The sequence below is a fragment of the Azospirillum mesophilum genome (assembly GCF_053470405.2).
The window spans coordinates 56990-166851 of sequence record NZ_JBPXMQ020000013.1; the positions used below are offsets into that span (position 1 = coordinate 56990).

General features: G+C 67.3%; 109 protein-coding genes, 4 tRNA genes, 1 pseudogene and 1 riboswitch (2 of these 115 running past the window's edge). Of the genes and pseudogenes, 53 read left to right on the plus strand and 61 right to left on the minus strand.

The window, feature by feature from the left end; translation table 11 throughout:
• Positions 1-1171 carry the 3' portion of a lysozyme inhibitor LprI family protein gene (locus ACSVC7_RS14385; protein ID WP_448205023.1) on the plus strand. 5 nt of this gene lie to the left of the window's left edge, so the window shows 1171 of its 1176 coding nt (coding positions 6-1176); its start codon lies beyond the left edge, outside the window; the stop codon is at positions 1169-1171.
• A gap of 9 nt (positions 1172-1180) precedes the next feature.
• Here ACSVC7_RS14385 and ACSVC7_RS14390 read toward each other — a convergent pair whose 3' ends face one another.
• From ACSVC7_RS14390 to ACSVC7_RS14430, 9 genes are all read right to left on the minus strand, one after another.
• Positions 1181-1960: an MBL fold metallo-hydrolase gene (locus tag ACSVC7_RS14390; RefSeq protein ID WP_448205128.1), complete on the minus strand. Its 780-nt coding sequence runs from the start codon at positions 1958-1960 to the stop codon at positions 1181-1183.
• Between the two features lie 5 nt (positions 1961-1965).
• Positions 1966-2763: a TatD family hydrolase gene (locus ACSVC7_RS14395; RefSeq protein WP_448205024.1), complete on the minus strand. Its 798-nt coding sequence runs from the start codon at positions 2761-2763 to the stop codon at positions 1966-1968.
• A 6-nt stretch (positions 2764-2769) separates the two neighbouring features.
• Positions 2770-4320 (minus strand): methionine--tRNA ligase, encoded by a 1551-nt coding sequence (gene metG, locus ACSVC7_RS14400; protein WP_448205025.1) that lies wholly within the window; start codon positions 4318-4320, stop codon positions 2770-2772.
• A 69-nt stretch (positions 4321-4389) separates the two neighbouring features.
• Positions 4390-5508 (minus strand): DNA polymerase III subunit delta', encoded by a 1119-nt coding sequence (locus ACSVC7_RS14405; protein ID WP_448205026.1) that lies wholly within the window; start codon positions 5506-5508, stop codon positions 4390-4392.
• 84 nt (positions 5509-5592) lie between these two features.
• Positions 5593-6048, minus strand: a complete 456-nt coding sequence (locus ACSVC7_RS14410; protein ID WP_448205027.1) for a DUF2147 domain-containing protein — start codon at positions 6046-6048, stop codon at positions 5593-5595.
• 27 nt (positions 6049-6075) lie between these two features.
• Positions 6076-6714, minus strand: a complete 639-nt coding sequence (gene tmk, locus ACSVC7_RS14415; protein ID WP_448205028.1) for a dTMP kinase — start codon at positions 6712-6714, stop codon at positions 6076-6078.
• Between the two features lie 14 nt (positions 6715-6728).
• Entirely contained in the window at positions 6729-7856 is a 1128-nt protein-coding gene (locus ACSVC7_RS14420) for a D-alanyl-D-alanine carboxypeptidase family protein (protein ID WP_448205129.1), read from the minus strand.
• Positions 7857-7922: 66 nt separating this feature from the next.
• On the minus strand, positions 7923-8879 hold the full coding sequence (locus tag ACSVC7_RS14425) for a septal ring lytic transglycosylase RlpA family protein (RefSeq protein WP_448205029.1): 957 nt from the start codon (positions 8877-8879) through the stop codon (positions 7923-7925).
• A gap of 114 nt (positions 8880-8993) precedes the next feature.
• Positions 8994-9728 (minus strand): YdcF family protein, encoded by a 735-nt coding sequence (locus tag ACSVC7_RS14430; RefSeq protein ID WP_448205030.1) that lies wholly within the window; start codon positions 9726-9728, stop codon positions 8994-8996.
• Between the two features lie 1131 nt (positions 9729-10859).
• Between ACSVC7_RS14430 and ACSVC7_RS14435 the strand changes: the two are divergent.
• Positions 10860-11909: pseudogene (locus ACSVC7_RS14435) on the plus strand (methyl-accepting chemotaxis protein); the annotation flags it as partial.
• 50 nt (positions 11910-11959) lie between these two features.
• Here ACSVC7_RS14435 and ACSVC7_RS14440 read toward each other — a convergent pair.
• The 5 genes from ACSVC7_RS14440 to ACSVC7_RS14460 form a co-directional block, all read right to left on the minus strand.
• Positions 11960-14608 carry a valine--tRNA ligase gene (locus ACSVC7_RS14440; protein ID WP_448205031.1) on the minus strand — a complete coding sequence of 883 codons (2649 nt, stop codon included), beginning with the start codon at positions 14606-14608 and terminating at the stop codon, positions 11960-11962.
• A gap of 103 nt (positions 14609-14711) precedes the next feature.
• Complete coding sequence (locus tag ACSVC7_RS14445) at positions 14712-15413, minus strand: DUF2497 domain-containing protein (RefSeq protein WP_448205032.1); 702 nt, start codon at positions 15411-15413, stop codon at positions 14712-14714.
• A 97-nt stretch (positions 15414-15510) separates the two neighbouring features.
• Complete coding sequence (locus ACSVC7_RS14450) at positions 15511-16920, minus strand: TolC family outer membrane protein (protein WP_448205033.1); 1410 nt, start codon at positions 16918-16920, stop codon at positions 15511-15513.
• Between the two features lie 2 nt (positions 16921-16922).
• Positions 16923-17249, minus strand: a complete 327-nt coding sequence (locus tag ACSVC7_RS14455; RefSeq protein ID WP_448205034.1) for a rhodanese-like domain-containing protein — start codon at positions 17247-17249, stop codon at positions 16923-16925.
• Positions 17250-17309: 60 nt separating this feature from the next.
• Positions 17310-17966 carry a protein-L-isoaspartate O-methyltransferase family protein gene (locus ACSVC7_RS14460; RefSeq protein ID WP_448205035.1) on the minus strand — a complete coding sequence of 219 codons (657 nt, stop codon included), beginning with the start codon at positions 17964-17966 and terminating at the stop codon, positions 17310-17312.
• Positions 17967-18183: 217 nt separating this feature from the next.
• Here ACSVC7_RS14460 and ACSVC7_RS14465 point away from each other — a divergent pair.
• Together ACSVC7_RS14465 and ACSVC7_RS14470 are read left to right on the plus strand one after the other, a co-directional pair.
• Positions 18184-18257: transfer RNA gene (locus ACSVC7_RS14465), tRNA-Cys, on the plus strand.
• 197 nt (positions 18258-18454) lie between these two features.
• A tRNA-Asn gene (locus ACSVC7_RS14470) sits at positions 18455-18530 on the plus strand.
• 444 nt (positions 18531-18974) lie between these two features.
• On the opposite strand, the gene ACSVC7_RS14475 is transcribed toward ACSVC7_RS14470, so the two are convergent.
• Complete coding sequence (locus ACSVC7_RS14475; RefSeq protein WP_448205036.1) at positions 18975-19208, minus strand: hypothetical protein; 234 nt, start codon at positions 19206-19208, stop codon at positions 18975-18977.
• 123 nt (positions 19209-19331) lie between these two features.
• The gene (locus ACSVC7_RS14480; RefSeq protein ID WP_448205037.1) at positions 19332-19517 is read right to left on the minus strand and encodes a hypothetical protein; all 186 of its coding nucleotides are present in this window, start codon (positions 19515-19517) and stop codon (positions 19332-19334) included.
• Between the two features lie 156 nt (positions 19518-19673).
• Between ACSVC7_RS14480 and ACSVC7_RS14485 the strand changes: the two genes are divergently transcribed.
• From ACSVC7_RS14485 to ACSVC7_RS14515, 7 genes are all read left to right on the plus strand, one after another.
• The gene (locus ACSVC7_RS14485; protein WP_448205038.1) at positions 19674-20684 is read left to right on the plus strand and encodes a S1C family serine protease; all 1011 of its coding nucleotides are present in this window, start codon (positions 19674-19676) and stop codon (positions 20682-20684) included.
• Positions 20685-20777: 93 nt separating this feature from the next.
• Positions 20778-21377 carry an NUDIX domain-containing protein gene (locus ACSVC7_RS14490; protein WP_448205039.1) on the plus strand — a complete coding sequence of 200 codons (600 nt, stop codon included), beginning with the start codon at positions 20778-20780 and terminating at the stop codon, positions 21375-21377.
• A gap of 110 nt (positions 21378-21487) precedes the next feature.
• The gene (locus ACSVC7_RS14495) at positions 21488-22492 is read left to right on the plus strand and encodes a cysteine synthase A (protein ID WP_448205040.1); all 1005 of its coding nucleotides are present in this window, start codon (positions 21488-21490) and stop codon (positions 22490-22492) included.
• A gap of 15 nt (positions 22493-22507) precedes the next feature.
• Positions 22508-23215, plus strand: a complete 708-nt coding sequence (locus ACSVC7_RS14500; RefSeq protein ID WP_448205041.1) for an alanyl-tRNA editing protein — start codon at positions 22508-22510, stop codon at positions 23213-23215.
• 16 nt (positions 23216-23231) lie between these two features.
• The gene (sseA, locus tag ACSVC7_RS14505; RefSeq protein WP_448205042.1) at positions 23232-24104 is read left to right on the plus strand and encodes a 3-mercaptopyruvate sulfurtransferase; all 873 of its coding nucleotides are present in this window, start codon (positions 23232-23234) and stop codon (positions 24102-24104) included.
• On the plus strand, positions 24101-24541 hold the full coding sequence (locus ACSVC7_RS14510; RefSeq protein ID WP_448205043.1) for a GNAT family acetyltransferase: 441 nt from the start codon (positions 24101-24103) through the stop codon (positions 24539-24541). The genes sseA and ACSVC7_RS14510 overlap by 4 nt, the downstream gene beginning before the upstream one ends.
• Positions 24517-25146, plus strand: coding sequence for a GNAT family N-acetyltransferase (locus ACSVC7_RS14515; protein WP_448205044.1), 630 nt, complete (start codon positions 24517-24519; stop codon positions 25144-25146). Before ACSVC7_RS14510 ends, ACSVC7_RS14515 begins: the two co-directional genes overlap by 25 nt.
• 38 nt (positions 25147-25184) lie before the next feature.
• Here ACSVC7_RS14515 and ACSVC7_RS14520 read toward each other — a convergent pair whose 3' ends face one another.
• From ACSVC7_RS14520 to ACSVC7_RS14540, 5 genes are all read right to left on the minus strand, one after another.
• Positions 25185-26270 (minus strand): pyridoxal phosphate-dependent aminotransferase, encoded by a 1086-nt coding sequence (locus ACSVC7_RS14520; RefSeq protein ID WP_448205045.1) that lies wholly within the window; start codon positions 26268-26270, stop codon positions 25185-25187.
• Positions 26271-26386: 116 nt separating this feature from the next.
• Positions 26387-27169: an amino acid ABC transporter ATP-binding protein gene (locus tag ACSVC7_RS14525; protein ID WP_448205046.1), complete on the minus strand. Its 783-nt coding sequence runs from the start codon at positions 27167-27169 to the stop codon at positions 26387-26389.
• Positions 27170-27184: 15 nt separating this feature from the next.
• Positions 27185-28288 (minus strand): amino acid ABC transporter permease, encoded by a 1104-nt coding sequence (locus ACSVC7_RS14530; RefSeq protein WP_448205047.1) that lies wholly within the window; start codon positions 28286-28288, stop codon positions 27185-27187.
• Positions 28289-28293: 5 nt separating this feature from the next.
• The gene (locus tag ACSVC7_RS14535) at positions 28294-29493 is read right to left on the minus strand and encodes an amino acid ABC transporter permease (RefSeq protein WP_448205048.1); all 1200 of its coding nucleotides are present in this window, start codon (positions 29491-29493) and stop codon (positions 28294-28296) included.
• A 198-nt stretch (positions 29494-29691) separates the two neighbouring features.
• Positions 29692-30714 (minus strand): amino acid ABC transporter substrate-binding protein, encoded by a 1023-nt coding sequence (locus tag ACSVC7_RS14540; RefSeq protein WP_448205049.1) that lies wholly within the window; start codon positions 30712-30714, stop codon positions 29692-29694.
• A 240-nt stretch (positions 30715-30954) separates the two neighbouring features.
• Between ACSVC7_RS14540 and metC the strand changes: the two genes are divergently transcribed.
• On the plus strand, positions 30955-32133 hold the full coding sequence (gene metC, locus ACSVC7_RS14545) for a cystathionine beta-lyase (protein WP_483508379.1): 1179 nt from the start codon (positions 30955-30957) through the stop codon (positions 32131-32133).
• Between the two features lie 24 nt (positions 32134-32157).
• A complete protein-coding gene (gene hisI / locus ACSVC7_RS14550; RefSeq protein ID WP_448205051.1) occupies positions 32158-32577 on the plus strand; it encodes a phosphoribosyl-AMP cyclohydrolase in 420 nt (139 codons plus the stop codon).
• Positions 32578-33048: 471 nt separating this feature from the next.
• On the opposite strand, the gene ACSVC7_RS14555 is transcribed toward hisI, so the two are convergent.
• The 4 genes from ACSVC7_RS14555 to ACSVC7_RS14570 all read right to left on the minus strand — a co-directional run bounded on the left by ACSVC7_RS14555 (position 33049) and on the right by ACSVC7_RS14570 (position 34281).
• A complete protein-coding gene (locus ACSVC7_RS14555; RefSeq protein WP_448205130.1) occupies positions 33049-33291 on the minus strand; it encodes a DUF6460 domain-containing protein in 243 nt (80 codons plus the stop codon).
• Between the two features lie 464 nt (positions 33292-33755).
• Positions 33756-33832 (minus strand) — tRNA-Arg (locus tag ACSVC7_RS14560).
• 24 nt (positions 33833-33856) lie between these two features.
• Positions 33857-34153 carry an ETC complex I subunit gene (locus ACSVC7_RS14565; RefSeq protein WP_448205052.1) on the minus strand — a complete coding sequence of 99 codons (297 nt, stop codon included), beginning with the start codon at positions 34151-34153 and terminating at the stop codon, positions 33857-33859.
• A 51-nt stretch (positions 34154-34204) separates the two neighbouring features.
• Positions 34205-34281 (minus strand) — tRNA-Pro (locus ACSVC7_RS14570).
• A gap of 143 nt (positions 34282-34424) precedes the next feature.
• On the opposite strand from ACSVC7_RS14570, the gene ACSVC7_RS14575 reads away from it, so the two are divergent.
• Entirely contained in the window at positions 34425-34889 is a 465-nt protein-coding gene (locus ACSVC7_RS14575) for a hypothetical protein (protein ID WP_448205053.1), read from the plus strand.
• 3 nt (positions 34890-34892) lie between these two features.
• On the opposite strand, the gene ACSVC7_RS14580 is transcribed toward ACSVC7_RS14575, so the two are convergent.
• The 7 genes from ACSVC7_RS14580 to ACSVC7_RS14610 form a co-directional block, all read right to left on the minus strand.
• Positions 34893-36125, minus strand: a complete 1233-nt coding sequence (locus ACSVC7_RS14580; protein ID WP_448205054.1) for an ABC transporter permease — start codon at positions 36123-36125, stop codon at positions 34893-34895.
• Positions 36122-36880 carry an ABC transporter ATP-binding protein gene (locus tag ACSVC7_RS14585; RefSeq protein WP_448205055.1) on the minus strand — a complete coding sequence of 253 codons (759 nt, stop codon included), beginning with the start codon at positions 36878-36880 and terminating at the stop codon, positions 36122-36124. The genes ACSVC7_RS14580 and ACSVC7_RS14585 overlap by 4 nt, the downstream gene beginning before the upstream one ends.
• Entirely contained in the window at positions 36870-38510 is a 1641-nt protein-coding gene (locus ACSVC7_RS14590; RefSeq protein WP_483508380.1) for an HlyD family secretion protein, read from the minus strand. Before ACSVC7_RS14590 ends, ACSVC7_RS14585 begins: the two co-directional genes overlap by 11 nt.
• Before the next feature lie 136 nt (positions 38511-38646).
• Entirely contained in the window at positions 38647-39081 is a 435-nt protein-coding gene (locus ACSVC7_RS14595) for a DUF192 domain-containing protein (RefSeq protein ID WP_448205057.1), read from the minus strand.
• 119 nt (positions 39082-39200) lie between these two features.
• Positions 39201-39755 carry a hypothetical protein gene (locus ACSVC7_RS14600; protein ID WP_448205058.1) on the minus strand — a complete coding sequence of 185 codons (555 nt, stop codon included), beginning with the start codon at positions 39753-39755 and terminating at the stop codon, positions 39201-39203.
• A complete protein-coding gene (locus ACSVC7_RS14605; protein ID WP_448205059.1) occupies positions 39752-40321 on the minus strand; it encodes a hypothetical protein in 570 nt (189 codons plus the stop codon). The genes ACSVC7_RS14600 and ACSVC7_RS14605 overlap by 4 nt, the downstream gene beginning before the upstream one ends.
• Positions 40322-40433: 112 nt before the next feature.
• Positions 40434-41573 (minus strand): acetoin utilization protein AcuC, encoded by a 1140-nt coding sequence (locus ACSVC7_RS14610; RefSeq protein WP_448205060.1) that lies wholly within the window; start codon positions 41571-41573, stop codon positions 40434-40436.
• Between the two features lie 212 nt (positions 41574-41785).
• Between ACSVC7_RS14610 and ACSVC7_RS14615 the strand changes: the two genes are divergently transcribed.
• The 5 genes from ACSVC7_RS14615 to ACSVC7_RS14635 all read left to right on the plus strand — a co-directional run bounded on the left by ACSVC7_RS14615 (position 41786) and on the right by ACSVC7_RS14635 (position 46026).
• Positions 41786-42514 carry a DUF1194 domain-containing protein gene (locus ACSVC7_RS14615; RefSeq protein WP_448205061.1) on the plus strand — a complete coding sequence of 243 codons (729 nt, stop codon included), beginning with the start codon at positions 41786-41788 and terminating at the stop codon, positions 42512-42514.
• Between the two features lie 37 nt (positions 42515-42551).
• Positions 42552-42659: riboswitch (TPP riboswitch) on the plus strand.
• Positions 42653-43414 (plus strand): ABC transporter ATP-binding protein, encoded by a 762-nt coding sequence (locus ACSVC7_RS14620; protein WP_448205062.1) that lies wholly within the window; start codon positions 42653-42655, stop codon positions 43412-43414. It overlaps the preceding riboswitch by 7 nt.
• Positions 43411-44166, plus strand: coding sequence for an ABC transporter permease (locus tag ACSVC7_RS14625; RefSeq protein ID WP_448205063.1), 756 nt, complete (start codon positions 43411-43413; stop codon positions 44164-44166). Before ACSVC7_RS14620 ends, ACSVC7_RS14625 begins: the two co-directional genes overlap by 4 nt.
• 10 nt (positions 44167-44176) lie before the next feature.
• Entirely contained in the window at positions 44177-45121 is a 945-nt protein-coding gene (locus ACSVC7_RS14630) for an ABC transporter substrate-binding protein (RefSeq protein WP_448205064.1), read from the plus strand.
• An 80-nt stretch (positions 45122-45201) separates the two neighbouring features.
• Positions 45202-46026, plus strand: coding sequence for a universal stress protein (locus ACSVC7_RS14635; protein WP_448205065.1), 825 nt, complete (start codon positions 45202-45204; stop codon positions 46024-46026).
• 128 nt (positions 46027-46154) lie between these two features.
• Here the strand turns inward: ACSVC7_RS14635 and ACSVC7_RS14640 are convergent, their stop codons facing one another.
• The 4 genes from ACSVC7_RS14640 to ACSVC7_RS14655 all read right to left on the minus strand — a co-directional run bounded on the left by ACSVC7_RS14640 (position 46155) and on the right by ACSVC7_RS14655 (position 51138).
• Positions 46155-47615, minus strand: a complete 1461-nt coding sequence (locus ACSVC7_RS14640) for a sodium:proton antiporter (protein WP_448205066.1) — start codon at positions 47613-47615, stop codon at positions 46155-46157.
• Between the two features lie 71 nt (positions 47616-47686).
• A complete protein-coding gene (locus ACSVC7_RS14645) occupies positions 47687-48067 on the minus strand; it encodes a DUF1850 domain-containing protein (RefSeq protein ID WP_448205067.1) in 381 nt (126 codons plus the stop codon).
• A complete protein-coding gene (locus ACSVC7_RS14650; RefSeq protein ID WP_448205068.1) occupies positions 48064-50175 on the minus strand; it encodes a TRAP transporter permease in 2112 nt (703 codons plus the stop codon). Before ACSVC7_RS14650 ends, ACSVC7_RS14645 begins: the two co-directional genes overlap by 4 nt.
• A 24-nt stretch (positions 50176-50199) precedes the next feature.
• The gene (locus ACSVC7_RS14655) at positions 50200-51138 is read right to left on the minus strand and encodes a TAXI family TRAP transporter solute-binding subunit (protein ID WP_448205069.1); all 939 of its coding nucleotides are present in this window, start codon (positions 51136-51138) and stop codon (positions 50200-50202) included.
• A gap of 267 nt (positions 51139-51405) precedes the next feature.
• Here ACSVC7_RS14655 and ACSVC7_RS14660 point away from each other — a divergent pair, with 267 nt between their 5' ends.
• The 8 genes from ACSVC7_RS14660 (at position 51406) to ACSVC7_RS14695 (ending at position 60339) form a co-directional block, all read left to right on the plus strand.
• Positions 51406-51903, plus strand: coding sequence for a (2Fe-2S)-binding protein (locus tag ACSVC7_RS14660; RefSeq protein WP_448205070.1), 498 nt, complete (start codon positions 51406-51408; stop codon positions 51901-51903).
• Between the two features lie 51 nt (positions 51904-51954).
• On the plus strand, positions 51955-54345 hold the full coding sequence (locus ACSVC7_RS14665) for a xanthine dehydrogenase family protein molybdopterin-binding subunit (RefSeq protein ID WP_448205071.1): 2391 nt from the start codon (positions 51955-51957) through the stop codon (positions 54343-54345).
• 27 nt (positions 54346-54372) lie between these two features.
• On the plus strand, positions 54373-55167 hold the full coding sequence (locus ACSVC7_RS14670; protein WP_448205072.1) for an FAD binding domain-containing protein: 795 nt from the start codon (positions 54373-54375) through the stop codon (positions 55165-55167).
• 257 nt (positions 55168-55424) lie between these two features.
• Entirely contained in the window at positions 55425-56348 is a 924-nt protein-coding gene (locus tag ACSVC7_RS14675; RefSeq protein WP_448205131.1) for an AAA family ATPase, read from the plus strand.
• Positions 56349-56350: 2 nt separating this feature from the next.
• Positions 56351-57550 (plus strand): vWA domain-containing protein, encoded by a 1200-nt coding sequence (locus ACSVC7_RS14680; RefSeq protein WP_448205073.1) that lies wholly within the window; start codon positions 56351-56353, stop codon positions 57548-57550.
• On the plus strand, positions 57547-57861 hold the full coding sequence (locus ACSVC7_RS14685) for an XdhC family protein (protein ID WP_448205074.1): 315 nt from the start codon (positions 57547-57549) through the stop codon (positions 57859-57861). Before ACSVC7_RS14680 ends, ACSVC7_RS14685 begins: the two co-directional genes overlap by 4 nt.
• On the plus strand, positions 57858-58571 hold the full coding sequence (locus ACSVC7_RS14690) for an XdhC family protein (RefSeq protein ID WP_448205075.1): 714 nt from the start codon (positions 57858-57860) through the stop codon (positions 58569-58571). Before ACSVC7_RS14685 ends, ACSVC7_RS14690 begins: the two co-directional genes overlap by 4 nt.
• Before the next feature lie 157 nt (positions 58572-58728).
• The gene (locus ACSVC7_RS14695; RefSeq protein ID WP_448205076.1) at positions 58729-60339 is read left to right on the plus strand and encodes an NTP transferase domain-containing protein; all 1611 of its coding nucleotides are present in this window, start codon (positions 58729-58731) and stop codon (positions 60337-60339) included.
• Between the two features lie 15 nt (positions 60340-60354).
• Here the strand turns inward: ACSVC7_RS14695 and ACSVC7_RS14700 are convergent, their stop codons facing one another.
• Positions 60355-61068: a type 1 glutamine amidotransferase gene (locus tag ACSVC7_RS14700; RefSeq protein ID WP_448205077.1), complete on the minus strand. Its 714-nt coding sequence runs from the start codon at positions 61066-61068 to the stop codon at positions 60355-60357.
• A 162-nt stretch (positions 61069-61230) separates the two neighbouring features.
• Here ACSVC7_RS14700 and ACSVC7_RS14705 point away from each other — a divergent pair, with 162 nt between their 5' ends.
• Positions 61231-62748: a bifunctional metallophosphatase/5'-nucleotidase gene (locus ACSVC7_RS14705; RefSeq protein WP_448205078.1), complete on the plus strand. Its 1518-nt coding sequence runs from the start codon at positions 61231-61233 to the stop codon at positions 62746-62748.
• A gap of 79 nt (positions 62749-62827) precedes the next feature.
• Here ACSVC7_RS14705 and ACSVC7_RS14710 read toward each other — a convergent pair whose 3' ends face one another.
• Positions 62828-63457: a phasin family protein gene (locus ACSVC7_RS14710; RefSeq protein ID WP_448205079.1), complete on the minus strand. Its 630-nt coding sequence runs from the start codon at positions 63455-63457 to the stop codon at positions 62828-62830.
• A gap of 363 nt (positions 63458-63820) precedes the next feature.
• Between ACSVC7_RS14710 and ald the strand changes: the two genes are divergently transcribed.
• Positions 63821-64939, plus strand: coding sequence for an alanine dehydrogenase (ald, locus tag ACSVC7_RS14715; RefSeq protein ID WP_448205080.1), 1119 nt, complete (start codon positions 63821-63823; stop codon positions 64937-64939).
• Positions 64940-65008: 69 nt separating this feature from the next.
• Here ald and ACSVC7_RS14720 read toward each other — a convergent pair whose 3' ends face one another.
• The 4 genes from ACSVC7_RS14720 to ACSVC7_RS14735 all read right to left on the minus strand — a co-directional run bounded on the left by ACSVC7_RS14720 (position 65009) and on the right by ACSVC7_RS14735 (position 69926).
• A complete protein-coding gene (locus ACSVC7_RS14720) occupies positions 65009-66226 on the minus strand; it encodes an ABC transporter substrate-binding protein (RefSeq protein ID WP_448205081.1) in 1218 nt (405 codons plus the stop codon).
• Between the two features lie 181 nt (positions 66227-66407).
• Positions 66408-67685 (minus strand): cation:proton antiporter, encoded by a 1278-nt coding sequence (locus ACSVC7_RS14725; protein ID WP_448205082.1) that lies wholly within the window; start codon positions 67683-67685, stop codon positions 66408-66410.
• A gap of 255 nt (positions 67686-67940) precedes the next feature.
• Complete coding sequence (locus ACSVC7_RS14730) at positions 67941-68414, minus strand: MarR family winged helix-turn-helix transcriptional regulator (protein ID WP_014240398.1); 474 nt, start codon at positions 68412-68414, stop codon at positions 67941-67943.
• 450 nt (positions 68415-68864) lie between these two features.
• A complete protein-coding gene (locus ACSVC7_RS14735; protein ID WP_448205083.1) occupies positions 68865-69926 on the minus strand; it encodes an enoyl-CoA hydratase/isomerase family protein in 1062 nt (353 codons plus the stop codon).
• 235 nt (positions 69927-70161) lie between these two features.
• Here ACSVC7_RS14735 and ACSVC7_RS14740 point away from each other — a divergent pair, with 235 nt between their 5' ends.
• The 5 genes from ACSVC7_RS14740 (at position 70162) to ACSVC7_RS14760 (ending at position 74585) form a co-directional block, all read left to right on the plus strand.
• On the plus strand, positions 70162-71067 hold the full coding sequence (locus ACSVC7_RS14740; protein WP_448205084.1) for a diacylglycerol/lipid kinase family protein: 906 nt from the start codon (positions 70162-70164) through the stop codon (positions 71065-71067).
• A gap of 27 nt (positions 71068-71094) precedes the next feature.
• Positions 71095-71943: a metallophosphoesterase family protein gene (locus ACSVC7_RS14745; RefSeq protein ID WP_448205085.1), complete on the plus strand. Its 849-nt coding sequence runs from the start codon at positions 71095-71097 to the stop codon at positions 71941-71943.
• A gap of 59 nt (positions 71944-72002) precedes the next feature.
• Entirely contained in the window at positions 72003-73016 is a 1014-nt protein-coding gene (gene hemB, locus ACSVC7_RS14750) for a porphobilinogen synthase (protein ID WP_448205086.1), read from the plus strand.
• A gap of 90 nt (positions 73017-73106) precedes the next feature.
• Positions 73107-73655, plus strand: a complete 549-nt coding sequence (locus ACSVC7_RS14755) for a YbhB/YbcL family Raf kinase inhibitor-like protein (protein ID WP_448205087.1) — start codon at positions 73107-73109, stop codon at positions 73653-73655.
• 66 nt (positions 73656-73721) lie between these two features.
• Positions 73722-74585, plus strand: coding sequence for a helix-turn-helix transcriptional regulator (locus tag ACSVC7_RS14760; RefSeq protein WP_448205088.1), 864 nt, complete (start codon positions 73722-73724; stop codon positions 74583-74585).
• Positions 74586-74603: 18 nt separating this feature from the next.
• Here ACSVC7_RS14760 and ACSVC7_RS14765 read toward each other — a convergent pair whose 3' ends face one another.
• From ACSVC7_RS14765 to dapA, 3 genes are all read right to left on the minus strand, one after another.
• Positions 74604-75632 (minus strand): class I SAM-dependent methyltransferase, encoded by a 1029-nt coding sequence (locus ACSVC7_RS14765; RefSeq protein WP_448205089.1) that lies wholly within the window; start codon positions 75630-75632, stop codon positions 74604-74606.
• A gap of 158 nt (positions 75633-75790) precedes the next feature.
• Positions 75791-76267: an SsrA-binding protein SmpB gene (smpB, locus tag ACSVC7_RS14770; RefSeq protein ID WP_448205090.1), complete on the minus strand. Its 477-nt coding sequence runs from the start codon at positions 76265-76267 to the stop codon at positions 75791-75793.
• A gap of 33 nt (positions 76268-76300) precedes the next feature.
• Positions 76301-77176, minus strand: coding sequence for a 4-hydroxy-tetrahydrodipicolinate synthase (dapA, locus tag ACSVC7_RS14775; protein ID WP_448205091.1), 876 nt, complete (start codon positions 77174-77176; stop codon positions 76301-76303).
• A 78-nt stretch (positions 77177-77254) separates the two neighbouring features.
• Here dapA and ACSVC7_RS14780 point away from each other — a divergent pair, with 78 nt between their 5' ends.
• The 3 genes from ACSVC7_RS14780 (at position 77255) to ACSVC7_RS14790 (ending at position 80353) form a co-directional block, all read left to right on the plus strand.
• The gene (locus ACSVC7_RS14780) at positions 77255-79210 is read left to right on the plus strand and encodes a lytic transglycosylase domain-containing protein (RefSeq protein ID WP_448205092.1); all 1956 of its coding nucleotides are present in this window, start codon (positions 77255-77257) and stop codon (positions 79208-79210) included.
• Positions 79207-79890, plus strand: coding sequence for a haloacid dehalogenase type II (locus ACSVC7_RS14785; RefSeq protein WP_448205093.1), 684 nt, complete (start codon positions 79207-79209; stop codon positions 79888-79890). The genes ACSVC7_RS14780 and ACSVC7_RS14785 overlap by 4 nt, the downstream gene beginning before the upstream one ends.
• A gap of 235 nt (positions 79891-80125) precedes the next feature.
• Positions 80126-80353: a hypothetical protein gene (locus ACSVC7_RS14790; protein ID WP_448205094.1), complete on the plus strand. Its 228-nt coding sequence runs from the start codon at positions 80126-80128 to the stop codon at positions 80351-80353.
• An 8-nt stretch (positions 80354-80361) separates the two neighbouring features.
• Here the strand turns inward: ACSVC7_RS14790 and mltG are convergent, their stop codons facing one another.
• From mltG to fabD, 5 genes are all read right to left on the minus strand, one after another.
• On the minus strand, positions 80362-81366 hold the full coding sequence (mltG, locus tag ACSVC7_RS14795) for an endolytic transglycosylase MltG (RefSeq protein ID WP_448205095.1): 1005 nt from the start codon (positions 81364-81366) through the stop codon (positions 80362-80364).
• Positions 81367-81392: 26 nt separating this feature from the next.
• Positions 81393-82655, minus strand: coding sequence for a beta-ketoacyl-ACP synthase II (fabF, locus tag ACSVC7_RS14800; protein ID WP_448205096.1), 1263 nt, complete (start codon positions 82653-82655; stop codon positions 81393-81395).
• Between the two features lie 89 nt (positions 82656-82744).
• Entirely contained in the window at positions 82745-82984 is a 240-nt protein-coding gene (locus ACSVC7_RS14805; RefSeq protein WP_014240383.1) for an acyl carrier protein, read from the minus strand.
• Positions 82985-83151: 167 nt separating this feature from the next.
• A complete protein-coding gene (gene fabG, locus ACSVC7_RS14810; protein ID WP_448205097.1) occupies positions 83152-83889 on the minus strand; it encodes a 3-oxoacyl-[acyl-carrier-protein] reductase in 738 nt (245 codons plus the stop codon).
• A gap of 8 nt (positions 83890-83897) precedes the next feature.
• Positions 83898-84839: an ACP S-malonyltransferase gene (gene fabD, locus ACSVC7_RS14815; RefSeq protein WP_448205098.1), complete on the minus strand. Its 942-nt coding sequence runs from the start codon at positions 84837-84839 to the stop codon at positions 83898-83900.
• Between the two features lie 380 nt (positions 84840-85219).
• Here fabD and rpsF point away from each other — a divergent pair, with 380 nt between their 5' ends.
• From rpsF to ACSVC7_RS14865, 10 genes are all read left to right on the plus strand, one after another.
• Positions 85220-85657, plus strand: a complete 438-nt coding sequence (rpsF, locus tag ACSVC7_RS14820; RefSeq protein ID WP_448205099.1) for a 30S ribosomal protein S6 — start codon at positions 85220-85222, stop codon at positions 85655-85657.
• Positions 85658-85930: a 30S ribosomal protein S18 gene (rpsR, locus tag ACSVC7_RS14825; RefSeq protein WP_448205100.1), complete on the plus strand. Its 273-nt coding sequence runs from the start codon at positions 85658-85660 to the stop codon at positions 85928-85930.
• A gap of 36 nt (positions 85931-85966) precedes the next feature.
• The gene (locus tag ACSVC7_RS14830) at positions 85967-86923 is read left to right on the plus strand and encodes a DUF2232 domain-containing protein (RefSeq protein ID WP_448205101.1); all 957 of its coding nucleotides are present in this window, start codon (positions 85967-85969) and stop codon (positions 86921-86923) included.
• Positions 86923-87489: a 50S ribosomal protein L9 gene (gene rplI / locus ACSVC7_RS14835; RefSeq protein ID WP_448205102.1), complete on the plus strand. Its 567-nt coding sequence runs from the start codon at positions 86923-86925 to the stop codon at positions 87487-87489. Before ACSVC7_RS14830 ends, rplI begins: the two co-directional genes overlap by 1 nt.
• 221 nt (positions 87490-87710) lie before the next feature.
• Entirely contained in the window at positions 87711-88943 is a 1233-nt protein-coding gene (locus ACSVC7_RS14840; protein WP_448205103.1) for a cyclopropane fatty acid synthase, read from the plus strand.
• A 162-nt stretch (positions 88944-89105) separates the two neighbouring features.
• Complete coding sequence (locus tag ACSVC7_RS14845) at positions 89106-90638, plus strand: replicative DNA helicase (protein ID WP_448205104.1); 1533 nt, start codon at positions 89106-89108, stop codon at positions 90636-90638.
• A complete protein-coding gene (gene alr, locus ACSVC7_RS14850) occupies positions 90616-91740 on the plus strand; it encodes an alanine racemase (protein ID WP_448205105.1) in 1125 nt (374 codons plus the stop codon). Before ACSVC7_RS14845 ends, alr begins: the two co-directional genes overlap by 23 nt.
• A 9-nt stretch (positions 91741-91749) precedes the next feature.
• Positions 91750-92526, plus strand: coding sequence for an MlaE family ABC transporter permease (locus ACSVC7_RS14855; RefSeq protein WP_448205106.1), 777 nt, complete (start codon positions 91750-91752; stop codon positions 92524-92526).
• An 8-nt stretch (positions 92527-92534) separates the two neighbouring features.
• On the plus strand, positions 92535-93326 hold the full coding sequence (locus ACSVC7_RS14860; RefSeq protein WP_448205107.1) for an ABC transporter ATP-binding protein: 792 nt from the start codon (positions 92535-92537) through the stop codon (positions 93324-93326).
• Positions 93327-93445: 119 nt separating this feature from the next.
• Positions 93446-93661 (plus strand): hypothetical protein, encoded by a 216-nt coding sequence (locus ACSVC7_RS14865; RefSeq protein ID WP_448205108.1) that lies wholly within the window; start codon positions 93446-93448, stop codon positions 93659-93661.
• 50 nt (positions 93662-93711) lie between these two features.
• On the opposite strand, the gene ACSVC7_RS14870 is transcribed toward ACSVC7_RS14865, so the two are convergent.
• Both ACSVC7_RS14870 and map read right to left on the minus strand, forming a co-directional pair.
• A complete protein-coding gene (locus ACSVC7_RS14870) occupies positions 93712-94296 on the minus strand; it encodes an NUDIX hydrolase (protein WP_448205109.1) in 585 nt (194 codons plus the stop codon).
• Entirely contained in the window at positions 94293-95129 is an 837-nt protein-coding gene (gene map, locus ACSVC7_RS14875) for a type I methionyl aminopeptidase (protein ID WP_448205110.1), read from the minus strand. Before map ends, ACSVC7_RS14870 begins: the two co-directional genes overlap by 4 nt.
• 157 nt (positions 95130-95286) lie before the next feature.
• On the opposite strand from map, the gene radA reads away from it, so the two are divergent.
• From radA to ACSVC7_RS14895, 4 genes are all read left to right on the plus strand, one after another.
• On the plus strand, positions 95287-96687 hold the full coding sequence (gene radA / locus ACSVC7_RS14880) for a DNA repair protein RadA (RefSeq protein ID WP_448205111.1): 1401 nt from the start codon (positions 95287-95289) through the stop codon (positions 96685-96687).
• 17 nt (positions 96688-96704) lie between these two features.
• Positions 96705-97394 carry a CvpA family protein gene (locus ACSVC7_RS14885; RefSeq protein WP_448205112.1) on the plus strand — a complete coding sequence of 230 codons (690 nt, stop codon included), beginning with the start codon at positions 96705-96707 and terminating at the stop codon, positions 97392-97394.
• Between the two features lie 72 nt (positions 97395-97466).
• Entirely contained in the window at positions 97467-98915 is a 1449-nt protein-coding gene (gene purF, locus ACSVC7_RS14890) for an amidophosphoribosyltransferase (protein WP_448205113.1), read from the plus strand.
• Positions 98916-98999: 84 nt separating this feature from the next.
• On the plus strand, positions 99000-99707 hold the full coding sequence (locus tag ACSVC7_RS14895; protein WP_448205114.1) for an SDR family NAD(P)-dependent oxidoreductase: 708 nt from the start codon (positions 99000-99002) through the stop codon (positions 99705-99707).
• A 121-nt stretch (positions 99708-99828) separates the two neighbouring features.
• Here ACSVC7_RS14895 and ACSVC7_RS14900 read toward each other — a convergent pair whose 3' ends face one another.
• From ACSVC7_RS14900 to ACSVC7_RS14925, 6 genes are all read right to left on the minus strand, one after another.
• Positions 99829-100218, minus strand: coding sequence for a TadE/TadG family type IV pilus assembly protein (locus ACSVC7_RS14900; RefSeq protein ID WP_448205115.1), 390 nt, complete (start codon positions 100216-100218; stop codon positions 99829-99831).
• An 11-nt stretch (positions 100219-100229) separates the two neighbouring features.
• A complete protein-coding gene (locus ACSVC7_RS14905) occupies positions 100230-100676 on the minus strand; it encodes a TadE/TadG family type IV pilus assembly protein (protein WP_448205116.1) in 447 nt (148 codons plus the stop codon).
• Positions 100677-100683: 7 nt separating this feature from the next.
• The gene (locus tag ACSVC7_RS14910) at positions 100684-102012 is read right to left on the minus strand and encodes a pilus assembly protein TadG-related protein (RefSeq protein WP_448205117.1); all 1329 of its coding nucleotides are present in this window, start codon (positions 102010-102012) and stop codon (positions 100684-100686) included.
• 407 nt (positions 102013-102419) lie between these two features.
• Positions 102420-103829 carry a ribosome biogenesis GTPase Der gene (der, locus tag ACSVC7_RS14915; protein WP_448205118.1) on the minus strand — a complete coding sequence of 470 codons (1410 nt, stop codon included), beginning with the start codon at positions 103827-103829 and terminating at the stop codon, positions 102420-102422.
• Positions 103830-103865: 36 nt separating this feature from the next.
• Entirely contained in the window at positions 103866-105248 is a 1383-nt protein-coding gene (locus tag ACSVC7_RS14920) for an outer membrane protein assembly factor BamB family protein (RefSeq protein WP_448205119.1), read from the minus strand.
• Positions 105248-105892 (minus strand): tetratricopeptide repeat protein, encoded by a 645-nt coding sequence (locus ACSVC7_RS14925; protein ID WP_448205120.1) that lies wholly within the window; start codon positions 105890-105892, stop codon positions 105248-105250. Before ACSVC7_RS14925 ends, ACSVC7_RS14920 begins: the two co-directional genes overlap by 1 nt.
• 356 nt (positions 105893-106248) lie before the next feature.
• On the opposite strand from ACSVC7_RS14925, the gene ACSVC7_RS14930 reads away from it, so the two are divergent.
• Positions 106249-106608, plus strand: coding sequence for a hypothetical protein (locus tag ACSVC7_RS14930; RefSeq protein ID WP_448205121.1), 360 nt, complete (start codon positions 106249-106251; stop codon positions 106606-106608).
• 21 nt (positions 106609-106629) lie between these two features.
• Here ACSVC7_RS14930 and ACSVC7_RS14935 read toward each other — a convergent pair whose 3' ends face one another.
• Entirely contained in the window at positions 106630-107184 is a 555-nt protein-coding gene (locus tag ACSVC7_RS14935; protein ID WP_448205122.1) for a thioredoxin family protein, read from the minus strand.
• Positions 107185-107355: 171 nt separating this feature from the next.
• The gene (locus tag ACSVC7_RS14940; protein ID WP_448205123.1) at positions 107356-108000 is read right to left on the minus strand and encodes a response regulator transcription factor; all 645 of its coding nucleotides are present in this window, start codon (positions 107998-108000) and stop codon (positions 107356-107358) included.
• Between the two features lie 638 nt (positions 108001-108638).
• On the opposite strand from ACSVC7_RS14940, the gene ACSVC7_RS14945 reads away from it, so the two are divergent.
• On the plus strand, positions 108639-109379 hold the full coding sequence (locus ACSVC7_RS14945; RefSeq protein ID WP_448205124.1) for a response regulator transcription factor: 741 nt from the start codon (positions 108639-108641) through the stop codon (positions 109377-109379).
• A gap of 210 nt (positions 109380-109589) precedes the next feature.
• On the opposite strand, the gene ACSVC7_RS14950 is transcribed toward ACSVC7_RS14945, so the two are convergent.
• Positions 109590-109862 carry the 3' end of a LuxR C-terminal-related transcriptional regulator gene (locus ACSVC7_RS14950; protein ID WP_448205125.1) on the minus strand. The gene runs 423 nt beyond the window's last position, so 273 of the gene's 696 nt are visible here — the last part of the coding sequence; its start codon lies off the right edge, out of view — the gene reads right to left on this strand; its stop codon occupies positions 109590-109592.

Consider the following 109862-nt stretch of genomic DNA (forward strand, 5'->3'; position numbering starts at 1 on the left):
TCGTTCCTCGTGGTTTCTCGGCTCCGCGCTCGCGCTCTGCCTGCTGCCGATTTCTGCGGACGCCCAGACGCCTGACTGCGCCAAGGCCGCGACTCCGGCCGACCGAACCGTCTGTTCCAGCGCCGACCTGAAGGTCGTGGCCGAAGACGTGGCGACGGTGCTGCGCGAGGTTCTCGACAACACGCCCGTGTCGGAACGCGATGGCGTCCAGCGCACACAGCAGGCCTTCACAGCCGATCGCGAACGGACCTGCAGCGATAAGTCATCCATCGCCGCTTGCCAGAAGCTTTATGAAAAGCGCGCGGCCGAACTTGCTGATCAGAACACGGCGGCACAGAAGAAACTTTCGACCATCGTCGCCGGCGTTCCCAAGGATCCGAAGGCAGCCGCCGCCGCACTCCAACGCTACGACGGCGGCGTCGCCAAGGCCTGGCTTGTTTACCTGTACCACAGCGGCACCGTCCCGGTGGCCGACAAGGACGAAACCGTTCGCAAGCTCGTCGCGGCGGTCATCGAGCGCGGCTTGCCAAACGATCCCTATCTCCTTGAAGAAATGAAAAACCTGGGCGACGTCGCCAGCGCCCCCACGGGCGCGATGCTGCTGTTCCTCCGTCACGTCCTGTCCACGACGGAAATGGACGCGCCCTGCTTTCTGTTCACCAAGCATGGTCAGCCGGCGTTCGAGGCCTTTGGCGCCTTCTGGGGCAATTCCCGCGACGAGACGCCGGGACTGTGCGCGCCGCCATCTTCCGTCTACGATCTCCCGGAATGGAAAAAGGTCGCGGAACTTATGGATTCCGCCGTTGAACCGGCACTCGAAGAGCGCGGCAGCATCCGCGAGGGTTATGAGCGCCAGTTCGAAGTCGATGACCTCCAGGCCTCCATGGTGCCCAGCACGCTGCTCGAAGCGCCGCTGTCCAACGAGGCGAGGAAGATGGCCGAACAGCGCCAGCGTGCCGTCGCCGCCTTCCGCAACTGGAAGGACTTCGACGTGTGGCCGGAAGCCAAATACAAAGCAGCCGTGAATGCCCTGCCCTCCGCTATCGCGGCAACGGCAAAGCTCTACCGCGAAAAATTCGGGCTGCTGCCTCAGACTGCCGATCAGGCTGCCAAGGCCGCCGGGGACCGCTTCATCGCCGGCCGGCTGGGCCTTTTCATGCCCGATGATTGATCCGCCGGCTCAGAGGTCGATGACGAGCCCGTCATAGGCGGGCTCGACGCCCGGCGGCAGCAAGCGGCACACGGCGTCGTAGTCCATGGTCTGGTCCATGTGGGTCAGATAGGCCCGCTTGGGCTTGACCCGCGCGATCCATTCCAACGTCAGCGCCAGATGCGCATGGACCGGGTGCGGCGGTTCCACCCGACAGCAATCGACGATCCACACGTCGACACCTTCCAGCGCCGCGAAAGCAACTTCATCCAATCTGACAACATCGGTCGAATAGGCAAAGTTATCAAGCCGATAACCGACGGTCTTCGAGTAGCCGTGATCCTGTTCAAACGGGATGATGGGCAGCCCCCCCACCGCAAACGGTCCGTCGACGGCGTGCGCCTGCAGCACCGGGCGATAATAGGGGTCGCCAGGACGCAGGGGATCGAAGCAATAGGAAAACCGCGCCTGCAACTCCTCCAGATGCTCCGGAAAGCCGTAGGCGTCGATGGGCGCGTGCATCATGCGGCACAGCTCGCGCAGTTCGTCGATGCCGTGGCTGTGGTCCGCGTGCGAATGGGTCCACAAGACGGCGTCCAGCCGCCGTACATCGGCGTTCAGCAACTGCTGACGCAGATCGGGAGAAGTGTCGATCAGCACGCTGACAGCGCCCTGCCCTGCCTCCCGTTCGACCAGGACCGATGGCCGAAACCGTCGGTTCTTGGGGTTGGCCGGGTCGCACCGCCCCCAGTCACCGCCAATCACCGGCACTCCGCGTGAACCGCCGCAGCCGAGGACGGTGACCCGCATTCCGGTCATGCGGCGACCTGCTTGGCAGGGTCGGCACGTTCGAACAGGCGGAAAAAGTTCTCCGTCGTAAGCCGGGCCAGTTCAGCGGCATCCACGCCCTTCAGTTCCGCCACGCAGGCGGCGGTGTGGGCGACGTAGGCAGGCTCGTTGCGCTTGCCGCGGAACGGCACCGGCGCAAGGTACGGCGCATCGGTTTCGACCAGGATACGGTCGAGCGGCACGTCACGAACGATGGCCCGGAGGTCTTCCGACTTCTTGAATGTGACGATGCCCGAAAGCGACAGCGAAAACCCAAAATCAAGAGCGTCTTCCGCGAGTTGCCGGCCGGAGCTGAAGCAATGCAGCAAGCCTTTCACCGGCTGTCCGGCTGCCTCCTCACGGACAATCCGCATGGTGTCCTCGTCAGCGTCGCGCGTGTGGATGATCAGCGGAAGGCCCGTTTCGAGGCTCGCGCGGATGTGCCGCCGGAAGCACTCCTGCTGCACGTCGCGAGGGCTCTTGTCGTAGAAGTAGTCGAGCCCCGTCTCGCCCAGTCCGATGACCTTCGGGTGCTTCGACAGCTCGACAAGGCGCTCGACCGTGACGAGTTCGAACTCCTCGGCCGCTTGGTGCGGGTGAACGCCCAGCGAGCACAGCACGTCGTCGTACCGCTCCGCCACGGCGAGGATGCGGTCAAACCGGGACAGGTACGTGCAGATGGTGACCATCCGCCCTACCCCCGCCTGCCGGGCGCGGTCGACGACCGCGTCCAGCTCCTCGGCGAAGTCGGGAAAATCGAGATGGCAATGGCTATCGACCAGCATCGTTCTTCAGCTCTTGGCTTCTTCCACAAAGCGCGGGAACACACCCTGCGGCGCGGGCAGCGGCGTCCCAGCCACGAGCGCCCCGCCCGGCCCCAGACGGTCGAACCCGCGGGCGTCCGGACCCTGGGCCAGCTGATCCAGGATCTTCGCCGAGGCGTCCGGCATGATCGGCTGCGTCAGGATGGCGAGATGGCGGATCGTCTCCGCCAACACATACAGGACAGTGCCCATCCGCGCCGGATCGGTCTTCTTCAGCGCCCAGGGGGCCTGTTCGTCCACATAGCGGTTGCCGTCGCCAATCACCGCCCAGATCGCGTCCAGGGCCTTGTGGAAGGCCTGAACACCGATCTCCGCCCGGACGACGGGCAGCAGGTTGTGCGCGGCGCCCAGCAGCGCGTTGTCGGCCTCCGTGAAGGGGCCGGGCTGTGGCACGGCTGCCCCGCAGTTCTTGTTGATCATGGACAGCGAGCGCTGCACGAGGTTCCCGTAATCGTTGGCGAGGTTGCCGTTGATCCGTTGAACCATCTGCTTGTGCGAGAAATCGCCGTCATTACCGAACGGCACCTCGCGCAGGAGGAAATAGCGCGTCTGGTCGAGGCCGTAGGTGGTTACCAGCGTGTCGGGCGCAATCACGTTGCCCAGCGACTTGGACATTTTCTGTCCCTCGATGGTCCACCAGCCGTGCGCGAAGACGCGCTTGGGCGGGGCGAGGTTTGCCGCCATAAGGAAGGCTGGCCAATAGACGGCGTGGAAGCGCAGGATGTCCTTGCCGACCATGTGCAGGTTGGCCGGCCAGTACTTGGCGTACTCGCCGCCCTCGTCCGGGAAGCCGACGGCGGTGATGTAGTTGGCCAGCGCGTCCAGCCACACGTACATGATGTGGTCCGGGTTGCCGGGCACCGGGATGCCCCACTTGAAGGTCGTGCGGCTGACCGACAGATCCTTCAGCCCCGACTTCACGAAGGCGATCACCTCGTTGCGCTTGCCGGCCGGCGCAATGAAATCGGGGTTCTTCTCGTAGAACTCCAGCAGGCGGTCCTGCCAAGCGGACAGGCGGAAGAAGTAGGAGGGCTCCTCCACCCATTCGCACTCCGCACCGGTGGGGGCGATCTTCTTGCCGGCCGGCGAGGTGGTCAGCTCGTCCTCGCCGTAGAAGGCCTCGTCACGCACCGAATACCAGCCGGCGTAGGAGCCGAGGTAAATCTCCCCGGCCGCTTCCAGGCGGCGCCACAGCTCCTGCACGGATTTGATGTGCCGGGGCTCGGTCGTGCGGATGAAGTCGTCGTTGGAGAAGTTCATCAACGACACGAGGTCGCGGAAGTTCTTCGACACACGGTCGGTGAATTCCTGCGGCATAATGCCGGCGTTCTGGGCCGACTTCTCCACCTTCTGGCCGTGTTCGTCCGTGCCGGTCAGGAACTTCACATCATGGCCGTCCAGGCGCATGAAGCGGGCCAGCACGTCGCAGGCGAGCGTGGTGTACGCGTGCCCGATGTGCGGCACGTCGTTCACATAGTAGATCGGAGTCGTCAGGTAATAGGTCTTCGACCCGGCCATGTCAGGTGCTCTCCCGAGAGTTCGCCGGCCCGGCCAGCGGCCGGAACGGATAGGCGTGTTCGTTGTGGATTAACTAGCAGCCGCTTCGAGCGTCGCCAAGGCGTTCAGGACCACCTGTTTGCGATCGAGATTCGCGGATTCCGCACGAGCGAAGAGGCGTTGGACCTTTTCCCACACCTCCACCCAACGTTCAAGGCCGCGGGCGTTCGCCAGACGGGTCATCAGGGCAGCCTCGCCGGCCACCACCTCCGCCGGCCAGGCGCCGCGCGCCAGCGACCGGGCGAAACGGGCGAGCCACCAGACCAGCAAATCGGTCGCCGTCTCGTAGAGCCCTTCGTCCTGCTTGCGGGTCAACTTGTCGCCGAAGGCGTGGGCGGCGGCGATGTCCAGCCGCGGCAGCGTGCCCAGGAGCCCCACCAACTCGCGGTAAAGGTCCAGCCCGCCGGCGTCGGCGAGGTCGATGGCGCGACCGACGCTGCCTTCCGACAGGCGGGCGAGCGCGGCCCGATCCTCGGCACCAAGGTCGGGACGGTGCTGCACCAACAGGTTAAGGACTGTTTCCTCAGGTAACGGATGAAGGTTAAGCTTCCGACAGCGCGAGCGGATGGTCGGCAGCATGCCGCCAGGATTGTCGCTGACCAGCAACAGCAGCGCGCCGGGCGGCGGCTCCTCCAAAATCTTAAGAATGGCGTTTAAGCCACTGAGATTCATGCGATCGGCGCCGTCGATCACGGCGACGCGCCATCCGCCCTCGGCCGAGGTCTTGCGCAGGAAGGGGCCGATCTTGCGGACGTCGTCCACGGCGATGTCCCGCTTCAGCCGGTCGCGCTTCTCGTCGCGCTGCCGCTCCACCGTCAGCAGGTCGGCATGCCCGCCCGACGACACCCGCCGGAACACGGGATGATCGGGCGCGAGCGCGAGCGAGGCCGGAGGTTCCGGCGCGCCGAACAGGCTGGATTCCGACTGCGCCATTCCCTGCGCCAGCACGAAGCGCGCAAAACGGAACGCCAGCGTCGCCTTGCCGATGCCCGGCGGCCCGCCGATCAGCCAAGCGTGCGGGAGCCGGCCGGAGTTCCAGGCGTCCAGCAGCAGAAGCTCGGCCTCCTCGTGGCCGGTCAGGTCGGGGTTGCGGCGGGGGGCGAGGGCATCGTCCTCGACCATCGGTTCCGGTGCGCGGACGCGGCTCACCTCAGCGAACCTTTTCGAAGTGGATCATGAGGTCCGCACAGTGGCCTATCCGTGCGGCGCGGTCCAGCCCCGACGATGCGGCGCTCACTGGCATCGCGGCTGACTGGCCGGCGCGCGGGTCCAGTGTTCGGTGCGGCCGAACAGCGGTATGCCGATGTAGCCGCGCAGATCCAGGCGTTCGGAACCGTCCGGCGTGATCGCCCCGCTGTAGGTGTTCCCCGATTCCGGATCGTACACCCATCCGCCGGTCCACCCATCCCCCTTGCGCCGGAAGTTGGCGAGCATGATGAGGCCGCACAGGCGGCGATTCCGCTGCATCGAATCCGGATTGCGGCTGTCCAGTCCGGCGTCGGGACCGCTTCGCTTCTCCACGTACCAGATCAGCCGTCCGCACAGGTCCGGCCCGCAAGGGTAAAGCTCCACCACGGCCTGCTGGTCCGTCGTGCGCCAAACCCCAAAAGCGTCGTCCGGAGATGCCAAGGCCGTGGCGCACGGTAAGCAAAACAGCAGGGCAATGCCCGCGACGGCTTTGGAAACCATGGCCCCACCCGATCGCTTCAGCAGCGCTCAGGAGATGGTCACTCCAAGCCGCCGAGTCACCGTGTCGAGAATGGATGCCTGCACCACCTCGACCGGATGGGACGCGTCGATGACGGCGCAGCGGTCGGGTTCACGCCGGGCGATGTCGAGGAAGCCGTCGCGCAGACGCCGATGAAAATCGACGTCCATGCGCTCGTACCGGTCCTCGTCGCCGTGCCGGGCTTTGGCACGGGCCAGCCCGGCTTCGACCGGCAGGTCGAGGATCAAGGTCAGGTCGGGCCGGAAGTCGCCCAGCGCCGTCGTCTGCAGAGCCCCGATCAACTCGCGGCCGAGACCCAACCCATAGCCCTGATAGGCCATGGTGCTGTCGTAGAAGCGATCGCAGACTACCCAACGCCCCGCCTCCAGCGCCGGCCAGACGGTGCGCTCCAGATGGTCGCGCCGAGCGGCGGTGTGCAGCAGTGCTTCCGTCACCGGACCCCAGCGGCCGGTCTCGCCGGACACCAGCAGGGCGCGGATTTCCTCCGCACCCCTGGAACCGCCCGGCTCGCGGGTGACCACCACCTCCGTGCCGCAGGCGGACAGCGCGTCGGCGAGCAGGCGTATCTGGGTGGACTTCCCTGCCCCCTCGCCGCCTTCCAGCGTGATGAACCGCCCGCGGGTCATGCCCTGCCTCCCTTTCAGCTTGCGCCGAAGACCAGGAACTTCGCGGCGGCCAGAGCCCGGCCGACGAAGCCCAGCTTTTCCACGTTCTGGGCGGCGACGACCGGCACCTCCTTGCCCGGGAAGCCCGGGGCGGAGATCACGACCTTGCCGACCACGTCGCCCTTCTTGATCGGGGCGGCGACCGGCGCGGTGCTGACCAGCGACACCTTCATGCCGGCACGGTCGGCGCGCGCCATGGTGACCTTCATGTCCTCCGGCACGGTGACTGGAACAGTGTCCTGCGCGCCCAGCCACACGGGCACCTGCTCAACGGTCTCGCCGGCCTTGAACAGGGCGTAGGTGGCGAACTCGCGGAAGCCCCACTCGATCAGGCGGGCGGATTCGTCGGCACGCGCCTGCATGCTCGGCAGGCCGTTGACCACCAGAACGAGACGGCGCCCCTCGCGCTCGCCGGACGCCGTAAGGCCGTAGCCGCCCGCGTCGGTGTGGCCGGTCTTCATGCCGTCGACATTGATGCCGCGGTACAGCAGCGGATTGCGGTTGCCCTGCGTGATGCCGTGATACTTGAACTCCCGGATCGAGTAGTAGCGGTAGAATTCCGGGAAGTCCTTGATCAGGCGCTCGGCCATGATCGAGATGTCGCGCGCCGTCATGTAGTGGTTCGGGTCGGGCCAGCCGGTGGCGTTGGTCAGGTTGCTGTCCTTCAGCCCCAATTCCTTGGCGCGCTTGTTCATGCGCTCCGCAAAGGACGGCTCCGACCCGGCCAGACCTTCGGCGAGGACGATGCAGGCGTCATTGCCCGACTGCACGATCACGCCCTTGATCAGGTCGTCGACCTTGATGTTGTTGTGCAGCTCCACGAACATCTTGGAGCCCTGCATGCGCCAGGCGCGCTCCGACACGGGCAGCATGCTGTCCAGCGACAGGCGCCCGTCCTTGATGGCTTCGAAGACCATGTACATGGTCACGATCTTGCTCATCGAAGACGGCGGCATGCGCTGGTCGGCGTTCTTCTCGAACAGCACCGTGTTCGAGGTGACGTCCACCAGAATCGCCTGCTTGGCGATGGTTTCGATGCTGGCGGCCTGAGCCACCGGCCCCAGCCCCGCCGCGAACAGCGCGACCGCCAGACCCATGGCCATACGGGTGCGGACGACAGCGACCATGACAACTCCCTTCGGAACACGAAAACGCTCAAGCACGAGCGATCAATCAACCACGATTTTGGCTTCGGTAAGGCCGGCCTGGATCACCTGATTCAGGACGGCATCGGCGGTGTCGACGCTGTTCAGCGGCCCCACCCGCACGCGCTGGAGCCGCTGCCTGCCGGACACCGTCGGCATGACCTGCGCGGCCTGACCGATGGCGGACAGCTTGGCGCGTGCGCGGGCGACGTTGTCCGTGTTGGCGAAGGCTCCGACCTGCACATAGATCTGTTCGTGTGCCTTCACCGGCAACTGCGCCACGACCGGGGCCGGCACGAACCGGCCTTCCACCATGCTGCCTGGAACGGTGCTGGGCGGCGGAATCGGCGTGGCGGTGATCGCCGAAGAGGCCGACGCGCTCGACCGGGCGGGCGCGGAGTTCTCGGCGACCTCCACCCGGTTGCGCGGCGCCGCCTTGGGCGCGGGGCCGTCCGTTTCGGCGAGGATGGGGGCCGGCGTTCCCTGGCGCGCGGCGGCGGCGATGGCGCGGCTTTCCTCCGCCAGGATCTGGACACGGACCTTGGCCGTGCCGACTCCCTCGAAACCCAGCAATTGTGCGCCGCGCCGCGACATGTCGATGATTCGGTTGTTTGCGTAGGGGCCGCGGTCGTTGATGCGCACGACCACCGACCGTCCGTTGTCCAGGTTGGTGACCCGCACCAAACTCGGCATAGGCAGCGTTTTGTGGGCGGCGGTCAACTCGTTCTGATCGTAGGTCTCGCCATTGGCCGTGACCTTTTCGTGAAAGCCCGGCCCGTACCACGAGGCAATGCCCGTTTCGTTGTACGCGAAGTCCTCGGCCGGATAGTACCAGACGCCACCGACCTGATAGGGCTTGCCGACCTTGTAGACCCCGCTCTTCGGCAGGCCCGACGACGGGGACGGCTGCGACGCGCAGGCGGCGAGCGACAGTGCCCCCAAGAGCACCACCGTCCCTCTCAGCATCTGCGCGCGACGCATCCAACCACCCCGCAAGATTTAGTGGTCGCACTCTAACCGAGTTACTCCGTCGCGCCAATATCGCTGCGGCGCCGTCCCAACGAAGTCGCAATGGCGTAGGCTGCGCGAGGGTCTTCAGGGCGCGGGGAACAGCGAATCGGTACGCCCCATCAACCGGTAGGAAATAAGCCCGATCCACTCCCGAACAGCGGCGTGCAGGATGGAAAGGTTCTCGTCCAGGCTGAATTGCAGATACGGGCGCCCGCCCTTTCGCGTCCGGTAGTCGACGGGATAGGGAGTCACGTCCCAGCCCACGCGCCGAAAAATCCCGACCGACCGCGGCATGTGGAACGCGGTCGTCACGAGAAGCCACCGCTCCCCCGGCTTCGGCTGGACGAGCCGTTGGCTGTAGACGGCGTTTTCCCAGGTGTTCCGGGACTCATTCTCGAAGATCACGCCGTCGGGGTCGATGCCGGCCTGCACCAGCGCCCCACGGACGGGTCCGTCCTCCCGCAACTCGGTGTCGAGAAGAAGGCCGGACCCGCCGGTGAACACATGCTTGGCCTGTGGGTAGCGGCGAATCAGGTCCGCAAAGACGAAGATCCGCTCCGCCGCGCTGTTGAGCGAGGGCTCGCCGCGCTCATAGGACAGGCGCGGGTCGACGGCGCCGCCCAGCATGATGACGCCGTCCACACGGTCGGGAAGGTTCGGCCGCTCGAATCGTTCCTCCAGCGGCAAGGCCACGAGCGACGGGATCGGCGTCGCCGCGATGACCAGGAACCCGAATGTCGCCACGCCCACCAGCGCCCGACCCAAGGCGGCACGGCGGCGCGAGAAGGACAGAACCACCCCGACTGCGAGCAGGAGCACGAGGAAATTTCCCGGCGCGGCGACCGCCCACAGGACTTTCGACAACACGAACGACAACGCCGCCCCCTTCCCTGCCCAACCTCTATTCACTTGCCCCAGAATACGGAAGGAGGCGCCCCCTGCACAGGAGGCGTTCGCAGCGCAACAAAAGCGCCACACCACCGTAACAGTGGCGTCGTGAGGTGCCGCTAGTGTCCGCCGAGAAACGGAGGACTCCCGGCCATGCTGTCGAACATCTCCATCGGCACGCGCATCGCGGTTCTGGTTCTTGCATCGTTGGTGACGCTGGCTTTGCTCGGCGGAACCGCGACGGTCGGCGCCAAGCGCGTTTTCGAGGCAACTGCGGAACTGAACCAGTTCCGCGAGGCGTACGAGCACACCGCCACCGTCGAACGCCTGGCGAGCCGCCTGCGCCTCCAGGCGCTGCGATTTGTGGCAGACCGCGACGCGGCGGCGGCTGAGGCGTTCGGCAGAAGCGCGGTGGAAACCTCCCGGCTGCTGGGTGAACTCAAGGACCGTGCGGCCGGGCATATCCCGCTCGACGAGCTGGATCATCTCTCCGAAGGGCTTGGCGCCCTGACCGGCCGTTTTGCGGCCGTGGTCGCCAAGGCAAAGGAACTCGGCCTGACCGACGAAACCGGACTGCGCGGCGCCCTGCGAAGCTCCGCCAGGGCCATCGAGGACGAACTGAAGCAGTGGCCCAACGCCGACAAGCTGACCGGACGCATGGAGGCGATGCGCAAGATGGAAAAGGACTTCGTCATCTACAACGATGAGGCCCTGCTGTCCGGCCACCGGAAGGCCTTCAACGAATTCACCCTGTTCCTGGGCGACTCGGGGCTCGATCCCGCAACGCAGGACAAGATCGAAAAGCTGGCGCGCGGATATCGCGGCGACCTCGGCAAATTCGTGGACGGTACGAAGGCGTTCCGGGCGGAGGTGGCGACCTTCAACGAGGCGTTCCAAGCCCTCGTGCCGCGATTCGAAGCGCTGCTGGAGAGCGCCAACACCGGCATGAGCGCCGCGGTCGAAACCCAGAACCGCGTCCGCGACGAGGTGGTCGCCAACATGCTTCAGGTCGGGTCCATCCTGGTGGTGGGCTTCGTGCTCATCAGCCTGTTCGTCGCGCGCAGCATCACCCGCCCCCTGCGCCTGATCGAAGGTGTGATGGAGAAGCTTGCGGCCGGCGACCGCAAGGCCACCGTGCCGGGAACCGAGCGCCGGGACGAAATCGGCGCCATGGCCCGCGCCGTCGGCGTGTTCAAGGACAATCTGCAGCGCACCCACACCCTGGAAATCGAGGCGCGCGAAGCCGAGCGCCGCGCCGAAGAGGAACGCAAGGACGCGCTGCGCACCGTCGCGCATGACTTCGACAACGCCTTCGGCCGGGTGCTGCACACGGTCAGCGTGGCGGCCGACCAGATCCGCAGCGGCGCCCACATCCTCCGCGACACCGCTGAAAAGATGAAGGAGCAGGCGCTCGACACGTCCGAGAAGGCGGAGCGCACGTCGGAGGTGGTGGGCATCGTGAACACCGTCTCACGGACCCTGTCCGCCTCCATCGGCGAGATCGGCGGCCGTGTGACGACCACAGGCACCGCCGTCCATCGGGCGGTCGAACACGCTCGCCAAAGCGATGCCGCGGTCGAAGCGCTGGCCGACAGCTCCCAGCGCATTGGCGAGATTGTAAGCCTGATCAACGACATCGCGGCACAGACGAATTTGCTGGCGCTGAACGCCACCATCGAGGCGGCGCGCGCCGGCGACGCCGGCAAGGGCTTCGCGGTCGTCGCGTCGGAGGTGAAAATTCTCGCGGGCCAGACAGCGAAGGCGACCGAGGAAATCTCCTCACAAGTCGGCGCGATCCAGCAGGCCACGGGTTCAGTGGTGGAGGCAATTCGCGCGATCCGGACCACCGTGGAAGAGGTGGAGGCACTGTCGCAGGAAGTGTCCACGGCCGTCACGGAACAGCTGGAGCAGACGCAGAAAATCGTCGGTGCCGTGGACCGCGCCAACCACACGTCGGGCGAGGTGTCGGAAAGCGTCAGCACGATGGCCATCACCGCTGCCGAAACCGGCAAGTCGGCCATCGAAATGATCTATTCCGCCGGGCAATTGGCGGAGGAACTGCGCCAGCTGGAAGCCGACGCGGACCGGTTCGTGGCGTCGGTCCGGGTGTAGGGAGAACCCGGACGGGGCCACGCGGTCGCGATGCCCCGTCCGGCAGTACCTTACGCCAGCATCTCCAGCGCCTTTTGCAGCTTGTCGCGGGCCTGTTCGGCGGCCTCGCGGCGGTCGCGCTGTTCCTCGATCACCTCCTCGGGAGCCTTGGCGACGAACTGCTCGTTGGACAGCTTGGCGTTGATCTTCTTAACCTCGCCCGACAGCTTCTCGATTTCCTTGGTCAGGCGGGCGCGTTCCTTGTCCAGGTCCACGATGCCTTCCAGGGGCAGGATCAGAGACGCCTCGTCCAGAACGGCCTGGACCGCGCTCTTCGGCACCGGACCGGACAGCGGCTCGGCGCTGGCCAGCCGGCCCATGCGCAGGATCAGGTCGCGGTGCGTGTCGAGCCGCTTCAGGCTTTCAGGCCCGGCGTCCTTCAGCTTCAGCTCGATCTGCGCCGACGGCGGCACGTTCATTTCCGACCGCATGGAGCGGACCGAGGAGATCAGACGCACCACCCATTCCATTTCGTCGCGGGCGGCGGGATCGACCAGCTCGGCGCCATGGTTCGGCCATTCCGCCGAGATCAGGCGGTTGGCGCGGTCGGGCGACAGCTGCTCCCACAGCTCTTCCGTAATGTAGGGCATCAGCGGGTGGAGCATATGCAGGATTTCGTCCAGCACCCAGGCGGTGGTGGCGCGCGTCTCCGCGATGGCGGCCTCGTCCGAGCCGTTCAGGATCGGCTTGGTGAACTCCAGGTACCAGTCGCAGAAGGTGCCCCAGGTGAAGGCGTAGGCCGTGTTGGCCGCTTCGTTGAACTTATACGAGTCGATGGACTCGCCGACCTTCTTCGCGGCCTCGGCGAGCGCGCCGACGATCCAGCGATTCACCGTCTGCGTCAGACCGACCGGCTTGAAGCCCGGAACCGGGGCGACTCCGTTCATCTGGGTGTAGCGCGCGGCGTTCCACAGCTTCGTCGCGAAGTTGCGGTAGCCCTCGACGCGGCTGACCGCCAGCTTGATGTCGCGGCCCTGGGCGGCCATGGCCGTCAGCGTGAAGCGCAGCGCGTCGGTGCCGTACTGGTCGATCAGCTCCAGCGGATCGATGACGTTGCCCTTGGACTTCGACATCTTCTGGCCCTTCTCATCGCGGACCAGGGCGTGGATGTAGACCGTCTTGAAGGGCACGTCCTTCATGAAGTGCAGGCCCATCATCATCATCCGGGCGACCCAGAAGAAGATAATGTCGAAGCCGGTCACCAGCACGTCGGTCGGATAGTAGCGTGCCAGATCCGGCGTCTCGTCCGGCCAGCCCAGCGTGGAGAAAGGCCACAGCGCCGACGAGAACCAGGTGTCCAGCACATCGCTGTCGCGCGCCAGCTCCACGTCCTTGCCGTAGTGCGTCTTGGCGGTGGCAACGGCGGCCTCCTCCGTCTCCTCGACGAAGTAGTGGCCGTCCGGCCCGTACCACGCCGGGATCTGATGGCCCCACCAGATCTGGCGGCTGATGCACCAGGGCTGGATGTTGCGCATCCACTCGAAATAGGTGTTTTCCCACTGCTTGGGCACAAAGACGGTCTTGCCGGTCTCCACCGCCTCAATGGCCGGCTTGGCGAGCGTGGCGGCGTCCACGTACCACTGGTCGGTCAGCCAGGGCTCGATGGCGACGCCGGACCGGTCGCCGTGCGGGACCATGTGGGTGTGCGGCTCGATCTTCTCCAGAAGGCCGAGCGCCTCCAGTTCGGCCACGACCTTCTTGCGCGCCTCGTAGCGGTCGAGGCCGCGATAGGCCTCCGGAACGTCTTCGCCGGTGATGCGGGCGTCGCGGTCCATGATGTTGATGGCCGCGAGGCCGCAACGCTTCCCGACCTCGAAGTCGTTGAAGTCGTGCGCCGGCGTGATCTTTACCGCACCCGAGCCGGTCTCCGGATCGGCGTATTCGTCGCCGACGATGGGAATGCGGCGGCCGACCAGCGGCAGAACGACGTGCTTGCCGATCAGGTCCTTGTAGCGCTCATCCTCCGGATGCACGGCGACGCCGGTGTCGCCCAGCATCGTTTCCGGACGCGTGGTGGCGACGACGATGAAGCGGTCCGCTTCCCCTTCAATCGGATAGCGGAAGTGCCAGAGGTTGCCCTTGATCTCCTTCTGCTCGACCTCAAGGTCGGAGATGGCCGTGTGCAGCTTCGGGTCCCAATTGACCAGACGCTTGTCCTTGTAGATCAGGCCCTGCTTGAACAGCTCCACGAACACCTTGCGAACGGCGCGGCTCAGCCCCTCGTCCATGGTGAAGCGTTCCTTCGCCCAGTCCGGCGAGGCGCCGAGGCGGCGGAGCTGGCGGGTGATGGTGCCGCCCGATTCGGCCTTCCACTCCCACACCTTGTCGATGAACTTGTCGCGGCCGAAATCGTGGCGCGTCTTGCCTTCCTTGGCGAGGTTGCGTTCCACGACCATCTGCGTGGCGATGCCGGCGTGGTCGGTGCCCGGCTGCCACAGGGCGTCGCGCCCGCGCATCCGGTTGTAGCGGATCAGCACGTCCTGGAGCGTGAAGGTCAGCGCGTGGCCCATGTGCAGGCTGCCGGTGACGTTCGGCGGCGGCATCATGATGGTGTAAGGCTTGCCGTTCGATTCGGTGTTCGCCGCGAACGCGCCCGACTCTTCCCACAGACGGTAGTGCTTCTCTTCGACCTCGGCGGGCCGATACGTCTTTTCCAACATCACCAGGAACTTTCGCTTACGGTCTCAACCAGGATGCGTTTCGCCAGGACGCGCGGCGGCCGGGTGCGCGCCGCACGGAATGCACGTTGCGCGAGGGCGCCGTTTAGAATTTCTGCGACCGCCGGATCATCCGGTCGATCTCCTGCTGCACCAGTCGTTCGACGATGGTCGGCAGGTTTTCGTCGAGCCACTCCTTCAGCAGCGGCTTCAACAGCTCGCGCACGACTTCTTCCACCGTGCGGATGCCGACCGGCATGGGGCCGATGGACAGGTCGTCACCGAGCTGGCGCGCCAGATGAGTGAAGTGGTGCGACGATTCCTCCGCCACACGACGGGAAATCAGCCCGTCGTCCAGCTCCGGCCCCCGCATGCGCGGCCGCGGTGGCGGCGGCGGTTCATCGTCTTCGAAATCCTCGAAGCTCGGGATCGGCCGGCGCGGGGTCGGACGCAGCGGCGGGGGCGGCGGTTCGGGCTCCGGCTCGCGGAAATCGGGTTCCGGTTCGGCCAGCGGTTCCGGAAAGGCCGGTTCGTCCCGCCACGGATCCAGGTCGTGGTCCGGTTCGGGCTCATCCACGTCGACCACTGACCCGTCGTCCTGAACCATCTGGGTCAGTTCGAGCACGTCCTCCTCCTCATCCGCGGGCGGCGGCGGAGGCGGCGGAGGTGGGGGCGGAGGGGGTGGCGGCGGCGGAGGAGGCGGTGCGGCAGCCTCCGCCTTCGCGGGTTCGCCGTCCTCGGAGATGATGCGGCGGATGGAGGCGAGGATCTCCTCCATCGACGGTTCTTGCTGGCCTTTATCGCTCATCGTGGCAAACCCGGGACGTCATCCTGCCGCGACACTAGGGCAGGAATGGGTAAAAAGCCACAAGACAAAAACGGCCCGCCGAAGCGGGCCGCTTCGATCACTCCGGCACGCCCGTGCCGGTCCACTTGTTGCGCACCTGTTGGTAATGCGCTTCGGAATCATAATATTGCACGGGCAAGGCGAGTTGCCGCGCCGTCAACTGTCCGATGGCGCCCAAGACCGTGAAGGCCTGGACCATTTCGTTGCGCTGAGCCTGGACGAGGTTCACGCGGGCGTTCAGCAGTTCCTGCTCCTGGTTCAGAACGTCCAGCACGGTGCGCGAACCGACCTGCGCTTCCTGGCGGACGCCTTCCAGGGCGATCTCCGCCGCGCGGATCTGCGAGTTGTAGGATTCGATGCTGGCCCGCGCGGCCTGGAGGCCCTGCCACGCGCTGATCGCCGCCTCCACCGCCTGACGGCGCGAATCCTCGATCTGCAGGCGCGCCTGATTTGCGGTGTGCTTGGCCTCGCGGGTCAAGGCTTCGGGCAGGCCGGCCTGATACAGCGGGATCGTCACCTGGGCGGTGAACTGCGCGCTGTTCTGGCGGGTCACGTCGATGCCGCTCGACGTGGAAGGATCCCAGGACCGGGTGGCCTGGGCCGACAGGTTCGCCGAAGGCAGGAGACGGCCGAACTGCTGATCGACCGCTTCGCGCTGGGCTTGTTCGGTGTAGGTGGCGGACAGCACGGTCGGATTGTTGGCACGGGCCATCTCGACCACTTCGTCCAGCGTCGCCGGCAGCTTGAAGCGCGGCTTCGGGGCCTTCAGGTTGCCCGGCATCGTGCCCACGACGCGCTCGTAGGTCGCGCGCGACGCCTGCAGCGTACCCTCCGCCGAGATGCGGGAGGCGATGGAGGCCGCCAGGCGCGACTCGGACTGGCTGACGTCGGTGCGGGTGTATTCGCCGACGCGGAACCGGTCGCGGGCGGCGTCGAGCTGGCGGCGAAGCACCTGCTCGTTGTTGATCTGAAGCTCCAGCAGCGCCTGGTTCTGAACGACGTTCAGATAGGCGGTGGCGGCGTTCAGCAGGGTTTGCTGTTCCGTGGCGAGCACGGTGGCGCGCTGCGCCTCGACCGTGCGTTCGGCGCGGCGGACGGCAGGCCCTACGGTCGCGTCGTAGAGCGGCTGGGTCGCCGTGACGCCGACGTTTTTCGGCGTGACCGAGGTGCGGGTCGTCCCGGTCGCGCCGGTTTCCCTGTTCTTGAGGTCCGAGTTGGTTCCGGTGTGGCTCACGCCGGCGGTGATGCGCGCCGTCGGGCGATAACCGGCCAGAGCCTGAGGGACACCTTCGTCCACCGCACGCTGGCGCGCGCGCTGGGCGCCGAGCGCCGGGTTGTTCGCATAGGCCTGGGCGAGCGCGTCCTCCAGCGTCTGGGCGGACGCGGTGTCGATGGCACCCACGAAAGCCATGCCCAGGGTCAGGGCGGTTGCCAGCAGTTGGCGCGCGAAACGGCTTCGCACAGTCATGTTCAATAGACCTTCATGTTCGGGTCGATTCGGCGGGCCCAGGCGTCAACGCCACCATCGAGGTTCGTCGCGCGGTCGAAACCTTGGGAACGCAGCCACATGGTCACCTGCGCGCTGCGGCCTCCGTGGTGGCAGACGACCACGATGTCGCGGTCCTTCGGCAGTTCCCCCACGCGGCCGGGCAGAGTCCCCATCGGAATGTGCAGGCTGTCCGGGATGGCGCAGATCGCGACCTCGCCGGGTTCCCGCACGTCGAGCACGAGCGGATCTCCGCCTGACTTGCGGATCCGATCCAGGTCTTCAACGGCCATCTCGAACGGTGCCGGCATGCCTTGGTTCTCCACTGCCAGCCGCGGAGGCCGCGGCCGGCGGACAGTGAGGTGAACGGCTTAGAAGACGAACTTGGGCTTGGGCTCGAAGCCGGGAAGCGGGTGGGGCTGCGCTTCGAACAGCACGCGACCCGAAACGACGCCGGCGATGCGCTGGTAAAGCTTCACCTCGCCCACGCCGCGATCCCCCATGACCGCCGCGATCAGGCGCCCGCCTTCGGCAAGCTGGCCGAGGATCGCTTCCGGCAGTTCGGCCACCAGACCCTCGACGACGATAACGTCGTAAGGCCCCTGGGCCGCATGACCTTCCGTCAGCGGGGCGTTCACCACGGCAGCGTTGGCGACACCGGACTCGGCAAGCGCCGCGGTCGCGCGCTGGGCCAGCGACGCATCGGATTCGACACCCACGACCTTCGTCGCGAGCCGGGCCAGCACGGCGGTCGAGTAGCCGGTGCCGCAGCCGATGTCGAGCACCGTGTCAGTCTCGTCAACGCCCACTTCCTGCAGCATGCGGGCGAAGACCATCGGCTCCATGAGGTAGCGACCGCTCCCCACGGCGATGTCCTTGTCCACATAGGCGATTCCGCGCGCCGCCTGGGGCACGAACACTTCACGCGGGATGTCGAGCATGGCGTCGACCAAACGCTGGTCGGTAACCTTGTTGGGGCGGATCTGCCCTTCGACCATGTTGAGACGGGCGGCGGCGTATTCGGACATGGCGGTCGCTTATTGATTTGGTGGACGGGCGCGGCGCCAAGCCGGGTTGATACGGCTTCGCTGCCTTGTCGCGTATATATCTTCAAAGCGGCATGAACACAACGCCGCACGGGACACAGAAAGTTTTGCAGCAAGGCGCTTGACCGGTCCATCGAAGCGCAGTATACGTCCGCTCCCACGCTGCGGCGCTCCCGGTTGGGGGTGCCAAATCAAGGATGGCGCGGTGGCAGAGTGGTGATGCAGCGGACTGCAAATCCGTGTACGTGGGTTCGATTCCCGCCCGTGCCTCCATCCTTCAGCAGTGCTGAATATTGTCTTTCCGTGATAGTCGGCGAGCGCCGTCTGCAACCGGCAGCGGTGCTTTTGTGCGTTCAGGCCCTTTCACCTGCACGGACCGAGACAGCTCCTTGATTTTCGTCATCAAAAGGCTTGGCAAGCGCCGGTGGGTTCGCTATAACGCCGCCCACGCCGAACGACGGCGCGACTGATCCCGGTTAGCTCAGTCGGTAGAGCAGCGGACTGTTAATCCGCGTGTCGCTGGTTCGAGTCCAGCACCGGGAGCCAATACAAAAAGGCCAAGTTCTTCGTGAACTTGGCCTTTTTCTTTGCACCATATCACTTTTGGCTAAGGCCAAAAGATCAACGACCCCTCAGCCGGTCGCCCGATCCCTTCGGGCCGCGGACACCCCCACATCGCTTAAGAAGTGTGTTGAGGTGCATGAACCTCGGTACCTGGGTGTGTTTTGCGGTGGAGGGGATCCGTGACACTTCAGGACGAACCGTCCCGCGCCAAGGGACCGGTATGGCCGGATCAACGCGGCGCTGGCCAGGATCGAAGCTGGATCGGGGGCGCGGTGGTGGTCGCCGTCGCGGCCTTGGCCGCCATCGCTGTTCTGAGCGCGGACTGGCACCGCACGCGGACAACCAATGAATTTCTGCCCCCGGAAAGCCGGCGGCCCATGATGATGGCGCCGCTACCGCGTTAGCGGCGCCCCATCAGCGCGAGAATCAAGCGTCGGCGTCGTTGTAGATCAGGCGGTCGTCGGCATCGCCAATCGGTTCGCCGATGTCACGCTTCCATTCGCCGCACCAGTCGGTGGACAGTGTGATCGGGAACCGGCCTTCCGGGTCGCGCGGCGTCACCACCGGCGGGAAACGGCGGCACATGCCCTTCGGTCCCCGCTGGCGGATGCCCTGCCCTTCCCAGAACAGGCAAGTGTAGCAACTGTCGACTCGCTTCATCGTGAGGACGCCCTCCTTCATGGATCGTCGCCGGCCGGCGCCGGCGGACGGCGGCGCCAGTGTCCGTCAGGCGATGCCTCCGCGTCGATCAAGAAATGCGTGATGGTCCTGCCTTCATGGCCCTCACGCGTCGGGCTCGTGGCGCGGCTTGCCGACGCGCAGATCGTCGGTGTGCTGGACGTAGAAAGCCTTGATCTCCGCGTCCAATTCACGCCGACGCCGCTCGTCCGGCGATCCGGCCGGCGCGTCGGACAAGCGCTGGAACTCGGCAACGGCGCGTTCCAGGTCCCGTTCGGTTTCGATGGCCATGGCGGCCCCCTCCACAGTGTCGTTCCGCCGGGTAACAACAGAGGAACGCGATCGGTTTCCGCCGCCCCTTGATGGCGGCGCTCCCGCTCTCAATTTGACTGGTAAGGATTGCGCGGCGGCCGATGGCCCGACTCGGATCCGGCGAGGGAGGGAAGCATGACGGGTCGCTGGCGCCGCATTCCCTGGAGGACGGCCATTCTCGTCGGCTTCCTAGTCCTCACGAGCAGCATTCCTTCCGGCCGTGCCGACGAGATGGACGCCGAGGCCCTGGCGCGCGCCGTCGTCCGAATCAACAGCACGGTCCTTCCCGACGCGCAAAGCGCCCGCTCGCTCGGCACCGAACGGGAGGGCACGGGCGTGGTCATCGACGGGTCGGGCCTGGTCCTCACCATCGGCTATACGGTCCTGGAAGCGTCGCAGATCCAGGTGACCACCGGCGACGGGCACGGCTACCCGGCCGAGCTTGTGGCCTACGACCAGGCAACCGGCTTCGGGCTCGTCCGTGCGGGGCTGGGGTTCGAGGGGACGCCGATGCGACTCGGCGACTCCGACGCGCTGAAGGAGGGCGATGCGGCCCTGGTGCTGACGCGCCATGGCATGCCACCCGTCCAGCCGGTGATGGTCGCCGGCAAGCGGGAGTTCGCCGGCTACTGGGAATATCTGCTGGACGAAGCGATTTTCACCATCCCACCGGTTGGCGCCTTCAACGGGGCGGCCCTGATCGACAGGAAAGGCCAGCTCGTTGGCATCGGGTCGCTGATCGTGCGCGACGCGGTGCCCGCACACAGCGGCGTTCCCGGCAACATGTTCGTGCCCATCGCCGCCCTGAAGCCGATCCTCGCCGACCTGCTGGCCTACGGCCGACGCCAGGAGCCGCCGCGTCCGTGGCTCGGCGTCACTCTGCGCGAGGAACAGGGCCGCCTGCTGGTCGAGCGCGTCACCCCGCAGAGCCCCGCCGACTCGGCGGGCATGCGGCCGGGCGACCAGATCGTCGGTGTGGGAGGGCAGCGCTTCAAAGGGCTTGCCGATTTCTACCGCAAGCTCTGGAGCCTCGGCCCGGCCGGAGTCGCGGTCCCGCTGGAGGTCATGCGCGGGCCGAAGCTGGAGCCGGTCACGGTGCCGTCGATCGACCGGTACCGCACATTGAAATTGAACCAAACCTTCTGATGTGACGTTCCGCACCTCGTCCGCGGGCTGGGGATGCGCTAGATCCCTGGCAAACACCGCCGTTGCCACCGCCGCTGCCGAGGAGCCGAGTGCATGGACCATCCGGACATTGAGGTCGTCGAGAAAAAGACCGCCTACGACGGCTATCTGAAGGTCGACGTCTACCGCCTGCGCCACAAGAAGTTCGACGGCTCCTGGACCGGCGTGCTGCCTCCGCGGGAGGTCTGCGTGCGCGGCAAGGCCGTCGGCGTGCTGCTCTATGATCCGAAGAAGGACAGCGTCGTTCTGATCGAACAGTTCCGCGTCGGGTCCGCGTCCGTCGGCGGAAAGGCTTGGCTGACGGAAATCGTCGCCGGACTGGTGGATGGGGACGAAACCCCGGAAGATGTCGCCCGCCGCGAAGCGCAGGAGGAAGCGGGCTGCACCGTGCAGTCGCTGGAAAAGATTTGCGACTATTACCCGAGTCCGGGCGCTTACGACGAGCATGTCACTGTCTTCTGCGGGCTGGTGGACAGTTCCGGTCTGGCCGACACCGGTGGGCTGGAGGAAGAGCACGAAGACATCCGCGTGACCGTCGTCCCGGCGGACGAGGCGATCCGGCTGCTGGATGAGAATCAGCTGAACAACTCCATTGCCATCATCGCGCTTGGCTGGCTTGCCCGAAACCGGGAGCGGCTGCGCGACAGGGGGTAATTTCCCACCAAAAATCCGTTCAATGCTGCATTTCACAACGTCGCCTTGAATTCTCCCAACGGGGTGCCGATAGTGGTGTCGGTGATTTCATTCGATTCGGGAGAGACTCCGTGGACATCCGCAACGGCTTTATCGGCTCCGTCGGCAACACGCCGCTGATCCGGCTGGAAGGGCCATCCAAGGCCACGGGTTGCGAGATCCTCGGCAAGGCGGAGTTTATGAACCCCGGTGGCTCGGTGAAGGACCGCGCCGCGCTGGCCATCGTTCGCGACGCGGAACGCCGGGGCCTGCTGCGCCCCGGCGGCACCATCGTGGAAGGCACGGCTGGCAACACCGGCATCGGTCTGGCGCTGGTCGGCAACGCGCTCGGCTACCGCACGGTGATCGTGATGCCGGAGACGCAGAGCCAGGAGAAGAAGGACATGCTGCGCCTGATCGGCGCCGACCTTCGGCTCGTCCCGGCGGTTCCCTACTCCAACCCCGACAACTACGTGCGCTACTCCGGCCGGCTTGCCGAGGAACTGGCGAAGACGGAGCCGAACGGCGCCATCTGGGCCAACCAGTTCGACAATGTCGCGAATCGCGAAGGCCACCGCCTGACCACAGGGCCGGAGATCTGGTTCCAGACGGAAGGCCGCGTGGACGCCTTCACCTGCGCCGTCGGCAGCGGCGGCACGCTGGCCGGCGTCGGCTTGGCGCTGAAAGAGCGCAATCCCGGCGTCCGGATCGTGCTGGCCGACCCGATGGGCGCCGCCCTGTACAATCACTATACCCACGGCGAACTGAAGGCCGAGGGAAGCTCGATCACCGAAGGCATCGGCCAGGGGCGCATCACCGCCAACCTGGAAGGCGCGCCGGTCGATCAGGCGCTTCAAATTCCGGACGAAGAGGCGCTGCCGATCATCTTCGACCTCATCAAGACCCAGGGTCTGGTGCTCGGCGGGTCGTCGGGAATCAACGTCGCGGCGGCCATCCGCATCGCCCGTGAGATGGGGCCCGGCCACACCATCGTGACGATTCTCTGCGATGGCGGGCAGCGGTATCAATCGAAGCTCTTCAATCCGGCCTTCCTGCGTGAGAAAAATCTGCCCGTGCCCGACTGGCTGGAATCGTAACGCAACAGAGGCCCCATGGAGCTGATCTTCCGCGAGGACGCCTACGCCAAATCCTGCGCCGCCACCGTCATGTCCGTGGACGAGCGCGGCATCCGGCTCGACCGGACGGTGTTCTATCCCAACGGCGGCGGACAGCCCGGCGACACCGGGATTCTGCGATTCGCCGGGGGCGAACTGCGGATGGCCGACACGGTAAAGGGCGACGGCATCGACGACGTGCTGCATGTGCCGGAGGCGGGCGCCGCCCTGCCCGCGCCCGGCACGGCCGTTGAGGCGGAGATCGACTGGGACCGCCGCCACCGCCACATGCGCATGCACACGGCGCTGCACCTCGTCTGCGCCGTGCTGCCCGGCGCCTCCATCACCGGCGCGCAGGTGGGGGCGGATCGCAGCCGCGTGGACTTCAACGTCCCGACCGGCACGCTGGACAAGGACGCGATCGCCGACGCGCTCAACCGCCTGATCGCAGCCGATACGCCGGTGAACTCCCTCTGGATCACCGATGAAGAGTTGGACGCCAAGCCCGACCTCGTCCGCACGCTGACCGTAAAACCGCCGCGCGGCAGCGGGCGCGTGCGGCTGGTGGACATCGACGGGGTGGATCTGCAACCCTGCGGCGGCACCCATGTGGCGCGCCTGGGCGAGATCGGCGCGCTGGAGGTCGTGAAGATCGAAAACAAGGGCAAGCAGAACCGGCGCGTCGTCGTCGCGCTGAAGGACTGAGAGGGGAACAAACGCCATGACTGAAGCCCTGCCCGGCCCGATCGTGCCGACCGACTGGCTCAGCCGCAATCTGGGCGACTCGCGACTGCGCGTGCTCGACGCATCCTGGTTCATGCCCGGCTCCGGCCGCGACCCGCGCGCGGAGTTCGAACAGCGCCATATCCCCGGCGCCATCCACATCGACATCGACGACGTGGCGACCCCGAACACCCACCCGCTGCCGCACATGGTCCCGAATGAGGCGACCTTCGCCGCCAAGATCGGCGCGCTGGGCGTCGGCAACGAGGACACCGTCATCGTCTACGACAGCGCCGGCATGGCCACCGCCGCCGCCCGCGTCTGGTGGCTGTTCCGCCTGTTCGGCCATGACCGTGTCGCGGTGCTGGACGGCGGTTTGCCGAAGTGGCTTGCCGAGGGGCGCGCGGTCGAATCCGGCGCCGCGAATCCGGTGCCCAAGAGCTTCACCGCCCGCCTGCGCCCGGACTTGCTGCGCCGGGTCGACGACGTGCTCGCCAACATCGAGCGTGGCGCGGAGCAGGTCGTGGATGCCCGTGCCGCCAACCGGTACGAGGGCGTGGTTGCCGAGCCTTGGCCGGGCCGCCGCAGCGGACGCATCCCCGGCAGCCTCAATCTACCCTTCACCGACCTGATCGACGCCGACTCCAAGACCCTCCTGCCGGCCTCGGTCATCGCCGAGAAGGCCAGGGCGTCCGGCATCGACCTTGGGCGGCCGGTGGTCGCCTCCTGCGGCAGCGGCGTGACGGCCTGCGTGATTGCGCTGGGCTTGGCCGCGGCTGGCAAGGACGACGTGGCGATCTACGACGGGTCCTGGGCGGAATGGGGCCTGCGGCCGGACCTGCCGCTGGAAACGGGGCCGGCGAAGCGGTGAGCGGCGACACAGCCCTGGCGATCCGCCCCTTCGCCGACGGGGACCGGGATACCGTCGTCGCCCTGTGGACCGCCTGCGAGCTCGTCGTCCCCTGGAACGACCCGGTGGCGGACATCGCGCTGGCTCTGTCGAAGCCAAACGCGGCTATTCTGGTCGGCCACGAGGGCGGCCGGCTGGTGGCGTCGGTGATGGTCGGGCATGACGGCCATCGGGGCTGGTTCTACTACCTCGCCGTGGCTCCAGCTTGCCGGGGCCGCGGTTACGGCCGGGCGATGGTCGCGGCGGCGGAACGCTGGTTGATCGAGGCGGGCATGCCCAAGGTGCAACTGCTGGTGCGCGAAACCAATCACGCGGTGATGGCGTTCTACGAGCGGTTGGGCTATGCCACGTCGCCCGTCACGATGATGCAGAAATGGCTCAGAACCCCTTCTCCCTGACCCCGCCCCTGCCCTCGTCCATGCTCGCCGCGCCGGTGCCGCCGGGCTGCCTGTCGGTCATCGTCACCTATCTGGAGATGACCGCGCCGCCGACCCACGCCCCGTTGCCGCGGCCGGCTGGCGATGTAGCGCTGGTGCGGGCGCACCCGCCGACGGCCTCCTTCTACCGCTATCTGTACGACACGGTGGGTGAGCCCTGGCTGTGGCACGAGCGCCGGCAGATGCCGATGCCGGACCTGGGCCGGATCGTCACCGACCCGCGCGTCGAGGTGTGGGTGCTCTACGTCAATGGCACCCCCGCCGGCTATGCCGAGATCGACCGGCGCGAAGCCGACACCGACCTTGCCTATTTCGGGATGATCCCGGACTTCATCGGGCTGAAGCTCGGCCCCTGGCTGCTCGACACGGCGATCCGGCTGGCTTGGCAGGGGCACACGAAGCGGTTGCTGGTGAACACCTGCACCTTCGACCACCCGAAGGCCCTGCCGCTCTACCAGTCCATGGGCTTCATGCCCTACCGGCATGTCACGCGCGAAATCCTGGACCCGCGCGTCCAGGGCTGGCTGCCACGCACCGCCGGGCCGCACATTCCGATCATTGAATAGGCCCGATCACCACCGAGTAGGCCCAATCATCGAATAGGTCAGCTGAGGATTTCCCCGAGTGCGGCAACGAGGGCGCGGTTTTCGTCCTCACGCCCCACGGTGATGCGCAGGCAGTCGGTCAGCCCGTAGTCATGGACCGACTTCACCAGGATGCCGCGTCGGGCCAGATGGTCCATGATGGCCTGGACGCCCAGCGACGGGTCGGTCGGGATGCGCGTCAGGATGAAGTTGCAGACGCTGGGGTACACGCGCACACCGACCTGCTCCAGCTCATGGCTCAGCCACGGCAGCCATGCGGCGTTGTGCTGGTAGGTCGCCTCCTCATGCTCCGTGTCGAGGATCGCGGCGGCGGCGGCGGCCTGGGCGGCCACGCTGACGTTGAAGGGGCCGCGCGCCTGGTTGATCGCCTCGACCACCCCGGCCGGCCCATAGGCCCAGCCCACGCGCAGGCCGGCCAGCCCATGCATCTTGGAGAAGGTCCGCACCATCAGCACGTTGTCGGAGTTCTCCACGACCTCCGTCCCGTCGCTGTAATTGTCGCGGCGGCAATACTCGGCGTAAGCGGAGTCGAGCACCAGCAGCGTGTGTGACGGCAGCCCGGCGCGCAAGCGCTGGACGGCCTCCACGGGAATGTAGGTGCCGGTCGGGTTGTTCGGGTTGGCGAGGAAGCAGATCTTCGTCTTTTCGTTCGCGCGGTCGATCATCGCCTCGACATCGACCACCAGATCACGCTCCGCCGCGATGACCGGCGCGGCGCCGGCCGCCCGGATGGCCTTCAGGAAGCCGCGATAGCCGTGGTCATGGCACAGCACCTCGTCGCCCGGGCCGGCGAAGGCCTGCGTGACGAGGTGGATCATCTCGTCGGAGCCGGCGGCGCAGGTGATGTGGCTGGCGTCCAGCTCGTAACGCCGCGCGATGGCCTGCCGGAGCTGGTCCTGCGCCCAATCGGGATAGCGGTGGATTTGGCCCGCCGCATGCCGGTAGGCGTTGAGCGCCTTCTGCCCCGGCCCCAGCGGGTTCACGGTCAGGGACAGATCGACCCAGGCGGCGCCGTCCTGCGGAGGACGGGTGGGCCTGTAGGGCTTGATCTGGCCGATGCCGGGACGGGGGCTCAGCAGCTCCATGGGGCGGTCTCCGTTGTGCGATGCACCAACAGCACGAACGGGCCGCATTGAACCTGAAACCGGCGCAGCCCGCCAGTGCTGAGTGCGGGCTGCGCCGGATTATCGCGCTCCCGCGATCAGTGATTCAGAATCTGGCTGAGGAACAGCCGCGTCCGATCCGATTGCGGGTTGGTGAAGAACAGGTCGGGGGTGTTCTGCTCGACGATTTCGCCGCGGTCCATGAAGATGACGCGGTCGGCCACGCTCTTGGCGAAGCCCATCTCGTGGGTGACGCAGAGCATCGTCATGCCGTCCTCGGCGAGGCCGATCATGACGTCCAGCACCTCCATCACCATCTCCGGGTCGAGCGCCGAAGTGGGCTCGTCGAACAGCATCACCTTCGGGTTCATGCAGAGCGAGCGGGCGATGGCCACGCGCTGCTGCTGGCCGCCGGACAGCTGGCCGGGGAACTTGTTGGCCTGCTCGGCGATGCGCACCCGTTTCAGGTACTTCATCGCCAGCTCTTCCGCCTCCGCCTTCGGCTTCTTGCGGACCCAGATGGGGGCGAGCGTGCAGTTCTCCAGCACGGTCAGGTGCGGGAACAGGTTGAAGTGCTGAAACACCATGCCGACTTCGCGGCGGACCAGTTCGATGTTCTTCAGGTTGCCGGTCAGTTCGATCCCGTCAACGACGATGCTGCCCTTCTGGTGCTCCTCAAGGCGGTTCAGGCAGCGGATCAGCGTCGACTTGCCCGAGCCCGAGGGGCCACAGATGACGATCCGCTCGCCCTTCGCGACGGACAGGTTGATGTCCTTCAGGACGTGGAACTCGCCATACCACTTGTGCACGCCCTGGCAGCGGATGATCTCCCCGCCTTCGGGGAAGGTCCGCTTGGTGCTCACGGCTTGAGCCATGCTCATGACTGTCCCTCTCCCTTACCGGCGGTGGCCGCGACGCAGGTCGCGTTCGAGTTTTTGGCTGTATTTCGACATCGAGAAGCAGAAGACCCAGTAGATGACGCCGATGAACAGGTACGCCTCGCGGTAGAAGCCGCGCCACGCCGGATCGGACAGCGCCGCCTTGGCGGTGCCGAGCAGGTCGTACAGGCCGATGATGATGACCAGCGAGGTGTCCTTGAAGGAGCTGATGAAGGTGTTCACCAGCGGCGGGATGGAGATGGAGAGCGCCTGCGGCAGGATGATCTTGCGCATCGCCTGCCAATAGTTCAGGCCCAGCGCGTCGGCCGCCTCGTATTGGCCCTTTGGGATCGCCTGCAGACCGCCGCGGATCGCCTCGGCCATGTAGGCGGCGGCGAACATGATGAAGGCGATCTGCGCGCGCAGCAGCTTGTCGAAGTTCACGCCGGTCGGCAGGAACAGCGGGAACATCACCGACGCCATGAACAGCAGGCTGATCAGCGGCACGCCGCGGATCAGCTCGATGTAGGTCACCGACAGCACGCGGATGGCCGGCAGGTTCGACCGCCGGCCGAGCGCCAGGAGAATCGACGCCGGAAAAGCAACCGACAGACCGACCACCGACAGGATCAGCGTCAGCGGCAGACCGCCCCAGAAGGTGTTCTCCACATAGCTCAGGCCGAAGACGCCGCCCCACATCAGGATGGCGACGGCCGCGATTCCCGCCACCCAGACCAGACCCAGCCACGGTTTCCAGAAACGCCGGTCGCAGCTTGCCAGCAGCAGTGCGATGATGATCGCGATGGTCACCAGCGGGCGCCACTGCTGGTCGTAGGGGAAGGTGCCGAACATGATGAAGCGCAGCTTTTCGCTGACGAAGGTCCAGCAGGCGCCGCCCGTCTGCCGGCACACCTGGGGCGTGGTGCCGATCGGGTTGGCGTTGACGACCAGCCAGTCGAACAGCGGCGGAATCGCGCGCATCAGGCCGTAGATGATCAGGATGGTCAGGAGCGCGTTGTACCAGGTGTTGAACAGGTTGTTGCGCAGCCACGCGATGGGGCCAACGGTGTTGGCCGGCGGGCGTTCGTCCGGAAGGCTTCCGGTGTGGACGTTCTCGGTCATGTCCGTCAGCGCTCCACCAGCGCGATGCGCTTGTTGTACCAGTTCATGAAGATCGAGATGCCGATGCTGATGGTCAGGTAGGCGCCCATGATCATCGCCACGCCCTCGATCGCCTGGCCGGTCTGGTTCAGCGTCGTGTTGGCGATGGACACCAGATCGGGATAGCCGATGGCCAACGCCAGGGAGCTGTTCTTGGTCAGGTTCAGATACTGGCTGGTCAGCGGCGGGACGATGACGCGCAACGCCTGCGGCAGAACGACGAGGCGAAGCGTCCGCCCGCTGTTCAGGCCCAGCGCGCGCGCGGCCTCCGTCTGGCCCCAGTTCACGGCCAGGATGCCGCTGCGCACGACCTCGGCAATGAAGGCGGCGGTGTAGACGGTCAGGCCGGTCAGGATCGCGAAGAACTCCGGCGAGATCACCGTCCCGCCTCGGAAGTTGAAGCCGGCCAACTTCGGCACGTCGAGCGCGGTCGGCGCGCCGCCCGCGATGTAGGCGATCAGCGGGAAGCCGATGACGAGGCCGAGCACCGTCCATCCAATCGGGAAGGGCTGCCCCGTCCGCGCCTGCCGGGCCTTTGCCCAGCGATGCACGAAGACCGCCACGATCACCGCCAGCGCCAGCGCGAATCCCATGGTGCCCCACACCGGATCGGCGACGGGGACCGGCACGAACAGACCGCGCTGCGACAGGAAGACACCCGGAATCGGGTTCAGCGCCTGACGCACCGGCGGCATGCTGTCCGACACCAGCGCGTACCAGAAGAAGAGCTGGAGCAGCGGCGGGATGTTGCGGATGATCTCGACATAGGTCGACGCGATTTTCGCGATCAGCCAATTGCTGGACAGGCGCGCGACGCCGATGATGGTGCCGAGCAGCGTCGCCAGGACGATGCCGAGGACCGAGACTTTCAGCGTGTTGATAACACCGACCAGGAAGGCGCGGCCGTAGGTGTCGCTGGGCGCGTAGCTGATCAGGCTCTCGCCGATGCCGAAGGACGCCTCGCGTTCCAGGAACCCGAAGCCCGTGGCAATCGACCGCCGCGACAGGTTGTCGAGCGTGTTGTGAATGAGATACCAGCCGACCGCGACGACGATGCCGACCACCAGAACCTGGTAGAACACGGCCCGTACCGTCGGGTCGCTGAGGGAAAACGATGCGCCACCCTGCGCGCTCCCGCGCACGGTGTCCCGGGTCTCAGTGGCCACGGTTCTCTCCCTCACCGTCATGACGGGGGTGCAGACGCACGCCTCCCGGTCGCCGGCGCACCCGCGTCACGATAAGAAACGTCTCCCAGAAGGCGGCGGGCACGGGCTTTGGTCTTTTTCGCCCATTTGCGCCACCGCCCTGCACTCGAAAGGAGGGCCGCCCATCCCCCTGTGAACAGGCGGTCCCCTTGTCCCGGCTTAGCGGATCGGCATCGCGTACTGCAGGCCGCCGTTGGTCCACAGCCCGTTCAGGCCGCGTTCCAGCTTCAGCGGAGTGCTCTTGCCGACGTTGCGCTCGAAGATCTCGCCGTAGTTGCCGACCTTCTTGATGATGTTGTAGGCCCACTTCTCATCCAGGCCGAGCGCCTTGCCCATGCCCGGCGAGACGCCCATGAAACGCTGGATTTCCGGGTTCTGGCTCTTCAGGGAGTCGTCGACGTTCTTGGAGGTGATGCCCGACTCCTCCGCCTGGATCGTCGCGAAGACCACCCACTTCACGATGTCGAACCACTGGTCGTCGCCATGGCGGACGGCCGGGGCCAGCGGCTCCTTGGAGATGATCTCCGGCAGGATGACGTAATCATCCGGCTTCTGCGCCACGGACGCGCGGGTGGACGCCAGCTGCGAGGCGTCGGTGGTCAGCACGTCGCAACGGCCGGAGAAGAAGGCCGCGTTCACCTCGTCGTTGTTCTCGATGACGACGGGGTTGTAGGACATGTTGTTGGAACGGAAATAGTCCGCGAGGTTCAGCTCGGTCGTCGTGCCGGACTGCACGCAGACGGTGGCGCCGTTCAGCTCCTTGGCGCTCTTCACGCCCAGCTTGTTGGCGACCATGAAGCCCTGGCCGTCATAGTAGGTGACCGGGGCGAAGTTCAGCCCCACCGAGGTGTCGCGGGTCAGCGTCCAGGTGGTGTTGCGGGAGAGCAGATCGACCTCGCCCGACTGGATGGCCGGGAAGCGCTGCTGCGCCGACAGCGGCGTGAACTTCACCTTGTTCGGATCGTTGAAAAGGGCGACGGCGACCGCGCGGCAGTAGTCGACATCTAGACCGGTCCAATTGCCGGAGCTGTCGGGGTTGCTGAACCCCGGAAGGCCGGCGTTCACGCCGCATTGCACGAAGCCGCGTCCCTTGACGGCGTCCAACGTCGGTCCGGCCTGCGCGGTCGTGACGGCGCCGAACACCAGTGCCGCGGCGGTCGCGGCGAGAAATCCCGATTTCATCGTTAAGCTCCACCCTGTCTTTGCGTTATTCGCTTTCGATGCTTGTCGCGCCGGTCCCAACGGAGGGCGAACGCGTGTAACAAGATTGCACCAACATCGACGGACTGTCGAATCCTCCGTGACCCAAGCATTAGCGTTTCCTCATCCCTTACAGGGGCTTACGATAGGATTATCCATTGGCCTGCCGGGTCTCGGGATGCCAAGATGAAGTGACTAGTTCCCGTTGTTGCGGAAAGACCTATGAAGGACGCAAAAAACGAAACGATTCTCGGCCACGCGGGACGCAATCCACGCGGCAACCACGGAATCGTGAATCCGCCGGTCTATCACTGCTCGACCGTTCTTTTCCCGACTTTGGCCGAGTTGGAGGAGAGCGACCGCAATCCGTTCGAAGGCGTCCATTACGGCCGCATGGGCACGCCCACTTCCTACGCCTTCGAGGAGGCCATCGCCGAACTGGAGGGCGGTTTCCGCGCGGTGAACACGGCGTCGGGGCTGAACGCTATCGCCACGGCGCTGCTGGCTTTCACCAAGGCCGGCGACCATGTGCTGATCACCGACAGCGCTTACGGCCCGACGCGCCGATTCGCCAACGACAGCCTCGCCTCCTACGGCGTGGAAATCCAGTATTTCGACCCGACTATTGGCGCGGGCATCAAGGAATTGCTGAAGCCGAACACCAGCGTCGTGTTCCTCGAATCGCCGGGCTCCCTCACCTTCGAGGTCCAGGACGTGCCGGCCATCGCCGCCGCGGCCAAGACCGTCGGCGCCACGGTCATGATCGACAACACCTGGGCGACCCCGCTGCTGTTCCAGCCGCTGCGGCATGGGGTCGACGTGTCCATCCACTCGGCGACCAAATACATCGTGGGTCACGCCGACGCGATGCTGGGCGTCATCACCTGCGCCGACGAGGAGCACTGGCTTGCGGTCAAGAAGGCCGCGACGCGCACCGGCACCTGCGCCGGTCCGGACGACATCTTTCTCGGCATGCGCGGATTGCGTACGCTGTCCGTCCGCCTGAAACAGCACCAGGAAAGCGCGCTGGCTCTTGCCGACTGGCTGTCGAAGCGCCCCGAGGTCACCCGCGTTCTGCACCCGGCACACCCGGACTGCCCCGGCCACGAGATCTGGAAGCGGGACATCGGCGCGTCCTCCGGCCTGTTCTCCGTCGTCATGAATCCGGTGCCGAAGACGGCGCTGGCTGCCATGCTCGATCCTATGGAGCTGTTCGGCATGGGCTATTCCTGGGGCGGGTTCGAAAGCCTGATCCTGCCGGTGCGCCCGGCGGCCGTCCGCACCGCCACGCGCTGGACCGATCCGGGCACCGTGCTGCGCCTGCACGCCGGGCTGGAAGCGGTTGACGACCTGATTACGGATCTGGACCGGGCCTTCACGCGCCTCAACAAAGCCCTGTAAGGCTCTGACAAAAGGGGATCTCTCATGACGGACGCCGCAGCGTTCGATGATGTTCTCGCCGCGATCACGTTCAACGCGGACGGGCTGGTGCCGGCCATCGCGCAGGCGGAGGGCACCGGCGAAATCCTGATGATGGCCTGGATGAACCGCGACGCGGTTCTGGAGACCTTGTCCACCGGCCGCGTCTGCTACTGGTCGCGGTCACGCGGCGGGCTGTGGCGCAAGGGCGAAACCTCCGGTCAGGTGCAGCGGCTCAAGGATTTCCGGATCGACTGCGACGGCGACACCCTGCTCCTCATCGTGGAGCAGGACGGCGTGGCCTGCCACACCGGCCGGCGGAGCTGCTTCTACCGTGCGGTGCGGGACGGAAAGCTGGAGGTGATTCAGCGGGTTGAGACGGACCCGTCCGTGCTCTACGGCCACACGCACAAGGGCGGTTTTTGAAACTTCGCTGCGCCGCCGAAGGAACTTTTGATCTATATCAACGTCCGAGGGTAGCCGTTGGGTTAGAAACCGACTGTCTCTAACCCTCCCTGTATTCGCCTATGCCGGGGGTTCCAATGGAACCCTCGGCTATTTTTTTGTCCATCAACCGCCGGATTGGGGCACGGAAGTTTCAAATATCAGGGAATTTTGATGTAGATCAACGTAGGGCATAGGCGGATCGGCTATTTATCGCTCGTCTCTAACCCTCCCTGTATTCACTGAACCGGAGATTCCCTGGAATCTCCGGTTTTTTCTTGTCCGCGGAAGTCCGACGAAGCGGTTTCGACAGATAACGCTGACCCTTGATGTGGATCAACGTGGCACAGGCTGAGAGGCGCTACAAAACGGCTGTCTCTAACCCTCCCTTCTATGGCTTAGGAGGCTCCGGAAACGGTGCCTCCCTTTTTTTATGCGGATTTCTCTTTGACATCAGGGACGGTGGCGCATGCGCGTCCAGCGCAGGACCGCCGCCAGCACGGATAGCGGGACCACGATCACCGCCCCAATCAGGATGTATGGCAAAGCCCAGTGGAAAAGTTCGCTGCCGAGTTCCGCAATGTTGCGGATCGTGGCCCAGGTGTTGGTCAGAATGCTCGCGGGGTTGATGTCGAGGAAGGACAGCACGAGACCAACCAGGAAACACAGCAGCAGTGTCCGGACGATCCACCCCACCAAGGCATCACCTCGCGTCGCTCTTCAGCCCAAACGGCCGTTCGGTAAACGCCGCGACCCTTGCCCGGTTCCGACCATGCCTGCCTGAGTTCGGCTACGCATTGCCGGATGCGAAACGCTTAAGAGTTGCCGCCCGGACGCTCTTCAGGATTATCCCCAAATTCTGTGGATAACTTTGTGGATGCCCCCGCAACCACCCAGCGGAAATCGGGCCTTGAGCCTGTTGCCCGCAATTTGGGCGAAGGCATGAGACGCGCTCAACACAAAGGATTTACGCCAGATTCCACCGCGGGCGGAAACTGCAGTGTCGCAGCGCGGCATATGAGCGCAGCGTCGCCGGACTGGGGATAACTGTGTTGTTCATTTCCGAATCAGCGATGCATCCGAAAGCTGCTGCCATCGGATGCACATGATTGGACAACAGAGATTCTCAATCGGAGCGCGCGCCGGAAGCGGCGCCGGGATGGCGACCCCAGCAGGGTTCGAACCTGCGACCTATCGCTTAGAAGGCGATTGCTCTATCCAGCTGAGCTATGGGGCCCCGGCCCGATGTCGAAAGCCGCGATCAGAAGCGCGGCCGATCGGTGCGGAAGTTGTCGGCGTAGTTGCGCGGACGGACGCGGCGGACGGGCGCGTCCTGGACGGCGTATTCGAAGCCCTTGCGCTCGGCAAAGGCGATGGCCTCTTCCACCGCGTCGAAGCCGATCCTGACCTGATTCAGGGTATCGCCCGAGCTGATCCAGCCCATCAGCGGCTCCGGACGGCGCGGCGTCTCGATTTCGTATTCGAGCAGCCAACGATGCGTCTTCGCGCGTCCGGACTGCGTGGCCGCCTTGCTCGGCTGATAGATCCGGACCTTCATGACGCGTCGTCTCCTCTGATCGGTGTGCGTTGCATCGTTCGTACACTTTGGTGGTCGGGGCGCCCGGATTCGAACCGGGGGCCTCCAGTACCCAAAACTGGCGCGCTACCAGACTGCGCTACGCCCCGACAACGCGCAGTGAGATACACGAACCCCGCGCGAACAGCAAGGAGCAGGCGCGCCTATCCGACTGGGCCAACCCTACCGTATCATGATGTGCGAGCGTCGCGCCCCAAAACGCGCCGCCATCCCCATTGAGCGTCCATCTGTCATGCCCCTGCCCCGCTTCGCCGTCTTCGTGCCGAACCTGGAGAATGGCCCCATCCAACGGAGCATGGTCGCGCTGGCGAACGGGCTGCAACGGCGCAGCCTTGCGGTGGATGTGGTGGCCCCCATGGGTGGCGGCCCCCTGCGCGCCGCCCTAGACGGGGGCATTGGGCAGATCGACCTTGCGAAGCGGCATACGACGACCTCGGTGCTGGCGCTCGCCCGCATCCTGGCGGAGCGTCGGCCGGTCGGGCTCGTGTCGCCGGTCCAGACGGCCGGACCGGTTGCCATTGTTGCATCGTTCCTGGCCCGCACGGGAACGCCCGTGGTCGTCGTGGATACCCAAGCCATGGACCGGAACCAAAGCGCCCTGCACCGCGTCCTGCTCGCCCGCGCGACGGCGATCGTTCACGGTGCCGACGATGTGGAAGCCATTGCCGCGCACTGCCTCGCCGCCTTCAGCCTGTAATGATCACTCGTGCCGCAAGGCGTCGATGGGATTCAGCAGCGAGGCGCGGCGCGCCGGGTAAAGGCCGAAGAAGACGCCCACCAATCCGCTGACCATCACGGCCAGCACCACGGCGTCCATCTGGATCAGCGTCGGCCAGCCGGCGAGTTGCGCGACGATCATGGCAGTCCCGATCCCGACCACCACGCCCGCCCCGGCGCCGATGATCGACAGGGTCGTCGACTCGATCAGGAACTGCATGAGGATGTCGCGCCGCCGCGCGCCGACGGCGAGGCGCAGGCCGATCTCCCGCGTGCGCTCCGTCACGCTGACCAGCATGATGTTCATGATGCCGATCCCCCCGACCAGCAGCGAGACGGCCGCTACCGCCGCCAGCAGGAAGGACAGGGCGCGGGACGAGGCGTCGCGGGTCGCCGCGACTTCCGACAGGTTGCGCATCCAGAAATCATCGTCCTGCCCGGCGGCCAGCCGATGGCGCTGGCGGAGCAGTTCGCGGATCTGGACCTGCGCCTCGTCCAGGTCGGCTCCCTCGGCCATCTTCACGACCATCGTATGAATGAAGCGCGGGTTGGACTTCGCCATGCCCGGAATGTTCCGCTTCGCCATGGACAGCGGAACGAAGATCACGTCGTCCTGATCCTGCCCCTGCGTGTTCTGTCCCTTCTCGCCGAGAACGCCGATGACGGTCATCGGTGTGGAGGCGACGCGCACCTGCTCCCCCACCGGATCGCCGCCACCGAACAGGTTGGTCACCACGGTCCGGCCGAGCAGAACGACCTTGTTCGCCTGGGCCACGTCCTCGTCGGTGATGGAGCGCCCGCGGACGACGCTCCATTCGCGGGCGTCCATATAGTCAGGCGTGATGCCGAACAGCACGGTTCCCCAATTCTGGTTGCCCGCGACGATCTGAAGCCCCCAGCGCACCGACGGCGCGGCGATCTGGGCGCCGGGGATCTCGTTCACGATGGCCGCCGCGTCATCCTCCGTCAGAGAGGCTGCGGTACCGGCGCCCAGCTTCACCCCGCCGCGTACGATGCTGCCCTGCCCGACCATGACGAGGTTGGTGCCCAGGCTGGCGATCTGCCGCAGCACCTGGTCGCGCGCCCCGGCCCCCACGGCGACCATCGCGATCACCGCCGCCACGCCGATGACGATGCCCAGCATGGTGAGCGCGCTGCGCAACGGGTTGGCGCGCAGGGCCTCCAGGGCGGTGCGGACGGAATCCAGCGGGTTCACGGCACCGCCTCCTCCGGCACTTGCCGGCGGTCGTCCACCAGACGGCCGTCGCGGAAGGTCAGAACGCGGCCGGCGTAGCGCGCCACGTCCGGTTCGTGCGTCACCAGCACGACGGTGATGCCACCCCGGTTCAGGCGCTGGAACAGCGCCATGATCTCCAGGCTGGTGGCGCTGTCGAGCGCGCCCGTGGGCTCGTCGGCGAGCACAAGCACCGGGTCGTTGACCAGCGCGCGGGCGATGGCGACGCGCTGCTGCTGGCCGCCGGACAGCTGGGTCGGGCGGTGGTGCGCCCGCGCCTCCAGCCCCACCGCGCCCAGCGCCGCGAGCGCCCGCGCGTGCCGGCTCGCCCGGTCCACCCCGGCGTAGACCATGGGAAGCTCCACGTTGGCCAGGGCGGATTGGCGCGGCAGCAGGTTGAAGGACTGGAAGACGAAGCCGATCCGGCGGTTCCTCACCACCGCCAGCTCGTCCGCCGACAGGCGGCTGACCTCCTGCCCGTCGAGCCGGTAGCTGCCCGCGTCCGGCCGGTCGAGACAGCCGAGCAGGTTCATGAAGGTGGACTTCCCGGATCCGGACGGTCCCATCACCGCCACGAACTCGCCCCGTCGCACCTCCGCCGACACACCGTCGAGCGCGCGGACGGTGTGCGGCCCCATGGCATAAGCGCGCACAAGGCCGCGCACCGCGATCAGCGCCGGATTGTCCGTCTCTGGTTCCGCCCGGGTGCGGTCGGGGCAGGCGGTGTCAGAAGCCAAGGCGCGGCCCCCGGCGGTTGTCGGAGCGGTCCGGCTGGGCGACGCCGACAATCACGTCCTGCCCGGCCGCAAGCCCGCCGGAGACCACCTCCGTAAAGCTGCCGTCGCTGATGCCGAGACGGACCGGCACGCCGACCGGAGTTCCCTGCGCACCGGGCACCCAGACGGTTCGCGCCGTCTCGCCCCCCGCACGGTTCGCCAGGATCGCTTCGAAGCGGTCGCGCTGGGCGGGAGCGAGCGCGGCCGCGATCCGCTGCTCCGCACGGGCGCGGACGTCGCGGGCCTCGGCCCGGCGACGTTCGGGATCGCCGGCTTCGGACCCCAGCGCGGCGAAGCGGTCGCGCGCATCGCCTACGATGGCGCCCAGTTCTTTCCGCTTGCTCTCGTCCAGCTTCAGCTCGTCGGACAGCGCCGTGACGAGGGCGGCCAGCGCCTGGGCGCCACGCCCGCCGCTCGGGCCGCCCAGCGTCGGGGTGGGCGCCAGCGCGTCGGCCGGCGCCTCCACGCCGGGCGGGCGGAAGCGCAGGGCGGCGTTGGGAAGCTTCAGCACCCGGTCCCGCTCGTTCACGGTGATGCTGAGGTTGGCCGTCATGCCCGGAAGCAACCGCAGCCCGGGATTTTCCACCGTGATGACGGCGATGTAGGTGACGACGTTCTGGTCCTGGTTGGGCGCCAGCCGGACCTGCGAGACGGTGCCGCTGAACACCTCGCCGGGGAAGGCCGTCACGGTGAAACGCACCGGCAGCCCCTCGCGCACACGGCCGATGTCCGCCTCGTTGATGTTGGCCAGCACCTCCATCTGCCGGAGATCCTGGGCGATGGTGAACAGGGTCGGTGCGGACAGGCTGGCGGCCACGGTCTGGCCGATGTTGATGGCGCGGTTGACGACCACCCCGTCGATGGGCGAGCGGATCACCGACCGCTTCACGTCCACCTCGACCAGTTGGAGCGCCGCCTCCCGCTGGGCCACCTGGGCACGGGCAACCTGCACCTGCGCGTTGGAAACCTCCAGCGTCGCCTCGGCGGACGCGAGCCCCGCCTCCGCCTGCTGCCTCTGCGCGGTGCTGGAGGCGAGCTGGGCACGCGCCGTGCGCGCCGCCGTCTCCGTCTTCTCAAGGTCGGAGGTGGAGACGACTCCGCGCCCGCGCAGCTCCTGCCGCCGGGCAAGGTCGCGGTCGGCGTCGCGCAGCGCGAGGTCGGATCGCAGGATCTGGGCGGCGGCGTTGGCGACGTTGGCCTTGGCGTTCGCCACGTCGGCCCGCGCTTTGTCGAGTTGGGCCACCTGCTGGTTCAGCGTGGCACGCGCGGCCTCCAGATCGGCCCGCGCCTGGGCCAGCCGCGCGTCGAGCTGGTCGCCGTTCAGGCGGGCAAGCACCTGCCCCTCGCGGACTTGGCTGTTGAAGTCGGCGTTCAGCTCCGCGATCTGGCCGGAAAGCTGGGAACCGACCTCCACCGTCACCAGCGCGCTCAGCGCACCGGTGGCCGTGATGGAGCTGACCAGCGCCCCTTCCTCGACCCTGGCCAGGCGATAGGCCGGTGCCGGTTCCGCCTTGGCCAGGACGAAATAGGTGGACAGCCCCGCCGTACCCAGCAGGGCCACCGTCAGAATGGGAAGGAAACGCCGCACCATCGCCACTCGCCGCCCCGCTGCTCCGTGCGCACCACTCGCCCCCACGCCGGTATAGCCGGCCATCTGGACGTAAATGTGGGCGATGCGGCGGGCGAAGTCACCGGCATTGGCGAACGGAGATTACTTCGCCCGGAGGCTATTTCGCAGTGCCGAACACCGGATGCAGCACGCGGTCGCCCGCCCGGATGCCGAGCCGCGCGCTCATGCCGCCGTTGACCTCCAGGATGCCCTTGACCGGAGCCGCGGAATTGATGGCGTCGAGCGACTGCGGCACCGCGTTCGGGTGGATGTTGACGATCTTCCCGTCCGCGCCGATGAAGATCATGTCGAGCGGGATCAGCGTGTTCTTCATCCAGAAGCTGGCCGGCTGCGGGTGGTCGTAGACGAACAGCATCCCGGCATCCGGCGCCATCGTTTCCCGGAACATCAGCCCCTGCATCTGCTGCATGGGCGTCTCGGCCATCTCCACGTCGAAGCGGTAATGCCCGCCCGCCGCCGTTTCGACCGTCAGGGACGACCGTGCAAAGGTCTCCAAAGCCGCCGCGGGAAGGGCCGTCAGAAGAATCGCCACACCGAAAAGGAAGCCCCGCACAAGGAGACCCCGCAGAGTCCGTCCGATCATCTCACCCGACCTGAAGTGGTTGTTCGCCGCCGGACGATGCCGCCGACGCGCCCACCTGTCCAGAGGCGTTATGCGGCGGAGCGGGCCGAGGCCGACGCGTAGAGGTCTTCCTTCACCGCCGCGACCGAGCGGATCTGGTAGCCTGGACGGGCGCCGAACCGGCGGGCGGCGCGTTCCGACGCCTCGCGATCGGATTCGGCCCAGACGAGATACTGGCGCCCGCGCGCCCATTCCTTGGCCAGCGGGTGCATGGCGTCGATCTCCCCGATCTGGCTGTTCACGACCGTGACGATCCATTCCTTGTCGTTGGGATTGCGGCGGTCCGTCAGGATCAGCAGCGTCGGGCGGCGCTGGGACTGCGCCTCGGCCAGCCGATGCTGAATTTCCGACTGCTTCTTCCGGGCCGCGACCGTGTCGGCCAGGATCTCCTCGATTTCCTTGTTGAGCGCATCCTCTTCGCGCTTGAGCCGGTGCATGGTCGATTCCAGCTTGCCGATGGTGTCACGCGTTGCGCGCACGCGGGCGCGCGACTGCGCCACCTGATTCTCCGCCACCATCAGCACGTTGCCGAGCCACGCGCCGATGGCGATGATTCCCAGGATGATCAGGAAATTGATCATCATGACGCAGCGGCCTTTGCCTTGGGCGGCACCCGGTTGGGAGCCGTCCGCTGGAAGCTCTTCGTGAAGCCCATTTTGAAGGGGAAGGACACCTCGACGAGCTGCTTGGCCTCTTCCATGTTGGAGGCCCAGACCTCCGCCACGTTGGCGCAGCGCCAGATCGGGTTAACCTGCGACCGCTCCCCGCCCGCCTTGGCGCTGGCGGACGCCTTCTCCTGCGATACGTCGACCAGGAACTTGGTCAGACCCGCCTGGGGGTCGCCGACCTCGTGCACGAACAGCGGAGGCTGGTGGGCAAGCTCGGTGATGGCCCGTTCCATCTTCCGGTTGTCGCTCTCGACCCGCTGCTTGTCCGCCGAGACCTGATTGCGGCGCTGGACCAGCGCTTCCACACGTCCCTGCAGGTCATGCGCTTCCGAATGCAACACATAGATGCGGTTTTCGAGCTGTTCGAGACCGGACGACCGCAGGATGTATCCCGGCAGAAAGTCCTTCATCACGAACACCACGGGAACGGCCACCAGCATCAGCACGGCGATGGTGATCAGGAGCAAGGTCGTGTTCGACATGGATCGCCCGCTCCCTCCCCCCGTATGCGCAACGTTCGGAACAAAAATCAGTGTTTCAAGGTCGCTTATTCGCGCTGGGAGGTCAACGCGATGTCGCCGGACATTCCGGGAATCAACGCGGGAACAGCGCTTTTTCCATGGCAAGGGCGACAACGCGTCGCACGGCGTCACGCACCGGTCCTGGCCTCGGCGCATCGGCCAGGGTGGTGAACCAGTGTTCCGGCGGGTTGCGCCCGGCCGCGCGGGACCATGTGAGCGCGCGCAGCACCCGCTCCGCCTCGGCCGTCGGCGGCACGGCCGGGTCGATTCCGTTCAGCGTCGCCCACACGCCGGCCCAGCAGCGCCCGACGGACCACGGGTTGTACCCGCCGCCACCGACCACCAGCATGCGCGGGGCCAAGTCCATCAGCGCGCGCACGGCGCTCCACAGCGCTCCGTTGGACAGCTCCAGGCGGCTCAGCGGATCCTCGGACAGGGCGTCGGCCCCGGTCTGGACCACGACCACCTGCGGCCGGAACGCCCGGCCCAGCGGCAGGATGGCGTTCGCCATCAGGTAGGCCATTTCGGTGTCGTTGAAGCCCTGCGGCATCGGCAGGTTGCGCGCCATGCCGCCCGCCCGGTCCTCCGCCTTGCCGGTGAAGGGCCAGCGCCCGTCTTCGTGAACCGACAGGGTCAGTACGCGGTCGTCGTGGGCGAAGGCCTCCTCCACCCCGTCACCGTGATGGGCGTCCAGGTCCACGTAGTAGACACGCTCGAACCCGGCGTCGAGCAGAGCCAGGATGCCCAGCACCGGCGCGTTGATGTAGCAGAAGCCGCTGGCCCGGCCCGGACGGGCGTGGTGCGTGCCGCTGGCCGGGCTGTAGACGATTCCCGATTCCCGCCCGGCCAGCAGCTGTGCGCCGAGGATCGCCGCCCCCGCGCTGATCGCCGGGCGCCGATACATCTCCGGGAACACCGGATTTTCCAGCTTGCCGAGGTTGTAGCGCTCCCCCGTCTCCGCATCGACGCGCTGCGCCTGCTCGGCCCGTTGCAGGGCCGAGATGTAGTCGGGCGTGTGGAAGCGCGCCAGCTCGTCCGGCGTGGCCTGCGGACTGTCGAGATAGACGTCGTCCGGCAGCCAGCCCATGGCGCGGCTGAGGTCCATGGCGGTGGAGACGCGCGGGATGGCGAGCGGATGCTTCGGGCCGTAGCTGGAGCCCCGGTAGATCTCGCTGCCGATGAACAGGGGACGTGGTGAAGAGTTGTTGGACATGCGCAGGAGAGGTGGCGCGGCTAAGCAGATTTGTCCAGATCGGGCCACAGGCCCGGCCTGGACAAATCTGCGGACTCTATGGTTTTGCAGGATTTCCGAGCCCGCCCATGTGGGCGGAGTTCGGAAATCCTGCTTAGGCCATTCCGTCAACGCCCCCTTGCCGCGGTCCCGATCCGAACTCTCTTGTTTTGGAAACGCGCGGAGGGGGCGGCATGTTCGGGTACCGGCGTTGGGCGGGCATGATCGTGCTGATTCTGGCGGCGACCGCGGCCCGCGCCGAGGTGCCGGTCGATCTGGAACTGGTGCTGGCGGTGGACGTCTCCGGCAGCGTCGATCCGGAAGAAGCGCGGCTGCAACGGGACGGCTATGTCCAGGCCCTGACCAACCCCAAGGTCCAGGCGGCGATCCACGGCGGGCCGCTCGGCCGGATCGCGGTGATCTATGTGGAGTGGGCCGGCGACACGTTCCAAAGGATCGTCGTGCCTTGGACCCTTGTTGGCGATCCGGCGAGCGTCGATGCCCTCGCGTCCTCCGTCGCCGAATCGCCCATCGCGTCGGCGCAGTGGACCTCGATCAGCGGGGCCATCGACTATTGCGCCCGCCTCTTCGACGACAACGGATTCGAGGGCGCCCGGCGGGTCATCGACGTGTCCGGCGACGGGGTGAACAACCGGGGACGCCCGGTGGAATGGGCGCGGGACCAGGCGGTGTCCGCCGGGATCACCATCAACGGGTTGCCGATCCTGAACGACCGGCCGAACCCCTGGGGTGGGGCGGCGCCCATCGACCTTGACGGTTATTACCGCGACCATGTGATCGGCGGCCCCGGCGCCTTCCTGGTGCCCGCGATCAACTTCGAATCCTTCGCCGACGCCATCCTCAGCAAGCTGCTTCTGGAGATATCCGGGAGAACGCCGGATGTTGACGTGGCGGGGCGCTGACGCTTGCTCGCATCTCACCGACTTGTCATAGTCGCCAAACATCACTGGGGGGAGCCGATCGTCGGCTGAGAGGTCCCGAAACGGGGACGACCCCTGGAACCTGATCCGGATCATGCCGGCGAAGGGATCAGTGAGCCCATGAACGCACCCGTCCGTCCCGAAACGCTGCACCCGCCCCTGTCCGTGACCGTCACCGGCGCGCGGCTGACCTATGGCGGGACGGCGCTGTTCTCGGACCTCGCCCTCACCGTCGAGGCCGGCGTCACCACATGCCTGCTGGGGCCGAGCGGCGTCGGCAAGACCACGCTGCTGCGCATGGTCGCCGGCCTCGCCGACCCGGAGCCGCCGACTGCGATCACCGCCGGCGACGGGCAGCCCCTGCGCGGCCGCATCGCCTACATGGCGCAGCAGGACCTGCTCCTTCCCTGGCTGCCGGTGCTCGACAACGTTCTGCTGGGTGCCCGCCTGCGGCACGAGCGCCGCGCGCCGGGGGTGGTCGAGCGCGCCCGCGCGCTGCTCGATCAGGTGGGGCTCGGCGGGCGGGAACAGGACCGGCCCGCCACGCTGTCCGGCGGGCAACGGCAGCGCGTCGCCATCGCCCGCACCCTGATGGAAGACCGCCCGCTGGTCGTGATGGACGAGCCCTTCTCCGCGCTCGACGCCCTGACACGCCTGCGCTTGCAGGACCTGGCAGCGAAGGCCCTGGCCGGGCGAACGGTGCTGATGGTGACGCACGATCCGCTGGAAGCGCTCCGCCTCGGCCACCGCATCCACGTCATGACCGGCCGGCCGGCGACCATCGGCCCGGCGCTGGAGCCTCCCGGCCTGCCGCCCCGCCCCGTCGATGACCCGGCCTTGCTGGCGATGCAGGCGGAACTGCTGCGGAGGCTGGCGGGATGAGGCTCCTGCGCGCCCTCGTTACCGTCGCGGTGCTGCTCGGCCTTTGGCAAGCCCTTGTCATCACCACCGGCGTGCCCCGCTACATCCTCCCCGGACCGCTCGCCGTGGCGGACGCGCTGCAACGGCAGGCTCCCCTGCTGGTCCAGCATGGCGCGACGACGCTGGCCGAGATCCTGCTGGGGCTCGTGCTCGGCGTGCTGCTCGGCGCCGTCAGCGCCTTCATCCTGGCGAGCGTCCAGACCGCGCGGCGCTGGCTGATGCCGCTGCTGGTCGTCAGCCAGGCGATCCCGGTCTTCGCGCTGGCGCCGCTGCTCGTGCTGTGGCTCGGCTACGGCATGGCGTCGAAGGTCGCCATGGCGGTGCTGGTCATCTTCTTTCCCGTCACCACGACCCTGTTCGACGGTCTGCGCCGGACGGAGCCGGGCTGGCTGGACTTGGCCCAGACCATGGGCGCCTCGCGCTGGTCGGTGCTGTGGCACGTCCGGTTGCCGGCGGCCCTGCCCGCCTTCGGATCCGGCCTGCGGGTCGCGGCGGCCGTGGCGCCGATCGGCGCGGTGATCGGGGAGTGGGTCGGCTCCTCCTCCGGCCTTGGATACCTGATGCTGCACGCCAACGCCCGCATGCAGATCGACCTGCTGTTCGCGGCGCTGGCGGTGCTGGGCGTCATCGCCGTGGCGTTGTACGCCGCCGTGGACGCGCTGATCCGCCGGGCTCTGCCCTGGCAACCCGACACGCACCCTGCTGAGGAATAGGACCGACACCATGAAACGGACTTTCGCGGCGGCGGCGCTCGCCGCCGGCCTTCTGACAGCCCTTCCGGCCACGGCGCAGGACAAGCTGAGCGTCCTGCTCGACTGGTTCGTGAACCCTGACCACGCGCCGCTGGTCGTGGCGCAGGAGAAGGGCTTCTTCAAGGACGCCGGCCTGGACGTCACGCTGACCGCCCCCGCCGACCCCAACGACCCGCCGAAGCTGGTCGCCGCCGGGCAGGCCGACCTCGCCATCTCCTACCAGCCGCAGTTGCAGATCCAGGTCGGCGAAGGGCTGCCGCTGGTGCGCGTCGGCACGCTGGTCTCCACCCCGCTGAACTCGGTCGTCGTCCTGAAGGACGGCCCGGTGAAGGCGATCAAGGACCTGAAGGGCCGCAAGGTCGGCTTCTCGGTCGGCGGGTTCGAGGACGCGCTGCTGGGCGCCATGCTGGAGAAGAACGGGCTGACGCTGAAGGACGTGGAGCTGGTCAACGTCAACTTTTCCCTGTCGCCGGCGCTGCTGGCCGGTCAGGTGGACGCGGTGATCGGCGCCTTCCGGAACTTCGAACTGAACCAGATGGCCATCGAGAAGCACCCCGGCCAAGCCTTCTATCCGGAAGAAGAAGGCGTACCGGCCTACGACGAACTGATCGTCGTCGCGCACAAGGACAAGGTCGCCGGTGACGCCCGCATCGCGCGCTTCCTGGCGGCGGTCGAGCGCGCCACCCTCTACATCCTGAACCACCCGGAGGAGGCCCACGCCGCCTTCATCAAGGACCGGCCGGAACTGAACGATGAGCTGAACCGCCGCGCCTGGGCCGACACGCTGCCGCGCTTCTCCCACAGCCCGGCGGCGCTGGATTCCGCGCGGTATACGCGCTTCGCCGAGTTCCTGAAGGCGCGCGGCCTGATCAAGACGGTCGAGCCGGTCGAGCGCTACGCGGTGGTCGTGAAGTAACGGGTCCCCGTTGCCATCCGGCCCCGCCGGGCGTTACCTAATGGAAAAATCCATCGGGGCCGGAAACAGCGAGCGAGACCATGCCGATCAAGACCATTCTTCTGCACATGGCCAACGACGACCGGCACGCGGAGCGCCTTCAGGTCGCCGTCGCGCTTGCCGAGCGCTTTTCAGCCTATGTCGAGGTTCTGTACGTCGCCACCCCGGTGTCGATGCCGGCCGCGGTGACCGGGCGCGCCGCCTCCTATGGCTTCATCGCCGAGGCGACCGCCATCGCCCACGAAAAGGCCGCGCAGATCGAGCACGAGGTGCGGCAGGCGCTGAAGGACTGCTCCTATTCCTGGTCGGTGGTAGAGGGCGATCATGTGGAGTTGCTGGCCGCCCGCGCGGCCTACGCCGACCTCGCCGTCGTGAGCCAAAGCCAGGGGGACGGCCTGGACGACCGGGTGGCCCTGCACGTGCCCGACCGGCTGCCGCTGGAAACGCCCTGCCCCACGCTGGTCCTCCCCCATGACTTCGCGCCGGAGAGCAGCATCGGCCGGCATGTGGTGATCGCCTGGAAGAACACGCGCGAGTCGATCCGCGCCGTGCGCAACGCCATGCCTTTCCTGCAAACGGCGGAGAAGGTCACCGTGCTGACCGTTGACCCGCCCGGCCACACGCTCGACAGCGGGCGCGACCTGATGGTCTGGCTGGAACGCCACGGCGTCCGCAGCCACCATCAGGCGAACATTCACCAGGGCAACGACGTCGGCGAGATCATCCTGACCTGCGCCCGCGACCTCGACGGCGACCTGCTGGTGATGGGCGCCTACGGCCATTCACGCCTGCGGGAAATGGTGCTGGGCGGCGCCACGCGCACCGTGCTCTCCCAGCTGAACCTGCCGGCGCTGATGTCGCATTGAGCCCTACTGGAAGTGGGCAGCAGCGTAGGTTGGGTTGAGCCGAAGGCGAAACCCAACGCCCTCGTCACGGCGAACGTGTTGGGTTTCGCGTACGCTCAACCCAACCTACGAAGCGACCGATCCGACGCCTACAGGAAGAACACCCAGGTCGTCAGGACGAACAGCGGCACCAGGATGCCGCAGGACCACAGCATGTAGCCGAAGAAGCTTGGCATCTTCACGCCGCGCTCTTCGGCGATGGCCTTGACCATGAAGTTCGGGGCGTTGCCGATGTAGCTGTTGGCGCCCATGAACACCGCCCCCGCCGAGATGGCCGCCAGCGTGACCGCAAGGTCGTTCATCAGCACCGACGGCTCGCCGCCCGCCGTGTTGAAGAAAATCAGGTAGGTCGGGGCGTTGTCGAGGAAGCTCGACAGGATGCCGGCGGCCCAGAAATAGGCGGCCGGCACCGGCTGGCCGTTCTGGTTCACCGCCGCGATGATGGCGCCCAGCGCCCCCTCCGTCCCGGCCCGCAGGATGGCGATGGCCGGGATGATGGTCAGGAAGATCGCCGCGAACAGCTTCGCCACTTCGACGATCGGCCCCCAGGTGAAGGCGTTCAGGCGGCGGCTCTGCGCGCTGGTCAGCTTCAGCGACAGGCCGGTGATCAGCAGCAGCAAGCCCTGGCTGGCGATGGTCTCCAGCGGCACATGGACGTGGAAGATCGTGACGCCCACGCCCGGATGCCAGACGCCGCTTAGCAGCACGGCGGCGACGATGACGACCAGCAGGAACAGGTTCACCGCCCCCTCGACCCGCACCGGCTCGCGCTCGTGCACGCCCTCGATCAGCGGGTGCTTGCCGGGGTCCTTGGTGTGCAGATACAGGTCCAGGGCGAAGTAGATCGCCAGCAGGCAGCCGGAAACCAGCGCCATCGGCGGCAGCAGGTGCAGCGTCGGCCAGAAGAAGTCCACTCCCTTCAGAAAGCCCAGGAACAGCGGCGGGTCGCCCAGCGGGGTCAGGGAGCCGCCGACGTTCGACACCAGGAAGATGAAGAAGACGACGGTGTGGACCTTGTGCTTGCGGTGCTCGTTCGCGCGCAGCAGCGGACGGATCAGCAGCATGGAGGCGCCGGTCGTGCCCATCAGGCTCGCCAGCGCGGTCCCCAACGCCAGCCCCATGGTGTTCGCCAGCGGTGTCCCGACCAGCGAGCCCGCGATCCGAACCCCGCCCGCAACCGTAAACAGCGCCGTCAGCAGGATGATGAAGGGTATGTATTCCAGCAGCGCCGTGTGCAACAGCTCGTAGACCGCGAGATCGACACCGAACAGAGCCGCGAAGGGCACCAGGAAGGCCAACGCCCAGCCTGCGGCGATCTTGCCGAAATGGTGGTGCCAGATCGACGGGGCCAGCAGCGGCAGCAGCGCGATGGACAGCAGGATCCCGGCGAAGGGCACCACCCACACCGCGCCAAGCTCCCGCCCGTCCAGATGCGGCGCCCCGGCGGCCTCGGCGGCCAGCGCCAGTCCCGGTAATCCGGCCGCCGCGAGGGCCGACAGCACGGCCAGCGGGCGGGAAAGGCGGCTGCGGAAAAGGCGGGCGTCGATCATGTCGGGCAATTCGGCAATCGTTAAGGCGGCGAAGTATGCGTCGGAGGAAAGCTGAAGCCAAGCCGGAAGGGCTACGGGCAGACCCGCAGTTCCAGGGGGCTCGGCAACGGCCCGCCGATCCAGGCGTGCAGCGGACGGCACTCGTTGCCGACGCACAGCGTGTGGTCCGGGGTGAAGCCGGACGCCGCCAGCACGATCCGCTCCTGCGGTGGCAGGTCCGGGGTCCAGACCAACCAGCCGCCGGAAAGCCGGGCGCCGGCCGGCGGCTCCATGCCGGCCCCGGTCCCCTTCACGCGGGCCTCGGTCAGAAGGAGGTTGCGGTCGGCGATGCGCCACTCCTCCCGCCACTCCGTCTTCTCAATGGAGTGGGTCCAGGACAGCGTGAAGGACGGCCCCGGCAGAGCGGCCAGAACCGCCCCGCCGAGCGCCGCAAGGCAGAGCGATACGCTCACGCCGCCGGTCGCGCTTCGCCCAGCGCTCGCGCGCGGTGGCGTTGCCAGAGCAGGAACAGCCCGGTCAGGACGAAGCCCGCCTCGTCCGTCCAGGGCACGGACAGCACGAACAGCGCCGCCGCGGCGGCGGCCACCAGCCGCTCCACCCAGGTCAACGGCGTCCAGAAGTAGCCGATGGCCGCACCGCCCCACAGGCCGATGGCAAGGCACGCCTTGACGACCACATAGGCGATGGCGAGCACGCTGTCCGATTGCAGCATCAGCGCCGGATCGTACACCCACATGAAGGGCACGACGAAGCCGGCCATGGCGATCTTCGTGGCGATCCAGCCGATCTCCATATGGTCCGCCCGGCAGATGGAAGAGGCCGCCAGCGCCGCCAGCGCCACCGGCGGGGTCAGGTCGGCCATGACGCCGAAGTAGAAGACGAACATGTGCGACACGATCAGCGGCACGCCCATCAGCTTCAGGGCCGGTGCGGTGATCGCCGCCATCACGATGTAGGTGGCCGTGGTCGGCAACCCGGTGCCCAGCACCACGCTCGCCACCATGGTCAGCAGCAGCGCCATGATGATGCTGCCGTGGGAGAAATCCACGATCAGCGTGGCGAAGCTGGAGGCGAGGCCGGTCAGCTGCAGCATGCCGATCATCACGCCGACCAGCGCGCAGGCGATGCCCACGCCGACCGCGTTCTTGGCACCGTCGGCCAGCGCCTTGACCAGCAGCCCGACGGAGACGCGCCCGTCGCGGAAGACCAGACAGGCCAGCGCCAGCCCGCCGACGAGCAGGGCGGCCATATGCTCCGTCCGCATGCCGGCCTTCCACAGCCCCGCCGCGACGAGGCCCAGAACCACCCAGAACGCGACGCGCAGCAGCAACGGCCCCATCCGCAGCACGATCTGCGTGCCCAGGATCATGACGGCCGTGGCCGCCAGACCGATGACGCCCGCGAACAGCGGCGTGAAGCCGGCGAACAGCAGATAGACCAGCGCGGCCAGCGGCAGGACGAGATACCAGCCCTCCTTCAGCGCCTTCACCACGCTGGGGCATTCCGATTCCGGCAGGCCGCGCAGGCCGCGCATCCCCGCCTCCAGATGCACCATCCAGAAGGCGCTGCCGAAATAAAGGATCGCGGGGATGATCGCGGCGACGGCGATCTCGCTATAGGGGACGCCGATGGTCTCGGCCATGATGAAGGCGGCGGCCCCCATCACCGGCGGCATCAGCTGCCCGCCCATGCTGGCCGTCGCCTCCACGGCGCCGGCGAAGGCCGGGCGGTAGCCGAAGCGCATCATCAGCGGGATGGTGAACTGGCCGGTGGTCAGCACGTTGGCGATGCCCGACCCGTTGATCATCCCCATGAAGCCGGAGGAGATGACCGCCACCTTGGCCGGCCCGCCCTTCGCCCGCCCGACGAGCCCCAGCGACACGTCGTTGAACAGCTGCACCATGCCGGCGCGCTCCAGGAAGGCGCCCAGCAGGATGAACAGGAAGATGTAGGTGGACGACACGAAGGTCGGCGTGCCGTAGATGCCCTCCGTCGACAGGAACAGGTTGTCGATCACCTGGTCGATGTCGTAGCCGCGATGCCCCAGCCCGAAGGGGAGATAGCGGCCGAACAGGGCGTAGGGGATGAACACCGCGCACATGATGGGCAGGGTCAGCCCCATGATCCGCCGCGCCGCCTCGAACACCAGCGCCACCTCCAGCGCGCCGACAATCAGGTCGACCGTGTTGGGATCGCCCGAACGCTGGATCAGGTCCGCCTCGAACCACCAGTGATAGAGGCCGAAGGCGAAGCCCGCGGCTCCGAGCAACCAGTCGTACCAGGGGACGCTGCGCCGCTCCCCGTCCTGCCGGAAGCCGAACAGCGCGTAGGCCATCAGCAGCAGGAAGCCGACGTGGATCGACCGCACGACGAGGCTGGACAGCGGGTTGAAGGCCGCCGTCCAGATCTGGAAGACCGAGAAAAGGACGGCGATGACGAACACCGCCTTGCCCGCCGTCCCTTCGAACGCCATCGCCGTGGAGGGATTCTCACGGTCGATGGCCTGGCGGATCATTTTGGCGTCCGCCTCGCGCTCCACGGTTGTCATGGGGGTGGTCATGGGGGATTTCCCCCTGCCCTTCGCTTACATGAGGCCCTTTTCCTTGTAGAACTTCTCCGCACCCGGATGCAGCGGCACCGGCGACTTCAGGGTCGAGGCGTCGAGCTTGATCTGCTTGGCGGCGGCGTGCGCGGCGGTCAGCGCGTCCAGGTTCTCGAACATCGACTTGGTCATGGCGTAGGCCGCATCGTTGGACACGCCGGAATGGGAGACCAGCAGGTTGCGCACCGCCGCGGTCGGCACCGCCTCCGTCTGGCCGGTGTAGGAGTTGGCCGGGATCGTCTCCGCGATGTAGGCGGGGTCGCCCACCTTCTCGATCACGTCGGCCGGGATCGACACGATGGTGATGTCCTGCGAGGTGGACAGGTCCTTGATCGCCGCCACGCCCAGCCCCGCCGAGATCAGCGTCGCGTCGAGCTGCCGGTTCTTGATCAGATCCACCGATTCGGCGAAGGGCAGATACTCGGTCTTGGCGAAGTCCTTGTAGGTCAGGCCGGCGGCGCCGAAGATCGCGCGCGCGTTCAGTTCCGTCCCCGACTTCGGCGCGCCGACGGAGATGCGCTTGCCCTTCAGGTCCGCCAGCGTCTTCACGCCCGATTCCTTGCTGGCCACGATCTGGATGTAGTTCGGGTAGATGGCGGCGATGGTGCGCAGCTTGGTCAGCTTGGACTTGAAGCCCGCCTCCTCGTCCCCTTTCCAGGCCTGCCCCAGCGAATCGCCCAGCGTGAAAGCGATCTCGCCCCGCCCGGCCTGCAGCAGGTTCAGGTTCTCCACCGAGGCCTTCGTCGCCTGGACCGTGACCTTCGCCCCTGGAATGGCTTTGCCGTAGATGCTCGAAAGCGCAACGCCCAGCGGGTAGTAGACGCCGCTCGTCCCGCCGGTCAGCACGGTGATGTACTCGTCCGCCTTGGCCGGCATGGCAACGGCCACACAGAGTCCGAGCGCCGCCAGAAAACGCTTCATCCGGTTATCCTCCCTCAGGATTGTTTCTTGTGCGCACTGATATGCGCGAGATTGTTGGGCAGCTTAACCCGACCCAAAGGGGCTGCGCCAGTCGGGAGAAACCGAAAGCCCTTCGAAATCGGAACGGTTGTCCAACGCCGTGGCGTGGGGCACCTTGACCGAAGCGGGGGGCGACACCCTATCCTTGTGCAGGCCGGCAAGCGCGCACACCGCGCCATCAAGAACCCCCAACCGCCGGCCCGAGAGACGAAGACGGGAGGACACCGAATGCCGTGCACCGTATCCATGACCGTCAACGGCAAGGCGGTCTCGCGCGAGGTCGAGGAACGGACCCTGCTGGTCACGTTCCTGCGCGATAATCTGGGCCTGACCGGCACCCATGTCGGCTGCGACACCAGCCAGTGCGGCGCCTGCGTCGTCCATGTGGACGGCCGCTCCGTCAAGTCCTGCACCATGCTGGCGGTCCAGGCCGATGGCGCGGAGATCACCACGATCGAGGGGCTGGCGGCGGCCGACGGCACGCTGCACCCGATGCAGGCGGCCTTCCGCGAGCATCACGGCCTGCAGTGCGGCTTCTGCACGCCGGGCATGGTGATGAGCGCCATTGACCTCGTGAAGGACAACCCCAACCCGACCGAGCCCGAAATCCGCGAAGGTCTGGAGGGCAACATCTGCCGCTGCACCGGCTATCACAACATCGTCAAGGCGGTGAAGGCGGGTGCGGAGGCCATGAACGGCGGCACGGTTCAAGCGGCGGCTGAATAACGTGAAGACGATGCCACCCAAAAAATCGGCAGTCTTGGGAGGAAATCAGAGATGGCGAACCCCAACGGCATCGGCGCCCCCGTGCGCCGGCGCGAGGATGCGCGCTTTCTGACCGGGCGCGGCACCTACACCGACGACATCAACCGGCCGAACCAGACCCACGCGGTCTTCGTGCGTTCCCCCTACGCCCACGCCACCATCCGCGGCATCGACGCCTCGGAAGCCATGCAGGCCCCCGGCGTCATCGCCGTGCTGACCGGCGCCGACATGGGAGCCGACAAGGTCGGCAGCCTTCCCTGCGGCTGGCAGATCCATTCCAAGGACGGCTCCCCCATGAAGGAGCCGCCGCACTTCCCCATCGCCCGCGACCGCGCCCGCTACGTCGGCGATCCCGTCGCCGTGGTGATCGCCGAGACGCGGGAGCAGGCGAAGGACGCGGCCGAATTCGTGATGGTCGATTACGAGGAGTTGCCCGCCGCCGTCACCTCCGTGAAGGCGCTGGCCGAGGGTGCGCCGCTGGTCCACGACGACGCGGCCGGGAACCTCTGCTTCGACTGGCACCTGGGGGACGCGACGGCGGTGGACGCGGCCTTCGCGCAGGCGGCCCACGTCACGACGCTGGACCTCGTCAACCAGCGGCTCGTCCCCAACGCCATGGAGCCGCGCGCGGCCATCGGAGAGTATGACGCGGCGACCGGCGACCACACGCTGACCACGACCAGCCAGAACCCGCACGTCATCCGCCTGCTGATGGGCGCCTTCGTGCTGGGCATTCCGGAACACAAGCTGCGCGTGGTCGCGCCGGACGTCGGCGGCGGCTTCGGGTCCAAGATCTTCCATTACGGGGAGGAGGCGGTCGTCACCTGGGCGGCGAAGAAGGTCGGCCGGCCGGTGAAGTGGACGGCCGAGCGCTCCGAGAGCTTCCTGACCGACGCGCACGGGCGCGACCACGTCAGCCACGCCGAACTGGCGCTGGACGAGGACGGGCATTTCCTGGCGCTGAGGGTTTCGACCATCGCGAACATGGGCGCCTATCTCTCCACCTTCGCGCCGTCGGTGCCGACTTATCTCTACGCCACGCTGCTGGCCGGGCAGTACAAGACCCCGGCGATCTATGCGGAGGTCAAGGCGGTCTTCACCAACACCTCCCCCGTGGACGCCTACCGGGGCGCCGGACGCCCGGAGGCCTGCTACCTGATCGAACGGATTGTCGAGGTCGCCGCCAGGGAAACCGGCATCGACAAGGCGGAGATCCGCCGCCGCAACTTCGTCCCGGCCGAGGCGATGCCCTACCAGACGCCGGTGGCCCTGCAATACGACACCGGCGACTTCGCCAAGAACCTGGAGATCGCGCTGCCGCTCGTGGACTACGACGGCTTCCAGGCGCGCAAGGCCGAATCGGCACGGCGCGGAAAGCTGCGCGGCATCGGCTTCGCCACCTACATCGAGGCCTGCGGCATCGCCCCCAGCAACATCGCGGGCGCGCTCGGCGCGCGGGCGGGGCTGTACGAATCGGCGGAGGTGCGGTTCCACCCCACGGGCTCGGTCACCGTCTTCACCGGCTCCCACAGCCATGGGCAGGGGCACGAAACGACTTTCGCCCAGCTGGTCAGCGAGCGCTTCGGCGTGCCCATTGAGAATGTGGAGATCGTGCACGGCGACACCAGCAAGATCCCCTTCGGCATGGGCACCTACGGCTCCCGCTCCCTGGCGGTCGGCGGATCGGCCATCGTCAAGGCGATGGACAAGGTGGAGCGCAAGGCCAAGAAGATCGCCGCCCACATGCTGGAGGCCGCCGAAACCGACATCGAGGTGAAGGACGGCCGCTTCGTCGTGGCCGGCACCGACAAGGCACTGTCCATCGGCGACATCGCCCTGCAAGCCTACGTCCCGCACAACTTCCCGCTGGACGAACTGGAACCTGGCTTGGACGAGCAGGCCTTCTACGACCCGAAAAACTTCACCTACCCCAACGGCTGCCACGTCTGCGAGGTGGAGGTTGATCCCGACACTGGCGTGGTGGAGGTGGTGAACTTCGCCGCCGTGGATGATTTCGGCCGGGTCATCAACCCGCTGATCGTCGAGGGACAGGTGCATGGCGGGCTGGTCCAGGGCATCGGGCAGGCGCTGTACGAGAACTGCGTCTACGACGAGGAGTCCGGGCAGCTCATCACCGGGTCCTACATGGACTACTGCATGCCGCGCGCGGACGATGTGCCGTCCTTCACCGTGCGCTATCATGAGGACCAGCCCTGCACCCACAACCCGCTGGGCGTGAAGGGCTGCGGCGAGGCCGGGACCATCGGCGCCTCCGCCGCGGTCATGAACGCCGTGGTGGACGCGCTGTCCGATTACGGCATCACGCACCTCGACATGCCCGCCACGCCCCAGAAGGTCTGGCAGGCGATCCAGCGGGCCACACCGGCCCAAGCCGCCGAATAACGGTCGCCGAGTGAAGGAGAAGAACGGATGTACGCTTTTACCTACCACCGTCCCACGTCCCTCGCCGACGCGGCCGCCCTGCTGGGGCAGTTTGAGGATCCGAAGCTGCTGGGCGGCGGGCAGACCCTGCTGCCGACGCTGAAGCAGCGCCTCGCCCGACCGACGGACCTGATCGACCTCGGCCAGATCGCGGAGCTGAAGGGCATCCGCGAAGAGGCCGGCGGTCTGACCATCGGCGCCTTCACCCGCCACGCGGAGGTGGCACATTCCGACGTGGTCCGCCGCGTCATTCCGGCGCTGGCGGACTTGGCGGAGGGCATCGGCGACCGGCAGGTGCGCAACATGGGCACGCTCGGCGGGTCGATCTGCAACGCCGACCCATCGGCCGACTACCCCTCGGCGGTGGTCGCGCTGAAGGCCACGGTGAAGACCGACCGGCGGGAAATCGCCGGAGACGACTTCTTCACCGGCATGTTCGAAACGGCGCTGGAGCCCGGCGAGATCCTGACGTCGGTCACCTTCCAGAAGCCCGACAAGGCCGCCTACGCCAAATTCCGCAACCCGGCCAGCCGCTACGCCATCGTCGGCGTGTTCGTGGCCCGGTTCGGGACCGAAGTGCGCGTGGCCGTGACCGGCGCCGGTGCGTCGGTCTTCCGAGCGACGGATATGGAAGCGGCCCTGGCCGGAAACTTCAGCCCCGACGCCCTGAACGGGGTCAAGGTGAGCGCGGACGGTCTGAACGCCGACATCCACGCCAGCGCCGACTACCGCGCGCATCTCGTCACCGTGATGGCGAAGCGCGCGGTGGAGGCGGCCGGCTGACGGCCTATATCCCCTCTCCCGCCCCCGGCGGGAGAGGGTTAGGGTGAGGGCAAGGTCATCCCGAGAATCCTGGGTGCGCATTTCCTGGATTCTCGGGAACACCTTGCCCTCACCCTCCCATGCTGCGCATGGGTCCCTCCCTCTCCCGCCTTTTGCGCAAGCGAAGCTTGCGCTGACGGCGTCAGGCGAATGCCTTCGGCATTCGCTGTGAGCCGGAGGCGGGCGAGGTGATTAATGATCGCCAGATCGTGAGCCGCATGCCCAACACCGTCCCCACCTCCGTCGATGCCACGCTGGCGCTGCTTGAGCGCGGGAACTATGTCGCCGACCGCTCACTGGCGACGGCGCTCTACCTCGCCCTGAAGCTGCGGCGGCCCCTGTTCCTGGAAGGCGAGGCCGGCGTCGGTAAGACCGAAATCGCCAAGGTGCTGTCGGCCACGCTCGGGCGGCGGCTGGTGCGGCTGCAATGCTACGAGGGGCTGGACGTGGCCGCCGCCGTCTACGAGTGGAACTACGCCCGCCAGATGATGGAAATCCGGCTGGCCGAGGCCGCCGGGGACCGCGACCGGGACACGCTGGGCGCGGACATCTTCTCCGAACGGTTCCTGATCAAGCGCCCGCTGCTCCAGGCCTTGGAGCCGGACCTGTCGGGCGCGCCGGTCCTGCTGATCGACGAGTTGGACCGCACCGACGAGCCCTTCGAGGCCTACCTGCTGGAGGTTCTGTCGGACTTCCAGGTCTCGATCCCGGAATTCGGCACGATCCGCGCGCCGGAGCCGCCCATCGTCATCCTGACCTCCAACCGCACGCGTGAAATCCACGACGCGCTGAAGCGGCGCTGCTTCTACCACTGGGTCGATTACCCCTCGGCGGAGCGGGAGCGCGCGATCCTCGCGGTCAAGGCGCCGGGGGCGGACGCGCGGCTGGCGGCGCAGGTCGTCGGCTTCGTGCAGTCCCTACGCGGACTGGACCTCTACAAGGCGCCGGGCGTGGCGGAGACGCTGGACTGGGCGCAGGCGCTGGTCGAGCTGAACCAGCTGGAACTGGAGCCGGCGGTCATCAACGACACGCTCGGCACGCTGCTGAAGTACCAGGACGACATCGCCCGCATCCAGGGCAGCGAGGCGGCGCGCATCCTCGCCCAGGTGAAAACGGAACTCGCCGCCACCACGGCGCGCTGATCATGGACGGCAGCATCGCCATCAACCTGATGCACTTCGCCCGCGCGCTGCGGGCGGCGGGGCTGCCGGTCGGGCCGGGCAAGGTCCTGCAAGCCATCGAGGCGATCGAGGCCGTGGGGCTGGCTAGCCGAACGGACTTCTACTGGGCGCTGCACGCGGTCTTCGTGAACCGGCGCGACCAGCGGGAGGTCTTCGATCAGGCCTTCCACGTCTTCTGGCGCAACCCGGACCTGCTGAAGCGGATGATGGGGCTGATGCTGCCGACCATCCGGACGGAGGCCGAACCCGACCGCAACGTCCTGTCCCGCCGCGTCGCCGATGCCCTGCGCGGCACAGCGCCCGAGGCCGAAGGGCCGGAGAAGACCGAGATCGATGTGGACGCCGCCTTCACCGTCTCCGCCCAGGAGCGGTTGCAGGAAAAGGACTTCGAGAAGATGTCCGCCGACGAGATGGCGCAGGCCAGGCAGATGCTCGCCCGCATCGCCCTGCCGGTAGCGGAGTCCGCGACGCGGCGCTACCGCACCGACCCGCGCGGCGACCGGGTGGACCCGCGCGCCACACTGCGGCGGATGCTGCGCTCCGGCGGCGATCTGGCGGAACTGGCGCGGAGGAGGCGGCGCACCCGGCCGCCGCCGCTGGTCGTGCTGTGCGACATCTCCGGCTCCATGACGCGCTACTCGCGGATGCTGCTGCACTTCATGCACGCGGTGACCAACGACCGCGACCGGGTCCACAGTTTCGTCTTCGGCACGCGGCTGACCAACATCACCCGGCACCTGCGGCACCGCGACGTGGACGTGGCGCTGGACGCCGTCTCCGCGGCGGTGGAGGACTGGTCAGGCGGGACGCGCATCGGCACCGCGCTGCACGCCTTCAACCGGACCTGGGCGCGCCGGGTGCTGGGCCAGGGCGCCGTCGTGCTGCTGATCACCGACGGGCTGGACCGCGATGCCGGCGAAGGGCTTGCGGTGGAGGCCGAACGGCTGCACAAGAGCTGCCGCCGTCTGGTCTGGCTGAACCCCCTGTTGCGCTGGGAGGGATTCGCACCAAGATCCAGCGGTATCCGGGCGCTGTTGCCGCATGTGGACGATTTCCGCCCGGTGCACAATCTGAACAGTCTGGCCGGGCTCGCCGACGCGCTGAACCGCGAAGGGCCGCGCCGGGCCGAGGGGCTGCGCAAGTGGCTGAAGGAGGCCGCATGACGGAAGACATTCTCCAACAAGCCGCGGATTGGCGTGCGGAGGGCCGCAAGGTCGCGCTGGCGACGGTGGTCGCCACCTGGGGCTCCTCGCCGCGCCCGGTGGGCAGCCAGCTGGCGGTGGACGACGGCGGCGCCATGGTCGGGTCCGTGTCCGGCGGCTGCATCGAGGGCGCCGTGGTGAACGAGGCCCGCAAGACCATGGAGGACGGGGAGCCGCGCCTGCTCTCCTTCGGGGTCAGCAACGAGATGGCCTGGGAAGTCGGGCTGGCCTGCGGCGGGCAGGTGCAGGTTTACGTCGAGGCGGTGGAATGAAGCAGGATTTGCTCGGCCGGCTGCTGGCCGCCAAGGCGGTCCGCGTGCCCGTGGCCCTGGTCACCGACCTGAACACCGGCCTGCAATCGCTCGTCTATGAGGACGCCGTGCACGGCGGCTTCGGGCTGGAGGAGGACGTGCTGGCGGAGGTGCGGGAGCGGCTGCGCGAGGACCGCTCCGGCCTGATCACCGATCCAGAGGACGATGAGGGGCGGCGCCTGTTCGTCCAGGCGCACAACCCGCCCGTGCGCCTGCTGATCATCGGCGCGGTGCACATCGCCCAGGCGCTGGCGCCTGTCGCCGCCCTGACCGGCTATGACGTCACGGTCATCGACCCGCGCGGCGCCTTCGCCACGGAAGAGCGGTTCCCCGACGTGACCCTGTGCGACCTCTGGCCGGACGAGGCGCTGACGGAACTCGCCATCGACAATCGCACCGCCGTCGTCACGCTGACCCACGACCCGAAGCTGGACGACCCGGCCCTGCTGGTGGCCCTTCGCTCGCCCGCCTTCTACGTCGGCTCGCTCGGCAGCAAGCGCACCCACGCCAAGCGGCTGGAGCGGCTGCGCGAGCAGGGCGTGACGGAGGCGGAAATCGCCCGCATCCACGCGCCGGTCGGGCTCGACATCGGGGCGGTGACGCCGGCCGAGATCGCGGTGTCGATCATGGCGCAGATCACCGCCGTGCGCCGCCGCGACGCGAAGGCGTAATACCAACGGTCATTAACGATGACCGTTGGTATCCGCGCCGACCGGCGCGGCGGCGGCACATGCCGCCGAAGTCAAGGCCTGCGGACGCAGGCCACCCGGCGTCTGAGGGCGCCCTGGACGTGCCAACGTCCAGGGCCGTTCGTATAAGGAGGTTTCCATGTTCTTCGGCCCGCTGCCGTTGCGCGAGGCGGAGGGCGCCATCCTGGCGCATTCCGCGCGCCGTGGCCCCGTCAGCTTCAAGAAGGGCCGGGTTCTCAGCGCCGACGACATCGCCGCCCTGCGCGACGCCGGCTTCACCACGGTCACCGTCGCCAAGCTCGACCCGGACGATGTGGGAGAGGACGAGGCCGCGACCCGCATCGCGGCGGCGCTGAGAGGTGGGAGCGTCACGGTCGGCGCGGCCTTCACCGGCCGCGTGAACCTGTTCGCCGAAACGCGCGGCCTGTTCGTCCCGGACGCCGCGCGCATCGACGCGCTGAACCTGATGGACGAGAGCGTCACCGTCGCTACCCTGCCGGCCTTCGCGCCGGTGGAGCCCGGCCAGATGGTCGCGACGGTGAAGATCATCCCCTTCGCCGCTCCCCGCGCGGTGGTCGATGGCGCCGAGGCGCAGGCGTCCGCCGGCACGCCGGCCTTGTCCGTGGCCCCCTTCCGGTCCCTGACCGCCGCGCTGATCCAGACGCGCCTGCCGGGCGTGAAGGACAGCGTGCTCGACAAGAGCGTGAGCGTGACGCGGGAGCGGCTGGAGGCGCTGAACGCCCGGCTTGTCCGCGACTCCCGCTGCTATCACGGCGAAGCGGCGCTGGCCGACGCCATCGCGGCAGCGGGCCGGGTGGACCTGCTGCTGATCGCCGGAGCCTCAGCCATCACCGACCGGCGCGACGTGCTGCCCGCCGGCATCGAGCGGGCCGGCGGCGTGATCGAGCATTTCGGGATGCCGGTCGATCCCGGCAACCTGCTGCTGCTGGCGCGGATCGGCGAAACCCAGGTGCTGGGCCTGCCCGGCTGCGCGCGGTCGCCGAAGCTGAACGGCTTCGACTGGGTGCTCCAGCGCATGGCGGCGGGCGTCCCCGTCTCGCGCGCCGACGTGATGCGCATGGGCGTCGGCGGCCTGCTGGCCGAGATCCCCAGCCGCCCCCTGCCCCGCGCCGGAACAGCGCTGCCCGAGGCGCCGCACGCCCCCAGGATCGCCGCCCTCGTCCTCGCCGCCGGGCGTTCCAGCCGCATGGGCGGAAGCAACAAGCTGCTGGCCGAGGTGGGCGGACAGCCCCTCGTGGCGCGGACGGTGGAGGCGGTGCTGGCCTCCCAGGCGAAGCCCGTCGTGGTGGTGACCGGTCACCAGTCCGAAGCGGTGTCGGCCGCGCTGGCCGGGCTCCCGCTGACCATGGTCCACAACCTGGACTTCGCCGAGGGCCTGAGCACCTCGCTTCGCGCCGGCTTGGCCGCCCTGCCGGCCGACGTGGATGGGGTGGTGGTCTGCCTCGGCGACATGCCGCGCGTCACCCCGGCGGTGATCGACCGGCTGATCGCCGCTTACAACCCGACCGAGGGCCGTTCCGTCTGCGTGCCGACCGTTCAAGGCAAGCGCGGCAACCCGGTCCTGTGGGATCGCAGCTTCTTCGCGGAGATGGCGACCCTCACCGGCGACGCGGGTGCGAAGAACATGATCGGCCGCCACGCCGACATGGTCGTGGAAGTGCCCGTCGAGGACGGCGGCATCCTCTACGACGTGGACACGCCGGACCTTCTGGCTGACCTGAGAGGATGATAACGCGCCGTGGCGTTACGCGGCGCGCGCCTTCACAAGGTCCAGCCACCGCCGGCTGATCGTTCGCGCGGTGGTTTCCGCGGCCGGCAAATGCCGCTCCAGCGCCTCGTCCAGCCCGTTGAGAATCGCGCGGTTGCGCTCCCGCGCTTCCTCGCCGAAGCGGGCGGCCCAGCCCTGGACGATGCCGGCATCCGCCTCCGGATGGAACTGGAAGGCATGGACAGAGGAGCCGAGGCGGAAGGCTTGGCGCTCGCAGGCCTCGCTCCGCGCCAGGGGGACGGCACCCTCCGGCAGATCGAAGGTGTCGTAGTGCCACTGCACCATGTGCAGGCGCGGTCCAAGCCCGCCCAGCAGAGGATCGTCGTTCGAGGCGTCCGTCAGGTCGACGGGGGCGATGCCGATCTCCGGAACGCTGTGGCGGTAGACGCGGGCGCCGAAGGCGCGCGCTGCGAGTTGGGCGCCGAGGCAGATCCCCATCACCAGTCGCTGCTGCGCCGAAAAACCGCGGATCAACTCCATGACCTGCGGGAAATGCGGCCCCTGTGTGTCGTCCCAGGCATCCTGCGGTCCGCCCAGCACCAGAAGGCCGTTGTAACCGTCGGGCGCCGGCGGCAGCGGTTCACCCTCGTCGGCGGCGACGGTGTGAAGGGTCGCGCCATACTCGGCCAAAGCCTCGCCGACGATACCGGCCGGGGCGTTGCGGTTGTTCTGCACGACGAGGATGCGCATGAGTCCGCCATCTGTCCGTTGCGATTGCGTCCGGCCGAGTCAATGATGAGGCGGGGCCGCGAAATCAAGTCGCGCAAAGCCGCTATGCGCGGCCCGTCAGGAATTCGCTATGGTACGTCCAGGCGAGGGGATCGCCCCCATTTCCCCAGGGAGACGAGAGTTATGGTCATCAGGCTTCGCACGCTGGCCGGTGCTGCCGCCCTTGCCGGGGCCCTGCTGCTTCCCGCGGCGGGCATGGCGCAGAACGGCAAGCTGACGTTCCTGCACGTCAACGACATCTACGAGATCGCTCCCATCAAGGGCCAGGGCGGGTTCGCCCCGCTGGCGACGCTGCTGAAGCAGGAGCGCGCGCGGCACGCGGACGCGGTGACGACGGTCGGCGGCGACTTCCTGTCCCCCTCGCTGCTGTCGGGCACCACACACGGCGAGCAGATGATCGCGCTGTTCAACGCGATGGGCGTCGACGCCGTCACCTTCGGCAACCATGAATTCGATTTCGGCGATGCGGTGGTGAAGAGCCGCATCGCCGAATCGAAGTTCCCCTGGATCGGCACCAACGTGCTGGGCGACGACGGCAAGCCCTATGGCGGGTCCGTCGCCACCTGGACGAAGACGGTGGGCGACGTCAAGGTCGGGTTCATCGGCGTCCTCACACCGGAAACCGCCCGTCTGTCCAGCGCCGGCCCCGCGGTACACTTCACCGATGTGAAGGCCACCGCGACCGATGCGATCAAGCGGCTGAAGGAGGACGGCGCCGCCGTCATCGTCGCCCTCACCCACCTGACCATTGAGGAAGACCGGGAACTGGCGAGCAAGGTCAAGGGCATCGACCTCGTGCTGGGCGGCCACGACCACGACCCCATCAGCTTCTACGAAGGCTCCACCCTGATCCTGAAGGCCGGGCACGACGGCCATTATCTCGGCGTCGCGGAACTGGCGGTCAGCACCCATACCACCGACAAGGGGCCGGTGACCACGGTCACCCCGACGGAGTGGCGCTTCGCCAGCACGTCCGGCGTGGCGCCGGAGCCGGAGGTGGCGGCGCTGGTCAAGACCTACACCGACCGGCTGGACGACACGCTCGCCGCCGTGATCGGCACGGCGGAGACCGACCTGGACAGCCGCAAGGACGTCGCCCGGACGCAGGAATCCAGCATGGGCAACCTGTTCGCCGACGCCATGCGCGAGGCGCTGAAGGCCGACGTCGCCATCACCAACGGCGGCGGCCTGCGCGGCGATGCCCTGCGCCCCGCCGGGTCCCGAATCACGCGCAAGGACATCTTCACCGAGATGCCCTTCGGCAACGTCGCCGTGCTGACCGAACTGAAGGGCTCCGACCTGCTGTCCGCGCTGGAGCATGGCGTGTCGAAGGTGGAAGAGAAGGCCGGCCGCTTCCCGCAGGTGTCGGGCCTGACCTTCACCTACGATCCCAAGCTTCCCGCCGGCACCCGCGTGACGGAGGTGAAGGTCGGGGGCAAGCCGCTCGACGCAAACGCCGTCTACAAGGTGGCCACCAGCGACTATCTGCTGAAGGGCGGCGATGGCTACGGCGCGCTGACCCGCGGAAACGTCATCATCGATCCGTCGGGCGCGGTGCTGATCACGACCATCGTGATGAACTACGTCGAGGCCAAAAAGACGGTCGCGGAGAAGGTCGAGGGCCGCATCGTCGCGAAATAGGCACGGCATCGGCACAAAAAGACGCCCCTGGTCCGGGAAGACCAGGGGCGCAAGGCCAGGATGGATCGTGCCGGGATGATCAGGCGCTGCGGCGGCTCTGCCGTGCAGCGCCTTCGGCCCGGGCGTTCAGGCGGCGGACCGCATCGTTCGCGGTCTGCGCCGACAGTTCGGAGACCTTGACGCTGCGGTTCAGCAGCATCTCCATCTCGTCCTTCACCATGTTGCTCTGGGCGGCGTAGAAGTCCTGGACCGAACGGCTGCGCATCATCGCGTTGATGCCGTCCACGTTGCGGGCCACCGCTTCCTGCGCGAAGTTCATCCACTCGCGCATGATCGTCTGCATGCCTTCCATCAGCACGCTGCCGCACTGCACCATGACGTCCATGTTCTCGCGGGCCTGCTGGGCAACCTCGCCCTGAGCCTCCGCCGACAAGCCCATCATGCGGTTGATTTGCTCGGTGGTCTGTCCGCCCACCTGCGACGCCTTGCTCATCATGTCGCGGGCCACATCCGCCCCGCGTTGCGCAGCGCCGGCGCCGGCTTCAGCCATGTGGCGGCTGGTTTCGGCGCCCTCTTCCGCGATGGAGCGCGCGGCATCGGCCGCCCGCCGGGTCGCGGATTCACCCGCGCGCGCGGCTTCTTCAACGGCCGCCCTGCCCCTGGCGGCGGTGTCGCGGGTTGCCGTCTGCGCGTCCTTCTCTGATGCCATCTGCCTTGCTCCTGGTTTCATTTCGCCCGGACCGGGCGTTTCCCCCATTCCTTTTTTGTGCATCGCCTATTTTTGTGCGTTGCGACACAGATAAGCGCTATATCACGCCAATCAACGGACGTTCCACAACTCTAAAAACTACCCACGTACACTTTATTGCGGGAAGGACAGCTATTCTGTCTCTTTGTGATGTGATGGAATTTTGACCAATTTTTATTTATAATCGTCGAGCAGCACGATTTCGGCCGTCGAACCGCAAGGGGTAGGCGACGGGCTCGCGCTTCCTAAATTATGAAGCAACAAACATGCGGCCGCCGCGCCGCCGGGCATAAAGCGGCGCCGCCCTTACCAGCGGAGGTTGCGATGCTCATCGGAGTGCCGACGGAGATCAAGAACCACGAATACCGGGTCGGGCTGACCCCGGCCTCGGTCCGCGAACTGGTGCACCATGGGCATTCCGTGCTGGTCCAGGCCGGCGCCGGGACGGCCATCGGGCTGGACGACGACCAGTATGCCGCCGCAGGCGCGGAGGTCGCGCCGGACGCCGCGACCGTCTTCGGCCGGGCCGACATGATCGTGAAGGTCAAGGAGCCGCAGCCGCAGGAATGCCGCATGCTTCGCAAGGGGCAGGTTCTGTTCACCTACCTCCACCTCGCCCCCGATCCGAAGCAGACGGCGCTTCTCGTGGAGTCCGGCGCCGTCGCCATCGCCTACGAAACGGTGACCGACGCGCGCGGCGGCCTGCCCCTGCTGGCGCCGATGAGCGAGGTGGCCGGGCGCATGTCGGTGCAGGCCGGCGCCCACTGCCTGGAAAAGGCGCAGGGAGGGCGCGGTGTTCTTCTCGGCGGCGTGCCGGGCGTTCCGGCGGCGAAGGTCGTGGTGCTGGGCGGCGGCGTGGTCGGCACCAACGCGGCGCGCATGGCGATGGGGCTGGAAGCCAAGGTGGTGGTGATCGACAAGTCCCTGGGCCGGCTGAAGGAGCTGGACCTCCAGTTCGGCGCGAAGCTCCAGACGCTCTACTCGACCGTGGACACCATCGAGGAGCATGTGCTGGACGCCGACCTCGTGATCGGCGCGGTGCTGGTGCCGGGCGCCGAGGCGCCAAAGCTGGTCACGAAGGCCATGGTGGCCCGCATGAAGCGGGGCGCGGTGGTGGTGGACGTCGCCATCGACCAGGGCGGCTGTTTCGAAACGTCCCACCCGACGACCCACGCCGACCCGACCTATGTGGTGGACGGGGTGGTGCACTATTGCGTGGCCAACATGCCGGGCGGCGTGGCGCGCACCTCGACCTTCGCGCTCAACAACGCGACCTTGCCCTTCGTGCTGACGCTGGCCGATCATGGCTACCGGGAAGCGCTGGCCCGGGACCCGCATCTGCGCGAAGGGCTGAACGTCCACGCGGGCGTCATCACCTGCCAAGCGGTGGCGGAGGCGCAGGATCTGCCGTTCCGGACGGTGGAGGAGGCGTTGCGGCAGTAGGAGCTTCCCCCTCCCCAACCCCTCCCCCGCGTTGCGGGAGAGGGGCGTTGGGCGAGAGAGCGAGAGGCGTTACTGGCTGGCGATCTTGCAGCCGCTCTCGGCGACGGTGGCGAAGGCCTCGTCGCCGGGGATGGTGCGGATGATCTGGTAATAGTCCCACGGCCCCTTGGACTCGCTGGGCTTCTTCACGCGGGCCAGATACATGTCGTGGACCATGCGGCCGTTGGGTAGGATCTTGCCGTTCTTGGCGAACATGTCGTTGACCGGCATCGCCTTCATCTTCGCGGCGACGATCGGGCCGTCGTCGGTGCCGGCGGCCTCGATGGCCTTCAGATAGTGGCGGACGGCGGAATAGCTGCCGGCCTGCACCATCGTTGGCATCTTGCCGGTCTTCTCCATGAATTTCTTGGACCAGGCGCGCTTCTCGTCGTCCATGTCCCAATAGAAGCCGGTCGTCAGCACGAGGTCCTGCGCGACCTGGAGCCCCAGCGCGTGCACGTCCGACAGGAAGATCAGCAGGCCGGCGAGCTTCTGCTTTCCGCCCTGGGTCAGGCCGAACTCGGAGGCCTGCTTGATGGAGGTGATGGTGTCGCCACCGGCGTTGGCGAGGCCGATCACCTGGGCGCCGGAACCCTGCGCCTGCAGCAGGAAGGAGGAGAAGTCCGCCGTGTTCAGCGGCGTGCGCACCGAACCTTTCACCGTCCCGCCGGCCTTCTTCACCTCCGCCGAGGTGTCGGCTTCGAGCTGGTGGCCGAAGGCGTAGTCGGCGGTCAGGAAGAACCAGCTCTTCCCGCCCTCCTGCACCATGGCCCGTCCGGTGCCTACGGCCAGCGCGTGCGTGTCGTAGGCCCAATGGATGCCGGTGGGGGAGCAGGCGTCGCCGGTCAGGCGCGAGGTCGCCGGGCCTTCCATCAGGAAGACGGTCTTCTTCTCGCGCGTCACCTCCTGCACGGCCAGAGCCACGCCGGAGTTCGGCACGTCCACGATGACGTCCACGCCGTCGCGGTCGATCCACTGCCGGGCGAGGTTGGAGCCGATGTCCGGCTTGTTCTGGTGGTCGGCGGTGATGACCTCGATGGGCTTGCCGAGCACCTTTCCGCCCATTTCCTCCACCGCCATCTTGACGGCAACGACCGAGCCCTCGCCGCCGAGGTCGGCGTAGAGCCCGGAGCGGTCGTTCAGCACGCCGATCTTCACGACGTCGCCGGAAACCTTGCCTTGCTGGGCCTGCGCGGTCCCGACCGCGAGAGCGGCCAGAGCGCATCCGACGAGCAACGACTTGAACATTCCCATCCTCCCCGTTTGTTTGTTTATGACCCGTTTGTTTGATTATGGATTGCACGTGACCCGGCCCGACAGGTCGGAGGCCACCAACAGGCTCCTGCGGCCGAAATCCTGCGGCTGGCGCAAGATTCCGGCCCCGACCAGTTTGCCACACGGATAGCTTAGGAAAAGAACATCCTTCCGTCTATCCGGAAGGGACGATCGTCCGACCTTCCGTGGAGCCCCGCCGCCGGCGCACGCGCAGCCGGGCTTGGTCCAGCATGCGCATGACCGGCGTCACCGTCGTGCCGTGCACCACGATGGACACCAGCACGACGAACCCGACCAGCGCCCACAGCTGGTTCGGCACGCCGAAATGCGCCTCGTTCAGCGCGAAGGCCAGATAGTAGAAGGAGCCCATGCCGCGGATGCCGAAGAAGCCGATGGCGAGCTTTTCGCCGAACGGCATCGGCACGCCCCACAACCCGGCCAGTCCGGCCAGGGGACGCACGGCGAACAGGATGAGCAGGGCGGCCAGCGCCTCCGTCCAGCCGAGCGGCACCAGCAGCCCGTGCGCCAGCGCCCCGCCGAACAGCACGAGCAGGAGCGCCATCAGCAAACGCTCCATCTGTTCAATGAAGTCGTGCAGCTTCTCGTGATACTCGTGGCTGCGCTCCTCGTGACGCAGCGACAGGGCCGCGACGAAGACGGCGAGGAAGCCGTAGCCGTGCACCATTTCGGTCAGCCCGTAGGCGATCAGCGTGATGCCCAGCGACACGAACCCGTCGCCGGTGCGCGACAGCTTGGCCCGGTTGGGAAGCCGGAAGACGGCGATGCCCAGAATCTTTCCGACCAGCCAGCCCATGCCGACGCCCGCGGCCAGCTTCCACAGCACGTCCAGGCCGAGCCATTCCAGAGTCCAGGCGCCGGGAACGGGGCTGTTCAGCGCCATGGCGATGGCGAGGTTCGTGAAGGGGAACCCCAGACCGTCGTTCAGCCCGGCCTCCGACGTCAGGCTGAAGCGGATCTCGTCCTCTTCCCCTGACCGCGGCGGGCCGACCTGCACGTCGGAGGCAAGCACGGGGTCGGTCGGCGCCAGCGCCGCGCCCAGCAGCACGGCCGCGGCGACTGGCAGCCCCAGTATTCCCCACCCGATCAGCGCGATGGCGAGGATCGACAGCGGCATGGTGACGGCGAGCAGAAGCCAAGTGACTTTCCACGATCGCCAGCCGAGCGGCCGGTCCAGCTTCAAACCCGCGCCCATCAGCGCGACGATGACGATCAATTCCGTCAGGCGCTCCGCCGCTTCCGGGTAGTCGAGCGGGTGCGGCGATCCCAATCCCGACACCTGAAAGATGAAGAAGCCGAAGGCCACGCAGACAATGGGCAAGGACAGCGGCTGTTCCTTGAGCACCATCGGCAGCCACGCCACCAGCAGTACGAGGAATCCTAGGACGACCAAGGCGACGATGTAGGAGGACATTGACCTTCCGATGGGCTCCGATACGGCACGGGACTACAACGCCCGTACGGAGCCATCGGCACGCCCCGGGCGGGGGGCAGCCGGCGGAAGCGACTCACCCGCCGCGGCGCGGCGGGCGTTGATCAACGCAGAATGTCGGAAGGAGCAAAGCGGCCAGGGAAGGCCACACACCGACTCGAAGCGCGCCCCTCATCGGCCGATGCCGGGGGCGCGCCTGTCGAACGCAGGAGCCGGAAACCGCGATGACCGCTCTCGTCAGGCCGCCGACGTCAGCGGAAAGCCGCTGTAGTCAAGGGACGCCGACCAGAAGCGTTCGAGCTTGCGCAGGGTCTCGTTCGCCTTGACCAGTTCCTCGTCGCTGAAGCCAGCCTTTTCCAGCGCCGTCAGGTGACGCTCGAACATGCGGCTGATCTTTTCGCGGAGGTCGAGCCCCTTTTCGGACAGGCGGACGCGCACCGAACGGCGGTCGTGCGGCGAGCGCTCCTGGCCCAGGTAGCCGTTCTCGACCATCTTCTTGACGTTGTACGACACGTTCGAGCCGAGATAATAGCCGCGCGCCGTCAGCTCGCCGACGGTCATCTCGTCCTCGCCGATGTTGTACAGGATCAGGCTTTGGACGTTGTTTATATCTTGGATCCCGAGCCGATCCAGCTCGGTCTTGAGCACCTCAAGAAAGTGGCGGTGAAGCCGTTCGATCAAGAGGATGCTCTCGTAGTAGGGTTTGCGCACCGCGGTCTCCTTTGGCTCGTACCGGACTTGGGCCGACCTGTGGCCTTTCCGGGGTCCTTAACACGAGATTAAACGATCATTCGACCGTAATCATCTCAATAATGCCCGAAAAGCCCATTCGGTACCGTCCTGAGTTGCGAAACTGGCCTGAATTGAGGAACGGGTTCGGGGATGCCGGCACCTTCGCGCGGACCCGGCACGGGACACGGCCCCCGGTAAATCGGTGTATTCCGGTGTAATCCGGCATCATGAGCGCTGCCGCCTGCATGGCCGCCCTCCCCCTCGGCGTCCCAACACCTTCACCCTGGAAGTCCTGCTCTCCGGACGGACGCGACAACCGCCGCGTTTGAGACAAGTCCCGCAGGGATTTCCCAATACTAACGCACAAGGGCGCGGAAAGTGCCCCGCGCCCTTGCACGTTGTAAGTGCGATTTAGGGTCACTTACCCCCTTAGTCCGTGAACTTGAGATCACCACCCGGCGGCACGGCGAAGTGGCGCTCCACGTCGGCCGGGCCGACATCGGCCAGGGTCGCGGGATTCCAGCGCGGGTTCTTGTCCTTGTCGACCAGGGCCGCGCGGATGCCCTCGAAGAAGTCGTGCCCGGACAGGCAGGCGAGGCTGAGCCGCAGTTCCTGCACCATGCAGCCGTCGAAGTCGAGCTTGCCGCCCCGCCGGATGGCTTCCAACGTGATCTTCAGGCTGGTCGGCGACACGCGCTTCAGCGTAGCGATCTGGGCGGCGGCCCACTCCGTCCCCTCAGCTTCCAGCGCGGCGACGATGGCCTCCACCGTGTCATGGGCGAAGCAGCGGTCGATGGCCGCGCGGTTCGGGGCCAGCGGCGGGTCGCCGGCCGATTCCCGGTGACGCGCGATGGCCTCGTCCGCCGGCACGCCCTCGGCGAGGTCGGCCAGCAGGGCGTCCAGCTTGGCGCTCGGCACGAAGGCGTCGGCCGCGTCTATGGACAGCATGTCGGCCGCCTTCAGCCGGTCGCCCGTCAGGCCCAGCCACGTCCCGACCTGACCCGGCAGGCGCGGCAGGAAATAGGTGCCGCCGACGTCGGGGTAGAGCCCGATGCCCGTTTCCGGCATGGCGAACAGCGTGCGCTCGGTCACCACGCGGTGGGTGCCGTGCTCCGACAGGCCGACGCCGCCGCCCATGGAGATGCCGTCGATCAGCGCGACATAGGGCTTCGCCAGGTTCTTGATCAGGCGGTTGAGGACATATTCCTCGCTGAAGAAGGCGCGGACGGCGGACAGGTCGCCCCGCCCCTCGCGGGCCGCCTTGCCGGCCTCGTAGAGGCTGACCACGTCTCCGCCGGCGCAGAAGGCTTTTTCCCCGGCGCCCTGGATCACCACCGCCTTGATCGCCGGATCGGCCGCCCATTCCCGCAGTTGCGGGTCGAACAGGCGAATCATGCCCAGGGTCAGCGCGTTCAGCGCCTTCGGACGGTTGAGCGTCACGAGCCCGATGGAGCCACGGCGTTCGAACAAAATCTCGGCGGCGTCGTTCATGATGTTCTCGGCTTCCCGTTTTTCGTTGCTTGGGCGGTGTCGTCGTTGCGGGCGCGATGATACGGGCCGAAAGCCGCCTGTCAAACCGCCCCTGCACAAAATCGGAGCCCGGATAGAAGGCGGAGCGGCGGAACAGCGCACCCGCCTTGTCCGTTGCGCGGCACAGCTTATGTCCGGACCCTCGAATCATGTCCGGGCCGGACCGGCAGCGGCGGCAAGGAAGGACCCAAACCGAATGAAGACGGCGATCATCCTCAACCGCTCCGCGGGCACGCTGGTCGGACGGCCCATCGAGGACACGGTGGCGGCCATCCGCAACGCCTTCGAGAAGCACGGGGCCGAGGTGACGTTGACCGCCGCGGAACCTGCCGCCTGCCGCGACGAGATCCGGCAGGCCATCGATTCCGACGCCGAGCTGGTGGTCGTCGGGGGCGGCGACGGGACGATCCACACGGCGGCCAACCTGCTGCTGCCCACGGGCAAGGCCATGGGGGTGCTGCCCCTGGGCACGCTGAACCTGCTGGCGCGCGACCTGAAAACGCCGCTGGACCTGGACGAGGCCTACAACGCGCTGGCCGGCGGCATGATGCGCCCCATCGACGTGGCCGAGGTGAACGGTGAGCTGTTCCTGAACAGCTCCGTCCTCGGCTTCTACCCCCAGGTGGTGCAGGAGCGGGAGGAGAAGCGCAAGCAGCACCGCCTGCTGAAATGGCCGGCGGCGGGCGTGGCGCTGGCGAAGGCCCTGTACCGGCTGCCGCTGCTGGACGTGCGGATCGACTGGGGCGAAGGGCCGCGCCGGGTGCGCACGCCGGTGCTGGTCGTATCCAACAACCCCTACGACGCGGAGGCCGGCAGCATGCTGGTCCGCCGCAACGCGCTCGATTCGGGGCGGCTCGGCGTCTATGTGGCGCGGCACCGCGACGCCTGGGGCCTGTTGCGCCTGATGGGCCGCACAGTGCTGGGAACTTGGCAGCGGGATGAGGAGTTGGAGACCTTGACGGCCACGCAACTGACGGTGCACAGCCGGCGCCGGCAGCTGAAGATGGTCAACGACGGGGAGGTGCGGCAGCTGGTGCCGCCGCTGCAATACCGGATCCGCCACAAGGCGCTGACGGTGCTGGCTCCCCGCCCGGACGCTTGACGGCCTGAAGGAGCGTGAGAGGCCCCCGTGAAGACCCTCGCCCACATTTCGGATCTCCATTTCGGGCGCATCGACCCGCGCGTGGTCGAAGGGCTGCTGGCCGACCTGATCGCCACGGCACCCGACCTGATCGTGATTTCCGGCGACCTCGTCCAGCGCGCCAAGGTCCGCCATTTCCTGGAGGCGCGGGCCTTCCTGCAAAGCCTGCCCATTCCCTATCTGGTCGTTCCCGGCAACCACGACATTCCCGTCTACAACGTCGTGCAGCGCTTCATCGACCCGTTCGGCAACTACAGGCGCTATATCAGCAAGGACCTCAGCCCTTTCCACATCGATTCGGAAATCGCGGTGCTGGGGATCAACACGGCGCGCTCCATCATCACGGATTTTTCCGAAGGGCGCATGAACAAGGCGCAGATCCAGCGCGTCCGCAAGGTGTTCTGCGAACTGCCCGACACCGTCTTCAAGGTGCTGTTCACCCACCACCCCTTCCTGCCGCCGCCCGACGCGCCGAAGACCAAGCTGGTCGGCCGGCACAAGCTGGCGCTGCCCGCGCTGGAGACCTGCGGGGTGGACCTGCTGCTGGCCGGGCACCTGCACCGCGCCTATTCGGGCGACATCATGACCCACCACACACAGGTGGCGCGGTCCATCCTGGTGGCCCAGGCCTCCACCGCGACCTCCACCCGGCTGCGCAACGAGGCGAACGCCTACAACCTCATCACCATCGCCCCGCCGCGCGTGACCTTCGAGGTGCGGTCGTGGGAGGGGGCGGCCTTCACCGGCGGGCTGGTCTCCACATGGCGCAAGGAAGGGCACCGCTGGAGCTTGGAGATGCAGGACACGGGATTCAGACCTGTGAGCGGTGCGGCTTGAGTCGCCAAGCCCTGGAGGCGTAGGATCGCCGCGCACGTTTTAAGAGCATCAGGTTCCCGATGTCCGCCTCGCATTTCCGGTCTCCGGCCGCCTTCCCGCGCACCCGCCTGCGCCGCAACCGTGTCGACGCCTGGACCCGCCGCCTCGTCGCCGAACACACCCTGACCGTGGACGACCTGATCTGGCCGGTCTTCGTGATCGAGGGCGAGAACCGGCGCGAGGCCATCGCCTCCATGCCCGGCGTGGAGCGCCTGACCATCGACCTGCTGATCGAAGCGGTCGGCGAGGCCGGCAACCTGGGCATTCCCTGCGTGGCGCTGTTCCCGGTCGTCGGCTCAGACGCGAAGTCGGAGGACGCGGCGGAGGCGTACCGGCCCGACAATCTGATGAACCGCGCCATCCGCGCGCTGAAGGCCGCGGTCCCCCAGGTCGGCATCCTGGGCGACGTGGCGCTGGACCCCTACACCAGCCACGGCCACGACGGCATCCTGCGCGACGGCTACATCCAGAACGACGAGACGGTCGAGATGCTCGCCCGTCAGGCGCTGTCGCAGGCTGAGGCCGGCGTCGATATCATCGCCCCGTCCGACATGATGGACGGCCGCATCGGCGCGGTCCGCGACCGGCTGGACGCCCATGGGCACGAGCTGGTGCGCATCTGCTCCTACGCCGCCAAGTACGCATCGGCCTTCTACGGCCCGTTCCGGGACGCCGTGAACTCCGGCGGGTTCCTGAAGGGCGACAAGAAGACCTACCAGATGAACCCCGCCAACACCGACGAGGCCCTGCACGAGGTCGCGCTCGACATCCAGGAAGGGGCGGACATGGTGATGGTGAAGCCGGGCCTGCCCTATCTGGACGTCATCCGCCGCGTGAAGGACGCCTTCGCCGTCCCGACCTTCGCCTACCATGTGTCCGGCGAGTACGCGATGCTGAAGGCGGCCGCGCTGAACGGCTGGCTCGACTACGACAAGGCCTTGCTGGAGACGCTGACCGGCTTCAAGCGCGCCGGCACCGACGCGATTCTGACCTACGGCGCGGTGGACGCCGCGCGGCTGCTGAAGCAGGGTTGAGCAGTTCGGGATCGCCTTTGAGCGGTTCGGGCGCGCGGGGGCGCGGGCGCTTTCCTAGCATGGGTTCATCGCCGAACGATGGAGTGTCCCATGCGCAAGCTTCCCGCCGCCCTGCTGGCCCTCGGCCTCGCCGTCCCCGCCACGGCGTCGGCCTTCGAATTGACCAGCCCCGACATCAAAGACAGGGCGCCGCTTGCCGAGCGGCATGTTCTGAACGGCTTCGGCTGCACCGGTGGCAACCTCTCCCCTGCGCTGGCCTGGAAGGACACGCCTGCCGGGACGCGCAGCTTCGCCGTGACCGCCTACGATCCCGATGCCCCCACGGGCAGCGGCTGGTGGCACTGGATCGTCTTCAACCTGCCCGCCTCCACCATGGCCCTGCCCGCCGGGGCCGGTGATCCGGCCAAGCCGATGCTGCCCGCCGGAGCGGTGCAGAGCCGCACCGATTTCGGGACGCCGGGCTACGGCGGCGCCTGCCCGCCGGCCGGCGACAAGGCGCACCGCTACGTCTTCACCGTTTACGCCCTGAAAACCGACCAGCTTCCGCTGAACGCCGACGCGTCCGGCGCGATGGTGGGCTTCATGTTGAACGCCAACAGCCTGGGCAAGGCGTCCATCACCACCCACTACGGGCGCTGAGCCTTTCCATGGAGGCGCCGGCCCTTGCCGGCGCCTCCCGACGCTGCCTAGACTGTGGTGATGCCCATGCCGCCCGACCTCCTCGCCGCGCTGTCCCGCCACGCCGCCCGCGACCACCGTCCGGGAGCCGGCGAGCGCCCGCACCGGCCCGAACTGTGGGCCTTCCTCGCCCGCGACCGCGAGCGCATTTCGGACATCCGCATTGAGCGCACCGTGCTGATCGTCGTGATCGAGGGCTGCAAGGAGATCACCGACAGCCGCGGCACCCACCATTTCCCCAAGGGCTCCGCCCTGCTCCTGCCGCCCGGTTGGACCGGCACGGTGGTGAACGAGCCGAACGAGGCGACCGGCACCTACCGCGCCCTGATCCTGGAGTTTCCGGGCGAGATGGTCCGGCGCCTTCTGCGCGCCCACGGCGGGGCCGGTGAAGGGGCACGGCAGCGCCCGCGCGATTTCCGGGTGACCTTGACCCGATCCCTCGCCGATGCGGTAGAGCACGCCGCCTCCGGCCTTGCCGCGAGCCCAGCGCTCAGCCCGCGCCTTGTCGAACACCGCTGCATGGAGGTTCTTCTGGCCCTGCTGGACGAGGGCGCTTGGTGGCTCGGCCCCGCCACGCCGGGCGGCACGGCCGACGCGGTGCGCCAGCTCGTCCGCGCACACCCCGACCGCCCCTGGACCGCCGAGAGCGTGGCCCGCGAGATGGGTCTCAGCACCGGCACCTTGCGCCGCCGCCTGACCGAGGAGGACGCCTCTGTCCGCCGCATCCTGACCGAGGAGCGCGTCGCCCACGCCCGCCACCTGCTGGAGACCGAGGGGATGTCCGTGCAGGAGGCGGCGGAGGCGGTCGGCTACGCGTCCCGCTCCCACTTCGCCCGGCGGGTGCGGGCGGCGACGGGGGAAAACCCGTCGGACCTGCGCGGCGACCGCTGATTGATCAGTTGATCTCGGTTATTTGGGCGTGCCCTTCCACACCTGGAACTGCGGCGTTTCCAGCAGCAGGTCGGCGTGGCCGAAGGCCGTCTTGAACAGCTTGCCGACACCCGCCGTGCGCTGGGTCACGGCCACCAGCGACCCGCGCAGCTTCAGGTACTGCTTGGTGCCGGTGACCAGCGCCTCCAGCATCCCGAAATCCTCGTCCTTGCCCCGGTGGAGCGGCGGGTTGGAGACGATCAGGCCGAACCGCTCCCGCGCACCCAGCCCGGACAGGCCGTCGCTCAGAACGCATTCCGCGTCCGGCACGTTCTGCCGCGCGGCGTGCAGGGCCACCGCATCGATGTCGAGGAGGGTCAGCTTGGCGTCCGGGGTCTGCTCCCGCACCGCCCGCGCGATCACGCCGGCCCCGCAGCCGAAATCCAGCACCGCCGTGCCCGCCGCGATCTCCGGAAGCACCTGAAGCAGGCTTTCCGTGCCCGCGTCCAGGCGCCCATGGGCGAACATGCCGGGATAGGACACGAGCGTCAGCGGCTCCGACCGGCCCGGCAGTTCGACCGCGACCGTTTCCCGCCAGTCCTCCAGGCCGCCCTTCGCCGGCGCATCGGTGCGACGGGCTTCCAGGACACGGGCGCGGCGCTTGATGGTCAGCGTTTCCAAGCCGTCAACGAGACCGTCGAAGCGCTTGGGCGCCGAGGTGATGCCTTCGTCGTTGCTGCCGACGATCCACAGCGGCGCGCCGGATACGAGCCGCGCGGCGAGAGCGTGCAGCGCCATCTCGAAAGCCGCCCAGCCGCGCGGCAGGCGCAGCACCGCGCCGTCAAAGGAGCCCTCGGCGGGCCACGGCGTCGCCGCTTTGCCGTCGAGCGCCAGCCGGTGCCAGGACACCACCTCGGCCCCGCCATCCCGCAACGCCTGCTCCATGGCGCCGTCGGAGTCGCCAGCGACCAGAATGCGCCCTTGGGGCCGGCGTTCGGAAAGCGCCTCGGCAGCGACGCCGGCCACCGTGGATTCACGGTCCGTCGCGCGGTTGGACAGTCGGCTCACGCCAAAATTCCTTAATCTTCGGAGTTTTCTCCCTCTCCCCTCCGGGGAGAGGGTCGGGGTGAGGGGGATGTCGGGGGACTGGAAAGTTCGGCCTTAGCCGGAGCCCCCTCACCCTAACCCTCTCCCCGGAGGGGAGAGGGGATTGAAGGCGGTAAAACTCAGCCCTTGTCGCGCATCAGGCGGGCCTTGTCGCGCTGCCAGGACCGTTCCTTCTCGGACTCGCGCTTATCGTGCTTCTTCTTGCCTGACGCGAGACCAACCTGGACCTTCGCGATGCCGCGGTCATTGAAATAGACCGACATCGGGATCAGCGTGACGCCCTTCTGCTTGATGGCGCCCATGAGCTTGTTCAGCTCACGCCGGTGCACCAGCAGCTTGCGCGGCCGCTTGGTTTCGTGCTGAAGCCAGCGGCCGGCCAGCCCGTACTCCGGGATGTAGGCGTTGAACAGGTACAGTTCCCCGTCCTTGAGGCCGGCGTACGCCTCGTTGATGCTGGCACGGCCGCCGCGCAAGGACTTCACCTCGGTGCCGGTGAGCATCACGCCGGCTTCCATGGTGTCTTCGATGAAGAAATCGAAGCGCGCGCGGCGGTTCTGTGCCGCGATGCGCCTTGGTTCGGGCTCGCGGGCGGCCACGTCTTTCTCCTCCCTGGCGGGTGGCGCTGCCCGTTAGGACAGCAGCCCCGCCTTCGTCATGGCGTTGCGGACGATGGTCCGCGTGTTCTCCGTCACCGGCACGATCGGCAGGCGCACGTCTTCGGTGCACTTGCCCAGCAGGCTGGCGGCGTACTTGACCGGCGCCGGGTTCGTCTCGACGAACATCGAGTCGTGCAGCGGGGTCAGCAGGTCGCGGTACTTGAACGCGGTGGCGTAGTCGCCGTTCCGCCAGGCGTTCTGCATGGCGGCGCACTGCGCCGGCGCGACGTTCGCGGTGACCGAGATGCAGCCGACGCCGCCCTGCGCGTTGAAGGCCAGCGCCGTCACGTCCTCACCCGACAGCTGAATGAAGTCGGGGCCGGCTTCCAGCAGCATGCGGGCCGGACGGGCCAGATCGGCCGTCGCGTCCTTCACGCCGATGATGTTCGGCAGCTTGGCGAGACGGGCCATCGTTGCCACCGACATATCCACGACACTGCGGCCCGGAATGTTGTAGATAACGATCGGCAAATCCGCCGCGTCATGGATCGCTTTGAAATGCTGGTACAGACCTTCTTGCGTCGGCTTGTTGTAGTAGGGAGTCACCACAAGCGCCGCCGTGGCGCCCGCCTTCTTGGCGTGGCGGGTGAGGGCGATCGCCTCCTCCGTGGAGTTGGAGCCGGTGCCGGCGACGACCGGGACCTTGCCGCCGGCCGCCTCGATGCACAGCTCGACGACGCGGTTGTGCTCCTCGTGGGACAGGGTGGGCGACTCACCGGTGGTGCCGCACGGAACGAGACCGTGGGTGCCCTGCGCGACCTGCCACTCGACGAAGGACTGGAAGGCGGCCTCGTCCACTTTCCCGTTCTTGAACGGGGTCAAAAGAGCGACGATGGAACCGTACAACATGCCTGCCACCTCCGACGGACTGCAAGAAAAGTGTCGCGCACCTTAGCCGCACCCGTGGCCCTGGGCAAGAGTGCCCGGATGCTCACCCGGACAACCATCGCCGCCGCCCTCGCCGGCTTCCTCCTCGTCTCCCTCCCCGCCGCCGCGGGAAGCCTGACGGCGCAGGACCTCACCATCTACCGGCAGGCCTTCAAGGCGGCGGACAACGACCGCCATGACGAGGCGTTGCGCATAGCCGCGCAGGCCTCCAACAAGCTGCCGGCCAAGATCATCCGCTGGATGGCGCTGGCCGCCCCCGGCGGCGGGAGCTTCGACGAGATCGCCGCCTTCATCCGCGAGAACGGCGACTGGCCCAACCAGGCGCAGCTCCGCCGGCAGGCCGAGAAGGCGATGCCCATCGACCTGGACGAGGAGAAGGTCCTCACCTGGTTCAAGCAGTACCCGCCCCTGACGGCCGAAGGCTTCCTGCGCTACGCCGACACGCTGATGGCGACCGGGAACGCGGAGCGCGCGGTCAAGCTGGTGCGGGAGCGCTGGGTGGAGGCCAACCTCACCGCGTCGGACGAGGAGGACTTCCTCGGCCGCTACCGCTCGCACCTCCGCCCGCAGGACCACAAGGCGCGCATCGACCGGCTGCTGTGGGAGAAGCAGGAGGCGGCGGTGCGCCGCATGCTGCCCTTCTTCGACGACGCCTACGACCTGCTGATCGAGGCGCGCATCGCCCTGGACGGCGAGGCGAAGAACGCCGACGCGGCGCTGGCCCGCGTCCCGGCCAGCTTGCGCAACGATCCCGGCCTGCTGTTCGACCGCGCCCGCTTCCGCCGCCGCAAGGGCGACGACGCGGGCGCCCTGGAGATCATCACCCAGGCGCCGAAGGACATGGGCCGCCCGCAGGCCTGGTGGACGGAGCGCCACATCCTGGCCCGCCGCGCCATCGAAAAGGGCGACTACAACCTCGCCTACCGGCTGGTGAAGGCGCACGGCCAGACCGAGGGCAGCGGCGTTGCGGAAGCGGAGTTCCTGGCCGGCTTCCTGGCCCTGCGCTTCCTCGACGACCCGTCCAGCGCCTTCGGCCATTTCCACAAGCTCTACCGCTCCGTCACCGCGCCGATCAGCAAGTCGCGCGGCGCCTACTGGTGCGGCCGGGCCGCAGAGGCTCTGGGCGAGACGGCGCAGGCCAAGGACTGGTACGCCAAGGCCGCGCAGTACGGCACGACCTTCTACGGCCAGCTTGCCGCCCGCCATACCGGCGGCAACGGCCACATCGCCATCCCGGCCGAGCCGCGCGTGTCCAACGCCGAGACCACCGCCTTCGAGCGGCGGGAAGTGGTGCGCGCCACCCACCTGCTGGCGGAGATCGAGGGCAGCGACGACGAGCGGGTGACCGCCTTCCTGCGTCGCATCAGCCTCGATTCCAAGACGCCGTCCGACTATGTGCTGGCCGCCAAGCTGGCGCGCGAGGTGGGGCGCCGCGACCTCGCCGTCGCTGCGGCCAAGGACGCCGCCCAGAACGAGGTCTTCCTGGTCGAAGCCGGCTATCCGATGATCGAGGCGCGCCCTTCCGCTCCGGAAATCGCCCTGGTGCACGCCATCATCCGGCAGGAGAGCACCTTCAACACCGGCATCGTGTCCTCCGCCGGGGCGCGCGGGCTGATGCAGCTGATGCCGGGGACGGCGCAACTCGTCGCGACCAAGCTGGGCATCAAGCACAACAACGCGAAGCTGACGGCCGACCCCGACTACAACGTGAAGCTCGGCTCGGCCTATCTCGCCGACATGATCGACCGGTTCAACGGTTCCTACATCATGGCCATCGCCGCCTACAACGCCGGCCCGACGCGGGTGCGGCAGTGGATCGACGCCTACGGCGATCCGCGCAGCGGCGCCGTCGACGCGGTGGATTGGCTGGAGCTGATCCCGATCTACGAGACGCGCAACTACGTCCAGCGCGTGATGGAATCGATGCTGGTCTATCGCGCCCGCGTCCAGGGCGCCAAGGCCGAGTTGAACTTGGACAAGGAAATCCGCCGATGACCAGTGCCTTCGCCGGGGTTCGCGGCTGCGTGTTCGACGCCTACGGCACGCTGCTGGACGTGAACGCCGCCGCGCGCAGCTGCCGCGCCGACCTTGGCGAGCGCTGGGAGGAACTGGCGGCGCTCTGGCGGGCCAAGCAGCTGGAATACACGTGGTTGCGCAGCCTGATGGGGCGCTATGCCGACTTCTGGCAGGTGACCGGGGAAGCGCTGGACTACGCCTTGGAGCGCCACGGCCTGTCCGACCCGGCGCTGCGGTCCAGGCTGATCGAGCTGTATTTGCGGCTGGAGGCCTATTCCGACGCCGAAGCGACGCTGGCCGGCCTGCGCGGGCGCGGTCTGCGCACCGCCATCCTGTCCAACGGCTCCCCGACCATGCTGTCCGCGGCTGTCGACCACGCCCGGCTGGCGCCCCTGCTGGACGAGGTGCTGTCGGTGGACAGCCTCGGCGTCTACAAGCCGCACCCGTCGGTGTATCAGTTCGCCTGCGATCGCCTGGGCCTGCCAGCGGGGGAGATCCTGTTCGTCTCGGCCAACGGCTGGGACGCGGGCGGGGCTGCGGCCTTCGGCTTCCGCGTGGCGTGGCTCAACCGCGCCGGCCTGCCGGACGAGCGCCTGCCCGCCGGACCGGCCGCTGTCGTGGACAGCCTGTCGGCCCTTCTTCCCCTGGTGGCCGCATGAGTGCGGCCACTTTTCGCCCCAAACAGAGACCAAAAAGCACCACACCCAAACACGCAGAACATTCCCACCTATCCGTTCAAATACACAAGCAAATCAACACAGACACCAAAAGTGGTAACACCTTATCCCTTGGCCTGGATACCTGACATTTAATCTTCTTTTAACCGCGATTGACGCTTAATCCCCTCACACGGATGACCGTGACCTCTTCAATCCGTAACTGGGGAAAAAGAACATGCCCGCACCGATGGTCGCCGATGAAATCCGCAAGGCCTGCCGCATCCACGCGCGCCTGCTGGACTCCTTCATCGCCTTGACGGAACAGGAGCTGGCCAAGCTCGCCCCCGGCTTCGCGGAAGAAAGCCTGCTGGAATCGCTGGAAAAGATGCGCGCCGCGCGCAAGTCCTACGGCGGTATGGCCGGTGTCGTCGCGGTCGAGATGGCGGAGTCGAACGCGGCCTGAGGCCGCCTTCACTCCGGCGTCTGGTCGCCGTTCCCGGCCCCGTTCCCGGACTGGCGCCGTTGCACGTCGCGCCACTTGGCGACGTTCCTGTTGTGGTCGGGCAGAGTCTTGGCGAAGACATGCCCCCCACCGCCATCGGCGACGAAGTACAGGAACTCGTGATGTTCGGGATGCAGAGCGGCCTGGATGGACGCGCGTCCCGGATTGGCGATCGGCCCCGGCGGCAGCCCCGTCACCTGATAGGTATTGTAGGGTGAGTCCAGCTTCCAGTCGTTGCGGGTCAGGGCACGCCCCAGCTCCCCGCTGCCGTCGGTCAGCGCAAAGATCACCGTCGGATCCGACTGGAGCTTCATACCGGCGGCCAGCCGGTTGACGAACACACCCGCCACCTTGCTCCGCTCCGCCGCGATTCCCGTCTCCTTCTCCACGATGGAGGCGAGCGTCAGCGCCTGCTGCGGGTTCTCATAAGGCAAGTCCTGGTCGCGGCCCTTCCACGCCTCGGCCATGGTCTGGTCCATGGCGTGCTGCATGCGCTCGATCAGCGCAGCGCGCGAATCACCGTAAGAATAGTGGTAGGTCTCGGGCAGAAGGCTGCCGTTCTTGGGAACGGCCTTCACCTCGCCCGACAGCGCCGGCTCCTTGTCGAGCAGCGCGATCACCTGGGCCGAGGTCAGCCCTTCCGGAATCGTGAAGCGGCGGACGACCGTGCGGCCTTGCCGCATCATGTCCAGAATGCCGTCGATGCTGATGCCGGCGGGAAAGGCGTATTCGCCCGCCTTCAGGGCACCGCTGAACTTGGCCCCGATGGCGAAGAGAAGCGGGGAGTCCACGACTCCCGCCTCGTCCAGGGTCAGCGCGATGGCTTCGACCCCGCTGCCGCGCGGGATGACCACCGTTTCCGTGTGGTCGAGCGGTCCGGGGGCCATCATGCGAAGGGCACCCCAGAACGCGACCCCGCTGCCGGCGGTGAGGACGACGAGCGTCCCCGCCGCAAATCGGAGGCCCCAGCCCATTGGCTGACTCCTCAGGCCATCGCCTCTCAGGCGAATTCCTTGAACACCAGAGAGGCGTTGGTGCCACCGAAGCCGAAGGAGTTCGACAGGGCGGCCCGCACGCGGCGCTCCTGCGCAACCTTCGGAACGAGGTTGACGCCGAGGCAGCTCTCCGACGGGTTCTCAAGGTTCAGCGTCGGCGGGACGATGCTGTGGTTCATCGCCTTGATCGAGTAGATCGCCTCGACCGCGCCGGCGGCACCCAGCAGGTGACCGATCGCCGACTTGGTGGAGGACATGGCGACCTTGTCCATGGCCGGGCCGAACAGACGCTTCACCGCGCCCAGCTCGATCTCGTCGCCGAGCGGCGTCGAGGTGCCGTGCGCGTTGATGTAGTCGATGTCTTCCGGGTTCATGCCGGCGCGCTTCAGGGCGCCGCGCATGGCGCGGAAGCCACCGTTGCCGTCCTCGGCCGGAGCGGAAATGTGATAGGCATCGCCCGACATGCCGTAGCCGACCACTTCGGCGTAGATGTGAGCGCCGCGCTTCTTGGCGTGTTCCAGCTCTTCCAGCACGACGACGCCGGCACCCTCGCCGATGACGAAGCCGTCGCGGTCCTTGTCATAGGGACGCGAGGCCTTGTCCGGCGTGTCGTTGAAGGCGGTGGACAGCGCGCGCATGGCGGCGAAACCGCCTACGCCCAGCCGGCTCACCGCGGCTTCCGCACCACCGGCAACCATCACGTCCGCGTCGCCCAGCATGATGAGGCGGGACGCGTCGCCGATCGCGTGGGCGCCGGTCGAGCAGGCCGTGACCACCGCGTGGTTCGGGCCCTTGAAGCCGTGCTGAATGGAAATGTGTCCGGAGGCCAGATTGATCAGGCAGGCCGGAATGAAGAAGGGGGAGATCCGGCGCGGACCCTTTTCGTGCAGGGTCACCGCACCTTCGGCGATGCCCGGCAGACCACCGATGCCCGAGCCCACCATGACGCCGGTGAGTTCGCGCTCTTCCTCGGTCTGCGGCACCCAGCCGGAGTCGGCAATGGCTTCGTGGGCGGCGGCGATGGCGAAGATGATGAAGTCATCCATCTTCCGCTGGTCCTTCGGCGGAACGAAGGCGTCCGGATTGAACAATCCGTCGCCCTCACCGCGCGGGACCTGCCCGGCAACCTTCGAGGCCAGGTCAGAGGCGTCGAATCCCGTGATGGCGCGGATGCCCGATTGGCCGGCGATCAAGCGCTCCCAGTTGAGCTTATGGCCGACACCGAGCGGCGTGACCAGACCGAGGCCGGTAACGACGACACGTCTCATGGGGTATTCCCTAACCTTTCCTCGATGAACTCAGCGACGGCCAGGGCTCTTCTTGAAAAGCGCCTGGCCCTCTGTGCGCCAGCGCCCGATCAGGCGGCGGCGTTCGCCTTGATGAAGTCGATGGCGTCCTTGACCGTCAGGATCTTCTCCGCGGCGTCGTCCGGGATCTCGCAGCCGAACTCTTCCTCGAAAGCCATGACCAGCTCGACGGTGTCCAGGCTGTCGGCGCCGAGATCGTCGATGAAGGAGGCGTTCTCCGTCACCTTCGACTCCTCGACCCCGAGGTGGTCCACCACGATCTTCTTCACGCGCTCGGCGACATCGCTCATTTTTTCAGACCTTCTATCCTTGAGACCGCTCGGGCGAATTCGGCCGGTACGCTCGCACACTTGCGTCGTCCTGCCACGAAAAGCCCCGTCCGATAACACATTTTAACAGCCTTGACCAGCGCCCGCGGGAACTGGTCTGAACCGGTGGTTCAGGCAGCGAATCCGCCTCAGATCATGGCCATGCCGCCGTTGACGTGCAGCGTCTGGCCAGTGACATAGGCGGCCTCCTCGCTCGCGAGGTACACGACCCCGGCGGCGATTTCCCCCGGCTCGCCCATGCGGCCGGCGGGAATGGCGGTGAGCAGCTTGTCCTTCTGCTCGGAATTCAGGGCGTCGGTCATCGCCGTGGTGATGAAGCCCGGCGCGAGGCAGTTGACGGTGATGCCGCGCGACGCGACCTCGGCCGCCAGGGCCTTCGACATGCCGATCATGCCGGCCTTCGAGGCGGCGTAGTTCGCCTGCCCCGGGTTGCCGGTGACGCCGACGATGGAGGTGATGCCGATGATGCGGCCCCAGCGGCGCTTCATCATGCCGCGCAGCACGGCGCGCGACAGGCGGAAGGCGGCCGTCAGGTTGACGTCCAGCACCGACTGCCAGTCCTCGTCCTTCATGCGCATGGCAAGCTGGTCGCGGGTCAGGCCGGCGTTGTTGACCAGAATGTCGATCTGGCCCAGCGCCGCCTCGGCATCCTTGGCGAGCTGCTCGGTCGAAGCCGCGTCGGCCAGGTTGCCCGGCACGACCACGGCGCGCTCGCCCAACTCTGCGGCCAGCGACTCCAGTGGGGCGACGCGGGTGCCCGACAGGGCCACGGTGGCGCCCTGCGCATGGAGCGCGCGCGCGATGGATGCGCCGATGCCGCCGGACGCACCGGTCACCAGCGCCTTCTTGCCGGTCAGGTCGAACATGGAAAGCCTCACAGCGTCTTCAGGAACGATTCGACGTCGGCCGGCCCCTGTACGGAGGTCGCGGCCAGCTCCTTGTCGATGCGCTTGGCGAGCCCCGCCAGCACCTTGCCGGAGCCCAGTTCGACCAGCGTGTCGACGCCCTGCTCCTTCATGAAGAGCACGCATTCGCGCCAGCGGACCATGCCCGTCACCTGATCGACCAGCAGGCGGCGGATCGCGTTCGGGTCGGACACCGCCGTGGCGGTGACGTTGGCGACCACCGGAACCTCCGGCGGCGTGATCGTCACATTGGCGAGCGCCTGGGCCATGGCATCGGCGGCCGGCTGCATCAGGGGGCAATGGAAGGGCGCGCTGACCGGCAGGCGGACCGAGCGCTTCAGGCCGCGCTCCGCCGCCAGGACGATGGCGCGGTCGATGGCCTCGGCATGGCCGGAGATGACCACCTGCCCCGACGAATTGTCGTTGGCGACCGTGCAGACGTCGCCCTGCGCCGCGTCGGCGGCAATGGCCTGCGCTTGATCCAGCTCAGCGCCCAGCAGGGCGGCCATGGCGCCCTTGCCCACCGGAACGGCCTTCTGCATGGCCTGCCCGCGCAGCTTCAGCAGGCGCGCGGTGTCGGCCAGGGAGAAGGCGCCGGCGGCGCACAGCGCCGAATACTCGCCCAGGGAATGGCCGGCGACGAAGGCGGCGTGCTTGGACAGGCTGAGCCCGCCCTCTTCCTTCAGAACCCGCAGGACCGCGACGCTGACGGCCATCAGGGCCGGCTGGGCGTTCTCGGTCAGGGTCAGGTCCGCCTCCGGACCTTCGAACATCAGGCGGGACAGGCGCTGGTTCAGCGCGTCGTCCACCTCTTCGAAGGTGAGCCGCGCGACCTCGAACGCCTCGGCCAGTTCACGGCCCATGCCGACGGCTTGGCTGCCCTGGCCCGGAAAGACGAACGCCCTGGTCATGCTGTTTGGAAACCCTGGTGAAGGTGCGCCGCCCGGCGACGCTGCCGTTGAATTGGGCGACAGTCATACCCTGCCTTTTGTGCAAGTCAAGCGAAGCGCATCGTCAAAGCCCCCTCCGGAAGCTCTTGCCGCAGCATTTTTTGCACAGCGGCAATCAAGATGGTCCGCTGACGACCATAATATAAGGTGTCGCTCGCCCTGGTCACCTTGCGATGTGTGCCGCCCGGCGCGAAAGCGCTTGCCCGGAAACGGCTTTTGTGCATACTGCGCCGCTTCACAACTCCTTGCCGGCGGCATGCCGCCGGCTAGGCCCGGGCGGCTGCCCCTGTCCATTGGGGATCGGACGCAGCGCCGGACCATGAACAGCCATGGGGAGTATAATGGCTCTTTACGAGTGCGTGCTGATCGCGCGCCAGGACATCTCGGCTGCCCAGGCCGAGCAGCTCGGCGAGCAGTTCGCCCAGATCATCCGCGACAACGGCGGTCAGGTCGCCAAGACCGAGTACTGGGGTCTGAAGACGCTCACCTACAAGATCAAGAAGAACCGCAAGGGTCACTACACCCTGTTCAACATCGACGCTCCGGCCGCCGCCGTGCTCGAAGCTGAGCGGAACATGAGCCTCAACGAAGACGTCCTGCGCTACCTGACGGTGCGCGTCGACGCCCTCGATGCCAACCCGTCGGTGATGATGCAGAGCCGCGGCGAGCGTGGCGACCGCGGTGATCGCGGCGACCGCGGCCCGCGCCGCTTCGAGGATCGTGGCCCGCGCCCGCCGCGCCGCCAGGAAGCCACCGTTGCCGAAGGGGAGAACGCCTAAATGTCCGACAAGCAGACCACGGGCGCTCCGGCCCGCACCGGCGGTGGCCCGCGCCGTCCGTTCTTCCGCCGCCGCAAGACCTGCCCGTTCTCGGGCGCGAACGCTCCGGCGATCGACTACAAGGACGTCAAGCTCCTGTCCCGCTTCATCTCCGAGCGTGGCAAGATCGTGCCGAGCCGCATCACCGCGGTTTCCGCGAAGAAGCAGCGCGAGCTCGCTCGCGCCATCAAGCGCGCCCGCTTCCTGGCCCTGCTTCCCTACGTGGTGAAGTAAGGATCTGAAGCGGTCGGCGAAGGCAAAGGTACCCCCATGGCCCTGCCCCTGGCCGCCCCTCTGGCTGCTGCCATCGGTGTCGGCGTGGTCAGCGCGTTCTTCTACCTGTCCGTCCTGTTCGGCGGGGCGGGCGCGCTGATCCTGGGGTATCTGGCGCCGCTGCCATTGTTCCTCGCGGGACTGTGGTTCGGCTCCACCGCCGCCATCATCGCCGGTACGGCGGGGACGGTGGCGGTTCTGGCGGTGTCGTCCAGCTTGCTGGTTGCGCTGGCCTATCTGGTGACCGCGGCCTTTCCCGTGGTCCTGGTGGTCCGGCAGGCGCTGCTGGCGCGGACGGCCGTCGGCGGGGGTATCGAATGGTATCCTCCGGGCCGGCTCCTGATGGGGCTGACCGGAATGGGACTGGCGGCCCTCCTGGGGGCTGCGGTTCTGACGCTCGACCAGCCCGGTGGGCTGGAGGGCGCGGTGCGCGAAACGCTGAGCCGCATGGCGGAGCAGATTTTCGCGGCACAGGGCCAGACGGCCCCGGACCCGCAGGACTTCTGGATGGCCGAGGTGTTGCCGGGCCTCGCGGTGATCTCGTGGCTGACCATGACGATCATCAACGCGGCCCTGGCGCAAGGAGCGCTGATGCGGTTCGACCGCAACCGGCGTCCGCCCATGCGGCTGGTCGACCTGGAACTTCCCCGGTGGTTGCCACCGGTGTTCCTGGCGGCGGTGCTGGCGGCGTCCGTTGCCCCGGACCCGGTGGCGTTCCTGGCGCTCAACACGGCGCTGATCCTGGCGCTTCCCTTCGCCTTCGCCGGGCTTTCGGTGGTGCATGCAGTGGCCCGGGGCCGGTCGGCAAAAGCGCCGATCCTCATCGGGTTCTACATGTTCCTGTTTCTTTTCGGTTGGCCGATCGTGCTGTTGGTCGGCCTTGGCATGATCGAGCAATGGATTGGGCTGCGTCGCCGTCTCCGGCCCGCCGGCCCCGATCAGGAGGACGAGTGATGGAAGTTATTCTGCTGGAGCGGGTTGAGAAGCTCGGCCAGATGGGCCAGGTCGTGAAGGTGCGTCCCGGCTTCGCCCGCAACTATCTGCTGCCGCAGAAGAAGGCCATGCGCGCCACCAAGGCGAACATGGAAGTCTTCGAGAAGCAGAAGGCCCACCTGGAGGCCATGAACCTGGAGCGCCGCAAGGACGCCGAGCAGGTCGCCTCCCAGATGACCGACGTGTCGGTGGTCGTGATCCGTCAGGCCGGCGAGACCGGCGTGCTGTACGGTTCGGTGACCCCGCGCGACGTCGCCGACGCGCTGACCGCCGCCGGCTACAAGGTCGACCGCAAGCAGGTCGCCATCGAGCAGCCGATCAAGACGCTGGGCCTGTTCAAGGTCCGCCTCGTCCTGCACCCCGAGGTCGCGGTCACCGTCACGGTGAACGTCGCCCGCTCGCAGGAAGAGGCCGAGCTGCAGCGCGCCCGCGGTGGCATGGTCACCGCCGCCGACCTGCGCGATGAGGAAGACGAGGTCGAAGAGGCCCCCGAGGCCACCGAGACCGAGGACTCCGAGCAGGCCTAACCGCCCGCTCAACGAGTTCTGTCCGCTCGTCCGGAAGCCGCCCGCCCCTGCAAGGGGGTGGGGCGGCTTTCCGCTTTTCCGGGGCACCTCAGGCCCCCCTTCCTCCCTTCAGCGTGCACCGGACGCGCCACGGGTTCGCCCGCAAGGACTGTTGCCTCCCCCCTTAACAACCCCCGACCCTTCTTCCACCTGATTCCTATGAGTCGGTGAGGAGGAACGGCATGCTTCTCGCGCGCTTGCTTGCCCCGGCCATGACGGCCGGCGCCATCGACATCGCGGGAGCCGATGGGCGCGTCCATCGCGTCGGAACCGGGACCCCATCGATGACGCTGCGCCTGCACGACAAGGCGCTTCACCGCGAGTTGGTGGTGAATCCGCGCCTGCGATTCGGCGAAGCCTATATGGACGGCCGCCTGAGCATCGATGGCGGATCGATCTACGATTTCCTGGCGCTGCTGGGCCGGGGCAACGAGAATGTCCAGGGCGCGCTCGGCCGGATTCGCGAGACCCTTGCACCGGCCTTGCGACTCGGGCAGCAGCACAATCCGCTTCGGCGCGCACAGCGGAACGTGGCCCACCACTACGATCTCTCGCGCGCCTTCTTCGAGCTGTTCCTCGACCGGGACATGCAATATTCCTGCGCCTACTTCCCAACCCCGGACACCAGCCTGGACGAGGCGCAGGAGGCCAAGAAGCGCCACATCGCGGCAAAGCTGCTGCTGAAGCCGGGCATGCGGGTGCTGGACATCGGCTGCGGCTGGGGCGGCATGGCGCTTTACCTCGCCCGCACCACCGGGGTGGAGGTCATCGGGATCACGCTGTCCACCGAACAGCTCGCCCTCGCGCGGGAACGGGCGGCGAAGGCCGGCCTGTCGGACCGGGTGCGATTCGAACTGCGCGACTACCGCCTGATGGAGGGCCGATTCGACCGGATCGTTTCGGTCGGCATGTTCGAGCATGTGGGCGTTCCGCAATACGGCACCTTCTTCACCAAGGCCCGCGACCTGCTGGAGGAGGACGGGGTCGCGCTGCTGCATGCCATCGGGCGGTCCGACGGGCCGGGCGCCACCAATCCATGGCTGCGCAAATACATCTTCCCCGGCGGCTACGCCCCGGCTCTGTCCGAGGTGCTGCCGGCGGTGGAGAAGGCGGGGCTGTGGAACACCGACGTCGAGATCCTGCGCCTTCACTACGCCGAGACGCTGCGCCACTGGCGGGAGCGCTTCCTGGCGCGGTGGGACGAGGCGAAGGCCATGTATGACGAGCGCTTCTGCCGCATGTGGGAATTCTACCTCGCCGGCGCCGAGACCAGCTTCCGCTACCAGGGCCATATGGTGTTCCAGATCCAGCTCGCCCGATCGCTCGGTGCCGTTCCGCTGGTCCGGGATTACATGGTCGAGAGCGAACGCGCGCTGATGCCGGCCACCGCGGCGCCGTTGCGACTTCAAAGGTAATCCATCCGGCGGAAGGGCGTCGCGGAGGCCACTGAGAAATCTTGATTTTTCGGCTTATCCCCGGAATTCTCCCCCTGGGGATGAAAGTTATTCACAGGAATTCGGAGAGGCCTACTCCGTTCGCACAGCTTCGCCGCCCCGCCCTTTGCTACAGTGCCGGCCATGGACGACAAGACCACCCAGCTTTTCGAGCCGCGCCCCCTGGACAGCGGCCTTTCCCGTGCCGGTGCCGCCAAGCCCACGGCCGAATACCGCACGCCGCCCCACAACGAGGAGGCGGAGCAGGCGCTGCTCGGCGCCATCCTGGTGAACAACAAGGCGTTCGAGAAGGTCGGCGAGTTCCTGAAGGCCGAGCATTTCTACGACCCGGTGCACCAGCGCATCTTCGCGGCCATCGCCAAGATGGTGGAGCGTGGGCAGATCGCCAACCCGGTCACGCTGAAGGCCTATTTCGACAACGACCCGGAACTGGCGCCGGACGGCGGCGCGGGCTATCTGGCCCAGCTCGCCGCCAACGTGGTGACGGTGGTCAACGCCGGCGACTACGGCAAGACGATCCACGACCTGTTTCTGCGCCGGCAGTTGATCGAGGTCGGCACGGACATGGTGAACGAGGCGTACCAGCACGACCTCGACATCGACGCCATGGACCAGATCGAGACGGCGGAAAAGCAGCTGTTCGACCTCGCCTCCACCGGCGACGTGCGCGGGGGCTTCATCGCCTTCTCCGAGTCGCTGAAGGCGGCCATCGCAACGGCGGAAACGGCCTTCCGCCGGTCCAGCCACGTCACCGGCGTGACCACGGGCCTGCGCGACCTCGACCGCAAGCTGGGCGGCCTGCACCCGTCGGACCTGATCATCCTGGCCGGCCGCCCCTCGATGGGTAAGACCGCGCTGGCGACCAACATCGCCTTCAACGCCGCCAAGGCGCACATGCGCAGCGACGGCGGCGAGGGCGCACCGGTCGGCTTCTTCTCGCTGGAAATGTCGGCCGAACAGCTCGCCACCCGTATCCTTGCGGGCGAGGCCGAGGTGTCCGGCGACAAGATCCGCCGTGGCGAGATCAAGGACAGCGACTTCCCCAAGTTCGTGGCGGCCAGCCAGGATCTCAGCCGCGTCCCCTTCTTCGTGGACGACACGCCGGCCCTGACCATCGCCGCGGTCCGCACCCGCTGCCGGCGGCTGAAGCGCACGCACGGGCTGGGCATGGTGGTGGTCGACTACCTGCAGCTGCTGCGCGGCAGCTCGACCAAGGGCAACGAGAACCGCGTGCAGGAAATCTCGGAGATCACGCGCGGCCTGAAGGCCATCGCGAAGGAGCTGGAAGTCCCCGTGCTCGCCCTGTCGCAGCTCAGCCGTGCTGTCGAAATGCGCGAGGACAAACGGCCGCAGCTCGCCGACCTGCGCGAATCGGGCTCGATCGAGCAGGATGCCGACGTTGTGATGTTCGTTTACCGCGAACAGTACTATCTTGAGCGCGCCGAGCCGGCCCGCCGGCCGGAAGAGACGGAGGACAAGTACAACGACCGCTACGCCAACTGGCAGAAGCGCTACGCCGAGGTCCACAACACGGCGGAGGCGATCATCGCCAAGCAGCGTCACGGCCCGATCGGCAGCGTTCGGATGTTCTTCGACGGACAGTTCACCAAATTCGGCGACCTCGACACGACCCATGACTTCGGCCCCACTGAGTGACCCGGCCCAGCGCGCCGGCGTGATCCTGACCATCGACCTCGGCGCGGTGGTCGCCAACTGGCGGCAACTGCGCGACCGGGTGGCCCCGGCGGAATGCGCCGCCGTGGTGAAGGCGAACGCCTACGGCCTGGGGGTGGAGCGCGTCGTCCCGGCGCTCGCCTCGGCCGGCTGCAAAACCTTCGTCGTGGCCCAGTTCGAGGAGGCGCTGGCGGTCCGCGCCCTGGCGCCGGACGCGCGCGTGCTATCGCTGGGCGGCCTGCCGGCGGGGACGGAGCGGGACTTCCAGGCCTTCCGCATCCTGCCGGTGCTGAACCACCTGGGCGAGATCGCGGCGTGGCAGGCCCACGCGCGGGCCGAGGGCGCCCCCCTACCCGCCGTCGTCCACATCGACACCGGCATGAACCGACTCGGGCTCGGCCCGGACGAGTTGGACCGGCTCGCCGGCGACCTCGGGCGGCTTGAGGGGGTGGACGTGCAGGTCTGGATGACCCATCTGGCCTGCGCCGAGACGGACTCGGTGATGAACACCCAGCAGCTCGGCCGCTTCCAGAAAGCGGTGGGGCGACTGCCCTCGGCAGCGGCGAGTTTCGCCAATTCGTCGGGCATTTTCCACGGCCCGGCCTTCCATTTCGACCTCGTGCGGCCCGGCTGCGCGCTCTACGGCGTGAACCCGACGCCTGCCCAGGCGAACCCGATGCGCGACACCGTCCGCCTCGACGCGCGCGTGCTTCAGGTGCGCAGCGTTGACAGTGCTATGACCGTTGGATACGGTGCCACGCACCGCGTTGCGGCGAGTGGCAAAATCGCAACCATCGCAGTGGGTTATGCCGACGGATATCTACGCTCGCTCGGCGGGCGCGGGCATGTCTTCGTCAACGGCGTGGCCGCTCCGGTGGTTGGGCGGATTTCGATGGACTTGGTCACGGTGGACGTCAGCCACCTTCCCGACGAGGCGGTGACGCCCGGCGGGCTGGTTGAGCTGATCGGCCCGAACCGCCCGGTGGACACCGTGGCGGCTGAGGGCGACACCATCGGCTATGAGATCCTGACCTCGCTGGGCGCGCGCTACCACAGGGTCTATCGCGACCCGACCGCCGCCTGAGGTCGCTTGATGGGTTTTCTTGCCGCCACCGGCCGGGCCTTCCTGGTCTTCCTGGAAGCGACCGGTAAGCTTGGTCTGTTCACCGTCGCCGCATTGTCGCACTGCGTCCGCCCGCCGCTGTACCCGCGGCAGATCCTGCGGCAGATGATCGACATCGGCTTTTACTCCCTGCCGGTGGTGGGCCTGACCGCGCTGTTCACCGGCATGGTGCTGGCGCTGCAGAGCTATTCGGGCTTCTCCCGCTTCCAGGCGGAGGGCGCCATCGCCACGGTGGTCGCGCTGTCGGTGACGCGCGAGCTTGGCCCCGTGCTGGGCGGCCTGATGGTCGCCGGGCGCATCGGCGCCGCCATGGCCGCCGAGATCGGCACCATGCGCGTGACGGAGCAGATCGACGCGCTGTCCACGCTGTCCACCAACCCCTTCAAGTATCTGGTGGCGCCGCGCCTGCTGGCGGGTCTGGCCATGCTGCCGATCCTGGTGCTGGTGGCGGACATCATCGGCGTGTTCGGCGGATTCCTGGTCGGCGTCTACCGCCTGAACTTCAACCCGTCCTCCTACATCAGCCGCACCTGGGAGTTCCTGGAGCCCGTCGACGTCATCTCCGGCCTCGTGAAGGCGGCGGTGTTCGGCTTCGTGGTCTCGCTGATGGGCTGCTACCACGGCTACCACTCCAAGGGCGGCGCGCAGGGCGTGGGTGCGGCGACGACCAACGCGGTGGTGTCGGCCTCCATCCTGATCCTGGTGTGGAACTACCTCATCACCGGCATCTTCTTCTCGACCAAGTGAGCGCAGCCATGTCTCAGGTACCCCCGGTCCAGGCACCGAAGATCGCGCTCAAGAACGTCCACAAGCGCTTCGGCCACAAGGTCGTGCTGAACGGCATCGACCTGGAGGTCGGCCGCGGCGAGTCGCTGGTCGTCATCGGCGGGTCGGGCACCGGCAAGTCGGTGATGCTGAAGTGCATCCTCGGCCTGCTGCAGCCGGACAGCGGCTCCATCCGCGTCGACGGCGGGGAGACCACCAAGCTGCGCCCGCGTGAGCGGGAGAAGCTGCTGCACAAGTTCGGCATGCTGTTCCAGGGTGCGGCCCTCTTCGACAGCCTGAAGGTGTGGGAGAACGTCGCCTTCGGCCTGATCCAGGGCGAGCACATGCCCCGCGGCAAGGCGAAGGAGATCGCCATCGCCAAGATGGGCGCCGTCGGGCTCGGCGCGGAGGTCGGCGATCTGTTTCCGTCGGAACTGTCGGGCGGCATGCAGAAGCGCGTCGGCCTCGCCCGCGCGATCGCCGACGAGCCGGAAATCATCTTCTTCGACGAGCCCACCACCGGCCTCGACCCGATCATGGCCGACGTGATCAACGAGCTGATCGTGAAGTGCGTGAAGGACCTCGGCGCCACCGCTGTCACCATCACCCACGACATGGCGTCGGCCCGCAAGATCGCCGACCGAATCGCGATGATCTACCAGGGCCGAATCATCTGGACCGGCCACGCCAAGGACATCGACCATTCCGGCAACCCCTTCGTGGACCAGTTCGTCCACGGCAAGGCCGACGGCCCCATCAAGATGCAGGTGCGCGCGCTGTAGGGCTTGTGGCTGTCGGGGGCTTAAGGTTTTTGCAGGGTTTTCCGGTCCATTAGACATCCATCCACCGGCAGCGCGTCCGGCCGCAGAACAAACACCGCACGGAAACTCGGAGAATCGACATGGCTGACGTCACCACCAACGGGCTGGCTTTCGCATCCTTCATGCTGAGCGCTAAGATCCTGGAGACGTTGCAGGCGAAGGGCCTCCTGAGCAACGAGGAGGTCGTCAAGACCATCCAGAACGCGCATGAGCAGCTGATCAAGAACGATAACCCGCTGTCGAGCGAAGCGGCCGTGGCCCTGGCCCACTTCTTCGCCCCGGCCCCCAAGAGCTGAGCGGCGCTCTTCAACCCTCTCCCATCTCGATGGGAGAGGGTACTGTTGTGTCAGCGGGCGGCAGCCGCGGCGAAGCTGTCGCGAAGTTCCGGCATCAGCACCATGCCGAGGATCGCGACGGAAGGCAGCAGGGCGAAGTCGCCGGCCGCCGCCGCGGCGAACAGATCCGCACGGGTCAGCAGTTCCAGCCGCATCTCCTCCAAGTCGCCGGAGTCCGGCTCCCGCATCTTGCGGGCATTTCGGGCGTGGAACATGTGGCAGAGGCAGCCCCGCTGGTTGCCCTGCACCGCGTAGGTGCCGAGCGCGGTCCAATCCGGAGCCTCGTAGCCGGTTTCCTCCAGCAGCTCGCGCTTCGCGGCGGCCAGGGGATCCTCGCCGGGGTTGATGGCGCCGGCCGGCACGGTCTGGCTAACCCGGCGAGTTCCGTGCTTGTATTGCCGCAGCATCAGCGCGCGGCCTTCCTCATCCTCCGCGAACATCAGGACAAAATCCGCCTGCTCCACCTGATAGAAGTTCTCGACGTGGCGGCCGTCGGGAAGCTCCACCGTCTCAGCGTGCACGCGCAGGAAGTGGCCGGTGTCGAGGAGCGTCCGCCGCTCCACGACCCGCCAGGGCTTCAAGGGATCGTCGATCATGCGCCCGAAGCTTCGTAAGGCGGCTGGGTGTAGCCGGCGGGCGAGAGGGTGAAGATCTCGCAGCCGTCCTCGGTGATGCCGACCTGATGCTCGAACTGGGCGGACAGCGAGCGGTCGCGGGTCACGGTGGTCCAGCCATCGGACAGGATCTTCACGTCGGGCTTGCCGGCGTTGATCATCGGCTCGATGGTGAAGACCATGCCGGGCTGGAGCAGCACGCCGGTGCCCGGCTTGCCGAAATGGTCGACGTGCGGCGCGTCGTGGAAGACACGGCCGATGCCGTGCCCGCCGAAATCGCGGACAACGCCGTAGCGGTGGGATTCGGCGAGCGTCTGGATGGCATGGCCGATGTCGCCCAGGTGGTTGCCCGGCTTGGCCGCCGCAATGCCGGCCATCATCGCCTTGTAGGTGATGTCCACCAGCTTGCGCGCCTTCACGCCGATCTTGTCGCCGACGAAGAACATCCGGCTGGTGTCGCCGTACCAGCCATCCAGGATCACCGTGACGTCGATGTTCACGATGTCCCCGTCGGCCAGCGTCTTGTCGTCGCTGGGGATGCCGTGGTTCACGACGTGGTTGGGGGAGATGCAGCTCGCCGCCGGGTAGCCGTGATAGCCGACGGTCGCCGGGATCGCGCCGTTGTCGCGCATGAAGGTCTCGATCAGCCGGTCGAGATGCCCCGTGCTGACGCCCGGCACGACGTGCGGCGTGATGTGGTCCAGCGTCGCGGCGGCCAGCCGCCCGGCCTTGCGCAATGCCTCGAACTCCTCCGGCCCGTGCAGCGGGATGCGCCGCCCTTCCTTGTCCACCACCTGCTCACCTGCGTTCGTCATGGTCTAATGGTCCTTTGTCCGGGCGAGAACCTACCACCGCTTCGGCCCAAGAAAAGCCCCAGGAAAAGCCCCAGGATTTTTATCGCCTAGGGCATAGGATTTAGGACAGGGGCTTGCTATATGTGGGGCGCTGTCGCCCCCACAATTCGCTAGACCTTTGGCCAAGCCCTCCACCCGCTATGCCTGCCAGTCCTGCGGCGCGACCTTCCCCAAATGGGCAGGGCGCTGCGACGCGTGCGGCGAATGGAACACGCTCGTCGAAGAGGCGGCTCCGGAAAGCGCGCCCAAGGGCCTTGGGGCGGCGCGCGGCCGGCGGCTGGACTTCGTCGGGCTGGCGGGAACCAGCGCGGCCCCGCCCCGCCGCTTGTCTCACATCGAGGAGTTCGACCGCGTCTGCGGCGGCGGCTTGGTCCCCGGATCGGCCATCCTGATCGGCGGCGACCCCGGCATCGGCAAATCGACCCTGCTGCTCCAGGTGATGTCCCGGCTGTCCCAGGAAAACCGCTGCGCCTATGTCTCGGGCGAAGAGGCGGTGGACCAGGTGCGGCTTCGCGCGCTGCGGCTCGGCTGCGCGGCAGCGCCGGTGCAGTTGGCGTCCGCCACCAGCGTGCGCGACATCGTGGCCTCCATGGACAGCGGCGACGGGCCGGACGTCATCGTCATCGACTCCATCCAGACCATGTATGTGGACAACCTGGACAGCGCGCCCGGCACGGTGGCGCAGGTCCGGGCCAGCGCGCAGGAGCTGATCCGCGCGGCCAAGCGGCGCGGCGTCGTGCTGCTGCTGGTCGGCCACGTCACCAAGGAAGGCATGATCGCCGGCCCCCGCGTGCTGGAGCACATGGTGGACACGGTGCTGTATTTCGAGGGCGAGCGCGGCCACCAGTTCCGCATCCTGCGCGCGGTGAAGAATCGCTTCGGCGCCACCGACGAGATCGGCGTCTTCGAGATGACTGACGTGGGGCTGGGCGAGGTCGCCAACCCCTCGGCCCTGTTCCTGGCCGAACGGCGCGGCGACGTGTCGGGCGCCGCCGTTTTCGCCGGCATGGAGGGCACGCGCCCCGTGCTGGTGGAGGTGCAGGCGCTGGTCGCCCCCTCTCCGCTCGGCACGCCGCGCCGCGCGGTGGTCGGCTGGGATTCGGCGCGACTCGCCATGGTGCTGGCGGTGCTGGAGGCGCGCTGCGGCGTGCAGATCGGCGCCAACGACGTGTACCTGAACGTGGCCGGCGGCCTGCGCATCACCGAACCGGCAGCGGATCTCGCCGTCGCGGCGGCGCTGGTGTCCTCGCTGACCGGGGAGCCGGTGCCCGCCGACGCCGTGGTTTTCGGGGAGATCGGCCTGTCCGGCGAGGTGCGCGCCGTGGGCCAGAGCGACACGCGGCTGAAGGAAGCCGCAAAGCTGGGGTTTTCAACGGCGATCTTTCCGGCTAGACGGAACGGCCAAAAGGGCGGCCGTGGCGACGGCAGCCTGAAGACCGTGGAACTGCAGCAGCTGGCGGAGCTGATGCCGCTGTTCCAGGCGGATTCCGGCGGGCGGCCCCCGCGCGGTCGCGACTAGAGGGCGAAGCGGAGCATATGGAGACCTTTCCGATCAACCCGGCGGACCTTGCGGTCATCGTCGTGCTTCTTCTATCGGCGCTGCTGGCCTTCACGCGCGGCATGGTCGCCGAGGTGCTGTCGGTCGCCGCCTGGGCGGGTGCCGCACTGATCACGCTGAACGCCCTGCCCTTCGCCCTGCCCTTCGCGCAGCAGCACATCAAGGTGGAGATGGCCGCCTACGCCGTCACCGCCGTGGCGCTGTTCGTGGTCAGCCTTGTGGTCCTGACGATTTTCGGCCGCGTCGTGTCGCGCGGGGTTCAGAACTCCGGCCTGTCGGCGCTGGACCGCTCGCTGGGCTTCGTCTTCGGGCTGCTGAAGGGTGCAATCCTGGCCTCGGTCGCCTATCTGTTCTTCGCCTGGCTGGTGCCGAACCCGGCCGAGCAGCCGATGTGGCTGCAAACCGCCAAGACCCGGCCGTTCCTGGTCGCGGGCGCCGGCATGATCTACGAGGTCATGCCCGAGAACCTGCGCAAGGACGGGCTCGGCCAGATGGACATGGCGCGCGAGCGCGCGCGCCAGGCGGTGGAAGCGAAGGAAGCGCTCGACCGCCTTTCGACTCCGGTCCCTGCCGCCGCGCCCAAGAGCGGTGGTGCGTCGCAACCCGATACCGGCTATAAGGACCGGGACCGCGGCGATCTTGAGCGACTGATTCAGAACGCGCGCTGACCGTAAGTTGAAACAAAGCGCCCGTTCGACACGCCCCTTTTGGTGACGCCCGTGCATGACGAGGATTCCCCGATGCTGACGACGCATCCGTTCGACGACGACAAGCTGCGCGAAGAGTGCGGCGTGTTCGGCATCCTGAGCCACACTCAGGCCGCCGCCATCACCGCTCTCGGCCTGCACGCGCTGCAGCATCGTGGCCAGGAAGCCTGCGGCATCGTCAGCTACGACGGCGACCGCTTCCACCTGCAGCACGCGCTGGGGCTGGTCGGCGATCACTTCTCGTCGGAATCGATCATCGCCAAGCTGAAGGGTCCGCAGGCCATCGGCCACGTCCGCTACGCCACCACCGGCGACACGACGATCCGCAACGTCCAGCCGCTCTACGCCGACTTCGAGTTCGGCGGCTTCGCGCTGGCCCACAACGGCAACCTGACCAACGCGCAGACCCTGCGCCGCCAACTGGTCCGCCGCGGCTGCCTGTTCCAGTCCACCACCGACACTGAGGTGATCGTCCACCTGATGGCGATCGCCCGCGGCGGCTCGCCCGTCGACCGCCTGATCGAGGCGGTGCGGCAGGTCGAGGGCGCCTTCTCGCTGGTGGCGCTGACTCCGAACGAGGTGATCGGCGTGCGCGACCCGCTGGGCGTGCGCCCGCTGGTGCTGGGCAAACTGGGCGACACCCACATCCTGACCAGCGAGACCTGCGCCCTGGACATCGTCGGCGCCGAGTATGTCCGCGACGTCGAGCCGGGCGAGATGATCGTGCTGAACGGTTCGGGCGTGCAGAGCCTGCGCCCGTTCCAGCCGCAGGGCCGCCGCTTCTGCATTTTCGAATACATCTACTTCGCGCGGCCCGACAGCGTGATGGAGGGCTCCTCCGTCTACAACGCCCGTCAGCGGATCGGCGCGGAGCTGGCCCGCGAATCGCGGGTCGAGGCCGATGTGGTCGTGCCGGTTCCGGACAGTGGCGTGCCGGCGGCCCTCGGCTTTGCCACGGAGAGCGGCGTGCCCTTCGAGCTGGGCATCATCCGCAACCACTATGTCGGCCGCACCTTCATCGAGCCGACCGACCAGATCCGCCATCTGGGCGTGAAACTGAAGCACAACGCCAACCGCGCCATGATTGAGGGCAAGCGGGTGGTGCTGGTGGACGACAGCATCGTGCGCGGCACGACCTCGAAGAAGATCGTGGAGATGGTGCGCGCCGCCGGTGCGAAGGAGGTGCACATGCGCATTTCCAGCCCGCCGACCTCGCACCCCTGCTTCTACGGCATCGACACGCCGGAGCAGGGCAAGCTGCTGGCCCACCGCATGTCGGTCGAGGAAATGCGGGACTTCATTCAGGCCGACAGCTTGGCCTTCATCTCGCTGGACGGCCTCTACCGTGCCATGGGCGAGACGAAGCGCGATCCGAGCAACCTGCGCTACTGCGACGCCTGCTTCACCGGCGAATACCCGATCCAGCTGACCGACGCGCTGGACACGCCGCCGGTCGAGGCGAACGTCCGCGTCCGCGCGTAACGCCTTCAAAGCCCACGACAGGGCCGGCCGCAGCGACGCGGCCGGCCGCCTTTCATTCCCCTCCAGATTCGTCGAGCCGCATCCATGTCCCGTCTTTCCGGCCGCATCGCCCTCATCACCGGCGCGTCGCGCGGCATCGGCGCCGCCGTCGCCAAGCGCTTCGCCGCCGAGGGCGCCCACGTCATCCTGACCGCCCGCACGGTCGGCGGGCTGGAGGAGACCGACGACGCGATCCTCAAGGCCACGGGCAAGAACGCCACGCTGGTCCCGCTCGACCTGCGGAAGTTCGACCAGATCGACCAGCTCGGGCAGGCGATCTTCGACCGCTTCGGGAAACTGGACATCCTCGTCGGCAACGCCGGCGTGCTGGAGGCGCTCGGCCCCGTGGCCCATTACGACCCGAAGCTGTGGGAGCGGGTGATGGACGTGAACGTCACGGCCAACTTCCGCCTGATCCGCTCCTTCGACCGGCTGCTGCGCGCGTCGGACGCCGGGCGCGCCGTCTTCGTGACCTCCGGCGCCGCCAAGGAGCCCTACCCGTACTGGAGCCCCTACGGCGCCAGCAAGGCGGCGCTGGAGATGATGGTGAAGACCTACGCGATGGAAATCGCCAAGTCGAACCTGCGCGTGAACCTGATTGACCCCGGCATCGTCGCCACGAAGCTGCGCCTGCAAGCGTTCCCCGGCGAGGAACAGGAAACCCTGACCCAGCCGGATCAGGTGAGCGAAGCCTTCGTCGCGCTGGCCGAGCCGGCCTGCACGCGCCATGGCGAGGTCGTGTCGGCCCAGTGATCGTCAAAGGACACTGCCGTAGGTTGGGTTGAGCCGAAGGCGAAACCCAACGTTTCTGTCATGGCGGAGGTGTTGGGTTTCGCGTGCGCTCAACCCAACCTACGCGTTCATAGCCGACCGCCTAATTCAGCAGCGGCACGCGGGCTCGCCCGGAGGCGACCCGCAGGCTGGCCGGGAAGAAGCCGGTGAAGGCGGCGGACGCCCAGTTGTAGCGGGTGTCGATCACCACATAGGTGACCCCGCCCACCGTTTCGCGCTGCACGCCGATGGTCAGGCCGCCTGTGTTGAGCGGGGAGGCGCGATCCTGCACGCGCGCGGTGATCTGCGCGTCCGTGGCGCCGGACACCATGGCGTAGCGCGCGCCCTCCTCCGCCGCGTACTGGATCGTGTTGCGCGCCCAGAAATAGCGCCCGAACTCCACCGTCCCGAACAGCAGGGCCAGAAACACGGGGACGGCGATGGCGAACTCCACCGCCGTGGACCCGTCGCGCGCGCGGAAGAGATCGAGCATCGCGGCCTCCCTCACTTCACCCGCAGGACGGCGTTGCCGCTCAGCAGGGAGCCGTTGGCGACGACGGGGACCGGCATGACGGCCTGAAAGGGCTGTGACACGGTGACCCTGACGTAGGTCGCCACCGGGCCGTCCGGGCAGGTGCCGGTGCAGGCCACGGACGCGCCGCTGGGGCATTCGCAGAACTTCTGGGCGGCGACCGTGGCGCTGGAGGACAGGCCGCCCGAGGCCAGGGCGGCGGCCTGTATGCCCGCCGTGTCGTCGGGTTTCGAGCGGGCGTACTGTACGCCTGTACGCGCGGCGGCCGACAGGGACATGTCGTCGTACATGGCCCGCCCCAGATCGACCATCACGCCGAAGGCGGCCAGCAGGATGGGGGCGGCCACCGCGAACTCCACGGCCACGCCGCCCGCGTGGTTTCCGAACAGCCTTCCCGCCAATCGTCGAAGCCCGGGCATGGCTTCCTCACTCGCCCAGTTGGGTCACGGAGGTGAGGATCTGGCTGACGCCGCGGCTGCCGCATTGATCCACGCCAAGGGTCGCGTTGCCGAGGAACGTCACGGTCTTCGCGACGATCTGCGTGCAGCTGGGGCTGGCCGTGCCGTTGGTGCCGGCCCAGTCCAGTTCCTGGTTCGGGAAATAGACGGCCCCCTCCACGTCCGTGTAGGAACCGCCGTTCAGCTTGTTCACCGCACCGACCGGGGCGCGGCGGTCCTGGTAGAAGAGCAGCCCGTGGAACGGATTCGACAGGTCGGCGGGCGCCCGAAGGCTCAGCACGGCGTTGCCCCGGATGTCCATGCCGCCGATGTTGGTGCCGGTGACGCCGCGCGTCGTGAAGACGAAGGTGACGCCGTCGGTGCTGGTGCTGTACTGCCCTTTCAGCGTGCCGCCGTTCACGTCCAGTTTGCCGTCCACGATGTAATAGGTGCCCGGCTTGAAGGTCACGGTGCCGCCGGTGATCTGGATGCCGCCGCAATAGACGCCGGGGGTGAAGGTCTTGGTCTGGTTGTTGGTGACCTTGACCAAGCTCGTGTAATCGCAGGGACCGACCGTGCCGACTTGGACGTTGGCGTAGGGATCGGCGAGCGGCGATGCGTTCAGCGTCGGCGGGATGTCCAGGTTGACCGTGACGTTGCTGCCCTGCGACAGCCCGCCCGCCGACCACATGGACTGCGCCTTCACGATCACCACGCCGGTCAGGTCGATCGACGCGCTGCTCTTGGAGTCGGACGCCAGCAGGCAGCCCGGCAGATTGACGGTCGCCGAGCCGCTGCCCTGGATGGCCCCGGCCTGCGCCGGGTCGAGCGCCAGCACGCAGGCCTTCCCGCCGTTGCCGACCGTGGCGACGGCGCGCGCGCTGACGGTCGTGTCGCTGCTGAGGAACAGGCGGCTGAACAGGCGCTCCTGCCGGTCCTGGAGGATCGCTTCCACCGCGTCGCCCCGGCCGGCGTAGGGGCCGCTCGTCGGTGGAACATTCAGCACGAAGGAGGTAGTGGCGTCCGTCAGGAAGCCGTTGCGGTGCGCCTCCCGCAGCGCGACCGCCGAGGCGCCATCCAAGTTCCCCCTGGCCCGCTCCAGCGCCGCCGAAATGGCGGCGGCGTCGGCGGCGGTCTGCAAGCCACGGCGGGCGACGTACCAGGAGCCGAACTCCACGGCCAGCGTCAGCATGCCGACCAGCAGCGACACCGCCACGGCCATCATCACCGCGATGGCGCCGGACTCGTCCCGGCGCAGCCGCCGGAGAAAGATTCGAAGGTCGGGGATGTGGAAATGCGAGAATAGACGCGCCGCCATGGCCTGCCCTCCGCCCCCGCAATGCACGGGCGCACGCGAGGCACTTCGCCTCACTTCGGGGAGATTACTCCCTTCGGAAGGATAGGGCAATATTCGGACGGCGAGAACTTTGCAGAAATATACCTACACCGCGGATTTACATGCTGTTTTGCGAAGAAGATAAAAAGTGAATTGGCTGAGAAACGCTTCCGATTTTGAAGCAATTCACGCTGCATTATACCCTCTCCCGCCTCCGGTGGGAGAGGGAGGGACCCATGCGCAGCATGGGAGGGTGAGGGCAAGGTTTTGTCGAGAATTCAGGTTAGGCTGAAGCAGGATTCTCGGGAGAACCTTGCCCTCACCCTCCCACCGCTATGCGGCGGGCCCCTCCCTCTCCCAGCGGGGCTGGGAGAGGGGGGAAACAGCGGTCAGTCGTCGGCGTAGGGGTTCTTCTGCTTGCGCAGGAGGAGCCGCACGGGGACGCCCGGCAGCTCGAAGGTGTCGCGCAGGTGCGCGATCAGGTAGCGCTGGTAGCTTTCCGGCAGATCCAGCGGCTTGTTCACGAACAGCGCGACCGTCGGCGGGCGGGTCTTCACCTGCGTGGCGTAGCGGATCTTCACGCGCCGGCCTTCGACCAGCGGCGGCGGGTGGTGCTCCAGCACGCCCTCAATCCAGCGGTTGAGCTGGGCCGTGGGGATGCGGCGGTTCCACTGGGCATAGGTTTCCAGTACCGCGTCGAGCAGCGTGTCCAGCTTCTTGCCCTGGAGGGCGGAGATGGTCACGACCTGCACGCCCTTGATCTGGGCCAGCGTCGCCTGGAGCTTGTCCTCCACCTGACGCAGCGCCATGGCGCGGTCGTCCACCGCGTCCCACTTGTTCAGGGCGATGACGAGGGCGCGGCCCTCCTCCACCACCATGCGGGCAATGGTCAGGTCCTGCTTGTCGAGGATTTGGTTGGCGTCGACGACCAGCAGAACGACCTGAGCCATGCGGATGACGCGCAGCCCGTCGGCGACGGCCAGCTTTTCCACCTTGGCGTCGACGCGGGCGCGCTTGCGCATGCCGGCGGTGTCCACAAGGCGGATCTTGCGGCCGCGCCATTCCCAATCGACGCTGATGGCGTCGCGGGTCATGCCGGCCTCCGGGCCGGTCAGCACGCGCTCTTCGCCGATCAGGCTGTTGAGCAGCGTGGACTTGCCGACGTTCGGACGGCCGACGATGGCGAGCTGGATGGGCCGCGCGCGTTCCTCGTCCGTCTCCGCCTGGTCGCCGACCGGGACCTCCTCGCCATCGGCGGGAGCTACCGAAGCGGCGGCGGCAAACTCGTCGGCCTCCTCCTCGTCGGGGGGCGCGTAGGGCAGCAGGGCCTGGACCAGATCGGCCATGCCCTCGCCATGCTCCGCCGACAGCGGGATGGGATCGCCCAGGCCAAGCTCGTAGGCCTCGTAGAGGCCCGGCGTGCCGGCCTTGCCCTCGGCCTTGTTGGCGACCAGCAGCACGGGGGTCTTGCCCTTGCGCAGCAGGGCCGCGAAATGACGGTCGAGCGGCGTGATGCCGGCGCGCGCGTCTACGATGAACAGCGCGACGTCGGCGCGGTCCAGCGCCCGCTCCGTCTGGCGGCGCATGCGCGCCTCCAGACTGTCGTCGGTGACGTCCTCCAGACCGGCGGTATCGACCACGGTGAAGGACAGGCCGCCCATGCGGGCGGGGGCCGAGCGCCAGTCGCGCGTCACGCCCGGCGTGTCGTCGACCAGCGCCAGCTTCTTGCCGGCCAGACGGTTGAACAGGGTCGACTTGCCGACATTCGGCCGGCCGACCAGAGCCACGGTAAAAGACATCCGCCCGGAGGCCTCACACTGGAAAACGGAAGGCGGTCAACGGAACGCGACCAGCGTGCCGTTGTCGCCAAGGACATAAAGGGTGTTGTTCGCGACCACCGGCGGCAAGTAGGTGCCGCTGGAAAGCGTGTAACGGGTGACGATTTGGCCATCCGTGGGCGAAAGCGCAAGCATCTGCCCCTGCGAACCCGTCACATACAGCTTCCCACCGGCCAGCACCGGACCGGACCAGGTGATCGGCCCCTTCTTGTCCTCCGGATCCTTGAAGCGGTCGAGCGGCGTCACCCAGCGGACGCGACCGGCCTGACGACTGACGGCCACGACCTCCGAATCGTTGGTGACGACAAACAGATAGTCGCCGGCCAGCCACGGGGTCTGCGTACCGCCGATCTCCGTCTCCCAGACGCGGGCGCCGATGCGCTCGTCGATGGCGACCATGCGGCCGGAATGGCCGATGGCGTAGACGATGCCCCGGTCCATGACCGGCAGGCCGCGGATGTCGGCGAGGCTGCTGAGCGCGCCGGCCCGGCGAATCGCGGCGAGGCTCTCCTGCCACGCCACGCGGCCGTTCTCCGGACGCAGGGCGTACAGCTCGCCCGACGAATAGGGAGCCACGACCAGGGTGGCGTTCGCCGCCGGGCTGACCGCGCCGAGCAGGCCGGCCGTCTCCAGGATGCCCTGGTGGGTCCATTCGACGGTGCCGTCCGCCGCCGACAGGGCGGCCAGCTGGTTGTCGAGCGTCAGCACATAAACGCGCCCGCCCTGCACCGTCGGCGCGCCGCGCACCGGACCCGGCACGCGCTTGCGCCAGATGACGTTGCCGCTGGCGGGATCGAGCGCCAGAACCTCCGCATAGCCGGTCGCCGCGAAGACGCGGCCCTCGGCGTAGGCCACGCCGCCGCCGCTGGCGCCGCCGCGTTCGTTCTCCGGCTTGGTGTCGATGCGCCACAGCTGGCGCCCGCCGCGCTCGTCCAGAGCGGCAACGTGCGAATCCGCGTCCATGGCGAAGATCCGGCCGTCGGCCACCACCGGCGTGGCGAGCACCATGTGCCCGCCGCTGGAGCCCGACCCTACGTCGCCGCGCCACGCCTCCGCCGGAGTCGCGGACAGGGCGAGGTGACCCGGCGCGTGTTCCGGCGTGCCGCCGGCCTGCGCCCAGGCCGCGTTGGTCACGGCGGTCGGCAGGGTCATGGCGGTGTCGGCAAGCCGCTGGTCCACCTCCACCTTGCGTTCGCGCGTCAGCACGGCGACCCGCTGGCCCGGCAGGGGCGGATCGGGCGTCTTGCCGAACCAGTCGGTCAGGGTGTCGCAGCCGCTCAGCAGCAGGGCGAGCAGCGGGGTGGACAGAAGGGCGGCGCGCCTACGGGCGCGGGCCTTCGCGGACTTGCCCGCATCGCGGGTCATCGGATTGCGGTTCATCAGGACTTGCCGTAGAGGGTGGCGAGATCGGCGGCGCGCGAGCGGACGCCCGCCGGAGCCTGAGAATCATCGGCCAGTTGCTGGAAGAGGCTGCGCGCCCGATCCTTGTCGCCGGCGCGGGCGGCCAGAACGGCGGTCAACTCGCGGGCGGAGAAGCGCCAGGGGCTGGCGTCGGCGGTCAGCGGCTGGAGGCGCGCCTGAAGCTGCGCCGCGTCGCCCGAGTCCATCTGGTGCATGACCGACAGCAGGGAGGCGAGGTCGCGGTAGACACCGCTGACGCCGCTGTTGGCGGCCAGCTTGTCGTACACGGCGACCGCCTCGGCCGTCTTGCCCTCGCGGGCCAGAAGGGCGGCGGCGTTCAGCTGCGCCAGCGCGGCCATGCCGGGATCGGCCTTTCCGGCGAAGGCGGCCAGCGCCTCCACACCCTTTTCCGGCCCCTGCCCGGCCTGTGCCAGCGCGGCGGTCAGGGCCGCCGTTTCCTGCTGGTGCTGCGACTGCTGCCAGTTGCGCCATGCGGTGTAGCCGCCGGTGGCGGCCACGACGGCCAGAGCGCCGGCCAGCGCTACTCCGCCATAGCGCTTGAACAGGCGCTCCATGCGGTCGCGGCGCAAATCCTCGTCGACTTCGCGGAAAATATCGCTCATGGCCCTACAGCGGCGTCCAACGGCACGGAGACCGTCATTGCGTGTGGAAATGCGCCCACGCGCGGTTGCGGCGGACGATGCTTATGCTTCACAGGGCCGGATAGCACTGGCCGGCGCACCCGGTCAAGCGCGAGGGCTTCAGGACCGCAGCGATTTCCGGCCGACCCGCCCGTCCGTACCCTTTCCCTGCGCTTCCGCGCGGTCGCCATCGTGCCGGCGAATCACAACCAAGCCGCGCCGAAAGGAAGTCTTTTCGGCACAGCGCCGATTCATGGCGGGTGAATGCAACTTTTCGCCGCAAAAACGCCGCACTCACCTTCGACCCTGCACGGAGAAACAGCAGGAGGGAGATGCTGATGAGGCTGGCGGTCGCGTGCTGCTGCGTGTCGGCGGCGTTGATGTTGTCCGGTTGCTCGTCCAACTGGAGGGCGTCGCCTCCGGACCACCTCCCCCTGAACTACGGCAATGGCGTCGGAAGCGAGATCGGCAATTACCCGGCGCAAACGGACGGCGAGATGCGCGGCCCCTCGGGGGAGCGCTGTGTCATCTTCAACTGGGACCGCCCTCTCACGAAGGACCTTGCGGTCCGCCTGAGGTCGTCCTCGTGCGAATCCAGGGAGCGGCCCGACCGGATGGTCTGCACGGAGCTCTCCCGCACGGTCATTCCGCTGTCGGAAAGCAATCTGAGGGGCGCGCAGGTCCAAACCGGCCAATAGCGGGGGCTAATGGCTGGCCGTCTAGGCCGGATCACGCCACTTGATGGAGCATCCCATGCTGGGGATCTGGTCGGCCGGCCCCTGCCCCGTCTCGGCGACGCGGACCATGGCGTGGTACAGCTCGCGCGGGGCGTCGGGGATGAGTTGGGTCTTCGAGGCATCCAGCCGGCCGCGGTACTGCAGGCACAGGTCGGCGTTGAAGCCGAAGAAGTCCGGCGTGCACACCGCGCCATAGGCGCGCGCGACCTCCTGCGTTTCGTCGATCAGGTAGGGGAAGGTGAAGCCATGCTCCGCCGCGAAGCGCTTCATGGCGTCGAAGCCGTCCTCGGGGTAGCGCCCAATGTCGTTGGACATGATGGCGACGGCGCCGATTCCGTAGCTCTTCAGCGCGTTCACCTCGCTCACGATGCGGCCGATCACCGCCTTCACATAGGGGCAGTGGTTGCAGATGAACATCACGAGCGTGCCCTTCGGCCCGCGCACGTCGGCCAGGCTGTAGGTCTTGCCGTCGACACTCTTCAGGCTGAAGTCCACCGCCTTCCAGCCGAAATCGCACACCGGGGTTTCCGCCGCCATCGCCGTTTCCTTCTTTGCCGGGACACGCCTCACTATAAGGCGAGAAGATAGGACGTGTCGCGAAACCGGAAAACGGAAAGGCCGCGGGAGCACGTTCGTCGTGCCCTCTCGCGGCCATCCCAGTGCGTTTCCTTGTTTGTCTCCAGCCCCGCCCTGTTCGCCCCGGACGGATCAGGACGCCATGGCGGCAGCGGCGATGACCGCCTGCGTGCGGTTCTTGACGCCCAGCGACTTGAAGATCGCCGTGACGTGGATCTTCACCGTGCCTTCCGACAGACCCAGCTCGTAGGCGATCTGCTTGTTGGACTTGCCGGCCCGCAGGCAGTCCAGAACCTCACGCTGGCGCTGGGTCAGGCCATAGCCGGAGCTGCGGTCCATCCCGTCCATCGCGCGGCGGCGCGGCGCCGGTTCGGCGCTGGCGGCGGTCAGCGCGCCCGGCGGGACATAGATGCCGCCGGAGAAGACGAGGTTCAGCGCCCCCATCATCACCTTCACGCTGCTGGACTTCGGAATGTAGCCGGTGGCGCCGTGGTCGAGCGCGCCGCGGATGTCGTTCAGAGACTCCGAGGCGGAGATCACGACAACCGGGACGCCCGGCTGGAGGCTCTGCACCTCGCGCAAGCCCTCATAGCCCGGCCAGTTCGGCATATGCAGGTCCATCAGGACGATGTCGAAGCTGCCGCCGGTCCGGCATTGCTCGACCACTTCGTTGAAGGTGCCCGCCTCCACGAAGGTCGCCTCGCCGTGAAGCTGCTCCAGCAAGCGACGCAGACCCTCACGGAAAAGAAGATGGTCATCACCGATCAGAATTTTCATGGTCCCCGTCCACCCTGGTTTCAGCCGTTTCTTCCGAAGCCTTCGCCCCTTCTGTCCGGGTCACCTCCATCGGACCCGAACCACTCACCGCCTAGATGGCTTGAAAGACAGCTACCACATTCGGGCGAGGGTCAATATATCGACAAGGGCCATAGTTCGTTTGCAGTCGAAAACCACCGCCGATACGGGTAAAGCAACAGGAACAAAGACGGAACTACATCATTGGTCATAGGCCACCGGCGGAAAGCCAGCGGCGCGGACGCATCCGTGCGGGCGCAGCGCAGTCATTCAAAGGGGTAACTCTTCCGGACGGGCGGCGACACTCCACCCCGGAATCCGGCGGTGGCCTTTCAGGCCATAATGTCGCAAAGGTGTTATCGCTCCGAGAGGGACAGTCGCCATTCAGATGCGCTTGACGATCTTGAGTGATCGTCTATCGTTTGATTTACCGGAGACAGCCCTAATTTATAAACTCATAGTCACAGTGTCAAGTTTTTTTCCAGGTTTGAAAGAGATATCAAACATATTCGATCTAGTCTTTAAACGAAACCAATTGCCGTGCGACCAACCCAAACACAGGCGGCGACAATGCCCGTCAAGGGCCTGCCGTGGATGCCTCCTCCAAACAGAGCTGACCCATGCACATGAACCATGAGTACGCCCAAGAGAAAGCATCGCACTCGACCCGCAACGCGGTGACCCCCATGCACGTCTGCCTGATCCTGGACAACAACTCCCTGACCGACACCGTTGTACAGGCGCTCGATCGGGCAGGTCGGCATCGCGTCACCGTATTCCACGACATATCGGAGCTGACGCAGAGCACGCTGACCCCGGACGCCATCCTGATCGGGCTTCAGCAGTTCACCGCCCTGCGCGAGAACGAGCCGATGGTGTACCTGCGCCTGTCGCGCCGGTCGCGGATCGTCGTGGTGCTGTCGTCTCGCGAGTTGCTGGACGCCGCCCACATCCTGGCCTTCGCGGATGCGTGGGTGTTCGAGGACATCAACGTGGACCGCATCAACGAACTGCTGGACCTCGGGCTGGAAGGCCATTGCCTGATGCCCAAGCAGTTCCTCTCCCGGCTGGGTGTGGACGAGATCCGGCTGACCCTCCTCCCACGCCTGTCGGAACCGGAATTCGAGACGCTGCGCCTGCTGGGCCAGGGTCTGAACAACCGGACCATCGCGAACCAACTCGACCTGTCGGAAGCGGTGATCAAGTCGATGGTGCGCAGCGTGCTGTCCAAGCTGCACTTCCGCAACCGAACGGAAGCCGGCGTTTTCGCCGCGCGCCAGCAGAGCGCCCTGCAATCCGCCCGCGAAGGCATGGTTCCGCCGCACATGCACGCGGTCCAGGCCCACCGGCCGGGGGCCTGAGCGCCCTCCCCGGTCTCCACCGTCTCTTCCGCTGCATCCCGGCCATCGCGCCGGGATATTTTTTGCGCGCTGCGAACCCGAGAACGCCCAAAACGCAAAAAGCATCGAACGGGGCACAGCCCACTCGATGCGTTTTGCGTGTGCGTGTTTGAACGGCCTACGGCGACCGGCCGGCCGCGGGACGCGCGGCCGGCCCGGTGGGCGTCGTCGTTACTGGTGCGCGCTCGCCGCGGCGGCAACCGCGCCGGCCCCGGCCAACTCGCCGCCGATGCCGTTGTTGAGCGCCCAGATGGCCGCCTGGGTGCGGTTGGAGGCATTGATCTTGCGCAGCAGGCTCTTCAGGTGAACCTTCACCGTGGCCTCGGTGATGTTCAGATGATTGGCGATCATCTTGTTGCTGTCGCCGTTCAGCAGGCAGCGCAGGATCTGCACCTCGCGCTGGGACAGGCCCTTGCGGGATACCGGCATGTCCGTGCCATTGCC

Excerpts from the sequence above, each read along its gene's own strand:
- ACSVC7_RS14540 (WP_448205049.1), bottom strand. The coding sequence starts at position 30,714 with ATGAAATCGGGATTTCTCGCCGCGACCGCCGCGGCACTGGTGTTCGGC.
- ACSVC7_RS14855 (WP_448205106.1), top strand. The coding sequence starts at position 91,750 with ATGGGTTTTCTTGCCGCCACCGGCCGGGCCTTCCTGGTCTTCCTGGAA.
- ACSVC7_RS14440 (WP_448205031.1), bottom strand. The coding sequence starts at position 14,608 with ATGTTGGAAAAGACGTATCGGCCCGCCGAGGTCGAAGAGAAGCACTAC.
- ACSVC7_RS14670 (WP_448205072.1), top strand. The coding sequence starts at position 54,373 with ATGTACGCTTTTACCTACCACCGTCCCACGTCCCTCGCCGACGCGGCC.
- ACSVC7_RS14675 (WP_448205131.1), top strand. The coding sequence starts at position 55,425 with ATGCCCAACACCGTCCCCACCTCCGTCGATGCCACGCTGGCGCTGCTT.
- ACSVC7_RS14930 (WP_448205121.1), top strand. The coding sequence starts at position 106,249 with ATGAGGCTGGCGGTCGCGTGCTGCTGCGTGTCGGCGGCGTTGATGTTG.
- ACSVC7_RS14410 (WP_448205027.1), bottom strand. The coding sequence starts at position 6,048 with ATGGTTTCCAAAGCCGTCGCGGGCATTGCCCTGCTGTTTTGCTTACCG.
- ACSVC7_RS14650 (WP_448205068.1), bottom strand. The coding sequence starts at position 50,175 with ATGACCACCCCCATGACAACCGTGGAGCGCGAGGCGGACGCCAAAATG.
- ACSVC7_RS14840 (WP_448205103.1), top strand. The coding sequence starts at position 87,711 with ATGCTTCTCGCGCGCTTGCTTGCCCCGGCCATGACGGCCGGCGCCATC.
- alr (WP_448205105.1), top strand. The coding sequence starts at position 90,616 with ATGACTTCGGCCCCACTGAGTGACCCGGCCCAGCGCGCCGGCGTGATC.
- tmk (WP_448205028.1), bottom strand. The coding sequence starts at position 6,714 with ATGACCCGCGGGCGGTTCATCACGCTGGAAGGCGGCGAGGGGGCAGGG.
- ACSVC7_RS14610 (WP_448205060.1), bottom strand. The coding sequence starts at position 41,573 with ATGTCCAACAACTCTTCACCACGTCCCCTGTTCATCGGCAGCGAGATC.
- ACSVC7_RS14805 (WP_014240383.1), bottom strand. The coding sequence starts at position 82,984 with ATGAGCGATGTCGCCGAGCGCGTGAAGAAGATCGTGGTGGACCACCTC.
- ACSVC7_RS14480 (WP_448205037.1), bottom strand. The coding sequence starts at position 19,517 with ATGGCCATCGAAACCGAACGGGACCTGGAACGCGCCGTTGCCGAGTTC.
- ACSVC7_RS14940 (WP_448205123.1), bottom strand. The coding sequence starts at position 108,000 with ATGAAAATTCTGATCGGTGATGACCATCTTCTTTTCCGTGAGGGTCTG.
- ACSVC7_RS14920 (WP_448205119.1), bottom strand. The coding sequence starts at position 105,248 with ATGAACCGCAATCCGATGACCCGCGATGCGGGCAAGTCCGCGAAGGCC.
- ACSVC7_RS14590 (WP_483508380.1), bottom strand. The coding sequence starts at position 38,510 with ATGGTGCGGCGTTTCCTTCCCATTCTGACGGTGGCCCTGCTGGGTACG.
- ACSVC7_RS14525 (WP_448205046.1), bottom strand. The coding sequence starts at position 27,169 with ATGAGCATGGCTCAAGCCGTGAGCACCAAGCGGACCTTCCCCGAAGGC.
- ACSVC7_RS14885 (WP_448205112.1), top strand. The coding sequence starts at position 96,705 with ATGGAGACCTTTCCGATCAACCCGGCGGACCTTGCGGTCATCGTCGTG.
- ACSVC7_RS14845 (WP_448205104.1), top strand. The coding sequence starts at position 89,106 with ATGGACGACAAGACCACCCAGCTTTTCGAGCCGCGCCCCCTGGACAGC.
- ACSVC7_RS14520 (WP_448205045.1), bottom strand. The coding sequence starts at position 26,270 with ATGGAGCTGCTGAGCCCCCGTCCCGGCATCGGCCAGATCAAGCCCTAC.
- ACSVC7_RS14620 (WP_448205062.1), top strand. The coding sequence starts at position 42,653 with ATGAACGCACCCGTCCGTCCCGAAACGCTGCACCCGCCCCTGTCCGTG.
- ACSVC7_RS14740 (WP_448205084.1), top strand. The coding sequence starts at position 70,162 with ATGAAGACGGCGATCATCCTCAACCGCTCCGCGGGCACGCTGGTCGGA.
- ACSVC7_RS14460 (WP_448205035.1), bottom strand. The coding sequence starts at position 17,966 with ATGTCCGAATACGCCGCCGCCCGTCTCAACATGGTCGAAGGGCAGATC.
- ACSVC7_RS14760 (WP_448205088.1), top strand. The coding sequence starts at position 73,722 with ATGCCGCCCGACCTCCTCGCCGCGCTGTCCCGCCACGCCGCCCGCGAC.
- ACSVC7_RS14945 (WP_448205124.1), top strand. The coding sequence starts at position 108,639 with ATGCACATGAACCATGAGTACGCCCAAGAGAAAGCATCGCACTCGACC.
- ACSVC7_RS14390 (WP_448205128.1), bottom strand. The coding sequence starts at position 1,960 with ATGCGGGTCACCGTCCTCGGCTGCGGCGGTTCACGCGGAGTGCCGGTG.
- ACSVC7_RS14925 (WP_448205120.1), bottom strand. The coding sequence starts at position 105,892 with ATGAGCGATATTTTCCGCGAAGTCGACGAGGATTTGCGCCGCGACCGC.
- fabF (WP_448205096.1), bottom strand. The coding sequence starts at position 82,655 with ATGAGACGTGTCGTCGTTACCGGCCTCGGTCTGGTCACGCCGCTCGGT.
- rpsR (WP_448205100.1), top strand. The coding sequence starts at position 85,658 with ATGTCCGACAAGCAGACCACGGGCGCTCCGGCCCGCACCGGCGGTGGC.
- ACSVC7_RS14640 (WP_448205066.1), bottom strand. The coding sequence starts at position 47,615 with ATGATCGACGCCCGCCTTTTCCGCAGCCGCCTTTCCCGCCCGCTGGCC.
- ACSVC7_RS14720 (WP_448205081.1), bottom strand. The coding sequence starts at position 66,226 with ATGTTCAAGTCGTTGCTCGTCGGATGCGCTCTGGCCGCTCTCGCGGTC.
- ACSVC7_RS14705 (WP_448205078.1), top strand. The coding sequence starts at position 61,231 with ATGGTCATCAGGCTTCGCACGCTGGCCGGTGCTGCCGCCCTTGCCGGG.
- ACSVC7_RS14485 (WP_448205038.1), top strand. The coding sequence starts at position 19,674 with ATGACGGGTCGCTGGCGCCGCATTCCCTGGAGGACGGCCATTCTCGTC.
- dapA (WP_448205091.1), bottom strand. The coding sequence starts at position 77,176 with ATGTTGTACGGTTCCATCGTCGCTCTTTTGACCCCGTTCAAGAACGGG.
- ACSVC7_RS14695 (WP_448205076.1), top strand. The coding sequence starts at position 58,729 with ATGTTCTTCGGCCCGCTGCCGTTGCGCGAGGCGGAGGGCGCCATCCTG.
- ACSVC7_RS14635 (WP_448205065.1), top strand. The coding sequence starts at position 45,202 with ATGCCGATCAAGACCATTCTTCTGCACATGGCCAACGACGACCGGCAC.
- ACSVC7_RS14830 (WP_448205101.1), top strand. The coding sequence starts at position 85,967 with ATGGCCCTGCCCCTGGCCGCCCCTCTGGCTGCTGCCATCGGTGTCGGC.
- ACSVC7_RS14910 (WP_448205117.1), bottom strand. The coding sequence starts at position 102,012 with ATGGCGGCGCGTCTATTCTCGCATTTCCACATCCCCGACCTTCGAATC.
- fabD (WP_448205098.1), bottom strand. The coding sequence starts at position 84,839 with ATGACCAGGGCGTTCGTCTTTCCGGGCCAGGGCAGCCAAGCCGTCGGC.
- ACSVC7_RS14530 (WP_448205047.1), bottom strand. The coding sequence starts at position 28,288 with ATGACCGAGAACGTCCACACCGGAAGCCTTCCGGACGAACGCCCGCCG.
- ACSVC7_RS14515 (WP_448205044.1), top strand. The coding sequence starts at position 24,517 with ATGGCTCAGAACCCCTTCTCCCTGACCCCGCCCCTGCCCTCGTCCATG.
- ACSVC7_RS14600 (WP_448205058.1), bottom strand. The coding sequence starts at position 39,755 with ATGATGATCAATTTCCTGATCATCCTGGGAATCATCGCCATCGGCGCG.
- ald (WP_448205080.1), top strand. The coding sequence starts at position 63,821 with ATGCTCATCGGAGTGCCGACGGAGATCAAGAACCACGAATACCGGGTC.
- ACSVC7_RS14860 (WP_448205107.1), top strand. The coding sequence starts at position 92,535 with ATGTCTCAGGTACCCCCGGTCCAGGCACCGAAGATCGCGCTCAAGAAC.
- ACSVC7_RS14900 (WP_448205115.1), bottom strand. The coding sequence starts at position 100,218 with ATGCTCGATCTCTTCCGCGCGCGCGACGGGTCCACGGCGGTGGAGTTC.
- ACSVC7_RS14785 (WP_448205093.1), top strand. The coding sequence starts at position 79,207 with ATGACCAGTGCCTTCGCCGGGGTTCGCGGCTGCGTGTTCGACGCCTAC.
- ACSVC7_RS14870 (WP_448205109.1), bottom strand. The coding sequence starts at position 94,296 with ATGATCGACGATCCCTTGAAGCCCTGGCGGGTCGTGGAGCGGCGGACG.
- ACSVC7_RS14500 (WP_448205041.1), top strand. The coding sequence starts at position 22,508 with ATGGAGCTGATCTTCCGCGAGGACGCCTACGCCAAATCCTGCGCCGCC.
- ACSVC7_RS14625 (WP_448205063.1), top strand. The coding sequence starts at position 43,411 with ATGAGGCTCCTGCGCGCCCTCGTTACCGTCGCGGTGCTGCTCGGCCTT.
- ACSVC7_RS14425 (WP_448205029.1), bottom strand. The coding sequence starts at position 8,879 with ATGCGTCGCGCGCAGATGCTGAGAGGGACGGTGGTGCTCTTGGGGGCA.
- ACSVC7_RS14615 (WP_448205061.1), top strand. The coding sequence starts at position 41,786 with ATGTTCGGGTACCGGCGTTGGGCGGGCATGATCGTGCTGATTCTGGCG.
- ACSVC7_RS14895 (WP_448205114.1), top strand. The coding sequence starts at position 99,000 with ATGTCCCGTCTTTCCGGCCGCATCGCCCTCATCACCGGCGCGTCGCGC.
- ACSVC7_RS14790 (WP_448205094.1), top strand. The coding sequence starts at position 80,126 with ATGCCCGCACCGATGGTCGCCGATGAAATCCGCAAGGCCTGCCGCATC.
- ACSVC7_RS14490 (WP_448205039.1), top strand. The coding sequence starts at position 20,778 with ATGGACCATCCGGACATTGAGGTCGTCGAGAAAAAGACCGCCTACGAC.
- ACSVC7_RS14665 (WP_448205071.1), top strand. The coding sequence starts at position 51,955 with ATGGCGAACCCCAACGGCATCGGCGCCCCCGTGCGCCGGCGCGAGGAT.
- rpsF (WP_448205099.1), top strand. The coding sequence starts at position 85,220 with ATGGCTCTTTACGAGTGCGTGCTGATCGCGCGCCAGGACATCTCGGCT.
- ACSVC7_RS14575 (WP_448205053.1), top strand. The coding sequence starts at position 34,425 with ATGCCCCTGCCCCGCTTCGCCGTCTTCGTGCCGAACCTGGAGAATGGC.
- ACSVC7_RS14420 (WP_448205129.1), bottom strand. The coding sequence starts at position 7,856 with ATGGCCATGGGTCTGGCGGTCGCGCTGTTCGCGGCGGGGCTGGGGCCG.
- ACSVC7_RS14905 (WP_448205116.1), bottom strand. The coding sequence starts at position 100,676 with ATGCCCGGGCTTCGACGATTGGCGGGAAGGCTGTTCGGAAACCACGCG.
- ACSVC7_RS14735 (WP_448205083.1), bottom strand. The coding sequence starts at position 69,926 with ATGAACGACGCCGCCGAGATTTTGTTCGAACGCCGTGGCTCCATCGGG.
- ACSVC7_RS14450 (WP_448205033.1), bottom strand. The coding sequence starts at position 16,920 with ATGACTGTGCGAAGCCGTTTCGCGCGCCAACTGCTGGCAACCGCCCTG.
- ACSVC7_RS14660 (WP_448205070.1), top strand. The coding sequence starts at position 51,406 with ATGCCGTGCACCGTATCCATGACCGTCAACGGCAAGGCGGTCTCGCGC.
- sseA (WP_448205042.1), top strand. The coding sequence starts at position 23,232 with ATGACTGAAGCCCTGCCCGGCCCGATCGTGCCGACCGACTGGCTCAGC.
- purF (WP_448205113.1), top strand. The coding sequence starts at position 97,467 with ATGCTGACGACGCATCCGTTCGACGACGACAAGCTGCGCGAAGAGTGC.
- rplI (WP_448205102.1), top strand. The coding sequence starts at position 86,923 with ATGGAAGTTATTCTGCTGGAGCGGGTTGAGAAGCTCGGCCAGATGGGC.
- ACSVC7_RS14475 (WP_448205036.1), bottom strand. The coding sequence starts at position 19,208 with ATGAAGCGAGTCGACAGTTGCTACACTTGCCTGTTCTGGGAAGGGCAG.
- ACSVC7_RS14455 (WP_448205034.1), bottom strand. The coding sequence starts at position 17,249 with ATGCCGGCACCGTTCGAGATGGCCGTTGAAGACCTGGATCGGATCCGC.
- ACSVC7_RS14630 (WP_448205064.1), top strand. The coding sequence starts at position 44,177 with ATGAAACGGACTTTCGCGGCGGCGGCGCTCGCCGCCGGCCTTCTGACA.
- ACSVC7_RS14565 (WP_448205052.1), bottom strand. The coding sequence starts at position 34,153 with ATGAAGGTCCGGATCTATCAGCCGAGCAAGGCGGCCACGCAGTCCGGA.
- der (WP_448205118.1), bottom strand. The coding sequence starts at position 103,829 with ATGTCTTTTACCGTGGCTCTGGTCGGCCGGCCGAATGTCGGCAAGTCG.
- ACSVC7_RS14935 (WP_448205122.1), bottom strand. The coding sequence starts at position 107,184 with ATGGCGGCGGAAACCCCGGTGTGCGATTTCGGCTGGAAGGCGGTGGAC.
- ACSVC7_RS14865 (WP_448205108.1), top strand. The coding sequence starts at position 93,446 with ATGGCTGACGTCACCACCAACGGGCTGGCTTTCGCATCCTTCATGCTG.
- fabG (WP_448205097.1), bottom strand. The coding sequence starts at position 83,889 with ATGTTCGACCTGACCGGCAAGAAGGCGCTGGTGACCGGTGCGTCCGGC.
- ACSVC7_RS14780 (WP_448205092.1), top strand. The coding sequence starts at position 77,255 with ATGCTCACCCGGACAACCATCGCCGCCGCCCTCGCCGGCTTCCTCCTC.
- metC (WP_483508379.1), top strand. The coding sequence starts at position 30,955 with ATGAAGGACGCAAAAAACGAAACGATTCTCGGCCACGCGGGACGCAAT.
- map (WP_448205110.1), bottom strand. The coding sequence starts at position 95,129 with ATGACGAACGCAGGTGAGCAGGTGGTGGACAAGGAAGGGCGGCGCATC.
- ACSVC7_RS14685 (WP_448205074.1), top strand. The coding sequence starts at position 57,547 with ATGACGGAAGACATTCTCCAACAAGCCGCGGATTGGCGTGCGGAGGGC.
- ACSVC7_RS14680 (WP_448205073.1), top strand. The coding sequence starts at position 56,351 with ATGGACGGCAGCATCGCCATCAACCTGATGCACTTCGCCCGCGCGCTG.
- ACSVC7_RS14690 (WP_448205075.1), top strand. The coding sequence starts at position 57,858 with ATGAAGCAGGATTTGCTCGGCCGGCTGCTGGCCGCCAAGGCGGTCCGC.
- hisI (WP_448205051.1), top strand. The coding sequence starts at position 32,158 with ATGACGGACGCCGCAGCGTTCGATGATGTTCTCGCCGCGATCACGTTC.
- ACSVC7_RS14445 (WP_448205032.1), bottom strand. The coding sequence starts at position 15,413 with ATGAGCGATAAAGGCCAGCAAGAACCGTCGATGGAGGAGATCCTCGCC.
- metG (WP_448205025.1), bottom strand. The coding sequence starts at position 4,320 with ATGGCCGGGTCGAAGACCTATTACCTGACGACTCCGATCTACTATGTG.
- hemB (WP_448205086.1), top strand. The coding sequence starts at position 72,003 with ATGTCCGCCTCGCATTTCCGGTCTCCGGCCGCCTTCCCGCGCACCCGC.
- ACSVC7_RS14655 (WP_448205069.1), bottom strand. The coding sequence starts at position 51,138 with ATGAAGCGTTTTCTGGCGGCGCTCGGACTCTGTGTGGCCGTTGCCATG.
- ACSVC7_RS14700 (WP_448205077.1), bottom strand. The coding sequence starts at position 61,068 with ATGCGCATCCTCGTCGTGCAGAACAACCGCAACGCCCCGGCCGGTATC.
- ACSVC7_RS14605 (WP_448205059.1), bottom strand. The coding sequence starts at position 40,321 with ATGTCGAACACGACCTTGCTCCTGATCACCATCGCCGTGCTGATGCTG.
- ACSVC7_RS14710 (WP_448205079.1), bottom strand. The coding sequence starts at position 63,457 with ATGGCATCAGAGAAGGACGCGCAGACGGCAACCCGCGACACCGCCGCC.
- ACSVC7_RS14395 (WP_448205024.1), bottom strand. The coding sequence starts at position 2,763 with ATGCTGGTCGATAGCCATTGCCATCTCGATTTTCCCGACTTCGCCGAG.
- ACSVC7_RS14725 (WP_448205082.1), bottom strand. The coding sequence starts at position 67,685 with ATGTCCTCCTACATCGTCGCCTTGGTCGTCCTAGGATTCCTCGTACTG.
- ACSVC7_RS14755 (WP_448205087.1), top strand. The coding sequence starts at position 73,107 with ATGCGCAAGCTTCCCGCCGCCCTGCTGGCCCTCGGCCTCGCCGTCCCC.
- mltG (WP_448205095.1), bottom strand. The coding sequence starts at position 81,366 with ATGGGCTGGGGCCTCCGATTTGCGGCGGGGACGCTCGTCGTCCTCACC.